The organism is Devosia nitrariae, assembly GCF_030160115.1.
GTDB classification, from domain to species: Bacteria; Pseudomonadota; Alphaproteobacteria; order Rhizobiales; family Devosiaceae; genus Devosia; species Devosia nitrariae.
In genome coordinates this window covers 168301-281534 of record NZ_BSNS01000002.1, presented here as the reverse complement: position 1 = coordinate 281534, position 113234 = coordinate 168301, and the positions used below count along the sequence as shown (strand labels likewise).

The window sequence follows — 113234 nt, the reverse complement described above, 5'->3', positions numbered from 1 at the left end:
AGAAGCGGGCGGCTATACCACAAAGTTGGTCTATAGCGAGCGGGGGTCGGACGTCTGCATCGCCTTTAATCCGCTGCATCCCGATCCGGTACTTGCCGAGCTCTATTCGAACGTTCGGTTCCGGCAGGCCTTATCACTGGGCATCAACCGAACGGAAATCAACGAGCTGGTCTTCCTCGGCCAGGGGACGCCCCGTCAGGCGACCATCAACGAAACCGCCAGCTTTTTCGATCCGAAATGGGCGAGCCACTACGCAGAGTTCGACCTCGACGCGGCCAATGCCCTGCTAGACGAAATCGGCCTCGACCAGCGCAACGGCGAGGGGGTCCGGCTGCGCCCGGACGGGCAGCCGCTGATCTTCCAGCTAGAGTACCTACCCCAGGAAGGACCTAAGAAGGAAGTGTGCGAACTGGTGGTCAAGCACTGGCAGGAGTTGGGACTGCAGGTGGATGCGGCCGCACGCGAACGCGGCTATCTCATCCAGCGGCTCGACGCCCAGGAACAACACGCCACCGCTTGGCATGTCGATCGGGTGCTCGAACGTCCGGCCTATGCCTATTCGCTGGATGGCAAGCTGGGACCCGGCGGCAACTCGATCGTTCGGTATGCCAGAGAATGGCAGAACTGGTTCAACTCCGGCGGCGAACGCGGCGTGGAGCCACCCCAGGACGCCAAGGACCTGCGTGACGCCTATATCGCCTGGCAGAAGACCGAACTGGGCTCTCCAGAATACGAGGCGGCGGCCAAGCGGGTCTACGACCTCACCGCCGAGACCCTCTACGTCATTGGCGTGGTGGGTCAGGCACCTCAGCCCGTAATTGTGCGCAACGATATCGAAAACGTCTTCAAGCGCGATGACGATGCGCGGCTGTGGTGGGGTGCGGCCAATTGGTTCTGGCACACGCTCAACCCGGAACAGTGGTTCATCAAGTCCTGAGTATTCCTCCCGTGACGACTGACCGGGCCGCCGTCGAAACGGCGGCGGCCTGGGGAAACCGCAAACCGAGGAGCGCATCTTGGCCGGCTATGTGCTGCAACGCCTGCTGCTCGTGATCCCGACTGTCTTCGTGATCTCGATCATCACGTTCGTCATCATCCAACTGCCACCGGGCGACTTTCTGACATCCTATATTGCCACGCTCGAGTCCGGCGGGCAGGTCGTCGATCAGGCGCAGATCGATGCGCTGCGTGCCCAGTACGGGCTTGGGGAACCGGTTTATGTCCAGTACTGGAAGTGGGTCGTCGGCGTATTGTCGGGTGATTTCGGCCACTCGTTCCAATGGAAGCGCCCAGTGGTCGACCTCATCGGCGAGCGCATGGCGCTGACTATCGCGCTCTCGGTGGCCTCGCTGCTCCTGGTTTGGGCGATCTCGTTGCCGATCGGCATCTATTCGGCCGTCAGGCAGTATTCGCCCGGCGACTATTTCTTCACCTTCATCAGCTTCGTGGGGCTCGGCGTACCCAATTTCCTTTTCGCGCTGGTCCTGATGTGGTGGGCCTACTCGCAATTCGGCATGTCCGTTGGCGGGCTCTTCTCACCCCAATATGCCGACGCCCCTTGGAGCCTGGCGAAGGTTCTCGACTTCTTGTCGCATCTGTGGATTCCGGCCGCGGTTCTGGCCATCGGCGGTATTGCCGGCCTCATCCGCATCATGCGGGCCAATCTGCTCGACGAACTGCCCAAGCTTTACGTCACCACGGCCCGCGCCAAGGGTATGGGCGAGACGAGTCTCGTGCTCAAGTACCCGGTGCGCGTGGCACTCAATCCTTTCGTCAGCACCATAGGTTGGACCCTTCCCGGCCTTGTTTCAGGCTCCATCATTGTTTCGGTAGTGCTGAACCTACCCACGACCGGACCGATGCTGCTTACCGCGCTGCAGTCGCAGGACATGTACCTGGCCGGAGCCATCCTGCTCATGCTGAGCATCCTCACGGTTATCGGCACCCTTATTTCGGACGTGCTGCTCGCGTGGCTCGATCCCCGTATCCGTTTCAATTAGAGGCCGCAATGACAACGACCTCCGAGACCGGCACACCTGAGGCCTTTCAGCCGGCCGACAACGGCGCCGGCAAGGCGGCGTCCTACGCCGCCGCCTCCGAATGGCGTTTGATGTGGTATAAGTTCAGCCGGCACCGCCTCGCCGTTATTTGTGGCATCATAGTGCTGTTGCTCTACGTTGTAGCCGCCTTCGTCGAGTTCGTCGCCCCCTACGATCCGGAGGCGCAGAATCCTGCCAGCGCCTACCAGGCGCCAACCCGCATCCATTTCGTCGATGCAGACGGCCAGTTTCATCTGCGGCCGTTCGTCTATGGTACGAGCAGCCAGCGCAATCTCGATACGTTCGAGCTGGAGTTCGTCGAAGATACCTCGGCACGCCACCATCTTTCGCTATTCGTCCAGGGCGACGACTACCGACTGTGGGGGCTATTTCCTTCCAATCTGCACCTTTTCGGAGTCGAGGATGCCGATGCCCGCGTCTACCTTTTAGGCGCCGACCGGCAGGGGCGGGATCTTTTGAGCCGCATTATCCATGGCACGCGCCTGTCCATGTCTATCGGACTGGCCGGTGTGGTGATGAGCTTCTTTATCGGCATCGTGGTGGGCGGGGTTTCGGGCTATTTCGGCGGCACGATCGATATCGTAACGCAGCGCATCATCGAGTTCGTGCGGTCGATGCCCACCATACCGCTGTGGCTGGGTTTGGCGGCGGCACTGCCGTCGAACTGGTCGGTAATGCAGGTCTATTTCGCCATAACCGTCATTCTGTCGCTCATCGGCTGGACCGGTCTCGCGCAGGTGGTGCGCGGCAGAGCGCTGGCTTTGCGCGAGGAAGATTTCATCATGGCGGCCCGGCTCTGTGGCACCAGCCGGACGCGCATCATTTTCAAGCACATGGTGCCCTCATTCATGAGCCACATCATTGCCGCGCTCACCCTGGCGGTACCCGAAATGATTATCGCAGAAACAGCGCTGAGTTTCCTGGGGCTCGGCCTGCGCTACCCCGCCATCAGCTGGGGAGTGCTGCTGCAGGAAGCACAGAACCTGCGCTCAGTTGCGCTGGCGCCCTGGCTACTTGCTCCCGGCGCCATGGTGGTGATTGCAGTGCTCGCCCTCAACTTCCTCGGCGATGGCCTGCGCGATGCCGCCGACCCGTATCGGCGCTAGGAGGGCGAGATGACCGACCAAGCAATGCCCGCCGACATGCTGCTGGACGTTCGTGACCTGCGAACCGGGTTTGCCCTCAGGGAGGGCTACGTCCGGGCGGTGGATGGCGCTTCGTTCCATGTCCGTCGTGGGGAGACCATCGGCGTGGTGGGCGAGAGCGGCTGCGGAAAGAGCATTACCGCCCGCACCATCCTGAGGATCGCCGGCACCTCCGACGACTCGTTGGCGGGAAAGGTGATTTTCCGCCGTTCCAGCGGAGAAGTGACGGACCTTCTGGAACTGCCCCATAGCGGTCGAGAAATTCGCAGGATCCGGGGGGCGGAGATCGCCATGATCTTCCAGGAGCCGATGACGGCGTTCAGCCCGGTGCACACCATCGGGAACCAGATCATTGAGGCAATCCGGCTGCACCAATCCATCTCCAAGGAGGAAGCGCGGACCGCCGCCGTCGACATGCTGCGGCGCGTGGAGATGTCGAGCGCCGAGAAGCGCATCGACGCTTACCCGCACCAGCTCTCGGGCGGGATGCGGCAGCGAGCAATGATCGCCATGGCGCTGGTCTGCCGGCCGCAATTGCTGCTTGCGGACGAGCCTACCACCGCGCTGGACGTGACCACGCAGGCGCAGATCCTGGGGCTGATCCGCCAGCTCAAGGATGATCTGGGCATGAGCGTGATGATGATCACCCACGATTTGGGCGTGGTAGCCGAAACTGCGCAGACCGTGGCGGTGATGTATCTGGGTAAGGTCGTGGAAATGGCCGACGTCAAATCGCTTTTCCGCGACCCCAAGCATCCCTACACCCGCGCGCTGCTGGCCTCGATTCCCAAACTCGGGCGAAGGGCAGGGGAACCGCTGCACCCGGTCAAGGGCATGGTGCCCAGCCCGTTCAACCGCCCTATTGGCTGCCCATTCCACACTCGCTGCCCCTCGGCCATGCCGGGCATTTGCGAAAAGTCCATGCCCGGCAAGACCACCGTTGCCGGGGGCCATACGGTGAGCTGCTTTCTCTTCGGTGAAGGCGACAAGGCAGAGGAGCAAAGTGCATGAGCGCCATTGAGCCGGCTTTCACGCCCGCGGGCCGCCGTCTGCTAGACGTCAAGGGCCTCACCAAGCACTATCCGATCACACGCGGTCTTCTGCGCCGCGAAGTGGGGCGGGTACGCGCCGTCGACGACGTCACCTTTCACGTAGACGAGGGCGAAACGCTGGGTCTCGTCGGCGAGAGCGGCTGCGGCAAGACTTCGACCGGGCGTTGCCTCTTGCGGGCCATCGACCCGACGGATGGTCAGATCATCTTTGACCGTGGAGACGGCAAACCGGTCGATATTGCGCAGTCCGAGGGGGGGAGCCTCAAGGCCCTGCGCAGAGACATGCAGATGATCTTCCAGGATCCGTTCTCATCGCTCAATCCGCGCTGGACTCTGCTCGATCTGGTGGGCGAGCCGCTCGTGGCGTTCGGGGTCAGCAAGGGCAAGGCGCTGGAGGAGCGCGTTGCCTACCTGCTCGAGCGGGTGGGCCTGCGCCCTGAATACATGCGCCGGTATCCCCACGCTTTCAGCGGCGGCGAGCGCCAGCGCATCGGCATCGCGCGGGCGTTGGCCCTCAATCCGCGCCTCGTGGTGGCCGATGAGCCCGTCTCGGCGCTTGACGTCTCGGTGCGGGCGCAAACGTTGAACCTTCTGGAAGAGCTGCAGCAGGAACTTGGGCTCACCTATCTCTTCATCTCCCACGACCTGAGCGTGGTGCAGCACATCTGCGATCGCGTGGTGGTGATGTATGTGGGAAAGGTGGTTGAGGTGGCCAAGACGGCGGATCTCTACTTCACGCCCAGGCATCCCTATACCGAAGCGCTGCTGTCGGCGGTGCCCAAGCCGGATCCTGAACAGCAATCTAGCCGTATCGTGCTGCAAGGCGAGGTAGCCGACCCAAGCAATATTCCCTCCGGGTGCGCCTTCCACCCCCGTTGCCCGTACGCGATCGAAAAATGCCGTACAGTCGTACCAGTCCTTGAAACCATCGGGGACGGGCAGCAGGTGCGCTGCCACCGCGCGCACGAGCTTTCACTGCGAGGCGTCGAATGACCCCGCTCACCCCGAACAAACAGATCTTACTTCCACGGAGACGATATCTATGCGCCGAACCGACATCCTTGCGAGGCTAAAGGCACAGAGGGCGGCCGGTCGGCCCATTATCGGCGCAGGCGCCGGAACCGGCCTTTCGGCCAAATGCGTCGAGGTTGGCGGGGCCGACATCATCGTCATTTACAATTCCGGTCGCTTCCGGATGGCTGGACGCGGCTCGCTTGCCGGTATGATGCCCTACGGCGACGCCAATGCCATTGTGGTGGACATGGCCAGGGAGGTGCTGCCGGTGGTGCTGAACGTTCCCGTTATGGCGGGCGTATGCGGAACCGATCCATTCCGCCTCATGCCGGTGTTCCTCAAGCAGATCAAGGAGATGGGTTTTTCCGGAGTGCAGAATTTCCCAAGCGTCGGGCTGATCGACGGAATGTTCCGTGCCAATCTGGAGGAAACTGGCATGGGGTATGACAAGGAAGTGGAAATGATCCGCATTGCCCATGAACTCGACCTGGTTACCACACCTTATGTCTTTACACCCAAAGAGGCCGAGGACATGACCTTGGCCGGTGCCGATATTCTGGTTCCCCATGTCGGGCTGACCACCAAAGGAGCCATCGGCGCACAATCCGCTGTGACGCTGGATGACGCCGTCCGGGCGATCCAGGACATGCATGACGCTGCCAGGGCGATCAATCCAGATATCATTGTGCTGTGCCATGGTGGTCCCATCGCCGAACCGGACGACGCCGCCTACGTGCTCGGCAATACGCGCGGTATCGACGGCTTTTTCGGCGCATCGAGCGCCGAGCGGCTGCCGACGGAAATCGCGATCACCGAAAATATGCGCCGGTTCAAGGCCATCGGGATGGATTTGGCGCCGGCCTGACTAGACCGGACTTTGGGAGGAGAGGAATTCATGAGCGCGATAAATCATCGGACGGTTCCGACGCAGACATTCGACTGGGGACTGATCAAGTGGTTCGTGTCCCCTTTGGCCACGCCGGGAGCCAAGTTGACCTTTGGGGAGGTTGTGCTGCTGCCGGGCGAAGGTCACACCCGCCACAACCACTCCGCTGCCGAAGAAATCCTCTATGTCCTATCCGGCGAGGGACGGCAGATGGTCGACGACAAGCCTGAATTCCAGGTGGGTCCGGGGGACACGATCTACATCCCAACTGCCATCTACCATTCGACGGTCAATACAGGCTGGGAACCGCTGCGCCTGCTGGCACTCTACAACCCTGGTGGCGCTGAAGTCGACCTTGCCGCGCTGCCCGACTTTGCCGAGGTGCCCGCGGGTTCCCTGCCGCGGCTGCAGCGTAAGGCCTAGACCGTGGCCGGCGTCGTTCTCGTCGGAACGCTCGACACCAAGGGGGCCGAGTACGAAGTCATGCGCGACCATCTACGGGCTCTCGGCCACCAGGTAACGGTGGTCGATGCCGGCGTGCTCGGCGCTCCGGGCTTTGTCCCCGACATTTCACGTGCAGAGGTCGCCGCGGCCGCAGGCGCCGATATCGACGCTCTGCTGGCCGCTAGGGACCGGGGTGTGGCACTCACACGGCTCTCGGAGGGTGCGCGAGTGCTCTTGTCCGATCTGCACGCGCAAGGGCGACTGCATGGGGTTGCGGCAATGGGCGGCTCAGGCGGCAGCGCGCTGGCCGCCACTGCCATGCGGGGCCTGCCGGTCGGCGTACCCAAACTCATCGTTTCCACCGTCGCCTCGGGCGATACCCGCGCCTATGTCGGGACCACCGACATCACCATGATGCATTCGGTGGTGGACGTTGCCGGGCTGAACCGCATCAGCCGGCGCGTCATTGGCAATGCGGCAGGCGCCATCGCGGGCATGGCCACGGCCTATCAACAAGCGGCGGGTCCGACCGCCGGCGACAGGCCGTTGGTCGGTGCCACCATGTTCGGTGTCACCACGCCCGGCGCGATGGCGGCCAAGGCTCGGCTCGAGGAGCAGGGTTATGAAGTGATCATCTTTCACGCGGTGGGCACCGGCGGGCAAGCCTTGGAGGCCCTGGTCGCGGGCGGCTATCTTGCCGGGGTGCTGGACCTGACCACGACAGAGCTGGCCGACGCCCTTGTGGGCGGGATATTTCCCGCACATGACGGCCGCCTGACAATGGCGGGGAAGCATGGCGTGCCGCAAGTGGTCTCGCTCGGCGCGCTGGACATGGTCAATTTTGGGCCGCGGGCAAGCGTGCCGGCCAGGTTCGAGGGCCGCCTGCTATACGAGCACAATGCCAACATTACGCTGATGCGGACGACGCCGGAGGAGTGCGCCGTACTTGGCCGCCAAATTGGCGAGCGCCTGGCCGCGGCGGATGCCCCGACCAGACTCTTCATACCCAAAGCCGGTATTTCGGCCATCGCCGTAGTCGGGGGAGTCTTTCACGATCCGGATGCCGACGCGGCCCTCTTGAACGGCATCCAAGAGGGTGCGGGGGGCCAGGTCGAGATTACCGAACTCGACCTCGACATAAATGACAGCGCCTTCGCTCAAGCGATGGCCGACGCCCTCGTCGCCATGATGCGCCGACCTTCCGCCAGAGGAGTACAAAAATGAGCTATCGCATGCTGCAGATCGGCGTGGGGGGCTATGGCAAGCTCTGGTCGGAGCAATTCGTGCCGCCTAACATCGCCGATGGGCTGATCGAAGTGGTCGGCATCGCAGATACCGACACCACGGCCCTTAAAGCCGCGCAGGCCTTCCACAACTTGTCCGATGAGGTTTGCTTCATTTCAGCGGCGGAACTGGTTGCCAAGGTCCGCGCCGATTTCGTGCTCATCTCGACACCGGCCTGGCATCACGAGGAGCATATCCGCCTGTCGATAGCGGCCGGCCTCCGTGTGTTATGCGAGAAGCCGGTGGCCGACACGATGGAGGCGACTATCCGGGTCCACGAACTGGTGAAGAAGGCTGGCACTAAGCTGGCCATGACGATGACGCACCGGTTCGACCAGCCCAATACCACGTTCCGCAATACATTGCGCTCGGGGCTGGACGGGCCGCTCGATTATCTCGTGTTCCGCCAGACGGGCGAACTGCGCAAGTACGGCGCCTGGGCCGCCTTCCGTCACGAACTGCCCGATGTGATGTTGGGGGAAGCCGGTATCCATCACTTTGACATGATACGTGACTTAGCGGGCGCCGACTGCGCCACGATATTTGCGCGCTCTTGGACACCGCCCTGGGGTGAATTTAAGGGCGATGCCAATGTGCTTGCCATCGCCACCTTTCAGAATGGCGTCAAGCTCTCCTACGAAGGCACCAGCTGCAACGCGGTGGCCATCAATCCCTACTTCAAGGCGTATGTTCGCGCCGAGTGCGAGAACGGAGTCATAGTCCTCAGCCATGGCGAAGTTGAACGGCACCGCCACGATCCCACCCGGCAGCGCGGCAGCCGCAAGGAAGGGGAGGGCGAGCCCATACCTGCCGCCCAGCAGACCAAGTTCGGCAATGTCTGGCTGATCGATCGCTTTGTCCGCTGGCTCGACGGTGGCGGGGAAATGGAAACCAGCATCGAAACTCATGTGAAGTCGCAGGCCATGGTCTATGCCGCAATCCGCAGCGTCCACACCGGGCGGGAGATCGACGTGGCGGAGTTCATCGAAGAACATCGGCTCGCCGTGCGGCGCGCGTCGGCGGCATGACTGTGCTGGGGAGATGGATCGTCTTCGGTTCCGACCACATCGGCGGCGCTCGAGGTGAAACTGGTTCCGGCAAGTGGCGGAGGGGCAGGAGGTGGGGGGATGCCAGATCCATTTAGTCCGGACACCGTCGATTTCCCAAATATCGCCTGGTGACGCGACCGATGCGTTCTCGTGACCGGACACGAACGCCCCCTGACCGGGAGCATGTCTTCCAGGCGCTGGGCAGAATTGTCGCCAATCGCTTCTTCGGACCGGAGTCTCGCGCCGGCAGTCTATTGTTTGCGAGGCTCTCCAACGACACCGTCCATCCGCTTTCCAAGCGGCAGGTGGCGGAACTTACGGCTCAGTATTCTCGCCCAACCTCAGCTGGCTTCGGCTGTTCGCTTTTGCCGGGCCTAGGCGGTGCGGGATGAGCGCGCGACTGCTGCAATTCCAAGTTCGGCGCGCTGGCACTAAGATCGCTGTACTGCACAACCATCCGGATCACCCGCGTGGCGTCTTAGAACCCTCCGAACGCAACGGAGCGGCCGGTACGCAGGTCGGTGCCGCCAAACGGCAGAACGGCCTGACCGATGCCGGTGACCCGCCGGACGCTGTCCAGGGCATCTTCGGAAACCTCGATCGAGGCAGCGACTGTCGGCTTGCCGTCTATCTTGGCCGGCGGTCCCAGGGGAGCGATCCGCCAGCCCATGCTCACACCCAGTTCGACCATGTAAATGGTCGAAACGAAGGTGATGAAGGCGTAGCCCTGGGACAGGGCATACTCCATCATCGCGCAGAAAAGGGCTGCAGACTCCGGGGCCCGGCGCCGGCCCTCGCGACGATCAGGGCGCACGTAAAAGCGCGTCCAATCGGCCCCTAGCGCGGGTGGCGCTGGAAACGGTTCCGTTACGAGCCCCGGAAAGACCGTCTGCAGCAAGGTCGGTCCGTCGTGACAGTTGAAGCGCGACCCGCCGACGAGTTCGCCATCCTCCGTCACCAGAATATGAGCGGCATTGGGTCCATCGAAGGCATCCACGTCACGCTGGTCGGGACGCCGGATTGCCTCCCAGCCCTGCAGGTCGACAAAGATTCGATGCCGCAACTTGTAATTCTCTTCGAGCAAATCTCCATATCGAGCGCGGTTATGGGCGCCCAAAAGGTGTACCTTCATGCCGCCGATCCCCATGGTTCTGCGGATATTAAGGCACGCTCGAGTTAGGTTACGGTATTGTTAGAACTTACAATGTGATCAGCCGGTGCCGGATGGCCTCGACAACCGTATGTGTGCGGTTCTTGGTGCCGAGCTTGGTCTGGGCATTCACGCAGTGCTGGTTGACAGTGCGTTCGGACAAGCCCGTGATCACCGCGATCTCGCCCGCCGTCTTGCCGCTGGCCGCCCATTTCAGCACTTCGGATTCCCGCAGCGTAATGGCACGCCGCCGCGGCTGCTCACTACCCGGCATGTTGAGATAGCGCAGGCGCCCATGCGCATAGAGCGCGAGCATGTGAAGCTCCAACCGCGAGTGTTCGTCGACCTCGGCCGTGCTGCCGACCAGCGAAACCACGCCCTGCATTCCCCCTTCCATATGGACGGGAATGCAGAAACCGTCGTGCATGCCGAACTCGGCAGCTTCGTCCATCACCCGTTTAGCGGGCAGATCCGAGGTCGGGTCGTAGCCTGCCTCGGACCAGTCGAACGGTAATGTCGTCGTGAAGCAGTGGCGCGCAACTGGATCAAGATGCACGTAGCCGAGCCTAGTGTAGCGTTGGTACCATTCGTCGGGCCAGCCCGATAGCAGCACGAACGGTCGCACGTCCTGCCCACGATCGGGCAGGCCCGATATGATAAAGCGGTCAAGACCATACGAGCTTATGGCCCGGTACAGGATGTCGCGAATGGCCTCGCCCGACGTTTGATGCTGGACCGCCTCTATGGTCGTCATCAGTTCCGAATTCAACTGGCCCGCCTCTTGCCTCGCTGAACAAGGAACCATTGTGCTGCGTAGAGCTGATTTGCGCAAGCGTTTGACAACTTGCGCAAATCCGCCTTGCGCGGCCGCCATGGGAAAAAAGACTGGAGCACCCGTGCCTTGCATGAAAGAGCGGTATTCGCTCGGTGCGCTAGTTGCTCGTCTCGAACTGATGCGGATTGAAGTGGTAGGCGCTCGAGCAGAACTCGCAGACCACCTCGATCTGGCCGTCGACTGCCATCTCGGCGCGCTCCTCGCTCGAGAAGCTGTTGCGCAGCATGTCCTCGATACGCTCGGCCGAGCAGGTGCAGCGCTCCTCGATCGCCGTCGGTTCGAAGACCCGTACTCCCGTCTCGTGATAGAGACGGAAGAGCAGTTGCTCGGGTGAGACGGTGGGATCGGCGAGTTCGGCATCCTCTACGGTGGAGAGCAGGGTCCGCGCCCGCGTCCAGCTGTCGGGCTCGACGAAATCGGGGTCTGCGGTTTCCGGATTGTCGAAATCGCCGTCGCCTGGCAGGTCCGGCATCACGGCCATGCCGTGATCAGGCAGATGCTGGATGAGGACGCCGCCGGCACGCCAGTGGGAAACCGGATCGCCCCTCTGGCTGAGCTCGGCGACGGCCAGGCGCACATGCGTCGGGATCTGCTCGGACTGCATGAAATAAGTGTGCGCCACTTCTTCGAGGGAATCGCCCTCGAGTGCAACGATGCCTTGGTACCGCTCCATGTGCTCGCCCTGATCGATGGTCATGGCAAGGTGCCCCTTGCCGAGGAGCTCGCCCGGCCTCGCCCGGCCCGAAGCGACCGCGGCGTCGAGCTCCGCTTCATCGAAGCGCGCATAGGCGCGCACGCCGTCGGGCGCATCGAAGTCGACGACGAGCAGGTTGACCGGACCATCGGTCTGCGTCTGCAGGATGAAACGGCCCTCGAACTTCAGCGACGAGCCGATGAGCGCTGCAAGCGCGACGGCTTCACCCAGGAGCCGCGCAACCGGGGGCGGATAGTCGTGACGCTTCAGCATGGCATCGAGCGCTGCCCCGAGCCGCACGGACCGGCCGCGGGTGTCGAGGTTCTCGAGGGTGAAGGGCACGACGGCATCGTCACCGGTTTCCGGTCGGTCAAGGCCGAGGTTGGATGTGATGGTGTCTGCCATGAGTGCTTTCCATTTGGCATCGGTTTGCGCAGCAACGCAACCAGCCCCTGTCCCTTCCGGGCAGAGGGCGATGCAGGCCGGGCCGTTACCTTGCTATTCTACGGTTTCGATCCCGAAGACCCAGGCCAGGATCGCCTTTTGTGCGTGCAGGCGGTTCTCCGCCTCGTCGAACACGACCGACTGCGGCCCGTCGATGACCTCGTCGGTGACCTCGTCGCCGCGATGAGCGGGAAGGCAATGCATGAACAGCGCGTCCTTGCTCGCCCGGTGCATTAGTTTGGTGTCGACGCGGTAGGGTTTCAAGACCCGGCGGCGCTCCCCGGGATCGGTGTCGCCCATGGAAACCCAGGTATCGGTGATGACGAGATCGGCGCCCTCGACCGCTTCGAACGGGTCGACGCCGAGCGAGACGACCCCCCCGGCCCGGCGGATGTCGGCCATCATACCCTGGTCCGGCCCGAATTGCTCGGGGCAGGCGATGGCGAGCGTGCAGTTGAATTTCTCAGCCGCATGCACCCAGCTCATCATCACATTGTTGCTATCGCCCACCCAGGCGACCCGAGCGCCTTCGATCGAGCCGTGGCGCTCCTCGAACGTCTGGATGTCGGCCATCACCTGGCAGGGATGGCCGCGCCGGGTCAAGCCGTTGATGACCGGTATGGAGGAGGCGGCGGCGAGCTCGAGGAGGTCGTCATGCGCCAGGATGCGGATCATGATCGCATCGACATAGCGCGCCATGACCTTGGCCGTGTCCGAAAGCGTCTCCTCGCGGGCCAGCTGCATCTCGCTGCCGGTCAGCATCAGCGTCTCACCTCCGAGCTGGCGCATGCCGACATCGAACGACACGCGCGTGCGGGTGGATTCGCGCTCGAAGATCATGGCGAGAACCTTGTCCTGCAGCAGCGGCGGACGCTCGCCAGCCTTGAGGCGGGTTTTGAGCGCCGCGGCGAGGTCAAGGATGGTGCGCAACTCCGACTTGCTGAGGTCGGCGATGGAAAGGAAATGTCTGGGCGTTCCGGTCATGACGCTGTGTGTCCGGCTGGTTGTGACGCTTTGGGGGAAGGGCGCTCAGTCGACCGCAGGTGCGGTCGCCGTTTCGGCCTCGATGGCGGTGAAGGCGGCCGCGATGCGCGCCACGGCCTCCTCGATATCGGCTTCGGTAACGATCAGCGGCGGCAGGAGGCGCAGCACATTGTCTCCCGCCGCGATGGTCAGGAGCTTGTGGTCGTCGCGCAGGCGTATGACGAAATCCTTGGCCGGCGGCGTGATCTTGATCCCGGTGAGCAGGCCCTTGCCGCGCATTTCCACCACGAACTGCGGGAAACGCTGGGAGAGCTGCTGCAGGTGCCAGGAGAGCCTCTGGCCCATGCTGTTGACATGGTTGAGGAACCCGGGGGCTAGAACGCGGTCGAGCACCGCGTTGCCGACGGCGCAGGCGAGCGGATTGCCACCATAGGTCGAGCCGTGCGTGCCCGGCACCATGGCACTGGCGATCTCGTTCCTGGCAAGGCAAGCGCCCAGCGGGAAGCCGCCACCGATGGCCTTGGCGACGGCAACGATATCGGGCGTGATGCCCGACCATTCATGGGCAAAGAAAAGCCCGGTACGGCCGAACCCGCACTGGATCTCGTCGAGGATCAGCAGCAGGTCGTGCTCATCGCAAAGCGCGCGCAGGCCCTGCATGAACTCGTTCGACATGGCGGTAACGCCGCCCTCCCCCTGCACGGGCTCGATGAGAATGCCGCAGGTCTGGGGACCGATAAGCGCCTTGACCGAAGAGAGGTCATTGGGTGTTGCATGCTTAAAGCCGGGGGCGGGCGGGCCGAAGCCCTCGAGATAGCTGGAATTGCCGCCCGCGGCGATGGCGCCGAGCGTGCGCCCGTGGAAAGAGCCGGAAAAGGCGATGATCTCATAGCGGTCCGCTTCGCCCTTGTCCCAGAAATACCGCCGCGCGCTCTTGATGGCGCATTCGATCGCCTCGGCGCCCGAATTGGTGAAGAACACGGCATCAGCGAAGGTGGCATCGACCAGCCGCTGGGCGAGCCGCTCCTGCTCGGGAATGGTGAAGGTGTTGGCCGTGTGCCAGACCTTCTCGGCCGCCGACTTGAGGGTCGCCACGAGATGCGGATCCCCATGCCCGAGGGCATTGACGGCCACGCCCGCGTGGAAATCGAGATACTCGGTGCCATCCTGCGCGAAAAGTCGCATGCCCTCGCCCCGCTCGAAAGCGAGTTCGGACCGGGCATACGTGCCGTAAAGCGCAGACATGGTGTTCACCGAGGTTGCGAGTGTTGCAGGAATGACTCAGGAGCCGGACGGAATGCACCGCGAGCCCCTGAAAAACCAAAAGCGCGCTGCCCTCTGGCGGCGCGCGAGGCCCTGAAATAGGGCAAATAGGCCCGACAAGTCAATGCGAACCGGCTCAAGTGCCTGATTTGACTCAGGCTTTCTTAACTCAATCTTAAGCATGGGTTTTTCCGGGGAAAGTCGAGGCCGACTCTTGATCCCGATTCCGCCCGTGGCGTACTATCGGACGCGTTGGGGACACGATATCTCGTGTGGCGGACCCCTGCGACATACGAATTATAGAGATGGCGGCTGCCGTGCCGTTCTGGCAGCGCGATGAGGGATTCTGCTTTGACGATGGTTTCAGGAGCGCAGACCATGGGTTGGACCGACGAGCGCGTCGAGCTGCTCAAGAAACTTTGGATGGAAGGCCTTTCGGCCAGCCAGATCGCGGGCGAGCTCGGCGACGGGGTGACGCGGAACGCCGTGATCGGCAAGGTGCATCGGCTGAAGCTCTCGGCCCGCGCCAAGCCGACCAGTTCGGCGCCGCGCCGCTCGGTGCAGCGCACGACCCCGCGCCGCGTCGCCTCGCCCTCGTCGGGCATGGGCAGCGGGATGGGAATGTCCAAGCCTCGCGCCAGCATCATGCGCACCCAGACCATCGGCGCGACGGCCCTTGCCGCCAGTCCCGAGATGGAAACCGAGGTCTACGTCGCCCCGCAGGTGCAGGAGCTGTTCATCCCCGAGGACAAGCGCCTCTCGCTGCTGCAGCTCAACGAGCACACCTGCAAGTGGCCCATCGGCGACCCGCTCTCCAAGGATTTCTACTTCTGCGGGCAGGCGTCCAACGAAGGCATTCCCTATTGCGAGTTCCACGCGCGGCGGGCCTACCACCAGATGGACAAGAAGAAGCGCTGACATACCGGCTGTGAGTGAGTTTGCAGGGGGAGGCTTCGGCCTCCCTTTTTATTTGGGCTCCTCCTGCCGCGCCTTCACCAGCGCGCGATGAGCTTGCCCGCTGCCGCCCCGACCGCCGCCAGCATGGCGATGGCGAGGGGGTACCAGGTGACGACGAAGAAGGGTGAATCGTCGGTGCAGTTGGCCGCATAGAACGTCGCCGCTATCCCGCCGGCAAGCAGACCTGTTACCGCACCGGAGAGGGCCGGGCGGGTTGGCGCCCCGTGCCGCAGGGTCGGCAGGAGCAGCGCCAGCGGCCCGATGCCGATGAGCGGAATCCAGGTGAGGCAATTGAAGCTGTTCTTGCCCATGGCGGTCATCGCCCACTGCGCCTGCGGCACGCTGAAGAACTCGGCCGCGACCGCCAGCAGCAGCAGAGCCGGCGCGGCGGCGAGGAGGACGAGGTCGCGCCTGCCGGCCGCCCCCGGGCGGTTCAGGCGCAGGAGCAGCCAGAAGGCGCTGCCGGCAAGCGCAATGGTGACGACGAACTTGAACAGGAAGCGCCCGGTGGTGGCGGCCTCGCCGATATCGGCGCGCGGACCGATGGTCGCGGCGAAGACAAGAGCGGCCGCAACGCATGCAGCAACCGTCAGCCACTCCAGCACCACGTCCATAGGGCGCCTGACCCGGCCGGCGTCAGCCGTCAGCGCTATGATGAGGTCGTCCGTCTTCATGTCCTTTTCCCGAACCGCGACGCGATCGCCGCCAGTCCCCTGTGCAGCGCCACCCGCACTGCCGTTTCTTTCATGCCGAGCGCCTCGGCCGTCTCGCGGATCGAGCGGCCCTCGACCGATATGGCCTCGACCACGCGTCGTTGCCCGTCGCTGAGGCCGCCGAGCGCCGTGGCGATGTCACGCCCGCGGGGCCGCTCCTCCTGGGCTTCGGCTTCGAGTGTTTCAACGACAGTGTCCATCACGACTGTCGCGTGCCGCCCGCGCCGCCGCAGTGCATCGACGATCTTGTAGCGGGTGATCGCATGCACCCACGGACCAATGAGGCCATCCGGTTGCCAGGTGTGGCGTTTGAGGTGGATGGCCAGAAGCGTTTCCTGCACGATGTCCTCGGGATCAACCCCGATGCCCGGCGCCAACCTGCCGCGCGCCGCGCGCCGCACGACCGCCGCGACCTCCTTGAGCAACACGGCGTAGGCCGCCTCGTCGCCGTCAAGCGCCCGCTGCATCAGACCGGCAAGCCTTCTGTCTACGTCGGGGTTCAATGCGTCTTCCTGATGAGTTCGCCGAGCAGAACCATTCGTTACATGCCGGCTGCAAATATATGCCGCAACCGAAAATGTCGACCACGATCCCATGAGCAGAAAACAGCGGCGTAACATTTGTTCAGCCTCGTTGCCGCGCTCGCTGCGTTCTTGCCGCCCGCCTCGCTTCCGGGTTAGTTGCGTTGCAAAGTGAATCTCGGGGACAGGCCATGACTGACTATGCCAGCTATCCAACCCTTGCCGGGCGCCCTGTGGTGATATCCGGCGGCGCCTCGGGCATCGGGGAGGCGCTCGTGCGCAATTTCGCCGGGCAGGGCGCGAAGGTCGGCTTTGTCGATATCGCGGCGGAGGCGGGCGAGAAGTTGTCCGCCGAGCTCACCGCCGCCGGACAGACGGTGCGTTTTGCCCGCTGCGATGTGACCGATACCGATGCCTACAAGGCCGCCATCGACGGCTTTGCCGCCGCCCATGGCGATGCGCTGGTCCTCGTCAACAACGCAGCGCACGACGAGCGGCACGACTGGAGCGATGTGACGCCCACCTATTGGGACGAGCGCATCGCCGTCAATCTGAAGCACGCCTTCTTTGCCATCCAGGCGGTGGCGCCGGGCATGATGCGGGCAGGCAAGGGCTCGATCATCAACTTCGGCTCGATCAGCTGGATGATCATGAGCCCGAGGATCCCCGTCTACGAGACGGCGAAGGCGGCAACTCACGGGATGACCCGGGCCATGGCGCGCGAGCTCGGCAAGTCCGGTATCCGCGTCAACACCCTGGCTCCCGGCTGGGTAATGACGCAGAGGCAGTTGACGCACTGGCTGAATGCCGACGCCGAGCGGCTGATCGATGAGGCGCAGGCGCTGGCCGGCCGCGTTTTCCCGGATGACTGCGCGCGCATGGCGCTGTTCCTTGCCGCCGACGATAGCGCCATGATCTCGGCACAGCAGTTCCTCGTCGATGGCGGCTGGGCCAATACCTGATTGCTTCTCACCACCTTCCTGCCTTATTCGCATACCAGACAGGCTCCACGGGGCGATTCTCTTGTCAGGGGGACACTGATGAAATCGAAGATTATCGCGGCATCCATTGCCGCATTGGCGTTGACGGCCTGCACCACCACCGATCCTTATACGGGCCAGCAGCGCATCTCCAATACTGCCGGCGGCGCCTTGCTCGGCACGGGCGGCGGCGCGCTTGCCGGGGCGCTGGTGGGCGCGGCGGTTGGCGGCGACCCGCGCGTCGGTGCGCTCATCGGCGCCGGTGTTGGCGGCCTCACCGGCGCGGCCATCGGCAACTATATGGACCAGCAGGAAGCCGAACTGCGCGCCCAGCTGCAGGGAACGGGTGTGTCGGTGACGCGCGTAGGCGACCAGATTATCCTCAACATGCCCTCCAATATCACCTTCGCCACCGACAGCGCGACGGTGCAGCCGCAGTTCACGTCTACGCTGACCTCGGTCGCCCTGGTGTTGAAGAAGTTCGACAAGACCATTGTCGACGTCTACGGGCACACCGACTCGACCGGCAGCGCCGAATACAATCTCGGCCTCTCGCAGCGCCGCGCGGTGTCGGTTGCTACGCTCCTTGCCAACCAGGGCATCGACCAGCGCCGCTTCTATATCGAAGGCATGGGCGCGACCCAACCGATCGCCTCCAACGCCAACGAGTCCGGCCGCGCGCAGAACCGGCGTGTCGAGATCAAGCTCTCGCCCATCCAGGGCTGAGCTCCGTCGGGATTTTCAACGAAGGCCCGGAGTCCTGCTCCGGGCCTTTGCATGCGCGCAGTTGCATTCCTGCCGTTGAACTACTCGCGTCGTTCGGCCCGCTGCTGATAATGCGGGTCGGTATGGCGGCCGGCATAGGCCTCGTCGAGCTCATTGATGATGGCCTCGCCATTGCAAGGATCGACGCGCTTGAGGATCTCGTCGATCTTGGCTTCCATGCGGTCGTCCCCTTCCTTGGATTGGGGCGAGCCAACGAACAGCAGGAACGCCAATCCGCCGATCTGCCAGAGGAGTTGCAGGAACTCCGATTGCCAGTTCTCGAGCGTGTCGCGCGTCATCACGATAAGATAGGGCCCCACCTGCGGGACCTCGCCATGGGAGGCCTGCTCGTCAACGAAGGCAAACCACCCAAAGAGCCAGTGGCCGACGATCGAGATGACTAAAAGCCGAGGGTGACCCAGGCGTAACTGTATCTCTTCCATATCGACGATCCGGGCATGTTCGCTCTCCACTGCAGACCAGCGGAAAAACTCGCCATTGAGCAAAGGTTGCTGCTGGAGAAGGAGGAGCCGCTCAGCCGATGCCGAGGAACGGAACGACGAGGAACGCCACTCCGACGGCGGCGACCAGTAGCCCCGGCCAGTTGGCCTTGAGTCCAAGGAATCCCATACTGCGGCGCTGCGGCTCGAGCGTCGTTCCGGCCGGATCATCGGGCGAGGCGCGCGAATCCGACAGGCGGCCACTCTTGATGGCGGCGAGCGCCATCATCACAACTCCGCACGCAACCAGCACTGCTCCGAGAATCGTAAAAGTCGCCATGGGCGGCCTCCTGGCGCAGTAACGACAGGCTGGCGCTTTCGTTCCGGAGACGAGACCGCGATCCTTCCCGGGGAGACGAGATCCACGCCGCAGCTGGCATCGTGGTGAGCTGGCTTCAGCGCGAGTGGCTACAGGATATCCTACAAGTTCTTCTTGCAGGATGTCCTACAAGTCGATATAGCACAAGCAACCTGGAGAACGGACGTGAACCAGCCCATCAGGCCTCTGGAGCGAGCTCCGCTGCTGCATGTGAGCGTGCAGGAGAGCCTTCGTAAATACATCGAGGAGAATCGGCTGGAGGCGGGTGCGGCCCTTCCACCCGAGAGCTATCTCGCCCAGCAACTGGGCGTCGGCCGGAATTCTGTGCGCGAGGCAATCAAGGCGCTGGCGTCCTTGGGGATCCTGGAGACGCGCCGTGGGATCGGCGTTTTCGTCAAGGAGTTCTCCTTCAAGCCCCTCCTCGACAACCTGGCGTACGGGCTCCAGGCCTCCCTGCGCGACATCGAAGAGCTGCGCCAGATCAGGCAGGTCCTGGAAACCGGCCTCATCGACAAGACGATCGAAATGATCAGTGCCGAGGATCTCGCCGAGCTTCGCGAGGTCACCGAGCGGATGCGCATGAGGGCAGAAAGGAACGATAGTTTCGCCGAGGAGGACCAGCAGTTCCATCAACTGCTGTTCCGCTGCCAGAACAACCAGATGTTGAGCTCGCTGATCGATATCTTCTGGACGGCCTACTACAAGGTGTCCGGGTTCGCCGATCTCAAGAATCCAACTCCACTTTCAACCTGGCGCGATCACCACGAAATCGTCGAGGCGATCGCGGCCAAGGATGTCGAGGCTGCGCGCTCGCGCCTCGCCGCCCACTATTCCGGGATCCAGAAGGTCGTCGCCCAAAGTCGATCCGCCCTGTCCCCGGATGGCTCTGACAACTGACGATAAAAAAGGAGGAAGACATGATTGGGAGGACTTTGGGGCGTACGCTGGCTGTGGCTGGCCTTGCGCTGGCAAGCACGGCGCTCGTGGCGCTGCCGGCTATCGCTCAAAGCGAGGAGAAAACCATTGTCGGCGGGTTCGATGTCGGTCCGGGTGGTTTTCAGGGCAATTTCAACCCGCTCACCGCGACAGCGGGGTTTACCTGGCTCAACACCTACTACGAGCCGCTGGTGACCTATACCGCCGATCTGTCGCGGTTGAAGGGCGAACTCGCCGGCGAATACACCGCCAGCGACGATCTGACGACGTTCACCTTCAAGCTAGCCGATGCCGTGTGGCACGATGGTGAGCCGTTCACCTCGGCCGACGTCAAGTACACCTTTGATCTGGCGATGAACCCCGAGAGCGGCAGCATTTTCGCCGCGCGTCTTGCCGACGTGGTTTCGGTCGAAACCCCCGACGAGAAGACTGCCGTGGTGACGCTGAAAGGGCCCAATGGCGGATTCCTGTCGACGATCACGCAACTCATGATGCTGCCCGAGCATGAGCTGGCATCAAAGCCGGCGGCAGAGCTGGCACAAAGCGATTGGTGGTCGACTACCCCCGTGGGCACGGGTCCGTTTAAGTTCGTGCAATATGCCAGTGATCAGTTCGTCGAGCTTGAGGCGTTCGACGACTATCGCGACGGCCGCCCTCAGGTGGACAAGCTCATCAACCGTTATTTTGCCAATCCGGCGGCCGCGGTGGCGGCACTGCGGGCCGGCGAAATTCAGTTCACCTATGCCGAAGCTGACGATGCCCAGTCCTTCGAGGACGCGGAAGGATTCACCGTTATCCCGGGCGACTCGTTCGTTTTGAACTATATCGGGTTCAACCACAGGACCGAACTCTGGAACGACGTGCGCGTGCGTCAGGCGGTGATGCATGCCATCGATCGCGACACGATCATCGAGACCCTCTACAACGGCGCTGCCAAGAAGGCGGAGTGTAACTACGTCGCGCCGCAATACGTCCCCGACGACCTGATCGACTATTCCTACGACCCGGAAAAAGCGCGCACTCTGCTCGCCGAGGCAGGCTGGGAGGAGATCAACGGTGGCCAGGAACTTCCGTGGCTGACCTATTACAACAGTCCGCAGGTGGCCAATATCATGGCGGCCGTCCAGGCCATGCTCGCCGACGTCGGCGTCAACGTCGCCCCTCGCGTGGTGGACGTTCCGACCTACAACGGCATCGTGCGCGGCGATGACGTCAGCCAGTTCCCGCTGGTCTATGCGGGTGCCGGCAACGGCCCCAATCCTGCCCAGCACAATATCAACCTGAACTCCGAGCAGGTGCCGCCGAACGGCAACAACATCATGCATATCAGCCTGCCCGAGCTCGATACGGCCCTGGCCTCGGCCATGAGTGAAGCCGACCCGTCGCAGATGGATGCACGCTGGCAGGAGGTCTGCAGGGTCGTGAACGAACAGATGCCCTGGGGATCGATGTGGGTTGCGAGCCGGTACGGTATCGCTTCGGACTCGCTCGAGGACTTCGTCTGGACGCCGGCGCCTGGCGGTGGGCCGTTCGAGATGAACCCGGAGGCCTGGGACATCGAGCCCTAATCGAGAGCGCGCGGCGGACGGTGGCTGCATGCCGTCGTCCGCCGCCTTCAGGCGGCCGAGCAATATGAGTGAATGCGAAACAAGCGCGCAAACGAGGGCGGTGACCCGGCGCGCCATGTTGCGCGGCCTGTGCTGATTGCATCGCGGCGGGCAGGAAGGACCAGATCGTGCTTCGATACATCGCATCCCGGGCGGGTACGGGCCTGTTCTTGCTATTGGCGCTGTCGGTGCTGATCTTCATCATGCTCCGCCTTACGCCCGGCGACCCGATCGACGCGTATATCAATCCCACCATTCCCATAGGTGCAGCGGACCTGGCGGCGCTGCGCGAACGGCTTGGTCTCGATCAGCCCCTGCCGGTCCAGTATTTCGCCTGGCTGGCAGCGGCGTTGTCGGGCGACTTCGGCTACTCGATCCAGCGCGGCGGCGTGCCCGTGCTGCCGCTCGTGCTCAGCCGGGTCGGCCCGACCGTGTTGCTGATGTTCACCGCAATCGCGATCTCCATCGTCGTCGGCGTTTCCGCCGGGATCATCAGCGCGGTCCGCAAGAACAAGGCTTCCGACGTCGGCCTCTCGATCGTTTCGTTTCTTGGCGTTTCCAGCCCGGCATTTCTGACGGGATTGCTCGGTCTTTATGCCTTCTCGGTCCTGCTGCGGTGGTTTCCTTCAGGCGGCATGCTGACCCCCGGGCGCCCCTATTCCAGCCTCGACCTCCTCTACCATCTCATTCTGCCCGCGACCCTGCTCTCGATCGCTCAGGGCGCGCTCATCATGCGGTATATGCGCGGCTCGCTCCTCGAAGTCCTGTCGCAGGACTATGTCCGCACCGCCCGAGCGAAGGGTGTTCGGGAGTTCTGGGTCGTGGTCAAGCATGCTGTGCGCAACGCACTGCTGCCGGTCATCACGCTGATCGGATCGACCATTGGCGGGGCGATCGGCGGGGCGATCTTCATCGAGAGCGTTTTCAACTGGCCGGGCATGGGCCTGTTGATGATCAACGCCGTCACCAGCCGTGACTATAGCGTCATCATGTGTGCAACGCTCCTGACCGGGGCCAGCGTCATCCTCGTCAACCTGTTGACCGACATTGCCTATGCGGCGGTCGACCCTCGCATCAGGAACGCGTGAGATGGCGACACTCTCACCTACGATGTCAGCGCATCCGGCAAGGGGCCCCATCCGGCGCGCCGTGGAACGGTTCCTCTCCAACATTCCCGCAGTCGTCGGCCTAGTGGTGACGCTCATCATCATCGGGATGTCTCTCACCTACCAGTGGTGGTGGATCTATTCGCCCAACGACATTGACCTGCGTGCGATCAACCAGGGACCATCGGTCTCCCACTGGATGGGCAGCGACGGTGTCGGCCGCGATGTGATGGCAAGACTGATGCAGGGCGGCAGGATTTCGCTGCTGGTGGCAGTCGTTTCCATGTTCATCTCGATGTTCATCGGGTTCATCTTCGGTGCCGTGGCCGGGTTTTCGGGGCGACTGGTCGATGGCGCGGCAATGCGGCTTGTCGATCTCGCCATGACCCTGCCGCCGGTCATATTCCTTCTCGTTCTCGCATCGATCGCGGGGACCGGCGTCATGCCGACGATCCTCGTCATCTCGCTGCTGTCGTGGCCGGTGCTCGCACGCATGGTCAGGGCGCGCTTCCTCGAACTGCGCGAGCGCGACTTCGTGGTGGCCGCGCGCGGCATGGGGGCGAGCCTGCCGCATCTGCTGCTGCGTCACGGCATCCCGAACTGCATCGATATCCTCGTCGTCTACGCCACGCTCCAGATCGCCGCCGGAATTCTTCTCGAAGCCGGTCTGTCGTTCCTCGGCCTCGGGATCGCGCCGCCCGAGGCGAGCTGGGGCAACATGCTCAATGCCGCCCGCTCGACCCGCGTTCTCGAGGCCTATCCCTGGCAGTGGATGTTCCCCGGAGCACTGCTGGTCACGTCCGTTCTTGCAATCAACTTCATAGGCGACGGCCTGCGCGACGCCTTTGATCCGCGATCCGATCTCAATTAGCCAAATTAAGGTTTCCAATGCCGCTCTTCGAAGGCGTCGTCCCTCCCGTCGTCACACCTCTCACCACCGCGCATGAGGTCGATTTCGATTCGTTCGACCGCGTGGTGGAGTTCCTGCTCGATGCAGGCGTTCACGGTCTCTTCGTTCTCGGATCCACGAGCGAGGTCGTGTTCCACAACGATCGCACCCGGGTCGAACTCATCGAACGGGCGCTCAAGCGTGCCGGCGGTCGGGTACCGGTGTTTGCCGGCGTGATCGATCCTGCGACCGACCGCGTCATCGCCCACGCCCGCGCCGCACAGTCGGCGGGCGTCGACGCCGTCGTCGTCACCGCGCCGTTCTATGCGCGCACCAGCCAACCCGAGATCATCGACCACTTCCGCTATGTGCGCGAGGCGCTCGAGGTTCCGGTCGTTGCCTACGACATCCCGGTTTGCGTCCATAGCAAGCTCGAGCGCGCAACGACGACGACCCTGGCCAAGGAAGGCGCGATCGCCGGGTTGAAGGACTCCAGCGGCGATGATGGGAATTTCCGCTACGTCCTCTCCGACAATGCCGGCTTGCCCGATTTCTTTGCCATGACAGGATCGGAGATCGTCGTCGACAGCATGCTCAATCTCGGTGCGCATGGCGTGGTTCCCGGTCTCGCCAATGTGGACCCGCATGGTTATGTGCGCCTCTGGAACATGTGCCGCGCTGGAGATGTGGAAGGCGCCCGTAAGGAGCAGGAGCGCCTGTGCGCGCTGTTCGAGATCGTGCGGATCAGCCTGCCGCGCACCAGCACCGGCTCAGCGGGAGTGGGGGCTTTCAAGACGGCAATGCGCAGCCGCGGCGTCATCTCGACCAACATCATGGCAAGGCCCCAACGGGCACTCAACGACGACGAAGCGCGCAGCGTCGACGCGATACTGAGCTCCACTGGTCTCCTGGGGTGACGATGGACGCCCAGCCAATCCTGGATATCGCCGGGCTCACCACCGTCTTCCGCATCGCAAAGCAGCGTGTCGTTGCCGTGCGCGATCTCAACCTGACGATCGCGCCGGCAGAGACGGTGGCGCTCGTCGGGGAGTCCGGTTCTGGCAAATCGGTTACGAGCCTCAGCATCATGGGCCTGCTTCCCAAGGGCGTGGGAGAGGTCGAATCCGGCCGGCTGGCGCTGCGCCGGAAATCGGGGGATGTCGTAGATCTGCGCGGGCTCTCCCGCGAGGCGTTCCGCGGGGTGCGGGGAAATGACATCGGCATGGTGTTTCAGGAGCCGTTGACGAGCCTGAACCCCGTTTTCACCATTGGCGAGCAGATCGCCGAGCCGATCCGGATTCACAAGGGGGCTTCGCATGCCAAGGCATTTGCGGAGGCTGTAGGCCTGCTCGCAGGCGTTGGCATTCCCGACCCGAGGCGAAGGGCGAGCCAATATCCCCACGAGCTCTCCGGCGGCATGCGCCAGCGCGCGACCATCGCGATGGCCCTCGCCTGCGATCCCGCGCTGCTGATTGCTGATGAGCCGACCACGGCCCTCGATGTGACCATCCAGGCCCAGATCCTGGACCTCCTCAAGCGCATGCAGTCCGAACGCGGAATGGGCATGCTGTTCATCACCCATAATCTCGGCGTTGTCGCCGAGATCGCGGACCGGGTCGCGGTCATGTATGCCGGCTCGATCGTCGAGACGGGGAGCGTGGCCCGGGTATTTTCCCATCCGCGCCACCCCTATACCGAGGGTCTCATGCGTTCGGCGCCCCGGCTCGGGGAAGCAACGGTCCTTAAGGAAGCCGGTACGCCGCTGCCGACGATCGCCGGCTCGGTGCCGAGCCTGGCCAACCTGCCCAACGGCTGCCCGTTCGCCTCGCGTTGCGGCTATCGCATCGATCGGTGCACCGAGGCCTTGCCGGCGCTGGCCGATACCGGTCATGCGCAATTCAGCCGCTGCATCCGCTGGCAGGAGGTGTGAGATGACGGTCAACACGCCCCTCCTTTCCGTATCCGCCCTCAGCAAGCACTTTCCGCCGGTCGCTTTCGGACGCGGGCCTGTCGTGCGTGCGGTAGAAGATGTCTCGTTCGACGTCCCGCACGGTCAGGTGGTTGGGCTGGTGGGTGAATCGGGCAGCGGCAAGACGACGATCGCCCGGATGGCGGCGCAGCTCGTCGCGCCCACGTCCGGCCGGATCATCTTTGATGGGCTGGACACGGCCCGCGCGTCGCGTGCCGAGCGGCGGCGCCTGCACGCGCGCATCCAGTACATTTTCCAGGACCCGTTCGCCAGCCTCTCGCCGCGCATGACCATCGGCCAAATTCTGACCGAAGGCCTCGATATTCAGCGGATCGGCACGGCAAATGAGCGTCGCGAGAAGGCGAGATCTGTCCTCGCTTCAGTCGACCTGCCGCCCGATGCCCTGGATCGCTATGCGCACGAGTTCTCGGGCGGACAGCGCCAGCGCATCGGCATCGCCCGCGCCTTGGCCCTCGAGCCCGAGATGATCGTCGCCGACGAACCCGTCTCGGCGCTCGATGTCTCGATTCAGGCCCAGATCATCAACCTTCTGCGCGAGTTGCAGATCCGGCTGAACCTCACGATGCTGTTCATCGCGCACGACCTGGCGGTCGTCGAATACATCGCCGACACCGTCATTGTGCTCTACCTCGGCCGGATCATGGAAAAGGCGCCCGCCCGGCAGCTGTACTCGGCTCCTCAGCATCCCTATACGCGGGCTCTGCTCTCCTCGGTGCCGTCTCCCGATCCGACGCGTCGAGCCAACCGGCAGATCCTGACAGGCGATATTCCGAGCCCGGCCAATCCGCCTTCAGGGTGCGTCTTTCGAACACGCTGCCCCGTCGCGATCGATGCGTGTGCCGGCATCGTGCCGCCGCTGCGCGAGGTTGCGCCCGGGCACTTCAAAGCCTGCATTCGCGACGATCTGGACGGGCTGATGGTGCAGGGCGCAGTCCGATGAAAAGTTCGCGAGGCCCCATAAGTGGGAACTGGGCAACCCTGCTGCTGCCCATAAACTCCGACGACACCATCGATTTCGCCCGCCTCGGCGCCGAGATAGATCATCTGATCTCCGTGCGCGTCGACGGCATCTATTCCAACGGCACGGCAGGGGAGTTCCACAACCAGAGCGAAGACGAATTCGACGCCATTCAGGCGCTGCTCGCCGGCCGTTGCCGCGCAGCGCAGGTGCCGTTCGTCATCGGCGCCTGCCAACCTGATCCGCGCCTGTCGATCGAGCGCGTTCGCCGCGCCGCTGTGCTGGAGCCGGCGGCCATCCAGGTCATATTGCCCGATTGGTGGCCAGTGACCCCCGCAGAAGCGACGCGGTTTCTCGAGCTGGCAGCCGAGGCCGCTGGCGCGATCCCGATCATCCTCTATCATCCGCCGCACGCAAAACGCGTCTTCTCGCCATCCGAGCTCGCTCGGATCCTCGAGCCAGTGTCGCAGGTTGTCGGCATCAAACTCGCGGACGGCGATGCGGATTGGTACCGCGAGGCGCGCCAGCATCTCACGGGTCGGTCGCTATTCGTGCCCGGTCACCACCTGGCAACGGGCGTCAGCGAAGGGGTTGCTGCTGGCGCGTTCTCCAATGTGGCTTGCCTCAGTCCGTCGGGCGCGCAGCGCTGGACACAGCTCATGGCAGATGATCTCGGGCGGGCGCTCGAGATTGAAACTCGCCTGCGCGACTTCCTCGATACCCACATCGCGCCCTTTGCCCGCACCGGCGGATATTCCAACGCCGCGCTCGACAAGCTGCTGGCCGCCATAGGCGGTTGGGCCGATGTCGGAACGCGGTTGCGCCAACCCTATCGCTGGATCGATCCCTCGGTCGTGCCGGACCTGCAACGCGCCGCGGCAAAGGCGATCCCCGAGATAATGTTTTAACGGAGACCGCCATGTCCGCCCCCAACATTCTCATGATCATGACGGATCAGCAGCGGCGCGACACGCTGGGCGCCTATGGCTGTTCCTGGATACCGACCCCGAACCTGGACCGATTGGCGGCAGCGGGCGCGGCGTTCGAAAACTGCACTGTCGACAATCCGGTTTGCACGCCCTCGCGCGCCAGTATCTTTACGGGCAAGCCCGTTTCCGATCATGCCGTGCTCAGCGTCTACGACAACCTCTCTCCCGAAGAGACCTTGTTCACGGGTCGCCTGCGGCGCGAGGCAGGCTATCACACGGCGCTCTTTGGCAAGCTTCATGTCAGCAGCCGCGTGGAAGAGCAGGACCGACGGCATCCCGGCGACGGCTTCGACATCTATGAGTGGTGTCTTGAGCCGTCGGTCGCCATGGACAGCCCGTTCAACGGCTATACGAAATGGCTTTCGGCAACTGCGCCGGAGTTCCGTGAGGCGCTCGCGCGCAACGGCCGGCGTGAACTTCACCACGGCGAAGATGTGCACATGAGCAAGTGGGCCGCCGACAGGACCATCGATTTTCTTGGGGCCGCGAAAGCCGACGGGCGGCCCTTCTTCTGCCTGATGAGCCTGTTTGACCCGCACGACCCCTACCAGGATCATCCGACGAGCTTTGCCGAGCGTATCGACCCCGCAAGCATCCCGGCGCCCATACCGCCTCGCACCGATCACCCTGAATGTGTGCGCCGCGAGCAGGAGCACTCGTCTCTGGGACGCGTCGCGGATTTTGCACCCGAAGAGATCACCGCCATTCGTCGCGGTTACGCGGCTTCGATCGCGTTTCTCGATTATCAGATCGGCCGCGTCCTCGCAGCCCTAGACGAGGCTGGCCTCGCCGAGGATACGCTGGTCGTCTTTATGTCGGACCACGGCGACCAACTCGGCGACCACGCGCTTTTTTCCAAGGGTGTCGCGCTTTACGAGCCTACCGTAGGCGTGCCGCTCCTGTTGCGGTGGCCTGGCCGCATTGCTGCCGGCAGCCGATGCACCGGTCTCGCACAGGGGCGCGACGTCGCCGCGACCTGCCTTGCGGCGGCGGGTCTCGACAACGGATCTTGCCCGTCGAGCGAAGATCTCGTCGCCATGTCGGCGAGGGGGACCGCGAGACGGAGCGCCGCTGTCTGCGCCTACCGCAATTCGGGGGTCAGTGACACGGGGACGCTCTGGGACCCACCGATGCGAGCGACCATGGCGCGCAACGAGCGCTACAAAGTGACCCTCTATTCAAGTGAGGGACGCATGGAGCGGGAGATGTTCGACCTTGCCGCCGATCCGCAGGAGACGCGGAACATCTCCGGTGATCCTGCCTGTGCGTCGACCGAGGCAGCTTTGCTCGCGCAGATATCAGCCTTCCTCGATTCCGAGGCCGCTCAGGCACCGCCGCGCGTCACCAGATCGCTGCCTGATGCATCCCAGCGGGTGAAGAACAGCATCAGATAGCATCGCAATTGAGGGAAGCAGGAAGCATGAGCGTGGAACGCCGCCCCAACATCGTTTTCATCCTCACCGACCAGCAGCGGTTCGACACGATCCGGGCATTGGGCTTTAAGCATATGGACACCCCGAACCTCGACCGTTTGGTCCGGCGGGGGACGAGCTTTACCAGGATGTATGTCAGCTCTCCGTCCTGTGCGCCCTCGCGAGCGTCGCTCTTTACCGGAACCTATCCGCACACCAACGGCGTCATGCGCAACGGCGAGCCCTGGCCCTGGTCCTGGGTGACGCTCCTCAACAAGGCGGGCTACCGGTGCGTGAACGTCGGCAAGATGCACACCAACCCCGTCGAAGGCGCGTTCGGCTTTCACGAGCGCCATGTCGTCGAAAACAAGGACCGGGCGCATCCGAATGTCGCCTTCTATCTCGATCAGTGGGACAAGGCGCTCTGGGCCCGCGGGGTCGAGAAGCCCAGTCGGGTGACCTATCGCCGTCGCGAAGACTACGGCGAGCGGCTCGGCGCCTTCATCTGGGAACTCGACGAGAGCCTCCATGCCGACGTCTTCGTCGCGGACCTGGCCTGCCTCTGGCTCGAGCGCTATCCCGGAAAGGAGCCGTTCTTCCTGCAAATAGGGCTGCCCGGGCCGCACCCACCCTACGACCCGACCCCGGAATACCTAGCGAAATATGCCGATCGGCCATTACCCGAGCCCATCCGGGACTACGACCTCGAAAGTCAGCCGGCACCCTTGCGCGCCCTGCGGCGACAGCACCTCTCCGACGACCACGATGCCATCGTGCACCTCGCCGAACCGTCACCACAGCAGATGCACCGCCAGCGAACGCACTACTATGCCAACGTCTCGATGATCGATACGCAAGTCGGCAAGGTCCTCGATGCGCTCGAAACGCGCGGGGTGCTGGACGACACCATCATCGTCTTCACCTCCGATCACGGCGACTGCCTCAACGATCACGGCCATTCGCAGAAATGGACGATGTACGAGCAGAGCGTCCGTGTTCCCGCCATCGTCGCTGTGCCAGGGATCGAGAACGACCTGCGCGTCGATGACCTGGTCTCGCTGATGGACCTCGGACCAACGGTGCTCGAGCTGGCAGGTGTCGACGTTCCGTCATGGATGGAGGCGAAATCGCTGCGCCCGTATCTCAACGGCGAGGACGCGTCGATCCGCGAGAGCGTGTTCTCTGAGCACGCCAACGACAAGATCCTCGAGGGGACGCAGTTCATGACGATGGTGCGCAAGGGGGACTGGAAGCTGGTCCATTTCGTCGACATTGATGAGGGCCAGCTCTTTGACCTTGAGGCGGATCCGCGTGAGGTGACGAACCGCTGGGACGACCCCGACTGCGCGGCGGTGAAGCAATCGCTCCTGTTGGATATGCTCAACTGGCGCATTCAGAGTGACCGGATCACGCAGGGGTTCAGGCGGCATCTGGCGTCTGTGGGGCAGGCGTGAGTGCTCCTTCCTTGTTGGAGTTGGCTGCGGCTAGCCAACGGTGTCAGCTATACGACCCGCTTCTAGGCAATCCATATATTTCCTCATTTTAGCGCGTTTGCTCAGCATTTACTGTATTCGTCGATCCGCCCAGTCTATTGAGCGTTGGACAGAGATGGTGCCCCCGAAACTGCGAGGGCCTTTTGAGGCAAAGTGCAGCTTGAATCTGATTTGCCTGTGCTTCCTGGGAAGAGTGACCCAAAGTCCAGCTAAAGCCCAGCGGCTGTCGTTTCGCAAGTTTAACGCCCAACGGCCTTTGAGGCGCGAAGCGCCCTCACTTGCGCGGTTGTCAAAGTTTGGAATGTATTCGTCGCCAGAAGCGGTCCAAGTGTAGAGTCGCAGCTGCGCCCTGCCAGGCGAGACAACCTCGATCTCGCGCAGTTCGGTCGCGGAGATGGCGCCATCCATGCTGATGCGGAACGCTACTCGGGCATGACGAGTACTGTCCCTTCCGTCCTGCGGTTGCGGCGACACAAGCATCTCTACCGCAGGTTCGGCCACTCTACGGGCAGACCAAAAGTTGAAGATGCCTAGCCCTAGCGAGCCAAGAGCGATGAAAGCGCTGGCGGCGCTGAACCAATCCCGCGGTTCCAAGGGCTGTATCTCATTCTAAGCCGCAATACGTCGCCGACGGTCACTGTTCATTGGCGGCTCTGCAAGCGAGCACCCGTAAGTATCCACACCTCATTCCCTGCATGTTTCGCCCTTGAGCCGCGGCAGCTTAGCATGTGCCATCTTTAGCAGAACTGCGCGCCTCATAGATTGGCAGCATCATCATTCCCGAGGGTGGGTGATGGCGCCAGGTGGTCACGCTGTTCGGCTGAGGAATAGTGTTGCATCGTTTTTTCGTCATAGCGCCTCTGGAAACGCGAGCTCTTCATTGATGGTCTGCTGCGTCAAATGTGCGTTCCGCAGAGCGCGTGTCTCATGGTATTCCTGAGCCTCGATATCGCGGAAAAACGCGGCAGCAGGTGCAAGGCGCTTCACGGTCGCCTCCACCTCCTCGATAGAGACACGGAAGAACTCTTTGCGCATGTTGGTCGCGTTGACACGCTGCGCCGCAAACTCGGTGTGTAGTGCGCGCTCTAGCGCAGGCGCGTCCTCGCTGTAGATCATTGCGTGTGTGTCGAAGAGGAATGGAACGCTTGCATCGCCAAGCTCGCGAATGCGATCAGCGGGATCAAGACGTCGGGTAAGCCCGATTTTCACGAGGTCGGGGCCGAATGAGCCGATGTTCGAGATGACGTAGACGTAGCCGGTCCTAGTCATCTCAGCCATGGCGCGTGCTCGCTCGACTTTTGCATGCGCTTCTGCCAGGTCGCGCTCGAGAATAGCGATCTGCTGCGAGTATGCCTCTAGCTTGGGACCAACCACACTCGCGGCCTCGGCTTTAGCCTTCTGCAGCATTCGCTCGTAGCGCGCCTCCTCCTCCTCTGCTCGCTCCATCTCGCGGATAAGCTTTTGTTCTTCGCGGGCGGCGCGCGCTTCGTCGGCTCGCTCTTCCCGTTCCTGTTTTGCCTTCTCGCGATACTCGTGCGTCAACCGGAGTTCATCGAGCTTCAATTGGAAATATGTCTGGGTAATCTCGACCTGACTAGAGGCATTGTGCTTGTCGATCTGATTGCGCGCGTTCTCGATGCGCTTCTCCATCGCATTGGCATTGTTCCACCGAGTGTTTGCGATGGCGGCATCGCACTCGCTGTTGAAAGCGCGCAGGGTGAGCCTGACATTGCGTTCGGTCATCGTTCTACCCCTGGCTGCACTCCCGTCGACCGTCCATTGAGTTCGGCAGACGACCGCGGCTTTGTTCGACACCATCGCTTTCTGCCGGTCTCGGACGCGGACGATGGCCTCCTTGAAATCTTCGCTCGTGTCGAAATCGAAGTGGGGCTCGTATACGCCCATCTCCGCAAACGCTAACCGCTCGTCGAATACCGCAACCTCCTTCGCCAAACGGTCGAAGATTGCCTTCTTCTCCCGATAGGACAACCGTACCTGCCCGAGTTCGCTGTTGAGCCTTGCGATATCAATGCCGAGAGAGGTCACAAGCGCCTTTGACTCGCTTTCTCGCTTCTCCGCCTCCGATGTGGCGACTTCAACGATCCGAGCGGCCTCGGTATCGGCATCGATGATCGAGGAAAACCGCTGCTCTAGAGCAGATCGTTTCGCCCGTTCTGCCGCAACAATCCGTTTCCAGCGCCAGTGTTCCCGTACCATTGCCGCAATCAATAGAATGAACGCTGAGACAACGCACGCTGCACTACCGACTAATATGACCTGATCTGAAGTCATTAGTTCCTGCCCCAAATTTTTGGCAGGATACTGTGTGCAGCGCTCGGACTGAAGTAGTTTTCTATCTCCTGCAGGGCGTATCTTCTTCGGTGTGGTCAAATGCTGCTGGATCGAAATTGCAGCTCGATACGGTTTGCTGCTTTCTGTGCGAAAATGGTCGGACGTGCATCTCCGGCCCCCCTCATCTTGTCTCAAATTGTACGGGACACGTGAGCCAATGCACTGCGTTCTGGAAGTGCGGGGCATTCAGATGAGGCCCAGAAATGAAGCATCTAGATTTAGTCGCGGTAGTAGCTTTTACCGCAAGCACAGCCATCCCGGTCGCAGCGCAGGAAACGGCATCCCAGCCTATCGTTACTGGTGGTGACACCACAATTGTATACGTCTTCCCGACTTCGCCGCAGGCGTTTGTTCCTGTCATCGGTCTGCCGTCGTTCCTGGTAATGCCGGGTGCCGATGCCCCTAAAGTGGCAACGCAGGTGATCTACACGACGCCGGGTCCGGTTGCATCGACGGACCTGGTGGGAAGCGTCGATCTGGACTGCAGCAACTTCAACGGCTCCGTCACAATTTCCGGTCCTGATGCGTTCGATCTCGACAAGGACGGTGACGGCATCGGTTGTGAGCAGGAAGACCGGTGAAATCTGCGTGTCGATAACCTCGCCTCGCTTATGGACCTTGGACCGACGGTGCTCGAGGTTGCAGGGGTGGAGGTTCTATCCTGGATGGAGGCGACATCTTTGTGCCCGTACGGGCTGCTCGCACCAACCGAGAGGCGAATGCGCCGAAGCGGCATGATGCCGCTACGGCATAGCAACCTCCTGCGGATCACACCATTCATCTGGAAAGATGAGGTTTTTATGCGCAGACTAATCCTGTTGTCGTTCTTCGCCGCCCCCAGCCTACTCGCCGGTAGCATGCCGATTGCGGCTGCAGGCCACCTTGCACTATCCCAGCCGATGAGCGCATCAGCGATCAATAAAGCGGATTTGGGCGCCCGGTTCGCTGTACCTCAACGGCCCTATATCATTACGCCGGAGGCGCCGACTTCCGAAGGCGCTGTTTCACCGGATAGTGCAGCGGCACCCGATCCCGCTATCGCACGACTACAGGTACTACTGGACCAACTGGGCGCGTCGCCAGGCGTTATCGATGGCTTTGATGGGGAGAATATGCGCAAGGCAGTCATGGGCGTTCAGGCCATGGCGGACTGTCCGTCACCGGCATCATAGATGATTCCTTGCTGGCCCGCGTGGAGGCCGGCCAACCGGCAATCGGCGACTATGTGATAGCGGCTACCGATTTTGACGATGTAACCGGTCCGACGCCTGACGACTATGCAGAGAAGGCGCAGCTGGATTTTCTCGGCTATGGCAGCGTTGAAGAGGCGCTGGCCGAGCGCTTCCATATGGACATCGACCTTCTCATTGCTCTCAATCCGAACGCTGCTTTCGAGCCTGGGGAAACCATTTCGGTGGCCCTTACAGGTCCCGATCTGACAGGCGTGGTCCAGCGGATTGAGGCAGACAAGGCGCTTCGGCAAGTGCGGGCCTATGATGGTCAAGGAAACCTTGTAGCCACCTATCCGGCAACTATCGGCAGTGAGGGCACTCCCTCGCCAAGCGGTAGCTATGTGGTGGAGGCGGTCGCCCCGATGCCCAACTACACCTACAATCCCGACATCAATTTCCAACAGGGCGATAACACCGAGGTCCTGACCATTCCACCTGGGCCGAATGGACCAGTCGGGAGTATGTGGATCGCCCTTTCGAAGCCCACCTACGGTATTCACGGCACGCCAGAACCATCCCAAATCGACAAGACCAGTTCCTATGGCTGCGTTCGCCTCACGAACTGGGATGCCCAAGAACTCGGGAGCATGGTGGCGAAAGGTGCCACTGTAGACTTCCTTTGACCTTCTCAAAGAGCCCTACGAGCCCTTTGCCGCATTAACGGTGCATCAACCAGCGGATCGACGGCGTTGTTATCGTTTCCGTCGACCCAGTTGCTCGAAGGGATGGCTGGTCGACACCGTCATCCAAACCAGACCAATTCAACGACCCGCCGTGTGCCATCCTACCTGCCATGGACTCGCTGGAAAGTCGTGGAAAACGCCGGAACGGCGCGAAATGAGACGTGCAGGGATGAACATGCCAAGGCCTAGCGCCTCGACCTGCTAATTCTTTGATTTGGCAACAAGAAAAAGTGGTGCCCGGGGGCGGAATTGAACCACCGACACGCGGATTTTCAATCCGCTGCTCTACCAACTGAGCTACCCGGGCTTGCCTGCCGGAGCGGCGCCCGGCGGTTGGATGGGCGGTTTATAGGGGATGGGATTCCCCTGTGCAAGCGGCAAACGGCGGATTTTCAACGGGGTTGTCATCGCCGGACGGGACACCGATAGTCGGGGCAAAACAAAGAGCTTTTGGTGCGGGAGGCAGGACGATGCTGGACGATCTCAAGGGTAAGCGCGCGCTGGTGACGGGATCGTCGACCGGGATCGGCGCGGCCGTGGCCAAGGCGCTGGGTGCGCTCGGCGCGCATGTGGCCGTGCACGGCAATGCCAATGCCGATGCGGCGCGGTCCGTCGCCGACGAGGTGCGGGCCGCCGGCGGCAAGGCAGCGGTGGTTCTGGGTGATGTCAGCCACTCGATCGAGACGGCGCGCATCGTCGACGAGGCGGTCGCCGCACTCGGCGGTCTCGACATTCTCATCAACAATGCCGGCGCCATTCTCGAGCGGGTGACCAACGCCGGCTTTAGCGACGAGATCTACGACAAGGTTTACGACCTCAATGTGCGCTCAGTGCTCTCAACGACCAAGGCCGCCTATCCCTACCTCAAGGCCAGCGGTCACGGCGCCATCGTCAATACCGGGTCGATTGCCGGGCGCTTCGGCGGCTTTGCCGGTTCGAGCGTCTATGCCTCGGCCAAGGCCGCGGTGCATTCCATTTCCCGCAACGCGGCGCGCGAGTTTGCCCCGGACAATATCCGCGTCAACACGGTGGCCCCCGGCTTCATCGTCACGCCCTTCCATGACACGACACCCGAATCGGTGCGCGAGACGGCGCGCGGACAGATCCCGCTCGGCCGGCTCGGCACCGCCGAGGAGTGTGTGGGCGCCTACATCTTCCTCGTGTCGCCGTCGATGAGCGGCTACATCACCGGCCAGATCATCGACGTCAACGGCGGCCAGCTGATGCCGTAGCGCTAAATATTGTCGTCCTCGGGGTCGCGCGAGTGCGTTGGCACCTCGTCGTCCTCGTCCGGTTCCGGATCGGCGCTCGCCGGAATGACATAGCTGCCCGACAGCCACCGGTTGAGGTCGACGTCGGCGCAGCGCTTCGAGCAGAACGGCCGGTACTTCTCGACCGAGGGTTTGCCGCAGATTGGACACGGCTTCGTCGCTTTGGCGGGTTCGGCCATGGGAGATGCCTGGGGTCTGGGTGATCGGGCTAAACGCCGGTCAGCGCCGTCTGGTTCAGCCAGTTGAAATAGACCGGATAGCCTTCGCCGGTCAGGAGCGCCGCGGTCTCATGGAGCGGCAGCCCGACGACTGCGGAATAGGAGCCGACGAGCTTGACGACGAAGGCGCCGGCAATGCCCTGGATGGCATAGCCGCCCGCCTTGTCGCGCCACTCGGCGCTGGCGAGGTATGCTTCCATTTCCTTGGCTGAGAGGCGCTTGAAACGGATGCGGGTCTCGACGAGCCGCTGCCGCTTCTGCCCCGACGGGGTAATGAGGGTGATGCCCGTGTAGACACGGTGGGCCCGGCCTGAGAGCAGGGAAAGGCAATCGGACGCCTCCTCCATTGTCTCGGCCTTGGGCAGGACCCTCCGGCCGACGGCAACGACGGTATCGGCGGCAAGCACCAGCGCGTTGGCGCTCATACCTGCCTGACGCGCCTTGTGCTGCGCGGTCAATGCCTTGAGGTCGGCCAGGCGCTGGGCGAGCCGGCGCGGCAGTTCCCCCTTTTCGGGGGCTTCGTCGACATGGGCAGGGACCAGGTGCTCGGGCTCGATGCCGATCTGGTTGAGGAGCGCCAGGCGCCGCGGCGAGGCGGAGGCCAGAATCAGGTCCGGGCGGCTGGCCATCGGGTGCGGCGTCCGGTTACTTGAAGCGGTAGGTGATGCGGCCCTTAGTCAGGTCGTAGGGCGTCATCTCGCACAGGACCTTGTCGCCGGCAAGCACGCGGATGCGATTCTTGCGCATGCGCCCGGCGGTGTGGGCAATGATCTCGTGGTCGTTCTCGAGCTTGACGCGGAAAGTCGCGTTGGGCAGCAATTCCAAGACCACGCCCGGGAATTCGAGCACTTCTTCTTTCGCCATCGTATCTCCTGAAAAGACCCGCGGCACGCGATATTTCGCTGCGCCCGGGCCGAATTGGCGCGCAACCTATAGGAATTCAGGTGGTTTGTGAACCACTCGAAACAAGCGTTTCAAGCCGGGCGCGGACGCGCTGGCGCAGATCATCCCGAAGGGCGCGGTATGCGTTCAATATGGTGTCGCGATTGCCGTGGACAAGGGTGGGATCGGCCACCGGCCAATGCTCTATGGCACCGATCTCGAGGCCCTTGCGCTCGACCGCCTCGCGCGCATCGTCCGAAAGGGTGACGACGAGGTCGAAGCGGGTGGCGATGAGTTCGTCCATGGTATGGGGCGTGTGCACCGACATGTCGATGCCGATCTCCTCCATCACGTCGTGCACGAAGCTGTCGGCCTTGCCGCCGGCAACGCCGACCGAGCGCGAGATGAGGCGCCCGGGAAAGGTCTGGCGGGCGAGGGCAGCAGCGATAGGCGAGCGCACCGAATTCATCGAACAGACGAAGAGAACGGTGGGCAGAGCGCTGGCGCGCTCGTCGATCCGGCTGGCATAGGGCTGTACCGCGCAGATGAGGGTGAAGAGCCTGCGGGCGGTGTTGAGGTCGATGTGGAGCTTGTTGACGAGGCGCGTGCGCAACAGCTCGGCCGCCTCGTTGTGGATGCCGCGCCGGGCCATGTCGACGGTTTCGATCTGGTAGGGCTGGGCGGCACGGATCGCCTCGTAGTAGCTCTCGCGGATGCGGAAATAGTCTCGGATCAGCCGCCGGAACGGGGTGAGCGAGAGGTAGTGTGCGGCGATCGGCTGGAAGGTGTTGGGGTCACGCACATCGAGCACGATCGAATTGCCAACGATCGAGACGTGCAGTGCGTAGGGACCGGTGGAGGTGACCCGCGCCGGGGCGAAGCGGTTGGTTTCTAAGAGGTCGTAGATAGCGATACGCCACTCATGCACCTCGTCGGGGTTTATCGAAGTGATGGTGTTGGGGTCGAGCGTGACGGTGACGATCTTGTCCGTCTTCTTAAACGCGTATCCCCCCACGGCCTGCAAGGCCTCTACCGGTTGAGCCTGATGGAGATCGACCGCCCGTGCCCGTCGAGCTCCTCGACCTCCGATAAGGTAATGGCCGCCTGCGACAGCGCCGCGAGCGAGGCAGGGTCGCAGCCGAGGATAGAGGTGCGCTTGACGAAGTCGAGGACGCCGAGGCCCGAGGCGAAGCGGGCCGAGCGCGCCGTGGGCAGCACGTGGTTGGAGCCGCCCACATAGTCGCCGATGGCCTCGGGCGTGTGGTGGCCGAGAAAGATCGCGCCGGCATTGCGGATCATCGCCAGCACCTGCTGCGGATCGTCGAGCGCTAGCTCGATGTGTTCGGAGGCGATGTGGTTGGCAAGCACGACAGCCTCGTCGAGCGAGGCGACGGTGATGATCGCGCTGAACTCCTCCCACCCCTCGCGGGCGAGGTCTTGCTTGGGCAGCAGGGCAAGCTGGCGCTCGACCTCGGCGGCGACAACCTCGGCGAGGCCTTTTTCGGTGGTGACGAGTATGGCTCGCGCGCCGGCCCCATGCTCGGTCTGGGCGATGAGGTCGGCGGCGACCCAGGCCGGATTGGCCGAGCCATCGGCGATGACGAGGACTTCCGACGGCCCGGCGATCATGTCGATCCCCACCGTCCCGAACACCTGCCGCTTGGCGGCCGCCACATAGGCATTGCCGGGACCGACGACCTTGTCGACCTTGGCGACGGTCTGTGTTCCATAGGCGAGGGCGGCGACGGCCTGCGCGCCGCCGATGCGGTAGATTTCGCTGACGCCCGCGATTTTTGCCGCCGCAAGGATGGCGGCAGCGTATTGCCCGTTGGGAGTTGGCACCGCCATGGCGATGCGTTCCACCCCGGCAACCTTTGCCGGCACCGCGTTCATCAGCACCGACGAGGGGTAGGAGGCGAGGCCTCCGGGTACATAGATGCCGACTGCCTCGATGGGTGTCCAGCGGGTGCCCAGCGTCACGCCCAGCGCATCCTGGTAGACGTGGTCGACAGGCTTCTGCTTTTCATGGTGGGCCTTGATCCGCTCGTGCGCAGTCTCGAGGGCAGCCATCACCTCAGGCGAGACGCGCGCGGCGGCCGCGTCGATTTCATCCTGGCTGAAGGCTAGGGAACTCGCGGTGACGCCAGCCTTGTCGAACTTGTTGGTGAGTTCCACCACCGCCTCGTCGCCGCGCGCGCGAACGTCCGCGATAATACCGGCAACGACGTCGCCGACCTCGACGGAAGCCTCGCGTTTGCTCTCCAGCAAGGCCGTGAATGCAGTTTCGAAATCGGCCTGCCGGCTGTCGAGGCGCAAGGGCATGGAAGAGGGCGTGTCCTTTAAAGCGGGATGCGAAACGTGGGAACCGGTTTTCCGCGAACGTCCCGCGACATTAAACGTTTGAACGCGCGATTTGAGTCCATCGCGCTCTAATCGAGGGCGTGTTGCGGTTTGAGCTTGGCGGCCCACGCGGCGCCGAGATCGGCAAGGCGCGCCTCGAGGCATTCGACGGAAAGTCTGACCGAGGCGCCGCCGGCAAAGCTCAGCTCCACGATGCCGGCGGGGCCGTCGGTGGGGATGAAGGTGATGGCAAGAAGATCGAGGACGCCGTCATGGGCGTTGGTATCGAACCCGGCACTCCTGACCGCCTGAACCCCGTCGAAGTGCAGCGCCGCTCGCTTGCGCGTGCCTTTGGCGCGGGGCTTGTCGCTCTCCCAGTCGAAGCGGTTCATGAGCACCGCAAAGCGGCGGTCACGGCGTGCAAAGCCCATGTCGCCAACGCGCACGACCGCGTCCTGCACATGGGTGGAGATCACTTCGAGATCCTCGGGATCGAGCGCGATCAGCTTGAGATCGGTCATCGGTTCGGCAAACCTTCGGCCAGTTGATTTGGTGCTTATCTGGTCGCTGACTGTTTCGTCTACAAGGTTCGCCTGGGACCCGCAATGCTTGGCCGTGTCCGGCTTGCAGGCGGAACGCCTGGCAGGCAAGGCCGTTGGAAGCCATGGCGGGAATTGTCCCGCAACGGGAGCGGGACCGGCCTTGGCGGACGATATCGACATCCTGCGCGCAAATGAACCCGGACGCGGGCGCGATGCCGAGCGCCCGCGGCAGATTCCGCCAACCGGCTGGAAGGACGTCGCCTGGCGGGTGTTCAACCGCATCCTCGAGAACCGGGTGATGCTGACCGCTGCCGGCGTCACCTATTTCACGCTTCTGGCCATAGCGCCCTCGCTGACTTGCTTCGTTGTCCTCTACGGCCTCTTCAATAGTCCGGTCATGGTGGTCGACCAGCTGGACCTTCTGGCCGGCATCCTGCCCTCCGGCGGCCTCGAGGTTCTGCGCGACCAGCTGGTCCGGCTCACCAGCGAGGACAACAGGACGTTGAGCCTGACCCTCGTCGTCTCTCTGGCAATTGCCGTCTGGAGCGCAGGCGCCGGATTCCGCGCCCTCTTCGAGGCGATGAACGTCGCCTACAACGAATCTGAGAAGCGACACTTCCTGATGGTCAACCTGCTGGCGCTGGTCTTCACCATCGCCGGGACGATCGCCGCGATGGTCGCAATCGCCACTGTCATCGTCATTCCGACGCTGCTCAGTTTCCTGCCTATCGAAGGGCGGTTCGACTGGCTGGTGCGCGTCTCCAGCTATGCTGTCATGCTCGCCATTCTGATCGTGGGGGTTGCGGCGCTCTACCGTCTCGGCCCCAGCCGTGAAGACGCCAAATGGCGCTGGATCGCACCGGGCAACGTGTTCGCCGTCATCGGCGTAGTCCTGACCTCGCTGATCTTTTCCTGGTACGCCAGCAACTTCAGCGACTACAACGCCACCTACGGCTCGCTCGGCGCGCTGGTCGGCTTTCTCACCTGGATCTGGCTTTCGGTGACCGTCGTCATCATCGGGGCCGTGCTCAATGCCGAGGTCGAGCACCAGACGGCGCGCGATACCACGACCGGCGAAGAACAGCCGCTGGGCCATCGCGGCGCCTATGTGGCCGATACCGTAGGGAGGGCTTGGCCGAAGGCGAAGGCACGGACCCGGAACGCGCATGCGCCTTCCCTCGGCGGTCTGGTGCTGCTGGTGCCCCTGGCGCTTCTCGTTGCGACTTTGAGCCAGTCGCGGCGCAGGTGATCCCGCCGTCAGTAGAGCGGCATGCGCTCCGATTCTAGTCAGAGCGAGCAAGGCTCTGGCACCGCGGCGGCCCATAAACCCGGTGTCGGTGGGGTTGGGGCTGCCCTACGAGCCAGTCCACCCGAGCGCCACGCAAGCCACCCTCCCCTAAGGGGCTCAAAGGGGCAGTGCACATCGACCTTGCAAATGACTGACCAGTCAGTTATATACAAAGTCAGCCATCGTTGCGACTGATCGGACGGGAACGCAAATGCCGGAAAAATCGCCCAAATTCCGCCGTCGGGCCGAAGCCCGGCCAGACGAGGTGCTCGATGCGGCGCTCGAACTCTTTCTGGAACGCGGCTTTGCCGCGACCAAGGTCGACGACGTCGCCAAGCGCGCCGGCGTCTCCAAAGGACTCGTCTATCTCTATTTCCCGTCCAAGGAAGCGCTGATCGAGGCCATTGTGCTGCGCGCGGTTACCCCAATCGCCGAAAGAGCCATCGGCGAGATCACTCACTTCCAGGGAAACCCGCGCATCGCGATCTCGACAGTGATGCGCTTCCTCGTCTCGCGCCTTTCGGACCCGCAGGTGATGAACGTGCCGAGGCTCATCTTCCGCGAGGTGGCGCAATTCCCCCATATTGCGCAGATGTACCGGCGCGACGTGCTCGATAAGATGATCCCGGTGCTGCGCGCGCGTCTCCAGCGCGGCATGGAAGAGGGGTATCTGCGCCCGCACGACCCCGATCTGACGCTGCGCACCGTTGTCGGCCCCCTGATCCTGCACGTGCTGCTCTCGGAAATCTTCGGCATTGAGCCGGAGGGGGGGCTCGCCCTCGACCGGCTGGTCGAGAACCACCTGTCCATCCTCTTCGATGGCCTCAGCGTCAGGGGGGAGCGGTCATGAACGAGATCCTTGCGGCCATCATGGCGGCTATCACCTTTGTCTTGCCGGGCCTTGCCAACGAGCCGGCCGACGGGTTCTCCGGCTACCTCGAGGCCGACTACGTCTATGCCGCAGCAACCACCTCAGGCACCATCTCTTCGCTGCCTGTCGACGAGGGCCAGCAGATTACCAAGGGCGATGTCCTCTTTACCCTTTCGAGCGGCCAGCAGCAGGCTGTGGTCGATGCCGCACGGGCGCGGGTCGCCGCCGCCCAGGCAACGCTCGCCAACCTGATGACCGGCAGCCGCAACGAAGAGATCGAGGTGATCCGTGCGAGCCTCGATAAGGCGCGAAGCGACCTCGCCCTCGCCCGCTCGACTCTTGCGCGCAGCGAGCGGCTCTACGAAGCGGGTACCATCTCGCTGGTGCGCCTCGAGCAGGACCGCGCGGCCGCTGCCGCCGCCGAGGCGCAGGTGATGCAGCTGGAGGCTGAGATGCAGGTGGCCGAGCTTCCGGCCCGCTCTGCCCAGCAGGTCGCCGCCGAGGCCGAACTCGCCGCGGCGCGCGCGGACGCGGCAAGAGCCGAGCTCGACCTCGACGACCGGGTGGTGCGCTCAACCGCCGCCGGCGTCGTCGACAAGGTCTATTTCGCAACGGGCGAGATCGCCGCGGCCGGCACGCCCGTTATCTCGATCCTGCCCGAGAGCTCGCTGAAGGCACGTTTCTTCGTCGGCCAGGACGAGCGCGCGGCGCTCTCGCGTGGCGAAACCGTCGCCATATCCTGCGACGGATGCCCGACCGGCATCACCGGCAATATCACCTACCTTGCCGCCGAGCCGCAGACGACGCCGCCGGTCATCTATTCGCGCGAGGAGCGCAGCCGCATGGTGTTCATGGCCGAGGCGGTCGTTGCCGACCCGGTCAACCTGCTGCCTGGCCAGCCGGTGACCGTCAGGCTCCTGCCATGAGCACGACCATGGGCAATGGTGCCGAAGCTGTCATCGATGTCAGCGGCTTGACCAAGTCTTTCGGCGACAAGCGGGTTGTCGACCATTTCGACATCCGCGTCGAGAGGGGAGCCATCTACGGGTTCCTCGGCCCCAACGGCTCGGGCAAGACGACCACCATCCGCCTCATCTGCGGCCTGCTGACGCCCGACGAAGGCGAAGGCCGGGTCCTCGGCCTCGACGTACGGCGCGAGGCCAGCCGCATCAAGGAAGAGGTCGGCTATATGACGCAGAAGTTCTCGCTCTACGAGGACCTTTCCATCCGCGAGAACCTCGATTTCGTCGCCCGCATGTACCAGGTGAAGGACCGCAGGCGTCGGGTGGACGACGCGCTCGAGAACCTCGGGCTCGCCAACCGATCGCACCAGCTCGCCGGCACGCTTTCAGGCGGATGGAAGCAGCGCCTGGCGCTCGCCGCCTGCCTCATCCACGATCCCAAGCTTCTGATGCTCGACGAGCCGACGGCAGGCGTCGACCCCAAGGCCCGCCGCGACTTCTGGGACGAGATCCGGCGCCTCTCCAAAGAGGGTGTGACCGTCCTGGTCTCGACCCACTATATGGACGAGGCGATCCAGTGTGATTTCATCACCTACATCGCCTACGGCAAGAAGCTTATCGATGGGCCCTCGGCGCAGATTCCCGCGATGGTCGGCTTGACCACCTGGCGTGCGGAAGGTCCCGATCTCGCCGCGCTCGAGACGCGCCTCAAGACCTTGCCGGGCGTCGAGCAGGTGGCGCGGTTCGGTGCCTCACTCCACGTTTCGGGCACCGATGAGGCTGCGCTGGAAGAGACCGTGAAGACGCTCGATGCCGAGGGCACGCACCGCTGGACCCTGCAGGTTGCGGGTCTCGAGGAGGCCTTCATCTACCTGATGGCCGGCGCGCGCGACAACTTCGCCGGCGGTGCAGCGGGGGAGGGGTGATGGGGAGGGGGAAGGGTGATGGGGAGGGGGAAGGGACAATGGAGAGGGGGAGAGGCATGATGCGGAACTTCTCGCCCTCGCGGTTCCTCGCCGTCCTCGTCAAGGAGTTCATTCAGATGCGGCGCGACCGCATCACGTTCGCCATGATGATCGGCCTGCCGATCATACAGTTGCTCCTCTTCGGCTATGCCATCAACTCCGATCCTCGCCATCTGCCGACCCTCGTCGAGGTGAAGGACGACGGACCGCTGGTGCGTGCGACGCTGGCCGGCATGGCCACTTCGACCTATTTCGACTTCAGTGGCACCGTCCATGGCTCGGCCGAAGGGGAAACGGCGTTGCGGCGCGGCGACGCGAGTTTCGTCGTCGTCATTCCTGATGATTTCGAGCGCGACGTGGTGCGCGGTCTCAGCCCCGAGATCCTCATTGCCGCCGATGCCTCCGATCCCTCGGCCATCAGCGGCGCCGCGGCCGCCATGAACGGCATCGTCCAGGGCGCGATCGCCCAGACCCTGACCGGCCCGCTCGCCGCGCAGGCCGGCGGTGCGCCGCCGTTTTCCGTCATCATCCATCGCCAGTACAACCCCGAGGGACGCACCTCGACCAACATCGTGCCGGGACTGCTGGCCATTATCCTGTCGATGACCATGGTGATGATCACCGCTGTCGCCATCGTCAAGGAGACCGAGCGCGGCACCATGGAGATGCTGATCTCGACCCCGGTCAGGCCCTTCGAGGTGATGCTGGGCAAGATCCTGCCATACGTCCTGGTCGGCTATGTGCAGACCTTCGTTTTCGTCACCGCCGCCGCCATCCTCTTTGCCGTGCCGTTCGAAGGCGCGTACCTCGCCTTCTTCATCGGCTTCAACCTCTTCATCCTCGACAACCTGGCCCTTGGCTTCCTCATCTCGACGGCAGCGCGCAACCAGATGCAGGCCATGCAGCTGTCGTTCTTCACCATCCTGCCCTCGATCCTGCTGTCGGGCTTCATGTTCCCGTTCGCCGGCATGCCCGGCTGGGCCCAGGCGCTCGGCACTGCTGTGCCCGCAACTCATTTCATCCGCCTCGTGCGCAAGGTGATGCTGAAGGGTGCCGGGGTCGCGGACGTTACAGTCGAGTTCTGGGCGCTGACAATCATCCTTGTGGCGATCACGCTCATCGCCATGTTGCGGTATCGCCAGACGCTGGACTAGGCGGCCGTATTGCGCTTCCCTCGCCCGTTGAGGAACAAGAGCTCGATCACTCCGGCGCTGTCGTCGGTACCGAAACCGTCGGTCACTCGCCGGTGTATCAGGGTGCGCATCGGCTCGATGAAGATAGGATCGACACCCTCGTCTCGGGCAGCTTCGACCATCTGGTCCATGGCGGCGGCCTGCATGGCAAGATTCGAGCCGCCCTCGGCGCGGTAGTCGCCCCGGTCGATCTGCCGGGCAAGGTCGGGAAACAGGCTTGCCATGGATCCCGCCCAACGCACAGCGAGCGGCGTGAAAGCCTCTGCTGATCCGCCACTTGCGCGAATGAGGGCTGCGGCATGCAAATATCCCGAAAGGAGCCCGTCGAGAATGCCAAGGAGCGCGATGTCGTTGAGCGGGGCGAGACCCGCGTCGGGGCCAACGAAGAACGCGTCCCCAAAAAGTTCGAACGCTGCCTTGTGCCGCTCGAAGGCCGGCTCGCTGCCGCTATAGAAAATGAAGGATTGAGGCGTTCCGATCATCGGCGGCACCGCCATGATGCCACCGTCGACATAGGTAGCCTCCTGTGCCTCTACCCAGGTGGCAAGGGAACGCGCCTGCTTAGGCGTGCCGGTGGTCAAATTGGCGACGACGCGGCCCGAAAGTGCCTTCTCTGCGCCTGCCAGCACCGCCTCGACGCTCGCATAGTCGAGCAGGCAGACGACGACAAGCTCGCTCGCCGCGACCGCCTCACCAGGCGTCGCCGCGCCGCGCGCGCCGAGTGTCATGAGGGGCTGGACCCTGCTTTGTGTGCGGTTCCAGACGGTGACGGTATGGCCTGCCTTGATGAGGGCGCCGGCGAGGGCGGAGCCCATGGCGCCAAGGCCCAGGACGCTGATGGTGGTCATCTCGACTTTCCTTATTGGTGGGCTCAGGCCAGCGGCGCCGTGATCTTTTGGCCGAGGCCACCATCGATGGCGAGCTTGGCGCCGGTGGTGAAGGTGGCCTCGAACGCGAGGAACAGCACTGCGCGGGCAACTTCCTCGGCGGTGCCGTTACGGCCCATCGGCGTCGTCTGGTTGCCGATAGCCTCGAACTCGGCGCGCTCGGCGTCGGTCAACCCGGCAACCCCGTGCGTCGGCGTCCTGATGAAGCCGGGACTGATGGTGTTGACGCGGATGCCGCGGGGCAGGAGCTCGGCCGCAAAGCTCGAGGCCAGCGACACCAATGCCGCCTTGCTCGCACTATAGATTCCCATGCCCGGGTGCCCGCCCTCGTCGGCGACCGACGAGGTGACGACGATCGAACCACCGTCACGGATAAGCGGGGAGAGTTGCTGCATGGCAAAGAAAGCGCCGCGCGTATTGACGGAAAAATGCCGATCGTAGGTCTCTTCGGTGATCTCGGCGAGGGGAGCCAGCTCGGAAACGCCCACATTGACGAAGAGGAAGTCGAGGCTACGGAGCCGTGCCTCGGCGTATTTGGCCAGCGTCTCGACATCGGCGCGCGCCGCCACGTCCGAAACCATGGCCTCGCCATTGGGCGAGAGCGCACGGTTGGCGGCCGCCACATTGGCGGAATTGCGTCCTGCCACCAACACCCGGCCGCCGCCGTCGGCCAGCATTCTTGCCGTCGCCAGTCCCATGCCGTGCGTGCCGCCCACGATCACGGTGGTGGTCCCCGTATAGTCCTTTTGCATTGCACTTCTCCCTGGCCTGCCTGGAAGGAGAGATGTGTGCGTGGACGGTGCGGCTGTAGTGGGCTATTTAGGGATCATAAGTCCATATCTGTGGACGAAGGAATGTCGATGCTCAATCTCAACGACCTGGCGCTGTTCGTGCAGGTGATCGACCACCGCGGCTTCGCGGCTGCCGCTCGCGCGCTGGGCCAGCCCAAATCGACGCTAAGCAAGCGCGTCGCCGAGCTCGAAAAGAGTCTCGGGGCGCAGCTCATCCACCGCACGTCACGCCGCTTCATCGTCACCGACATGGGGCAGGATTTCTATCGCCATGCCTCGGCGATGCTGATCGAGGCCGAGGCTGCCGAGGAGGTCGTGCGCGGCCGGCAGGCCGAGCCGAGCGGACCGGTGCGTATGACCTGCTCGGTGCCGACGGCCCAGCTACAGCTCGCCGAAGCCTTGCCGGACCTCGCGCGCGCCTATCCGAAGCTCGAGATCCTCCTCGACGCGACCGACCGCTTCGTCGACCTGGTGCAGGAGGGGTACGACATCGCGATCCGTGCCCATTTTTCGCCGCTCCCCGATTCCGATCTCATCCAACGCAAGCTTGCAACCGACGAGATCGTGTTGGTGGCGTCTCCCGCCTATCTATCCGAACGCGGCAAGCCGCGCTCGCCGGCCGATCTTGCTGACCACGACGGCCTGTTGATGCACCAGCCGGGTGCCGCCTGGGAGCTGATCGCCGCCCATGGCGAGGTGGCCTCGGCGCGCCCGCGCCCGGTGTTCTATGCCAATGAGTCCGTGGTGCTGCTCTCGGCGACACGCCGGGGCCTCGGCATCGTGCCGCTGCCCTCGCGCTTCGCCAGGGGCTATATCGCCGACGGATCGCTCGAACGCGTGCTGCCCGGCTGGACTGCCGGCAGGGTGACGACCACGATCCTTACGCCTCACCGGCGCGGCCAGCTGCCCTCGGTCAAGGCGGTGATCACCTTTCTCGTCGAGCGGCTTTCCGGGAATGAAGGCGGGTACGCCTAGCTGCGGGTGAGCTCGGACAGCACGAAGTCGGCTCGTTCCGCGACAGATACCTTCGGCAGGAACCGGATGTCGTAGCCGATCGAGGGGTAGACGGCAGTCAGCCGCTCGTACTCGGCAACGGCATCCGATAAACCATGCCGCCGTTCGTTGTCGGTCACGTAGATTTCCGGCCAGGGTGGCGTCAGGAACACCAGCCTGTTGTTCCGGTGCGACGACCTGAAGGCATCGAGCGCCGGTTCTCCGGTTAGATGCGCAAGACCGGCGGCCGCATCGATCAGACCCCTGTCGAAGAACACCCAGCCCGGCAGGTCTTCGGCCGCAGCGCGATCGGACAACGACAGGTCGATGAGCCGGCGGGCGAATGCCGTGGCATCGAGCCAGGGCAGGGCGGTACCGCCACGTTGCAGTTCCTCGGCGACGATGCGCCGCCCCGGTTCTTCGACGATCGCATGACCACGGCGGCCAAGCTCGTCGAGCAGGGTCGACTTGCCTCCGCCCGAGCATCCCGAAATCACCACAAATCGATCCATGACAGTGCCTCCTGGCTGATCGAGGTTCAGTATCGCGCCCATAGGGCCCAGCGCACGACGCCCCTTGGCATGTGCGATTTGCCCCGTTTGTGATCGGCCGCTTTTAGCTCTCGGTAGGATTTGCAGCCCATAGTTTTCACGAGAGGAGAGAAATTCCGGCATGCAGAATGCAGGCAGACGCATCGGTTTAGCGCGACATGGCGCAAACGTTCGATTTTGCCGCTGCGATGGCATGGTCTTCGTTACCGCCGGCATCACGATAGGGTGTGGATCGGTGAGGTCTGACCTGATGACCGGACGAGACCGATGACTGACCGGCAGGACGCATCTCACCCGCTGTCGACCGGAACCGCGCGCCTCGATCACTACATGCGCGATCCGGAGATCATGGCGGAAGCCGAGCGCCTGCTGTCCGGGCGCACGCGCGACGTCCGCCTCAAGGGCCGGCTCGCTGAGGCTTTTCGGGACCGTTCGTGGCGTCAAACCGCCAAGATCGTCCGCTCCTGGATGGTTTGGGTTGTCGTTCTGGACATCCTGACGCTTACTATCAACATGTTCCTGCTTCCAAGATCCGCTGCCTTGGCGATGCTGGCGCCGGGGGCCGTGATCGCGCCGGCAGCTCTCGCTGTCGCCCTTATCTGGCGCAAGCAGCGTTCCGACCTCATCCTCAGTTCGTCGCTGATGATCGGCATGTTCATCATCCTCCTCGCCGTTAGCCTGACCGGCATCGCTGCCGGTGGCGAATGGCACGAGCGCTACCTCAACGTGATGGTGTTCGTTGCCATCGCCGGGATCACCATCTTCAGCGTACCCCAGTGGCAAACGCTGAGCATCGCGGTCATGGCGCTCGGACTCTATCTCCTCTTCATGTTGCAGAACCCGCGGGTGGAGGTGCTGAGCACGCTCTCGGCATTCCTGTTCTTTGCCAGCGGCGTCAGCGCCACGGTCGTCGCCCGGCGAACCATGACGATCCTGGCTCACAAAGCTTTCCTCCTCGAACTACGCGACCGTCGGCGCCTCGCCGAACTCGAGGAAGCCAACGGGCAATTGGAGGAGCTTGCCAGAATCGATCCGCTGACGGGCGTGGCCAATCGCCGGTGGATGACGCAAATGCTCGACGCCCTTTGGAACACTTCCGAGCATCGGTCCGCCAGCGTCGCGATGCTCATGTGTGATATCGACGAATTCAAGCGGCTGAACGACCGTCGAGGGCATGCGGAAGGAGACCGTTGTCTTGTCGAGGTCGCCCGCATCATCGCCAGCCGCGTTAGACGGGCTGACTATGTGGCGCGATATGGCGGCGAAGAATTCCTCGTGGTCCTGCCCGAGGCAACGGAAAGGGGGGCGCTGGAGGTGGCCGAGCGCATTCGCAAGAATGTCGAAGCAGCCGCCATTCCCAACCCCGGCTCGCGGGTGGCTCCGGTCGTCACCATAAGCATCGGGGTTGCCGTCGAGCCCGATGACGCCGAGCGGATGACCTCCGAGCAGCTCCAGTCGCACGCCGACATGGCTTTGTACTTTGCCAAGCGTGCCGGCCGCAACCGCGCTGAGCTCTACAAACCCAAGCTGCTGGGCCTTGGCAAACGCGCGGCCCCGAACGTTGCTTGAGAGCGCACCATCTGTGAGTTGCGGTCCAGGGTGTGTCGGGAAGGTCAGGCCGAGGCGAAAATGGCCATTTGCGGACCGGCATCACCTGAATAATATCACACCCTAGCCCGCCAGGCGCTCGATCTCGGCGCCGCACCCGGAGAGCTTGGCCTCGAGCCGTTCGAAGCCGCGGTCGAGGTGGTAGATGCGATTGACGATCGTTTCCCCGCGCGCCGCAAGTCCGGCAATGACTAAGGACACCGAAGCCCTGAGGTCTGTTGCCATCACCTGAGCCCCCTTGAGCGTCGGCGTGCCGGTAACAGTCGCCACCTGCCCGTCGACGGAGATGTCGGCGCCGAACCGGTTGAGCTCAGCCACATGCATGTAGCGGTTCTCGAAGATCGTCTCGCGAATGTGGGAGACGCCGTTGGCCATGGTCATCAGCGCCATGAACTGGGCCTGCAGGTCCGTTGGGAATCCGGGGAAGGGATCGATCTCGACGTCGACCGCCATCAGGCCGTTGCCGTTGCGCTTGATGCGGATGCCGCCGTCTTCGGCCGCAACCGAGGCGCCCGCTTCGCTGAGAACGTTGAGCGCGGCCTGCAGGTGCTCGGGCCGCGCGTTCCGCAGGAAGACATCGCCCCCGGTCATGGCTGCCGCCATGGCGAAGGTGCCCGTCTCGATGCGGTCGGGGATGACTTCGACGGTGGCACCGCCGAGTTTTTCGACGCCTTCGATAGTCAGGGTTCGCGTACCGACGCCCGAGATCCTGGCGCCCATGGCGATCAGCGCCTCGGCGACGTTGTCGATCTCGGGTTCCATGGCCGCATTCTCGATAGTGGTGATGCCCCTGGCGAGCGTTGCGGCCATCATGATGGTATGGGTCGCCCCCACCGAGACCTTGGGAAGCGTGACGTGACCGCCGACGAGCCCGCCCTTGGGCGCGGTTGCGACCACATAGCCCCCGTCGATATCGATCTCGGCGCCGAGTTCCTTCAAGCCATAAAGGAAGAAGTCCACCGGACGCGTGCCGATGGCGCAGCCGCCCGGCAGCGATACGCGTGCATGGTGTTCGCGAGCAAGAAGCGGTCCGATGACCCAGAAGCTTGCCCTCATCTTGGAGACGAGCTCATAGGGAGCGGTGGTGTCGACGACGTCGGCGGCATGGAAGGTCATGCGCTGGCCGACGCCTTCGGCTTCGCCGCGCCGGCGCCCATGGACGGCAATATCGACGCCGTGATTCTCGAGGATGCGCTCCAGCTGCTTGACGTCGGCAAGGCGTGGAACATTGGTCAGGACCAGCGGCTCGTCGGTCAGCAGCGAGGCGATCATCAGCGGCAGCGCTGCGTTCTTGGCGCCCGAGATGGCGATCTCGCCGTTGAGTTCGTTGCCGCCGACCAAACGAATGCGATCCATGTCGAAAAATCCTGGGAATATGGCCTGGTGGCCGAAGAGCGGCCCGCCCGCCGCAAAGGAAAAACTCTGGTAGCCGACTCAAACTCGGCCCGCAACCAAAGGACGCGTGAACTTGGCCGTTCGATGTGTCGAGATTCGGGCTGTCGCCGCCTCGGTATCAGCACATCGCAAATTGGTTTAGGTTTTCTTTCCGCTCGGCTCCGGCGGCCGGCCGGCAGGCGCTTCGCCCTCGGCGCCGGCCCGTGCCCGCGCCTGTCCTTTGCGGCGCTTGAGGTTCTCGCGCAGCTTTGCGGCGAGGCGCTGTTCTCGGGCGATGGTCTCGGGCGATTTCGCCATGGATCGGCAGGAGCGGCGGGTTGCGGTCGGTTCGCCTCTCTTAGGCGCTTTTAGGCCTTGCGTCGAGCCGGACCCTATGGCAGTAGAGCCCGCGTCGGCGCGCCGGCACATCCCGCGCGCCCAAGCTGCCGTAGCTCAGTGGTAGAGCACTCCCTTGGTAAGGGAGAGGTCGACAGTTCAATCCTGTCCGGCAGCACCATCTCCCCACATTTTCCAGCAGGTTCGCGTTTCATTAGACCGCGCATGGGTGGCGTAGGTCCTCAGTCCCTACAATCTCACCTGCTTCAGACCCTTCGTGGCCGACCGTCACTCGTCAGCAACTGAAAGATAGATTTCGAGAAGTTATGGCCTCGAACATGCGTGGCTCCGGACAATCTTGGAATCTCCAGCTGGTCCACCGCTTCGATACCCTCAACCATCACGACGCCAGCCGCGCCCGCCGCTCGACCGACCACAAGAGAGAGTATGCTCAGAGGGTCAGGGTCGCAGCTCGAGACAATTGCAAACGGCGCATCGATCTTGACGATGTCGGCTTCGAACCCCAGCGATCGACCACAACCGAAGCCATCCAATGCAACGCGACAACCGAAGGCGCGTGCCTCTGATAGCAGATCACGCGCCAGGGCCGTATCGGCAAAGGGCGAGGTCGCATCGATATCGAGGATGAGACGCGGGGCTAGTTCGGAGCGAGCGGCGATCTGGTCACGGATGTGAGCCCAGGTTTCAGCGCTGGAGAAATTGTCGGCCGAGAGATGACATCCCAGAGCCGCCAAGGGATCGGATTCGAGTTCGTCCAGCACAAGCCTGAGCATGTGCCGATCAAGAACCGGGGCCTCCCCCAGGATTTCCAACGCGTGAACAAACCCGCCGTGGACATGCTCAGTACCATCCCGCTCCATCAAGCAAGGCAGGCACTCACGGTAAAGGATCTGATCCGGGTCGCCGATGGCGTGAATGCTCTGGAAGGCGTAGCCGATACGGCCTTCGGCAATCGCTTCCTGAACGATCGCGACATGCCGTTCATCGAGTAAATCGAGATCGTTTATCGCAGGCCGATCAGCCGATGACGCCGAGCTGACCCGGCCGCTTGTGCGGGAAGTGTGCTGGATCATATCGTCCCCACAGCCCTCCCTCAGGCCGGGATTCTTGAGGGATCCGCACCTGCGGGAGGCTATGGCTGAAAGCTGTTTCCTGCGCGCCAGGTGTTGGCAAGTTGTCGGCAGGAACTAGGGCACAAAAGATCGGATTCCGCACGAAATGCGGTCTCACCCGCACGAACTGCGGCACCTGTCGTCACCTGTGCCCGGCGACCGAAGTCAAGCGGGACGCTTGATCAGGCCGAGCCGAGCCCGGACTTCGGCAATCCTGGTGCGACTGACCGGCACCAGGTGCGGCACCTCGCCATCCAGTTCAACCACGGCACTGTCACCCTCCTTGCGGATCAGTGAGACGTGCGGGATCGAGACGATGTGGCTGCGGTGGACGCGTATGAACACGGCCGGATCCAACTGCGCTTCAGCGTGCGAGATCGCCCATGGGCACATGCGCTCCCGACTGCCGTCGTGAACCAATGTGTAGTGGGCGTTGGCCTTGATGCTGCGAATCCGGCCGACGTCGATGAGACGGGTTCCATCGGCGCTTTCGACGGGCAGACGCCTCATGGGGGTATCACTCGGAGGTCCGGCCCCAGGCACGGGCACGTGGTGTTGCGTCTGTAAACCGGCAAAGTCGTTCCTGTCGGACATCGCCGTCCCCGAGGTTGCGAAGGCGTACGTATCGGCTTGATGGACGGGAACCGCAATCAGCGCGGTCGATCGTGGCTCAGGCACGAGGAGCAGCAGGAAGCCGGCAACGATCAGGAAGCAAAGCAGGGAAACGACCAGGGACAGCATCTCGGGCGAAGCAGCCAAGCCATGCGCGGCGTGGTTCGGAGCATGTCCCGGCAGGAAGCGCATGCCCTGCATGGCGGTGTAATGCATGCCGGAAACCGCAATGCCGAACGCGGCGGCGCTCAGCGCCAGTCGCATGCCGCCGGGGCGTGCAAGGAAGGCGCGCAGGCCACCATAGGCGGTCCCCACGGCGATGACAGCGGCCGCAACCGTCATTGCAAGTTGATGCTCGACATGAAAGGCGCCGGCGAGGCCATGGATGCCGACATAGTGCATCGATACGATGCCGGCGCCCAGCAGCACCGCTGAAGCAATAATGCGCAAACTCGAGGGCTCGCCGATTGAGACGAAGAACAGAGACACGCCCATCACAACAGCGCAGATCAGAAAAGATGCGATCGTTGGCAGGACGAGATAGACGGTATCGGGAGGAAGCGGCGCTGCCAGCATGGCGACGAAATGCATGGTCCAGACGCTCACGGCAAGAAAGAAGGCCGCCGCGGCAAGCAGCCACCTGCGGCTTGTGTTGAACGTGCCGCGCACCCGGGCTGCGAGCCCGAAGCCGGTATATCCTCCAAGGATCGCGATCACGACCGAGAGCGCGACCAGCAATGGGTCATGTTCTACAAACATCTTTTTCCGCCGTTAGCGAGACTCCTCCTTACAGGAGCTTACGTTCAGCGTCTCCATTTGCAACGCTAACCCGTTTCGAAGCCCTGATCTCGCTCCGGGCTCTTAGAGGGCTTCTGAGCCTGTGTCTGTGCGGCCTTATCGAGCGCTCGTCCTTGAGATCTGCTTCCAATCATCATTTGCCGAAGTCGCGCGAAAGGTGCATGGTTTCTTACTCCAGAGACGCAGGGTCAGCTATCGCGGCAGTCGATCACGATTGGGGGAACGCGGAAATGACGAGTTTGCTTCGCATTGGCTCGAGGGGACCCGATGTCGTCGCGCTCCAGAACGCACTCAATCTGGGCGTGCTCCCGAACCCGGGGCTCGTCGTAGACGGGATATTCGGTGGCAATACCGATCGCGCCGTCCGGGCGTATCAGACCCAGCGACGCGTCCGCGTCGACGGAATCGTCGGCCCGATCACCCAATGTGTGTTGCGCGGCGTGCCGAGGCGTACTCCACCCACCATCCACGCCGTCCGCCTTATCCCGCAGCCCACCCCATCGACCTGTTGGGCTGCCGCAACGGCCATGATGAAGAACTCGACGACGCAACAGATCATCGACCGCACGCCCGACCATCTGAAGTCCTCGACCGGCGGCACACGGAACTTTTCCGACCACGCCGACAATGTCTCGGGAAACCAGGAATTCGCCCGTGTCCACGGCCTCACCTACCACGCGCCGCAAAGCTGGTCCGTGCCCGGCTTCAAGGGCCTGGTGACGCGCAGCCCGGTTATGGTCTCAATGCTTTGGAACGCCGGCGAATATGCTGCTGGGCGCGGCTCGTCCGGCCACCGGGTAGTTGTTTACGGGATCGACAGCGACGACGATCCCACCGGCATGGGCACTCTCCTCCACATCCACGACCCTTGGGCGCCCAATATCGGCAAGACTCACCAAAAGAGCTACTTCGCCCTGGTGAACGAAACCCCGTGCTTCACCTACGGGGTCTTCACGCGCTGAAGCGGATAGGCTGACGACGCATCCCTGCTGGTGCTGATCACGCCGGGGCATCCGGCTCGTGCCAACCAAAGGTCGCTATCGGGCGGCAAGATCTGCGGCTACGATGCGGCGTTGCGGTGGGCTCGGGGGGCGAGGCCGATGATCGACTGGAACGACCTGCGTTATTTTCTCGCCGTGGCCCGGGATGGCAGCACCTCCGGTGCGGCGCGCGCCTTGGGCGTCAATCAGTCGACCGTCAGCCGGCGGATCGCAGCGCTCGAGGAGGAGTTGGGCCTCTCGCTCTTCGAGAAGAGCCGATATGGCTATCGCCTGATCGAAAGTGGCAACGAGCTCAAGGAGCGAGCGATCGCCACCGAGGCCGCGGTCGCCGCATTCTGCCGGGCGGCGGCCCTCCATGACGAAGCATTGCAAGGTGTGCTGCGGGTGACGACCGCCGAGGGCATTGCCTATGGCCTGCTCTCCCCCTTGCTCGACGAGTTCCACCAGCTTTACCCGCGCATGCGCGTCGATCTGATGCTGGAAGACCGGTTCGCCGATCTCCACCAGGGCCAGGCTGATGTCGCTGTCCGCGCCGGACGGCCGTCGGACAGCAGCCTCATCTGCCGAAAGCTGACTGATGCCGGCTGGGCGGGATATGCCAGCCGCAGCTACGTGGCGCGAAAGGGCTTGCCGCAAGCGTTGCCAGACTTGAACGGGCACCGCCTGATTGCCTTCGATGGGGCAATGGCACGTATCGAAGCGGCCCGATGGCTGCACAATGTAGCGCCCGAGGCCGAGATCGTCGGCCGCAGCAACACCATTCTCGGGCATCTGATGGCGATCAAGTCGGGGTTCGGCATTGGGATGCTGCCGGTGCATATCGGCGATCCGGAACCGGACTTGGCCCGCGTCATCGATCCGCTGCCGGAACTGATGAACGAATTCTGGCTGCTGACCCATCCGGACCTTAAGGAAACGCCGAAGGTGCGCGCCTTCTTCGATTTCATGTCGGCAAACATCAAGCGCTATCATGACCTCCTGCACGGGCGCACCCGCGTAACAGGCGCCTGACGGCCGGCGTTGCCCGTTATGCATTGCTGCAGGACAAGACGGCAGGAACGCTGATTTCCTCCCGGCACGGTGAGGCCTATCTCCGCACATCGGTTTCAACCCAACGGAGATAGATATGTCAGCACCTGCCATTACGGCCGACTTCATCATGCGGATAGGTTTCGGCTTCTGGGCTTCCAAGGCGTTGTTCAGCGCTGTGGAGCTCGGCCTTTTCACGCGCCTTGCCAAGGGACCCGCGGACGGCACTGTTCTCAGCCGCGACCTTGGCCTCCACAAGCGCAGCGCCCGCGACTTCCTCGATACGCTCGTTGCGCTGCACCTGCTCGAGCGGGATGGCGAGACCTACGCCAACACCCCAGACGCCGATCGGTATCTCGACCGTGGCAAGCCAAGCTATATCGGCGGCGTTCTCGATCTCGCCTCGCAACGCCTGTGGTCCTCCTGGGGCTCGCTTACTGAAGCGCTTCAGACCGGGCTGCCCCAGAACGAGAGGAAGGAGGGAGCGGGCAACGATCTCTTCGAGGCTGTCTACAACGATCCCGAGCGGCTTCGCATCTTTCTCAAGGGAATGACCGGGACCAGCCTGCCGACGGCCCAGCGGCTGGCAGAGCTGTTCCCCTGGAAGCAGGTCCGGACCTTTGCCGATATCGGCACGGCCGAGGGCGGGCTGCCGGTCACCATTGCCAGGGAACACCCTCATCTCAAAGGCATCGGTTTCGACCTGCCGCAGGTTCGCCCGGTCTTTGAAGACTATGTGGAGGCCAATGACCTTGCCGGGCGAGTTGTCTTCCATGGCGGCGACTTCTTCAAGGAGCCGCTCCCGACCGCCGACGTCCTGGTGATGGGGCACATCCTCCACGATTGGAACCAGGAGGAGAAGGACGTGCTTCTCGCCAAGGCATATGACGCCTTGCCCTCTGGCGGGGCGCTCATCGTCTACGAGATGCTGATCGACGACGACCGGCAGGAAAACGTCATGGGCCTGCTCATGAGCCTCAACATGCTGGTCGAAACCACCGGCGGCTTCGACTACACCGGCGCCGATTGTGTCGGCTGGATGCGAAGTGCCGGTTTCCGCGATACTCGCGTAGAGCACCTTGCCGGGCCCTACTGGGCCGTCATCGGCATCAAGTAAAGTAGCTTGCCGACGGGGGCCGTCCGCGGCCCTCAACCAAACCCTCGATTCGATACCCCGCCATTCCGTGGCCGGCAGCCGCCGGTGGCGTCTGCGCGCCCGGAAACCGGAAACAAACCAAAGGAACGCAAGATGACTGGAATGAACATGAAGCGGCCGCTGCGCGGTCTCGCACTAGCGGCAATTGCCGGGCTGATGTCTGCCGGCGCGGCCGACGCACACGATGGTCCTCACGATGTCCCTGACGCGGGCGGACCTTTCGCGATCGGGAAAGGCACAGCACACACCTGGGTCGTGACGGATGCGGAGAACAGGCCGACGGCCATCGGGGTCAGCATATCGGCGGACGCGATCTCGAGCGTCAGCGGAACGTCGAGCATCGATGTCTCGATGCCGCTGCCCGAGAAGGCAGGCATATCTGGCCTCGCCTTCGACCATGTCTATCTCAACTGGAACGAGCATGGGCATCCGCCCGAGAACCTGTTCGGTGTCCCGCACTTCGACGTGCATTTCTATATGACTGACGCGGCGGCACGCGAGGCGATTTCTCCGGCCGCACCCGACTTCATGGAGAAGGGGGGCCGCTATCCGCCGGCCGAGTTCGTTCCTGCCGGCTACGCCCCGCCGCCCACGCCCGATCCCGTCCCGCAGATGGGGTTCCATCTGACCGACACAGCCTCGGATATCTTTCAGGGCAAGCCGTTTACCGAGGTGTTCATTTATGGCGGTTGGGATGGCAGGATCACCTTCCTCGAACCGATGATCACGCTTGCGATGCTGGAAAGCCGGGCAACCGTCGTGCGCGAAATCAAGCAGCCCGCCCGCTACTCAAGTCCCGGCTATTACCCCACGCAGTATCGCATCGCCTATGACGATGCCCTTGCCGAACACCAGGTCGTGCTCGAGAACTTCATCTGGCGCGACTGACCTCTCGCCCGGGCCCCTCTGGCGCCCGGGCAAGGTTTCTTTGCCCGTGTGGCTTAGTCTGCTGGCGCGCCGGCCTTCAGTGCGGCGTCACGGCAAACGAGCGGTGCTCGACCATGTCACCACCCAAACGGGTGGGGTGCGAGCTTTGATTGTAAAAATTTTAGTGCACGGCTACGAGGTTCGGCATAATGATTACAAGTTTATTGGAGAGTTCTGTCTTCAAACGCAGCGGGGCAGGGTGCGGCATGTTGAGGGGCAAATACGTCGCGGGTGGCAGGTATCGGCCGACAGCAGGTTTGTGGGCGTTCATCGTTGTTGTGGTCTGCGCGTGTTCGCAGGCCTTGGCGCTTGATGCCCTTCCAAAGCCGCAGGGCCCCGTCATCCTCACCGTCAGCGGCAATATCGAGGTCACCAACTCCGAGCGCGGAGCAGAGTTCGACCGCGAGATGCTCGAGGCGTTCGGTTTCACCGAGGTGCGCACGACGACGTCCTGGACGGATGGGGTGCAGGTTTTCGAGGGCGTGTTGGCGCGGGCGGTCCTGGATCGGGTCGGAGCCAAAGGCAGCACGGTGACGGCCACCGCCCTCAATGATTTCGTCGCACCGGTGCCCATGGATCACTTCCGGCAATACGACGTCATTCTTGCCACCATCATGAATGGCAAGCAGATGGAGGTCAGCGATTGGGGGCCGATCTGGATCGTCTATCCTCGCGATGACTATCCGGAGCTGCTGGGGTCCAAGTTCAATGACCATTGGGTATGGCAACTGCGGGAACTGCGGGTGGAATGAACCTCGCGCCACGAATCTCCCGGCGCTTCCTCGTCGCCCTCGCGGCGATGACCATCCTGTTTGTTCTGCTCGTGGCCGCCTCGGTCCGTCTGATCGTCAGCGAAAGCGAGCTTAGCGAGGATATCACCGAGGACATGGTCTGGCTCGCGAGCCAAGGGCAGTATGAGGCGGTGCGCTTTCGCGATGCGCTTTCCGGCTACGGCTCGGGAGAAGTCACGGCCGAAGACCTCCAACTGCGCCTCGACCTGCTGACCAGCCGCGTTTCGGTGCTTGAGCGAGGTGAGCCACGCCGACAGATCGAGGCGCTTGGCTATGCCGATCAACTGGATGACTACCGCCAGGTGCTCGATACCATCCGAGAACGCCTGCAGGCACTCGAGCCGGACGCAGTCGAGGAGATCGCAAGCCTGCGGGAGGTCGTCCCTCCGATAGCACTATCCTTGCGCGACGTTGCCAATGCCGCACTCTTTGCCAAGCGCGACAGGGTCGCCTGGGTACGCGATCTGCGCCGGAATGCCCTGTTCGAAATCCTGGGTACCCTGGTTGCCACGATGATCGCGGGGCTTCTGCTCGCCGCTATTGTGGTGCGGGACCATCGCAATATCGCTAGCGCCGAAGCCGCGCTGGAGCGCGAGCGGCAGGTTTCGAGGCTCCACCGTGCCTTCATCTCCGTGGTGTCCCACCAGTTCCGCACGCCGCTCGCCATTATCGATGCGAGTGCGCAGCGTATGATCCGGCGCGGCACGCAGATGCCGCACGACGAGATCATGTCGCGGGCCGGAAAGATCCGCACCGCCTGTCAGCGTCTGACGAGGCTTATGGAGAGCACCATAAATGCGGCCCGACTCGAAGACGGGGAAATCAGCTTCGCACCGCGTGCCTGCGATCTCATTGAACTCCTGCGCGGCTTGCGCGAGAGCCAGCCGGACGAGGACCAAGATCGCATCGAACTCGACTTGGGCGAGCTTCCCCAGTGGATCGAGGCCGACGCGACGCTTCTCGAGCACGCGGTGCAGAATCTCGTTTCCAATGCGCTCAAATACTCTCCCGCCGGCTCTGCGGTCGGTGTGCGAGCCCGGAAGGTCGGTGAGGAGATCGAGATCAGCGTCACCGACGCCGGCGTCGGTATCCCTGCCGATGAGGTGGGCTCTCTGTTCCGGCGTTTCTATCGAGCCCGCACCGCCGAGGGTATTCCGGGCACCGGCATCGGTCTGAGCTTCGTTGCGCAGATCATGGAACTCCACCATGGGCGCGTGGCTGTGGAAAGCACGGAGGGGGTAGGCTCGACCTTTACCCTGCGCTGGCCCTATCGCCCCGCACATTTGGCCGATGCCGCCCCTGCAACCACGCCATCCGAGGCGCAGATCTGAACCATGACAACCACCATCCTATGTGTCGAAGACGAGACGGACCTGCGCTCCGACATTTGCGAAGAGCTGGTGGCGGCTGGCTACCAAGTCCTCGAAGCGGCCGACGGACGCGAGGCGCTCGATGAGATCAAGCGGACGCGGCCGGATCTCGTTTTGTGCGACATCACCATGCCGCGCATGTCCGGGCTCGATCTGCTCAAACATGTGAGGCACGATCCGAGCCTCGGCGATCTGCCCTTCATTTTCCTGACGGCGCTGGCCGATCGCCGCGACGTCATCGCGGGCAAGGCAGCGGGCGTCGACGACTATCTCACCAAGCCGATCGATTTCGATCTGATGCTGATCACCATCGCCGCCCGGCTCGATCAACTGGCGCGTGTCAGGGGGGCGGCGTCGCGCGACGACGGCGGCAGCCAGGTCGGCGAAAAATACCGGTCGGCCCTGCTTGGGGCGAACGAGGCGCTGAACCGCGTGGCGGTCGGCGTCTTCCTCATCGATGCCGAACGCAAGGTTTTGTTTCGCAATCGCCGTGCCGAAGAACTGCTGGAGGAGGCTGACGGCATCACCCTATCCAGAGAAGGCTTCCTGCGCGGGGAAAAGCCGCAGCAAACGCAGGCGTTGCGTGACATCATAGACACCGCCGTTACCCGGGCGAACGCCCGTAACCGTCGAGCGACCGACGCCGTGGCGCTGACGCGCAATTCCGGTCGCCGATCCCTCTTTGCCGTGGCGTGTCCCCTCGATTGCGAGGCCGTCGATGCGGGCGGCCCAGTTGTCGGCGTCTTCGTCACCGATCCGGAGCGCCGTCTCAGCGCCGCGGCCGAAGCCGTTGCGCATCTTTACGGCCTCACCCCTGCTGAAACGCGGGTAGCTCTCGCGCTGGCGCGCGGTCTGCGGCTCGACGAAATCGCCGACGAATTCGGCATCTCCCGCAATACCGTCAGCTATACGATGAAGAATCTCTTTCGAAAGACCGACACCGACCGACAGGCCGATCTTATCAGCCTGTTCATTGCCAGCCCGGTCGCGCTGGAGAACGAGTAGCGCTGCATCATGCAAATGCACGGGTAACGGCGGGCGCGGAGCGAGTGCCGAGCCTTCCGCTAAAGGTCGGATCGCAGGCGACCAGTGCGGCAACACCCGCATCCGCTGCGTGATGAATGTGGATGCGGGAGCAGTAGTCGCCATGGGTGAAACCGCCTGCTCCGGGTGATGGTCTCATATCCCCATCCGGCTAGAGCGCGAGCCCGTAGGGCAGAGCCATGAGCGCAATGGCAATCGTGTAAAGGCCTGCAAGGACGATGGTTCGGTACATGTTTGTTCCAGTAGGGTTGGGACAGGAGCTTGTGGCGGTTGCATAGGTGAGGTCGGGGCGGGCATTTGCCGCCCCAACCTTCAACACTGAGCGGCTCCGGCGTTCAGGCGGGCGGGATGTTCTGGTTCAGGCGGAAGAGGTTCTCCGGATCATACTTGCGCTTGATGCTGCGCAGCCGGTCGAGCGTTGCCGTTGGATACGCAGCGCGCAGCCGGTCCTCGTCCCCAAGGAAGTTTACGTAGGCCGCGTCGGTCTTCTGCGGGAAGGCATCGATGCAATCGCTGGCCCACCGATCGTTCCTCGCTGCCGCCTCGGCCGTCGCGTCCATGGCGAGAAAGGTGAGCATCAGCGAGCTATCACGGTGGGCGTAGGCAGTTGCGTAGTTGGGTATGTGAGAAGCAGCCTTTCCGAGTACGCGTATCTGTCCCATCCGCATAGGCGCCTCGCACCGCTCCAGCAGCTCGAGCATCCTGGCCGCCTGCTCGCGGCCGAACCCGTCCATGAACCGGGTGCGGACTGAGACGGCCGGCCGCTCATTGGGGTCTTCGGGCAGATACATGCTGCTAAAGGGAGCGGGTCCGACGAGATCGGCGATCGGCTCGGCCAGGGACCGGAACGGCGCCAGCGCCTCTTGAGCCTCGTCGGCCGGGCCGGCGAAGGCCATCATGCCGACCATGACGGTTTTGCCGATCACATCGGCTGGCAGGAATGGCAGGGGCGGTGCGGGCATGACCATGAGGATCGTCGTCAGCTCCCCCGGCGCTGCTTCGGCCGCGGCGACGAACCCGGCGAGCGTCTCGGGCGTTGCAGGCAGCACCAGCGGTCCACCGGTGAAGGCGGGAAGCGGGTGCAGCCGGAACTTGAAACGCGTCACCACGCCGAAATTACCGCCGCCGCCGCGAAGCGCCCAGAAGAGGTCCGCATGTGTGGTCTCATCGGCAATCAGGATATCGCCTCTGGCCGTCACGACTTCGGCCGCCAGCAGCGAGTCGATGGTCAGCCCGTGCTTGCGCGCGAGATAGCCGATGCCGCCGCCAAGCGTCAGACCGCCGATGCCCACGTTCGCCGAATCGCCGAACCCGACGATCAGCTGGTGCTGCTCGAGAGCCTGCGTCACCTCCCCACTGGTCAACCCGCTGCCGGCCCAGACCGTCAGCTCCTTGTGGTTGATGTCGAGAGTGTTGAGATCGCGCAGGTCAATCACCAGCCCTCCCTCGGTCCCACTGAAGCCGCACGTCGAGTGTCCGCCGCTGCGCACGGCCAGTTCCAGCCCGTTCCTGCGGGCAAACTCGACGGTATCGGCGACATCCGGCGCGTCTGCGACCCGGACGATCAATCCAGGCCGCTGATCGAAATTGCCGAGCGAGACCGCCCGCGCCCGATCGTACTCAGGGTGCGTCGGACCGACGACTCGCCCTTTGATCCGTGAGGACAGCGCCTCGACCTGGCTGGCCAGTGGGACATTTCTATCGGGTGCGCTCACCCGCATCGCTAGGTTCATTCGTCTGCTCCAAACTGTCTGGCGCCGGGACCGGCGTCTTGTGGGCGGAGCGAAATAGCGGAACAGGCTGTGCCTGCCCCTACCCATTTAGGGGGCGTGTCGACGAAATCGTCTGGCAAGGCTCGATCAGACGTCGATCTCGATGCCAGGGTGGCCGACGGGCCGCAAGCGGGAAACGTCCGGTGAACGTCACATTGGCGCTGCACCTCAACGCGGAGTCGCCGCAGTGCTGCCGAAGATACCCCTCGAATGGGTGGGGTCGCTGCGGCGGAGAGAGACTAAATGACCGCCTCCACGAAAGAGGAGACCCGTTTATGTTGAAAACGTTGACCGGATGGATGGGCAAGCGCCGCAGATCTCGTGCGCACCAGCGACTGACGCTGATCGATGAGCAACTGCTCGCTGAGCTCGGCGTCACATGGCAGGACCTCGAAGCCGCCCGCACCAAACGCGCAATTGATCTGAATGAGGGATCGGTATTCCCGTGACGTCGCGGGGGCGATGGCTGCTGGCCGCACCTCTCGCACTGAGGGAACGGATGCCCGGGACCTTCTGCTGATGGAAACATGCTTGCGGCGAGGCGGCACTGAAGCCCTATAAAGATCCTGGCCAGGCGAACGAGTCCCCTGAATGAGCGAGGGAGAGTACGCATGTCCGCAAAGGCTGGCGAAACCGCACGCCAGACCGGCGGTTCCGCTGCGAGCGTTGCCATCATCAGACGCACGTGCCAAGGGCCACAAGATTCCAAAGTGTCCCAACTGCGGCAACGACACATTCGACACCCGCTACCATGAACCGGGCAACCGCTAGAAGGAGGCAGTTTTAAGCCCGCTTGCCGACCTCTGAGCTGTCGACGGTCCAGGCCCGAGCCTGATCGCTGAGCGTGAAGCCGAGGCCGGGCCGGTCCGGGACGATCATCCGCCCGTCTTTGATCTCGAGATGCTCGTTGAACAGCGGGTCGAGCCAGTCGAAATGCTCGACCCAAGTCTCGTGCGCATAGGCGGCCGCCAGGTGGAGATGGATCTCCATGGCAAAATGCGGCGCCATGCGCAGGTATTTCTGCTCGGCCATCGTCGCGATCTTGAGGAACTGGGTGATGCCGCCGACACGCGGCGCGTCCGGCTGGATGAAATCGACCGCGTCGTGAGTGATGAGGGCCAGGTGCTCGGCAACGCTCGTCAGCATCTCGCCCGAGGCGATCGGGGTGACGAGTTGCGCGGCGAGCCGCGCATGGCCCTCGACGTCATAAGCATCGAGCGGCTCCTCGATCCACACGAGATTGAATTCCTCGAGCGCCCGACCGACGCGCTCGGCCGTCGGCCGATCCCATTGCTGATTGGCATCGACCATCAGCGGCACCCGTCCACCCACGGCTTTGCGCACCGCCTCGAGCCGGACGAGATCGACCATCGGATCGGGTTGTCCGACTTTGATCTTGATGCCGCCGATCCCGGCTTCGATCGAGGCCTCGCAATTGGCGACGAGCTGCTCGGTTGGCGTCGACAGGAACCCGCCCGAGGTGTTGTAGCAGCGCACCGAGTCGCGACGCGCGCCGAGGAGCTTTGCCAGCGGCAGGCCAGCGCGCTTGGCCTTCATGTCCCAGAGCGCCACGTCGAACGCCGCGATCGCCTGGGTCGCGAGACCGCTGCGCCCGACCGAAGCGCCGGCCCAGACGAGCTTGTCCCAGATGCGGGCGATGTCGTTCGGGTCTTCGCCGATAAGGTTTCCCGCGATCTCCTTGGCATGCGCATAAAGACCGTAGCCGCCGGCACGTTTGGAATAGCTGAAGCCGATGCCGTGATGACCCCGCTCGCTCTCGATCTCGGCAAAAAGCATTGCCACTTCCGTTAGCGGCTTCTGCCGGCCCGTCAGCACCTTGGCATCGCTGATCGGAGTTTTGAGCGGCAAAAGGATCAACGAGAGCTTCACCCAGGCGATCCGATCGGTCGTCGCAACGCCCGGAGCCAGGCCCGCCAGACGTCCGCCGGCCGGGATGGTCTGGGTCGATATCGCTGAAACTTTCGTCATTGCATCCTCACCGCCGTCGGTCGTCGCGCCGCAACATCGCAGGTTCTTGTATGGTAGATCAAGCCGCTATCGAGCGAGCAAGGACGAGCCGTTCAGATCGAACGGATCGTCCCGCCATCGACGCGCACCAATGAGCCGGTGACGTAGGACGCCCTTTCGCTGACGAGAAAGGCGACGACGTCGGCCAGTTCCTCGGGGCGGCCATATCGGCCTGCCGGGATCGTCGCGAGTGAGGCGGTGCGCACCTCCTCCAGGGACTTGCCCAGGCGCTTGGCTGTCGCCGCATCGAGCTCGTCGACGCGGTCGGTATGGATCCGTCCCTGCACGATGACATTGACGGTGACGCCTTCGGCCGCGACCTCGGTGGCCAAGGTCTTCGACCAGCCGACGAGCGACTGTCGCAGAGCATTGGAGAGGGCAAGGCGCGGGATTGGGGCTTCAACGCCCGATGAGGTGAGGGTGACGATGCGCCCCCACTTGCGCTCGACCATTCCGGTGAGCATCGCCTGGCTGATAGCAATAAGCGGTGAGACCATCGTGGCGAACTGCTTTTCGAAGGTCGCGGCCTCGATCGACCGAGCCTCACCCGGCGGCGGTCCGCCGGAGTTGTTGACGACGATATCGACGCCACCCTTGGCCTCGAGCGCTGCAATCAGCGCGGTGACGGAAGCCGCATCGGCAAGATCGAGCGCGGCAGCTTCGATGCGCCCCGTCGCACCGGACTCGAGCCGTTGGTTGAGCGCCGCGATCGCGTCGACCGAGCGCGCCGCGCCGATGACGTGGGCCCCCTCGTTGGCGAGGGCAACGGCGGTGGCCGCACCAAGCCCCTTGCTGGCGCCCATCACCAAGGCGCGCCGGTTTTCAAGGCCGAGCTTCATGCGCCGATCTCCTCGAGCCGCCGCGCCTGTCGCGCAAGGAGCCGCTCGATGTCGGCAATGTCGGCCGGGGTGAGGGCGACGCCGGGCTTGCGGAGGTTCCCCGTCGCGATCACGCCCCGTTTGGCCAGGACATATTTGCGGCAGGCAAGGCCGATGCCCTGCTGCTGCTCGTAGCGGGCAAGCGGCAGGTACGCATTGAAGATGTCGTGGGCCCGCTCGACATTGCCCGCTTGATAGGCGCCGACCACGCCCACCATCATCTCGGGATAGCAGAAGCCCGTCATCGCGCCGTCGGCGCCACGCCCCATTTCCTCGGGCAAGAATAGCCCGCCATTGCCGCAAAGGATCGAGATACGTCGGACCTCTCCCTTGTCGCTTGCGGCACGCAGCACGCTGATCTTTGCAAGTCCCGGCCAGTCCTCATGCTTGAGCATCACGCAGGTCGGCACCTCGCGTACGATCCGCTCGATGACCTTGGGAGCGATGGCAACGTTTGTGGTCAGGGGATAGTCCTGCAGCACGAAAGGAGTCTCGCCCAGCGCTTCTCCGACGCCGGCATAGTAGGAAAAGATCTGGTCGTCGGTCTTCAGCGTCCAGGGCGGGGCGACCATGACCCCGGCCGCGCCCATGCCCATGACGGTCTCGGCAAGCTCGCGCATGGGCGCAAGGCCCGGCGCCGACACGCCCACCACGACCGGCAAACGGCCATCGAGCCTCTTGATGACGCGCTCGGTCAGCACGCACGATTCCTCGGCCGTGAGCTTTGGCGCCTCACCCAATTGGCCAAGGATGGTCAGGCCCGTCGCCCCGGCCTCTTCATAGAAATCGACCATGCGATCGACGCTGGTGAGGTCGAGCGCGCCGTCTTCGGCAAAGGGGGTGACCGCGATCACATAGACGCCCTTGGCGTCTTCGTTGAGCAGCGTCATTGGCGTTCTCCGTCTATTCGGTCGACCAGTAAAGCGATTCCGGGTTGGTCACGAAGACCTTCCGGCGCATCGGCTCGTCGGGCAGCCAATCGAGCATGGCCGAAACGAGGTCGGCGTCGTCTGGCATGGCTTCAAAGAGCTCCGTGTGCGGCCAGTCGCTGCCCCAGAGGAGCCGCTCGGGATGGCTCGCGGCGAGCCGCGCAACCAACGCGCCGAACCCTGGATAGTCCGGCGCGGCCGCGAGACGGTAAGGTGCGGAAAGCTTGACGTAGGCCGAGCCGGTATCGAGCAGGCGCTGCAGCGCCGTTATGCCCGGCTCGACCGCGGGATCCGCGACCGGCAGGAAAGCTGCGTGATCGATGACGGCAGTGATGCCGTATTGCAAAACCGTGCGCGTGACCGCCTCGACCCCGTCGGGGCCGACCTGAAACTGCAGCTGCCAGCCGAGGTGCTGGATGGCAGAAGCCAGCGTCGGCACCGCCTCGAGCGGCAGTCCAGTCTTGTTGCGCAGGTTAATACGCACGCCCCTCACCCCGAGGCGATGAAGGCGCATGAGTTCGTCGCCGTCCGTTTCGGGCGGGATCACCACTATGCCACGCAGCCGCTCCGCATGGGCGGCAAGCGCGGTGAGCAGCACCCGGTTGTCGAAACCATAGACGCTCGGCTGCACCAGCACGCCATGCGCCATACCGATGGCATCGGCGAGCTGCAGCCAGCCGTCGAGGGTTTCGATGCGTGGGGTATAGCTACGCGGGCTTGCCAGCGGTGCGTGCGGGGCAAAGACGTGAAAATGGCAGTCGCAGGTGCCTTCGGGCAAGCGATGTGGCCTACGCGACAGCGGCCGCGGTGCCAGGCAAACGGGTGCCTCCATCGTGGTCTCAGCCATCGCGCTCGGCCCTGAGGAAATCGAAGTCGACGCCTTCGTCCGCTTGCAGAACGTGCCGGTCATAGAGGCCCGCATACCCGCGAGAGCCGGAAGGCGGCACCTTTGGCAGGCTCTTGATACGGCGGGCGAACTCGTCGTCCGCGATCATCAGATCAAGCCGCCGCGCCGGCACGTCGAGACGGATGCGGTCGCCGGTCCTGACGATGGCCAGCGGTCCGCCATCGGCCGCTTCCGGCGTTACATGAAGGATGACCGTGCCGAAGGCGGTGCCGCTCATGCGCGCGTCCGAGATGCGCACCATATCCTTGACGCCCTTACGGGCGAGACGCCGCGGGATGGGAATATAGCCGGCCTCAGGCATGCCCGGCGCGCCACGTGGGCCGGCATTGCGCAGCACCAGCACGTCCTCGGCCCCAATATCGATCGCGTCGTCGTCCAGCCGGAGCGCCATGTCCTCGACCGAATCGAAGACGATCGCGCGGCCTTCGTGAACCTGCAGCTCCTCCGAAGCCGCCGAATGCTTGATGACGGCGCCGCGGGGGGCAAGGTTGCCGGCAAGCACTGCGATCGCGCCGGCTGGAGCCACCGGGTCGTCGCGCCGCCGGATGATTGCCTCCTCGTGCCGTGGCGGCACCGCGTCGATCACATCCCCGATCGTCTGCCCGGAAACGGTCCGCGCCGTGCGGTCGAGCACATCGTTGAGTTCGGTGAGCAGCCGTGGCACGCCGCCCGCCTCATGGAACTCGCCCATATAGGCGACCCCCGACGGCTTGAGATCGACGAGCACCGGCACCTTTCGGCCGATTGCATCGAGCTCGGCAAGATCAAGCCTGCGCCCGAGCCGTCCGGCGATCGCGGCCAGATGAACGACGCCGTTGGTCGATCCGCCGAGCGCCTGCAGGACGGCGAGGCCGTTACGGAAAGCCTGCGGGGTCATCAGATCAGCCGCAACGGGTCCGTCGGCCTCGGCCAGCCCGACCGCCGTGCACCCGGTCTCTTCGGCAAGCCGGAACCGCTCCGCGGAGGTCGCCGGGGCCGATCCCGACATGGGCAATGCCAGGCCCATGGCTTCGGCAAGGCAGGCCATGGTGCTGGCTGTGCCCATGACCGTGCAGGTGCCGACCGAGCTTACCAGGCGTCCATTGATGAGTCCGACTTCCTCTTCGTCGATTTCGCCGGCGCGGAACTTGCCCCAGATGCGGCGGCAGTCGGTGCAGGCCCCCAGGCGCTCGCCCTTGTGGCTGCCGGTCGCCATGGGGCCAGTCGGCAGGATGATGGCCGGCACCTCGCTGCTCGCCGCCGCCATCATCTGGGCCGGAATGGTCTTGTCGCAGCCCCCGATAAGGATCACTGCGTCCATCGGCTGGGCGCGCACCATCTCCTCGGTTTCCATGGCCATGAGATTGCGCAGGTACATCGAGGTCGGGGACGCAAAGCTCTCGTGGATCGACATGGTCGGGAAGACCATGGGCAAGCCTCCGGCGAGCATCACGCCGCGCTTGGCCGCCTCGATGAGTTGCGGCACGTTGCCGTGACAGGGATTGTAGTCCGAATAGGTGTTGGCGATGCCGATGATGGGGCGGTCGAGGGCGTCGTCGGAGAATCCCATGGCCTTGATGAAGGCCTTGCGCAGGAACAGCGAGAACTCCTGATCGCCGTAGCTGGTGAGTTTCCTGCGAAGCCCGCGCGTCAAAATCAGCCTCCCGTTCGGCGCGCCTCGATCGCGTCGCTCAATACAGTCAGCCTAACGGTCCAGCTCGGATTGTCAATAAAATAGAAATGGCATCAATAGCGGCCAGAGGCTTTCGGGTGCAGTAACGAGAGGTTTGTGTGAGCGGAGATGCCCGGAAAAAGGATATGAATCAGCGAACGTGAATAGGAGGGGTATCGGCAGATGTCGGATTGAGGGGCGTGGTGGTTCGTTGGAGGGTAGATAATTATTGACAAATGTATCTCAACCCGTCAGCACGAAGAGCAGAAATCAGGAAGGCCAGCCATGCCAGAGCCGCTGAGAATTGCCATGGTCGGGGCGGGGTGGGTGACCCAGTACCACCTGCCGGCCTGGCAGGCCATGGCCGATCGAGCCGAGGTGGTGGCGATCTGCGATCCTGATATCGAAGCGGCCCGTCGCCGCGCGCGCGAGTTCGGCATACCCGCTGTGTTCCAGCATGCTGAGGCAATGCTCACGGGCGTCGAGATCGACGCGGTCGATATCTGCGCGCCGCGCGAGTTCCACGCCGACCTTGTGCGCCTTGCTGCGCGTCATGGCCTGCCGGTGCTCTGCCAGAAGCCGCTCGCGACCGATCTCGATGCCGCAACTGATCTCGTTGCCGAGGTCGACGGGGGCGTGCCGCTGATGGTGCACGAGAACTGGCGTTTCCGGCCCCACTACCGCCGGCTGCGCGACTGGATCGACGAAGGCCTCGTCGGCACCATACGTCACGTCGAACTCGAATTCCATTCGAGCGGCATGATCCCGGACGGCAGGGGCGTGCGTCCTGCGCTCGAGCGGCAACCGTTCTTCACCACCCTCGACCGCTTGTTGGTCATGGAGGTGCTGATCCACCACCTCGATACCCTGCGCTTCCTGCTGGGCGAGATGGTCGTCGATACGGCCCGGCTCTGGCGTACCAATGACGAGATCAAGGGCGAGGACGTCGCCTCGATCGCTCTCCACAGCATGACCGACAGCACGGCGATCTTCGTTTCCGGCAATCTTGCCGTGCATGGCGCGCCGCCGGTGCCGCGCGACAGGCTGCGCATCTTTGGTGAGCGCGGCATCGTCAGCCTCGAGGGCGGCACGCTGCGGCTCGAGGGCGATGAGGTGCGCGAGGAGGCGTTCGACCTCGAGGCCAGCTACCGGCAATCCTATACCGGCGCCATCGGCCATTTCCTCGACGGCCTCGGCCGCGGCGGCCGGTTCGAGACGGGAGCTAGAGATAACCTGATGACGCTCGAACTCGTTGAAACCATCTATCGGCTGAGCGGATTCGAAAAGCCAAACCCGACCTGATAGGGTCCGGCCGAAAATCCCGCGACAACAAAAGGGTGGAGCGCGCGTCGCGCTCTAGACGGCGATGACGATCGACATCGACAAGGACGTCAGCGAAGACGGAGTTCACGAGGACCTGCGGATCGTGCGCGCCCTCGAGGAGGACATCATCTTCGGGCGCCTCGCACCTGGCACAAGGTTGACCGAAGATTCTCTGCTCTCACGCTTCCCGGTCACCCGGCACTTCGTGCGCCAGGCTCTGGTGCAGCTCGAGCAGATGGGCATTATCGTACGCGAGCGCAACAAGGGCGCGACGGTGCGTTCGCTGACCGCTGAGGAAGTGCGCCAGATCTATGATGTGCGCGAACTCGTCCAGCGCCAGGCCGCCCTTTGGATCCCGTTGCCGGCGCCGGACTGGTTGATCGAGCAGCTGATGGCCATCCACGAGGAGCACGGCCGTCACATCGAATCCGGCTATCTGCGCGGCGTCCACGAAACCAACGATCGTTTTCACCTGACCCTCTTTGGAGCGTGTGGCAACAAATATCTGGTGCAGACGATCGAGCTCTACATGCGCTTCAGCCTGCCGGTGCGCGCCAACTCCATGTCCGAACGCGCCTCCCTCGACATTTCCCACAGTCAGCACAGACTGATGATCGAGATGCTCAAGGGTCGGGACAATTGGGTCCTCGCCCAGCTCTGCGTCGATCACCTCCAGCCCAGCAAGCGCCGGTATATCGAGCGGGTGGCTGGCGACGCCTGAGGATGAAGGGCGCCCGCCCGGGAGGAGGGCGGGCGCTTGCGCGGAGGCCGCGCTACCACTCGAGCCGAAGCAGCGAAACGCCTTGCCTCGGCAGCGCAGTGGTCAGGTTGAGCCGGCCGCCGCTGGAATCGACATCGGTCGCCTCGATCATCTCGAGCTTGCCGGCCGCTTCCAGCTTCGCATGGTCGGCTCCGGAAACATCCTGTGGCGAGCCCATGGATTTCCATACCCCGAAGGCGTTGGAGTGGTCCTTGTCCATGCGGTAATGGGAAAGGCGCGGTTTACCGGCCGGGACGCCATCGACGTTGATCGATATCCGCGCCGCTCCGTCCTCGATATCGTCGTCATGGTAATTCCAGACGAGAATGCTCACGCCCTTGTCGTCACGGGTGGCGACGGCGTTGACGTCCGGCGTGTCGCGCACGCCGTGCTCCATGATGGTTTCGATGTCGAGGGCATGATCACTTGCGGTCTCGAGCCATTCGCCGCCGAGCATGCCGAGCATGCGGAAGCCGTTGAGCACCGCCTTGTCGACACCGTTGGTGGCGAGGTCCCGGAAACCGTCGAACCAGGGCTGCTCCTCGAACAGGAAGGCCCAGGTCACCGCACCCTCGATCTCGATTCTGGCACGGTGTGAAAGTTCATAGGTGCGGATCATGCTCTCGACGATATAGGCGCCGTAGAGCGGCCCGTTGCGATAGCCATTCTGCGGATGGACTCGCGCCGAACAGGCCGCGCACCCTTCGGGATCGGATTCACCGATAATGACGGGCAGACTCTTAAGGGCAGGGAATTCATTGACGATTGCGAGGTTGGTCTCGATATCGCGCAACTGCTTGTGGAGCCCCATGCGTACGTGATCCTTGTAGACCACCGGATTACCCTTGGCGTGGAAGGCGATGAAGTCGATGGGCGACTTGTTGTCGACAACGAACTGCAGGAACTCGCGCAGGAACTTCTGTGCCTTGGGATTGGAGAAGGCCCCGCAGGTGTGCGGTCCGCCGACGCGCGCGCCGGGCAGGGCGCGCTTGATCGCCTTGGCCGTCACATCGTACATGGCGCAGAATTCGGGAATCGTACCCTTCCAATAGTGCCCGTCCGGTTCATTCCAGACCTCCCAGGGCCAGGTGGTCACCTTCTCCTCGCCATAGCGGTCGGCCAGGTGCCGGGCCCAGGCGTAGATGAGGCCGTCCCACTTCCTGAGGTCGTTCGGGGGCGAGGCCCAGCCGGTCATGATGGTGGCGTAGCGATCCTCGAGCGACCAATTGTGCCGGTAAGGTCCGGGATCGTCAGAAAGGGCCTCGGGGGTGAACCCGACCTGGATCAGCGGAACATTGCCTGCCTCGACATAGGCATCGAAGATCTTGTCCATGACAGTCCAGTCATAGACCGGATTGCCGTTCGCATCCTCGGTATAGGCATTGGTCGAGCCCCATTTGAGGGCATACCGGCCATCGCCTGAGGTCAAGAGGTTGTGCGTGCGCACCCGCACGGGCTCCGGGCTAAGCTCAGTCAGTTCCTTCAAGAGCTTTCTGCCGTTGTCGGTGTAGGTGTAGTTCGGCTCGTCATAGCCGAACCAGTTCCACAATGGCCGATAGGGCCCCCGGCTGCGGTCCGCATGGACGTCGACCCTGACGTCGTAAGTCTGAGGCATATCTCTCCACCCTTTGTGCAGTTGCGCGGTCCAAGGTCGCACGCGCCGACGCGCCGGCGAACCGTTTGCCAGGATTGGGAAGCTATGCGATGAGCCAGTTTTGTCAATAATATATATCGAGAAGCGAGCTCTCACCGTCGTCGTTTCACGATTTTCTCTACATTTCAGGCGAATCTCGCCCGATAGGTGTTGCCGAGGTCGCAAAAATTGTCGATAAAGAGACTTGCGGCCCCGATTTCCGATGCGCAAGCGGATCGTGAGTGGATGAGCCGCCAAGGAAGGGGCGAGCGAGTGGAATTCCCCGGTCGCCATCGGCTCGCACGAGAGCCAGGAGGAGGAGATCATGAGATTGAAGAGGATGCTCGCGGCTGCCCTGGGCTTCGCCATGATGGCGCTGCCGGTTGCCGCCCAGGATTTTATCGCCGACATCCCGCGCAACGAGACCCTGATCATCCAGGGGCCGGCCTCGCAGAACGCGGAATGGTTCAACCTGTGGGCACCGGGCGGCGGCGCCAGCAACAACGGCCTTCAGCAGCTGACCGCCGATACCTTCTGGTGGATCAATCCGGAAGGAACCGGCGAGACGGCCTGGACCAATGCCCTGGCCACTGAACGGCCGAGCTACAATGACGACTTCACCCAAATGACGGTGAAACTGCGCGAAGGCATCTACTGGAGCGACGGCGTCGAGTTCACCGCCGAGGATGTTGTCTATACCGTCGAAACGCTCATCGCCAATCCTGGCATGAACTGGAGCGCCCCCCTGACGGTCAATGTCGAGAGCGTCGAGGCGCCCGACCGCAACACGGTGGTCTTCACGTTGAAGGCCCCCAATTCACGTTTCCATACGCTCTTTACAGTGCGTTGGAACGCCGCCTGGATCATGCCCAAGCACGTCTTCGAGACTGTTGAAGACCCACTTGGTTTTGCCAACAACCCACCGGTATCGCTCAGCGCCTATGTGCTGCACAGCTACGACCCGTCCGGCCAATGGGTCATCTGGCGGCTGCGCGACGATTGGCAGCGCACCTCGATCGGCATGACCGTTGAGGAGGAGCCGCAGGTCAAATACGTGGTCTACCGCAACGCCGGCAATCCGGACGCGCGCGTGATCGAGCAGATGAACCACAATCTCGACGTTATCAACGACATCGCGCCCGAAGGCATGTTCACCATCGCCCGCCAAGCCGGCGCCAACAGCGCCTACTGGTTCGATGGTTTCCCGTTCGCACACCCGGATCCGACCTTGCCGTCGGTGTTGTTCAACCATCAGGTGGAGCCGTTCGACAATCGCGACGTGCGCTGGGCCCTGGCCCTGTTGATCGACATCCGCGCTGTCGCCATGGGCTCCTATCGTGGCGCGGCAAACCTTGCGGCCATGTCGACGCCGCCCACCGGCACGGCCATTACCGACTACTATGAGCCGATGCAGCAATGGCTGACCGATTTCGAGCTCGACACCGGTGCTCAGACCATCAAGCCTTACGATCCGACGGTCGCCGATCAGATCGCCGCGCTCGTGCGGCCGCAATGGGGCGAGGACATTCCGGAAGATCCCGAACAGCTAAAGAGCATGTTCGGCTTCGGCTGGTGGAAGCAAGATATCCAGGCTGCCACCGAACTGCTGCAGCGGGCCGGCTTCACCAAGCAGGGCAACCAGTGGATGAAGCCCGACGGCACGCCCTTCACTATCCGGCTGATGGTCGAAGGCGACAACATCCCGACCCTGGCGCGCGCCGGCACCATCATCGCCCAGACATGGTCGATGGAGGGTATCCAGACGCAGGTCGATGTCGCCGGGCCGACCAACGGCCAGCGGCTGGGAGCAGGTGACTACGAAGCCGCGACCTACTGGACGGTCGAAACGTGGGGTGGCCACCCTGACCTCTCCTTCTTCCTCGAGAGCTACCACTCCGACTTCATTCAGGAGCCGGGGGCCGTCCAGCCGCCGCGCAACCTGCAGCGGTGGCAGAACGAGGAGCTCGACGCCATCATCGAGGCCAACCGCACGGTGGCGTTCGATGACCCCAAGGTCGTGGAACTGGGCATGGACTACTTGAAGCTTGCCGTGGAGGAGATGCCGTTCATCCCGCTGATGGCCTATAACAAGTTCGCCCCGTTCGACACGACCTACTGGACCGGCTATCCGAGCGCCGCCAACCCCTATTCGGCCTCCGGTCCCTTCTGGTCGAATACGCGCTACATGATCGTGGAGCTCGAGGCCAACGCGAACGCGCCGCAATAGCAGGCGCCTCATCGAGGGCGGGACGGTTGCCGTCCCGCCCCCTCTGTCTTCAGGCTGAGAGCGGGTAGCAGATGGACGGCTTTTCCAAGTACCTGGTCCGGCGTGTATTCCAGTTCTTCCTCGTCGTGTTCCTGGGCATCACGCTGGCCTTCCTCATCACCAATCTCTCGCCGGTCGATCCGGTCGAGCAGACGGTTTCCCTGATGACCAATTTCGGCGCCACCGATCCGCGCGCCGTCGAACTGATGCGCGAGGCCCTGCGCGAGCTCTACGGGCTCGAAGGGACCGTTCTCGAGCAATATGCTGCGTTCTGGAGCCGTGTGCTGCGCGGCGATTTCGGGCCGTCGCTGTCGTCCTTTCCGACCCCGGTCATGTCCCTCATCACCGCCGCGCTGCCCTGGACCATCGGTCTGCTCACCCTGTCGCTCGCCTTCACCTGGACACTCGGCAACCTGCTCGGCGCGTTGGCCGGCTATTTCCGCTCCAATCTTGCCTTGAAGCTTGCCGGTGCCGCCGTCATGGCGCTGCACCCGGTGCCGGCCTATATCATCGGCCTCGTCCTGCTGCTGATCTTCGGCTTCGCCTGGCCGGTCCTGCCGATCTCGGGTGGCGCGCAGATGAACCTCACCCCCGGCTTCACCTGGGACTATATCCGCTCGATCCTCATCCACGGCACCTTGCCGGCACTCTCGCTGGTGCTCGTCGGCATCGGCAGCTGGTTCATCTCCATGCGGTCCCTCGTCTCCAACATCGTGACCGACGACCATGTGGTTTATGCGGAACTCGGCGGCGTCGCCTCCCGCAAGATCTTCAGCCAGTATGTCGCCCGCAATGCGCTCCTGCCGCAATTGACCGGCCTCGCGCTCAGCCTCGGCAACATCTTCGGCGGCGCGGTCATCATCGAATTCCTCTTCAACTATCCGGGGATGGGCCGGCTGCTGATCCAGGGCATCTATCGCGGCGACTACAGTCTCGTCCTCGGCGTCACCACCATGTCGATCATCGCGGTCGCCGTTGCCGTCTTCATCATCGACCTCGTCTATCCCCTCATCGATCCGCGCGTGAGGCTCGGCTGATGTTCAAGATCCTGCGCGACCTCCTGCGCTACAACACCGAGTTTCTCATCGGCTTCGTGCTGACCGGCGCGATCTTCCTGTTTGCCGCCGCGCACTTCTTCGCGCCTTATCCCGACAACGCCATCTACATGCTGCCGCCCGACATGCCGCCGTCGGCTGAGTATTGGCTCGGCACGACCTCACGCGGGCAGGACGTCCTCTGGCAGATGAGCGCGGCCATCTGGAACACGATGACCTTCGGCCTGACCGTAACCGTCATCAGCCGGTTCCTCGCGCTGGCCATGGGCATGACCTCGGGATATTTGGGCGGAAGGACCGACCAGGCGCTGATGACGATCAATGACACTCTGATCGCCCTGCCCAACATTCCGATCCTGCTGCTCGTCTACTTCGTCATGCGCGACCAGATGAGCTGGCCGATCCTGGCGCTGACTGCCGCCCTTCTCGGATGGAACTACGACGCACGCCTCATCCGCTCGGTGGCCCTGAGCCTGCGGACCCGCGAGTTCACCCGCCATGCGGTCTTTGCCGGTATGAGCGTGCCGCAGATCCTCATCCGCCAGCACCTGCCCTACGTGATGCCGGTCATTTTCTTTACCGCCATGAACAACCTCATCTGGGCCATCGGCCTCGAGGTCACGCTCTCGGTGCTCGGCTTTTCCGACATCAACCGCCCGACCGTCGGCGGCATGATCTATTGGGCCAACCAGCACCAGGCCATCATCGCCGGCATCTGGTGGTGGATCGCCTTCCCGATCATTGCCATCGTGCTGCTCTTTCTCGGGCTCTTCCTTTTGGCGATCTCGGTCAACGAATATATCGACCCGCGCAGCCGTCTCAGCCGGATGGGAGGATAACCATGCTCCACCTCGCCGAAAGCCAGCCGCGCACCGACACCGAGACGGTTCTCAGCGTTGAGAACCTCAAGGCTTATTACCAGATGAATTATTTCGGCGTGTCGCGCGAGGTGCGTGCCGTCGACGACGTGACGCTCGCCATCCGCCGCAACGAGATCTACGGCATCGCCGGGGAGTCCTCGAGCGGCAAGTCGACGCTGATCAAGACCATCGCCGGAGCCATCCAGCCGCCGCTGCGAGTGGTCTCGGGCTCGGTGACGTTCAACTTTGCCGGAAAGCCGCTCGACGTCTACGGCGCGCCCGAGGCCATGAAGGATGCCCGTTGGCGGCACCTTTCCTACATCATGCAGGGCTCGATGAACGTGCTGAACCCGGTGCGGCGGGTCAAGCATGCCTTCCACGACTTCGCCTTCGCGCATATGGGTCTGGCGAACACAGCATTCTGGGGGCGGGTGCGTGAGCACCTCAAGCGCCTGGGGCTCGACCCTCGCGTGCTCGACTCCTACCCGCATCAGCTTTCGGGCGGAATGCGCCAGCGCCTCACCATCGCGCTGGCGACGGTCTGCGAACCCGAATTCATCATCGCCGACGAGCCGACGACCGCTCTCGATGTTCTGGTGCAGCAGGACGTGCTGGCGCTGATCAAGGACGTGCAGCAGCGTATGGGTTCCTCGATCATCTTCGTGACCCACGACATGACGGTGCACGCCGCCATCGCCGACCGCATCGGCATCGTCTATGCCGGACGCCTGGTGGAGGAAGGGCCGACCGAGGACGTCTTTGCGAAGCCCCAACACCCCTATACGGTGCACCTCATTTCGAGCCTGCCGCGTCTCGGCGACGTCACCCGGCGCAAAGCCCTTCCCGGCAAGCCTCCTAATCTCAGTGATCCGCCGGCCGCATGCCGGTTCCACCCGCGCTGTCCGCTGGCGGTCGACAGGTGCCGGACTGAAAACCCACCGCTCGTGCCGCGCGCGAGCGGGCGTGTCGCCTGCTGGCGGGCAGGGGAGGCGGAGGTTTCATGAGCACGCTCCTCGAGCTCGCGAACGTCACCAAGACGTTCTCCGTTGGCGGCCTTTTCGATCGCAGCAAGGTCGAGGCGGTCAAGGGCGCGGGCTTTACGCTCGACGACGCCAGGCCCGAAATCTTCACCATCGTCGGGGAGTCCGGCAGCGGCAAGACCACCATCGCCCGCATGATCCTCGGCAACGAGTCGCCGACGAGCGGCACCATCCGCTTCATGGGCGAGGACGTCGCCGGCCTGCGCTCGCGCCGGCAGCGGCTGGCGTTCATGGCAAGGGTCCAGCCGATCTTCCAGAACCCCTTCGAGGCGTTCAATCCGCTGACGACCCTCGACTACTACCTCTATGCGACCGCCCGCCGTTTCCTCCAGGTGGACAAGGCCGAGGCCGACGAGGCCATGGACAGGGCTCTCGGCCATGTCGGGCTGTCGCTGGCCGAGGTGAAAGGTCGCTATTCCCATGAACTGTCGGGCGGCCAGCTCCAGCGCATTGCCGTGGCGCGCGCGCTGATCCCCGGTCCCAAGCTGATCGTTGCCGACGAGCCGGTCTCGATGGTCGATGCGTCGCTGCGGATGTCGATCGTCAACCTCTTCCGTACCCTGCGTGACGAACTGGGCGTCTCGATCATCTACATCACCCACGATCTGGCGACTGCCTACTACATCTCAGACCGCGTCATCATCATGCACAGGGGCGATATCGTCGAAGCGGGCGATGCCAAGGCCGTCCTCGATCATCCGAACCACGCCTATTCGCTCGCTCTCAAAAACGCCGTGCTTCCTCCGGACCCCGTCGCAGCTCGCAAGGCTCTGGAGATGCGTAGATCGGTATCCTCGGCGGCCTGACCATCGGATGCCGCCGCTGGCCGCCGAGCCAGTTGGAACTGCGCCGGTGCCTTGACGTTCATGCCTTCGTCACTGCACCGGTCCGGGAACCTGTCACAAATGAAGAAATCCGGCTCGACGCTCTATCTCGGTAGGCAAGCGAGGGCCGCCGTTTCGATCTCCAGCGCGAGGGCGTTCGGTGGCTGACACTGCCGAGCGCCTGCCGGCCGACGAGACGCTCCGGCCCCTGCTGATCGGCTTCGGCCGAGCATTCGGCGGCGCGCTGATCTTCTCGCTGCCCATGCTCATGACTATGGAGATGTGGCAGCTGGGCTTTACCATGTCGCGCTGGCGCCTCGTTGCGCTCTTGGCCATCAGTGTACCGCTTCTGGTCTTTCTATCGCGCTATTCCGGCTTCGAGAGCACAAGGCACTGGCGCGAGGACGTGCGCGACGTCCTGATTGCACTCGGCATCGGGGCGGTTTCGAGTACAACCGTGCTCTTTCTGCTTGCGGTGCTCGACACCAGCATGCCGCCCTCCGAGATCATCGGTAAGATCGCGCTGCAGACAGTGCCGGCCGCCCTTGGCGCGCTGCTGGGACGCAGCCAGCTCGGGCAGAACGGTCAGAGCGGTGAGCAACGCGAGACCTATGGCGGCGAACTCGCCATCATGGCGATCGGCGCGCTGTTCCTCGGACTCAACCTCGCCCCGACCGAGGAAATGTTGTTGATCTCGCTCAAGATGACCGCCTTCCACTGCCTCGTGCTTGTGCCCGTTTCGGTCATGATCATGCATGCCTTCGTCTATGCGAGCGCGTTCAAGGGCGGGAGCGAGATCGAGCCGGGCACGCCCTGGTGGAGCGCATTCCTGCGATTCACAGTGGTCGGCTACGCGGTCGCGCTCCTCGTTTCCGCCTACGTCCTCTGGACGTTCGGTCGCTTCGACGGACTCGCCTTCGAGCGCGCGTTGCGCGTCACAGTGGTGCTCGCCTTTCCGGCTGCGGTCGGTGCGGCGGCCGCGCGGCTTATTCTTTAGGAGGGGGGATGGCGACGAGTAAGACCGCCCGCAAGCCGTCCCGCTCCACGAGCCGGCGGGCCGCCAACAAGACTGCTGAGAAGGTCGAATGGATCGTCGCGGGGGTGGCAACGCTCGTCGTCGTCGTGCTCATGGGCTTCCTCGTATACGAGGCGGTGACGCGGTCTGGCGGCAGCCCGGATCTTGCGGTTTCGCACATCGAGAGCACCAGGACCCGGGCTGGGCTGGCTGTTCTCCTCGAAGTCGACAATGCCGGCCACGCGGCCGCGTCCGCAGTCGAGGTCGTCGGGCGGACAGGAGCTAATGGGCAGGAGGCACGCGTGGTCACCATCGACTATGTGCCCGCCGAGGCAAGGCGCCGGGCGACCCTCGTCTTTCCGCCGGAGACGCGGCCCGAGGACGTGCGGCTGCACGTCCTCGGCTATGCCGATCCGTGACGGCTACGCCTTGAGGCGATAGCCGGTGCGGAAGATCCATGAAACGATGCCAAGGCAGATGAGCAGGAACGCCACCGTCATGGCGAGGCTGATGCCCATGTTGACGTCCGAGATGCCGTAGAACGACCAGCGGAAGCCGCTGATGAGATAGACGACCGGATTGAAGAGCGAGATCGTCTGCCAGACCGGAGGCAGGACGTTGATCGAATAGAAGGTGCCTCCAAGGAAGGTCAAGGGCGTGATGATGAGGAGCGGCACGATCTGCAACTGCTCCATGCCTTTGGCCCAGATGCCGATGATGAAGCCGACAAGGCTGAAGGTTATGGCGGTGAGGACGAGGAAGACCAGCATCCAGATCGGATGGTCGATGCGTAGCGGCACGAAGAAGCCGGCCGTCGCCAGTACCAGTATGCCGAGGATCAGCGACTTGGTCGCCGCCGCTCCCACGTAACCGATGACGATTTCGAAGGAAGATACCGGGGCCGAAAGCAGTTCATAGATCGTGCCGAGGAATTTCGGGAAGTAAATGCCGAACGAGCCATTGGAGACGCTCTGCGTCAGCACCATCAGCATGATGAGCCCGGGCACGATGAAGGCGCCATAGGAGACGCCTTCGATCTCGGTGATGCGCGAGCCGATGGCCGCCCCGAAGACGACGAAATAGAGCGATGTGGAGATGACCGGGGAAACGATCGACTGCATGGCCGTGCGGAAGGTGCGCGCCATTTCGAAGTTGTAGATCGCCTTGACTGCCTCGAAATTCATTGGCCGTCCCTCACCAGGTTGACGAAGATATCCTCGAGCGAGGACTCACGCGTTTGCAGGTCCTTGAAGCGGATGCCGACGCGCGACAGGTCGGAGAGCAATGCGCTGATGCCGGTTCGGCCCGCCTGTGCGTCATAGGTATAGGTCAAAGCCGTGCCGTCGCCCGACAGCTCGAGCTTGTGCCCGTTGAGGTCGGTCGGGAGCGCCTCGATCGGTTCCTGTAGTTGCAGCATCAGCTGCTTGCTGCCGAGCTTGCGCATGAGCTCGTCCTTTTCCTCCACCAGCTTCAGTTCGCCGTTGTGGATGATCCCGATCCGGTCGGCCATCTCCTCGGCCTCGGCGATGTAGTGGGTGGTCAGGATTATGGTGACGCCCGAGGCGCGCAGGTCCCGCACGAGCGCCCACATCTCCTTGCGCAGTTCGACGTCGACTCCCGCCGTCGGCTCGTCGAGGAAGAGGATCCTGGGCTCGTGCGACAGCGCCTTGGCGATCATCACCCGGCGCTTCATGCCGCCGGAGAGCTCCATGATCTTGTTGTCTTTTTTGTCCCAGAGCGTCAGGTCGCGCAGGACCTTCTCGATATGATCCGGATTGGGCTTCAGCCCAAAGAGGCCGCGGCTATGGGTGACCGTCGCCCAGACTGTCTCGAAGGCGTCGGTGGTCAACTCCTGCGGCACCAGGCCGATGAGCGAGCGGGCGGCGCGATAGTCCTTGACGATGTCGTGGCCATCGACCGTGACCTGGCCTTCGGTCGGATTGACGATGCCGGTCACGATGCTGATGAGCGTCGTCTTGCCGGCCCCGTTGGGTCCGAGAAGAGCCAGGATCTCACCGCGCCTGATGTCGAGGTCTACACTCCTAAGGGCCACAAAGCCCGAAGCATAGGTCTTCGAGAGACCGGAAATGGAAATGATCGGTTGCTGTTGCACGTCGCTCCCCGATTCTTGACCGACCCTGAAGAGGTCGCGTGTTCGTGAGCGAGCATGTGAGGTTCCTCACATGCAAAGGCAATAGCAGAATGGACATTTTGCTGCCAGGAGTCCGGAAAAAAGCCGGCGCCCAAAGGCGCCGGCCAAATCTTTGGTGATGAAAAGGCTTGCAGTATCGGGGCCTAGACCCAGTAAGGCGGCACCCCGTAGTAGTCGTAGATGCCGCGGCTGCGGGTCTCGTCAAAGTCGAAGTCCTCGCCACGTGCGTAGTGTGGCGCGGCATCGAGCTGCTCCTTGGTTACATTCACCCGGTAGCCACCGAGATCGGTGTCATACTCAAGCATCGACCACGGCAGGGGATAGTGGTCGTCGCCGATCCCCATGAAACCACCGAAGCTCAGCACCGCATAAGAGACTCGGCCCGAACGCTTTTCGACCATGATGCGCTCGATCGAACCGATATGCTCGCCCTTGGGATCATAGACCTTGGTGCCTTCGACCTTGTCGGAGGCGATGAGATCGTGGGTTTCGGTCGCGTCCGGATTGCGGTCCGGCATGTCTTGATAAGCCATGTCCGTCTCCTCATGGTTAGGTAGGAAATCAACGATGGCGTGTATGCGCGAGTTCCTGGCCGCGCGTTCACAAAATCGGGCTGTTGACAGGACGCTGACAGACAAGCGCCCTAGCATTATCCTTCACGGGCGCAACGACGCCCGGCGATGTTCAAAGGGAGGATCTATTGAACAAGCTGCTTCTCGCGGCGCTGGTGACCGGCGCCCTGGCTCAAACTGCGTTCGCCCAGGATTATACCATCATGGCGCCTGCCGCCCCTGGTGGTGGCTGGGACCAGACGGCGCGCACCATGCAACAGGTGATGCAGGACGAAGGCATCGCCGCCAATGTGCAGGTGACGAATGTGCCCGGCGCCGGCGGCACCATCGGTCTCGCCCAGTTCGCCAACCAGGCCCAGGGCGATCCGAGCCAGCTGATCGTCGGCGGCTATGTGATGGTCGGCGCGATCCTGACCAACCAGTCCCCCGTGACGCTCGATAATGTCACGCCGATCGCCCGTTTGACCGGCGAATCCGAGGCGCTCGTCGTCCCGGCCAACTCGCCCATCCAGACGCTCGACGATCTCGTCGCTCAGCTCAAGGAAAATCCGGGCTCCGTTTCCTGGGCCGGCGGCTCGGCGGGTGGCACCGACCATATCCTGGCCGGCCTTGTCGCGACTGCCGTCGACGTCGATCCGACGCAGATCAACTATATCGCCTATTCGGGTGGCGGCGAGGCGCTCGCCGCGATCCTCGGCGGTCAGGTGACCGTCGGTGTTTCGGGCTATGGTGAGTTCGCCTCGCAGATCGAGGCCGGCGAGTTGCGCCTCCTTGCCCTTTCCGGCGAGAGCCGGCTCGAGGGCGTCGACGCGCCGACGCTTTCGGAAGCCGGCGTCGACGTGGTGCTGGAGAACTGGCGCATGGTCGCGGCCGCCCCGGGCATAACGCCCGAGCAGGAGGCCGAGATCAACGCCGATATCGCCGCCATGGTCGAGTCGGACGCCTGGCAGGAAGCCCTGGCCAGCCGCGGCTGGGTGAACACCTACCTTGCCGGTGAAGACTTCAAGGCGCAGCTCGCCAAGGACATCACCGCCACCGAAGGCATCCTGCGCCAGATCGGTCTGGTGCAATGACCGACGGCGGCACGAACGCCACGCGCCGCCCCGACGGGGCGGCGCTCGTCATTGCCGTCGTCCTCGCCATTCTCGCAGCGGTCATCTTCTGGCAGACATCCCAGATGCGCGTGGTCGCCGTCTATGCGCGCGTCGGCCCGACGACCTTCCCCTATATCGTGGCCACCGGTCTTGCGGTGCTCGCCGTTGCGACCGTCGTTTCGGCCCTGCGCGGCAGCTTTCCGGCGCGCGACAAGGACAACTACGGGCCGATGTTCTGGATTCTCGGCGGGCTCCTGGCGCAGATGCTCCTGCTCTTTCCCGCCGGGTTCTCGATCGCGACGGGGGTGCTCTTCGCTCTGACCGCCGCCGGCTTCGGCAGGCGCCGTTTCTGGATGACGCTGCCGGCCGGCATCGCCTTCGCCTTCGTCATCTGGCTGATCTTTGCGCGCGGACTGCAGCTCTCGCTGCCCACAGGCCCCCTTGAATCGGCTTTGGTCTCGGCTTTCGGTGCCCTCGCTGCATCCGTGGGGGCCGCGTGATGGGAACTTTCGACCTCCTCCTCCAGGGGCTGCTGGCCGCCATGGAGCCGATGAACCTTGTCTATGCTCTCATCGGCGTGACCCTCGGCACGGCGGTCGGGGTGCTGCCGGGCATCGGGCCGGCGCTGACCGTCGCGCTCCTGTTGCCTGTCACCTACCGGCTCGATCCCGCCGGATCGCTCATCATGTTCGCCGGCATCTACTATGGCGGCATGTATGGCGGCTCGACGACTTCGATCCTCCTCAACACGCCTGGCGAAAGCGCCTCGATCGTCACCGCCCTCGAGGGTAACCGGATGGCGCGCGCCGGCCGCGGCGGACCGGCACTGGCGACGGCTGCCATAGGCTCGTTCGTCGCCGGGCTGATCGCAACGCTGCTTCTTGCCTTCATCGCCCCATGGGTCGTGCGCTTCGCCCTCTCCTTCGGCCCGGCGGATTATTTTGCGCTGATGGTCCTGGCTTTCATCACCGTTTCGGCCGCCTTCGGGGATTCGGCGCTGCGGGGCCTCACTGCGCTCTTCATCGGCCTTGCGCTCGGCCTCATCGGCATCGACCTGCAGACTGGCCAGACGCGGTTGGCGTTCGGTATTCCCGATCTCTTCGACGGCATTGAAGTCACGACGCTGGCCGTTGCCCTCTTTGCCATCGGCGAGACGTTGAAGATCGCCTGTGCGCCGACGCACCTGCAGGAGCAGGTCGAGGCGGTCAAAGGCTCGGTCTGGATGACCATCGAGGACTGGAAGCGCTCGTGGGCGTCGTGGCTGCGCGGCACCTTTATCGGCTTTCCGATCGGGGCCATGCCGGCGGGTGGCGCCGACGTTGCGAGTTTCCTTTCCTATAGCGCCGAAAAGAGCTTTTCCAAGCACCCGGAAGAGTTCGGTACGGGCGCCATCGAGGGAGTCGCCGGGCCCGAGGCCGCCAATAACGCCTCCGCCGCCGGTACCTTGGTGCCGCTCCTGACGCTCGGCCTGCCGACGACAGCAACGGCAGCGATCATGCTCGCCGGTTTCCAGCAGTTCGGCCTTCAGCCGGGTCCGCTGCTCTTCGTCAACAATGCCTCGCTGGTCTGGGCGCTGATCGCGAGCCTCCTGGTCGCCAACCTGATGCTGTTGGTCCTCAACCTGCCGCTGATCGGTGTGTGGGTGCGGCTCCTGACCATCCCCAAGCCTTGGCTCTACGCGGGGATATTGAGCTTTGCCACTCTCGGCACCATCGGGGCGAACGCGGCCGTCATGCGCATCGGCGGGCTCGCTTTCTCCTTCGAGTTGCTCCTGCTTCTCGCCTTCGGCGTGCTCGGCTATCTGCTGCGCCGCTTCGGTTACCCGATCGCGCCGGTGGTTGTGGGCCTCATCCTCGGACCCATGGCCGAGCAGCAATTGCGGCGGGCCCTCGCCATCAGCCAGGGCGATCCGGCGATCCTGTTTGCTTCGCCCGTCGCCATGGTGCTTTACACGGTCGCCGCCATCGCGCTGTTGCTGCCGCTATTCCTGCGCTTGCGGGGCAGGGGGCAATTGCTGGGCCAGTTGGCAACCGACGAGGATTGAGTCGGGGGCCCGAAGCGTTTTCAGCAAAAGTGGATCCCACTTTTGCGGTTCGAAAACGCGGCAATTCAAGGAAGGCCATCCAAAGTAAAGCCCGGGTGCCGTGAGGCACCCGGGCTTTTAACCGCTCGACAAGTGTTCTGCGGGTCGCTGGCTCTGCGGTCGCGGGAGGGAAACGCAACCGGCCACCGCGCCCCGGGGGAGACCGTCAGAACTTGCCGATCGAGCGGAACTGATCTGGATCGATTCCGAGGGTTTTCAAGTGGCGCGAACTGGGCGAGCGTCCGTTCTCGACGGCGCCGGCCACGGCCGCCGCGCTGCCGACGAGGTCGAAGAAGCCGCCGACGCGGCCGATAAGCGTGGTCTTGCGGGGGGTTGTCATTGGGGTCTCCATGTATTGACCGACAGATGGGTGCTGGGGCCTCCGACCGGTAGGGCGGATAGCGCACTCCAGCCATGCATCTAGTGCGAAGATGGACGATGAGGACCGCCGGAAATGACAGCCAAGGGGACCACGACGCTTTAGGGCTTGGGCGAGGCGATCTCGAGCCAGGTTTCCAGAAAGCGCGTGCGCCGCTGCCGGTCGAGCGAGACGAGGAGGGCAGGCCCCAGCGGAATGGGTTGAATGACGCCGCGTCCGCGCGCAGCGATCGCCTCGCTGCTCCAGGGACCTTGCGTGCCCGCCATCACGGCGCCCAGCGCCGTCTCCTCGGCCGCCACGGCCTGGCCGGCGGGTGAGAGGGCAAAATCGAGGAAAGCCTTGCCGAGTTCGGCATTGGGAGCGTTGCGTGGGATGACCATGGCGCGGGTGAGGACCAGCACGTAGTCGTCGGGCACCACGATGCCGATATCGGCACCCTCCGCCTGCCGGGCGAAGGCATAGGACCCCAGCACATTGTAGCCGAGCGCCAGGCGCCCTTCGGCGACTCCGTCGAGGATCGCCGGGCTTGATCCGGACAATTGCGCCGAAACGCGCCCGAACGCATTGGCCAACCGCCAGAAATTGGAGGAGATCAACTGGTCCTGCGCGGCCAGAAGATAGCCGACACCGCTGACCGAGATGTCGTAGGTCGCTACCTTGCCGGAAAACCGCTCCGTCTGGGTTTCGAGGAGTTCGGCTAGCCGCAGATGCGTGCGTGGCACCTCGGCCTCGGCAACGAGGTCGCGATTGTAGATGATGACGGCTGGTTCAAAGGTGAAGCCGAACACTTCGTTGCGCCATCGTGCCCAGGCGGGCAGTTCGTCGAGGAATGGACTGTCATAGGCGAGCGCATGGCCGTCATTGGCGAGCTTCAACTGCAGATCCGCCGCCGAGGAGACAAGAAGATCCGGCTTTGGCGCGAGCGTGCCGTCAATGAACCGCTCGTACATCGGCAGGGTATCGGTCTCTTCGTAGACGACGGTCACGTCCGGACGCAGCGACTGGAAGGCGGCGATGAACCGGGCAAAGAGCGGCGTATCGGTAGTGCCGACGATGGTGAGTATCGGTGACGCCGTGGTTTCGGGCGGACGCGGGGCGGGATAGGTCGAGGTCGCCGCTTGCGGCGAAGGCCCAGGATTGAGGGCGAGAACGGCGCAGGCCAAAACCCCGACGGCCGCCGCGCTGCGCCTGGCTTTTCTCGTTTTGCGCCGAACCGCAACCGGCAACGCCACCTCGACGGTCAATCCTCCGCCGTCCCGATCAATGAGGGCAAGCGTGCCGCGATGCGCCTCCACGACCCGGCTGACGATGGAGAGTCCCAGTCCCGAGCCGCTCTTGCCGGCGCCGGCCGCGCCGCGCGTGAACCGCCTCACGACCAGCGGCTTCTCGCTTTCGGCAATGCCCGGCCCTCGATCAGAGACCGCTACCCGCAGCGCCTCTCCCGAGAGCGCCGCCCTGATCTCGACGGGTCCCGTCGAATAGACGAGCGCGTTGTCGACGAGATTGCGCAGCATCTCGCGCAGCGCCACCCGATCGACGCGTAGCGCTGCCGCCCCGGCCTCTGCAGGCACCTCGAGGACGAGCCGCCCCGCCGCGTCCGGGTCGAGCCGTTGCCGCACGTCCTCGATCACTGCGCTCAAGGGCAGCGGATCTGTCTCCTTGCTTTCCAGGCGATGGGAGACCGTGGCGTCCATCAAAAGCTGCGAGACCAACTGGCTCGCATGCACGGCGCCCTGGTGAATGCGCGCGACACGCCGGTGCAGCGCCTGGTGATCGGTTTCGTCCATGGCGATTTCCGCCTGGGCGCGCAGCGATGCGAGCGGGGTCCTCACTTCGTGCGCGGCTTCCGCGACCAGGCCCGAGAGCCGGTCCATGGTGTTGCCGAGCCGCGCCATGAAGGCATTCAGAGCCGAAACCAGGTGACTGACCTCGCTCGGTACCGGCACGGCTATCGGCGAGAGATCCTCGGGCGCGCGGGCGCGAAGCTCCTCTTCGAGTTGCGTCAGCGGCGCGAACATGCGTCCGATGCCGAACCAGACGAGGCCGACGGCAAGCAGCGTCAGCGCAATGACCGGCACGATGGCGTTGCCGAGGATTTCCGCCGACAGCGCCTCGCGCTCGCTCTGCGTCTCGGCGACGTGGATGGTGACCCAGTCGGCGGCGTTGGCCGCCGAGGTCAGCCGCGCCACGCTCGCCACCCGCATCAGCTCTCCGCGGTACATGATGTCGGCGAACTGGGGTTCGGTCCCCTGGACGTTTTCGAGCGCGGCTGCGAGATCGTCGTAACCCGTCACCACCCGCCCCGAGGAATCCTCGACAGCATGGAAGACCCGGTCGCGCCCCGAGAACATGGCAAAGGAAGCAACCGGCAGTTCGACGATGATGCCGCCCTCCTCGATCTGTACGGCGCCCGCGATCGTCAGCGCCGACGCGGCGAGCAGCCTGTCGAATGCCCGATCGGCCGATCGCTGTGCATAGTCGTGGATGAAGGCGATCAGCACCGCCGCCGCCCCGACCAGGAGAGCGAGGGCCAGCGCCAGGATGCGCCGACGGATCGAGAAGGTCTTGGGGTGGGTCCTAGCTGCCATTGGGGGCCCTGGCGATGTAGCCGACACCACGCACCGTCCCGATCTCGATGTCGGCACCCTCGAGTTTGCGGCGCAGCCGCGACACATGTAGCTCGAGCGCGTTGATCGAGACCGCCTCGTCGAAATTAAACAGCTGATTCATCAGCCGCTCCTTGGGCACCACCTTGTTGAGGTGGGTGACGAAGATCTCTAGGAGCCGGAACTCGCGCCGGCCGAGTTCCAGGTGCCGCCCGTCGACCGTGACGCTGAGTCCAGCCATATCCATCTCGAGATTGCCCGCCGAGATGGTGCTCGAGGTCTGTCCGCCGGTGCGGCGGATGAGGGCGCGCAGGCGCGCCTCGAGCTCCCGCAGGTCGAAAGGCTTGACGAGATAGTCGTCCGCGCCCAGATCCAAGAGGCTGACGCGGTCGTCGATCTCCGATCGGGCAGTGATGACGAGGATCGGCGCGGCAAACTTCTCCCGGCGCAGCTCGGCAAGTAGCGCGATGCCGTCGCGGTTGGGCAGCGTCAGGTCGAGCGCTACCGCATCGAACGGCTCTGCCTGAGCCGTTGCGATCACTTCGGCCCCGTCACGAACCCACTCGACCGAGTGGCCCGCACCGCGCAGCCGCCTGTCTATGGCCTCACCCAGATCCTCATGGTCCTCGACCAGCAGAATGCGCATGAACCGACTGTTTCTCCTCCACCCGTTGGTCCGGGCGTGTTCGCGCAAAAGGATAGGCGCTCGGCGCGCCCGTGTCAGTTGCCGATTGCGTGCATCATCGCGGCCGGGAACATACTGGTTCCCTTTGCAATTTCGCTCGATATCGCCTTGAATTGAACTGTAGCAAGGAGCCTTGAGTGTTTGCCCCCGATTGGATCGTGCTCGGACTGACCGCTCTGGTGCTTGCTGTTGTGGCCGCGGGCGCGGTCAGCACGCTTCTCGCCTGGCGTATGCCGATGACACCGCTCGCGCCCGCGTTGGTGGCCGGCGGAACGGGCGCCGGTCTCGTGCTGATGGTCGGGGGTGTGTTGCCGGTCCTGGTGCTGCTGGCTGGCGGAGGTCTCGCCGCTATTGCCGGCTTTTTCTACGATCGGGCGCTCGTCGGCCAATGGACCCTGGCTGCCGGCGAGGCGGCCGTCGCGGCCGCGACCCTTGCCTTGATCCCGGGGCTGATGGACCTTCACGTCGCCATGGGGGTCGAGTGGCCGGGACTGGCGCTGCCAATTGCTACCGGCATCGCCGTGGCGCTCGTCTCGCTCGGACTGCGCCGGGCTGACCGCTCCCCGGGCCTGCCGGCGGCGATCGGCGCATGCGCCGCGGCCGTTGCGGTCTTCCTTGCCGTCTGGAGCAGGATCGCAGAACCGCAGCCCGCCTGGTGGCTGGCGATCCTCGCACTCCTACTCGTCGGATTTTCAATCATTTCGCGCTCACGCGCCGCCCCATTCGGGGCTGCGGGCACCAGCTATCTGGCGCTGACCATACCGGCACTCGTCGCCGTCATCGCCGTGGCAGGCCCGGTCACCTAGAGCAATGGTTCTAGACGAGCTGACCGAGAAACACCGCCGCCACGGCGATAATGGTTGCGGCCGCGAACCCTGCGGCCGTCAGCAGAATCTGCGTCGCATGTACGTGGCCAAGGGCACGCGCCTCGCGCTTTGCGGCGAGCACGGCGTTGCGGATATCGTCGAATTCTATGTTTGCCATCGCTGCGTCCCTCCAAGAACGGACAGCCCAGGAGAGCTAGATTAGAGCGAAGCGTGATGGCAGCGTGAAACTACCTTTCCGGTCGGTTAATTTTCGTTAAAATGCCATCTATCTGCAATCTTGTATGGTAGATATTGCTCCGGGGCGGCGAACATGCCACAACGACGCCATGAGCGCTTCAGCCCCCCATCTCCACCCCGATCGCCTTTTTCCCGCTGCCGAGCCGGCCCGCGCTATTGCGCGCGAGCTTTACCAGGTCGTGCGTGACCTGCCGCTCATCTGCCCGCATGGGCACACGGACCCGGCCTGGTTTTCGCGCAACGAGCGCTTTTCCGATCCGGCGGCGCTGTTCCTCACCCCGGATCACTACGTGCTGCGCATGTTGCGCAGCCGCGGCATCGACTACGACGCCCTGGGCGTCCCGCGCCGCGACGGCGGACCGGTGGCCGACGGACGCAGCGCCTGGCGGCTGTTCGCCGCCAATTACCACCTCTTTGCGGGCACGCCCTCCAAGACCTGGATCGATCATTCGTTCCTTTGGGCCTTCGGTATCGACAAGGAATTGTCGGCGGAGACGGCCGAAGAGATCTACGACGTCATCGACGCGCGCCTCGCCGATCCGGATCTCCTGCCTCGCGCCATGCTCGACAAGGCGCAGGTGGAAGTGATTGCGACCACCGAATTTGCCCTCGACGACCTGCCGCATCACCAGGCGATGGCAGGGCAGGGACTGATCGGGAGGGTGCGCACCACCTACCGGCCGGACGACGTGACCGATCCCAGCCGCCCGGCCATCGCCGAGAACCTGCAAAAGTTCGGTGAGCTGACGGGCGAGGACACCACAAGTTGGGACGGGCTGATCAATGCCCACCGCCGCCGCCGCGAGTACTTCCGCCGGTTCGGCGCGGTCGCTACCGACCACGGCGTGCCGACGGCGATGACTGCCGACCTTTCCGCGCCGGAAAAGCAGGCGCTGCTCGACAAGGTTCTTGCGGGCCGGCATGACGCAGCCGATGCCGAGCTCTTCCGCGCTCAGATGCTGACCGAGATGGCGCTCCTTTCGGTCGAGGACGGCATGGTCATGCAGATCCATGCCGGGTCACGCCGCAACACCGATCCGCTGCTCTTTGCCGAGCGTGGACCCGACAAGGGTGCCGACATTCCCGGCCCGACCGACTATGTCGGCGGGCTTTCCGCGCTCCTGTCGCGCTGCGGCAACGAACCCAACCTTCGCCTCATCATGTTCGTCCTCGACGAGACCACCTATGCGCGCGAGCTCGCGCCCATGGCCGGCTACTGGTCTTCACTGATGATCGGCCCGCCCTGGTGGTTCCACGACAGCCCGCAGGGCATTCGCCGTTATCTCGACCAGGTGGTCGAGACCGCTGGCTTCTACAACCTCGCCGGCTTCAACGACGACACAAGGGCGCTCCTCTCGATCCCCGCCCGCCATGATGTCTGGCGGCGCGAAGTCTGCGGGTTTCTCGCCCATTGGGTCGCCGAGCACCGGCTGAGCAAGTCGGGTGCTGCCGACATCGCCCGGCACCTGTCCTACCAGGCCGCCAAGGACGCATACCGGATCGGCTGAAGCTCTTCCGCCGACATGCGGCCACGAAATTGCGCGAATCGTTGCGTCAAACGTCGCGCGATTCGGGCCGCTATGCTTTATTGGCGAACATGGTGAATCAGTCCCCCCTCGAAACGGCGCTGAGCCGCGCCATGATCCGTTGGTCGCTGACCAAATCGACCCCCGTCGCCGAGACGGCCACGAGTTGGGTGTTCCGCGTCGAGCAGAACGGGCGCAAGCCCGCGGCTCTCAAGATCCTCAAGCCTGCCAAGGCCGAGGACGAGCGGCGAGGCGGTGCGCTTCTCAACTGGTATGGCGGGGAGGGTGCCGTCACCGTCTTCGACATCGACGGCGACACCGTCTTCATGGAGTGGCTCGACGGCGTGCCGCTGGGTGATGCGGTGCGCAAGGGGCGAGATGGAGAGGCGACGATTGCTTTCGCAGGCGTGGTCGCGCAATTGCACAAGCCTCGCCCCGAGCCCGCTCCGGAGGATCTGATCCCCCTGCGGCAGCGCTTCCGCGCGCTGTTCGACACGGATGTGCGCGCCTGGCCGCACACGGCACGCGACCTCTATGCCCGCGCCAACGGCATCGCCCTCCGCCTCTTCGACCGGCCGGCAGCGCAGATCCCCCTGCATGGAGACCTTCACCACGACAACATCATCTCCTCGGACCGCGGCTGGTTGGCCATCGACCCAAAGGGGGTAATCGGCGATCCCGCCTATGACGTCGCCAATGCTTTCATCAATCCCATGGGCGCCGACAAGCTGGCGGCCGAGCCGAAGCGAATTGCCGCCCTCGCCGATGCCTTCTCGAGCCGGCTGGGCTTCAACCGCAAGCGCGTGCTCGGCTGGGCGGCGGCCCATGCCGCGCTCTCGGCGTGCTGGGACCTCGAGGATGGCAACGCGATTGTCGGTCAGCTCGCCATTCTGCCGCAGCTGCTCGCCGCCTATGATCTGGCCTGATGCCGCAGGATGCGCTTCGGGATTCCAATCTTCGACAGTCCCCGCTAATGTGACGCGCCCGATTTCTCCCGGACCAAATCCATGTCTTCACTGAACCGCCGCAGCTTCGTCGCCCTCGCTGCTGTGAGCCTGCTATCCGCCTGCGCCTCGACCATGCCGATCGTGCCGGCCGGCCCGCGCGATCCATTGGTGCTGACTGAAGACGAGATCATGACCACGGTCAATGCGGTCCGGGCTGCCAACGGGCGCGCGCCCTGGACCTACAATGCCCGCCTCGCCGAGGCGGCCAGCAACCATTGCAAGCTGATGGCGGCGAGCGACAAGCTTTCACACGAACTGGGCGGGTCCCTGCGCGAGCGGGTCACCGCCGCTGGCTATCTCGGTGCCGTGGGCGAAAACCTCGCCCGAGGACACGGCAGTCTGCAGCAGGCCATGTCCGGCTGGCTGGACTCGCCCGGCCACCGCGGAACGCTGCTTTCCGACAAGTTCATCGAGTTCGGCCTTTCGGTCGCCCGGGCGCCGAAGGGCAAACCCTATTGGGCCCTCATCGCCGGCGGCAGCTTCGATGCATGGCGGGTCTACGGGTAGAGCGTTTTCAGCAAAAGTGGACACCACTTTTTGCGGTTCGTAAACGCGACGATTCAAGGATTATCTAGCAATCAAAGGGTCGCTCGGAATTCCTCACTACTGGGTGTTGGGATTTTAGTGCCTTGTTCATTTAGAGAGAGCTTACGTTCCGATCCAATCGGAGCGTAAAATGCTCTATCGCTTCACTGTGAGAGCGTCCGCTTCACCGCGCTGTCCCAGCCCTTGAGCTTTGCCTTGCGGGTCGCTGCGTCCATGGCGGGCGTGAAGCGCCTGTCGCGCGCCCAGCGCTTGGCGAACTCCTTGGCCTTCGGCCATACCCCGACCTTCATGCCCGCCAGCCACGCCGCACCGAGAGCCGTGGTTTCGAGGATCTCCGGCCGATCGACGGGCGCATCGAGAATGTCGGCGAGGAACTGCATGGTCCAGTCCGAGGCAACCATCCCCCCGTCGACGCGCAGAACCGTGTCGTTGCCGCCTCCCTTCCAGTCCCGGCGCATGGCCTCGAACAGGTCTCGCGTCTGGTAGCAGACCGATTCCAGCGCGGCGCGCGCGATCTCGGCGGGGCCGGTGTTGCGGGTGATTCCGTAGATCGCCCCGCGCGCCTCGGCGTCCCACCAGGGCGCGCCGAGCCCGACGAAGGCGGGCACCATATAGACGTTCTGGCCGGGATCGGCGCTGTGCGCCAGGGGGCCCGTCTCGCTCGCGTGCTTGACGAGCTTCAGTCCATCGCGGATCCATTGCACGGCGGCGCCGGCAACGAAGATCGACCCCTCGAGCGCGTAGGTCGTCTTGCCGTCGAGCCGGTAGGCGATGGTGGTCAGCAGCCGGTTCTTCGAGCGCACCAGCTGCGTGCCGGTGTTGAGCACGGCAAAGCACCCGGTGCCGTAAGTGGATTTGAGCATGCCGGGCGCAAAGCACGCCTGGCCGATGGTCGCCGCGTGCTGGTCGCCGGCTACTCCCCTGATGGGGATGGCCGCGCCGAAGAGCGCCGGATCGGTCTCTCCGAAATCGTCGGCACAGTCTTTGACCACCGGCAGCAGCGCCGCCGGAACGTCGAGAAGCCTCATCAACTCCTCGTCCCACTGGTTGGTCTCGATATTGTAGATGAGGGTGCGAGCCGCGTTGGTGGCATCAGTCGCATGCAGCCTTCCGCCCGTCAGCCGCCAGATGAGAAAGGTGTCGATGGTGCCGAAGGCAAGTTCGCCGGCCTTGGCGCGCTTGCGCGCGCCTTTGACCTTGTCGAGCAGCCACTTGATCTTGGTGCCCGAAAAATAGGGGTCGAGTAGCAGGCCGGTCTTGCGTGTGAAGACCTTCTCCCTGCCGGCCTTGCGCAGGGCTGCGCAGATCGGGGCCGTCCGACGGTCCTGCCAGACGATGGCGTTATGGATGGGCTTCCCGGTGGCCCGGTCCCAGATGACGACCGTCTCGCGCTGATTGGTGATGCCGATCGCCGCAATCTCGGACGCGGCAATCCCCGCATCCTTCAGCGCCGCCTTGACCGTGGCGAGGACGCTTTGCCAGATCTCTTCCGGGTCGTGCTCGACCCATCCGTCCTGCGGAAAATGCTGGGTGAACTCCTGCTGGCCGACACCCCTGATCTTCTGGTTCTCGTCGAAGACGATCGCCCGGCTCGATGTCGTGCCCTGGTCGATGGCCAGCACGTATCCGCTCATGCAAGTTCCTCCCCTAGCACTCTTTTATCCTTCATAGGCTCGCGTATTGTCACGCGCGAATACGGCCGTCTGCCTCATGCGGCACAGATGTCTATTGGGCTTTCGCCGCCACGAGATGCGCAGACGTTGCGACCTTGCCGGCGACATACGCCTCGAGCCGTGCCGCTTCCTCCCGGCTCACCCGCAGTCCGAGCTTGGTGCGGCGCCAGAGGATATCCTCGGCGGTCAGCGCCCACTCGTTGTCAACAAGGTGGTCGACCTCGCGGGCGTAGAGGTCGGCGCCGAAATGGGCGCCGAGAGCCTCGAGCGACGGGCTGTCCGTGAGGATTGCGCGTGCCTTGGTCCCGTAGAGCCGCATCAAGCGGCGGATGAAATCCGGGGCAAAGCCGGGATAATCCTTGTGCAGCCGGCGCGCTTCGGCCTCGAACGACAGTGGCTCGAACTCCCCACCGGGCAATTTGCTGCCGGCGGTCCACTTATCGCCGCGCTTGCCGAGGACGCTTTCGATCCTGTCGAGCACGGAGTCGGCAAGCCTGCGATAGGTGGTGAGCTTGCCTCCGAACACGTTGACGAGCGCTCCCGTCTGCCTGTCGCCGTCGAGCTTCAACACATAGTCGCGGGTCGCTTCCTGCGCGGCGCTCGCCCCGTCGTCAAAGAGCGGGCGCACGCCTGAATAGGTCCAGGCGATCGCCTCGCGCGTCACCGGCTCGGCAAAATACTCGCTGGCCGCCGCCAGCAGGTAGTCGATCTCTGCATCGCTGATCGCCACGTCCTCAGGGTCGGCACGGTAGTCCTCGTCGGTGGTGCCGATGAGCGTATAGTCGTTCTCGTAAGGAATGGCGAAGATGATGCGTCCGTCCGCGTTCTGGAAGATGTAGCAGCGATCGTGCTCGAAGAGCTTCCTGACGACGATGTGGCTGCCCTTGACGAGGCGCACATTGTGCGCCGCGCTCTGCCCCAGGGTATCGCGCAGCACCTCGTCCACCCAAGGGCCAGAGGCGTTGACGAGGAGGGTTGCGCGCACCGTCTGACGGCCGGAATCGTTCTCGACGTCGACTGTCCAGCCGCCGTTCTCCCGCCGGGCTGAAACGACCTTGGTCCTAACCTTTATGATCGCGCCGCGGTCGGCTGCATCGCGCGCGTTGAGGACGACGAGGCGCGCGTCATCCACCCAGCAGTCGGAATATTCGAACCCGGTCCTGTAGCCGGCTTTGAGCGGCCTTCCGGCCTCATGGGTCCTGAGGTCGAGCGTCTTGGTCGGCGGCAGCAGGCGCCTTCCGCCCATGTAGTCGTACATGGCCAGGCCCGTACGCAGCACGAAGGCCGGCCGCAGGCCCTTGTGGTGCGGCAGGACGAACCGCAGCGGCTTGATGATGTGCGGGGCCATGGCCCACAGAACCTCGCGCTCGGCAAGCGCCTCGTGCACCAGACGGAATTCGTAGTGTTCGAGATAGCGCAGGCCGCCGTGGACGAGCTTGGTTGCAGCCGACGAGGTGCCTGAGGCAAGGTCGTTCATCTCGGCCAGCATCACCGAGTATCCGCGTCCCACGGCATCGCGGGCGACGCCCGCGCCGTTCACCCCACCGCCGATAATGAAGATATCGACCGTTTCCGCTTCGGCCATGCCGTAGTCCTTCACGGTTTCGCTTGTGCGCGGTTGCCTTTCGTTTTGTCCTTAACGGCTTTCGCATTTGGGTGCAATTACCAAGCTGACTGGGGGCGGACCCAATGCAGGTCGCCGCCATTGACGCGCACGCACTGTCGGGGCTAGGCGAGGGGGCTGCCATACAAGTTTCGGACGTCCCATGCTCGCCATCGTCAACGTTATCGCCCCGATCTTCGCGCTGATCGGGCTGGGCTACGGCGCGGTTCGCTTCAAGCTGTTTCCGGCGGCGGGCATCGACAGTCTCATTGCCTTCGTCAACAATTTCGCGACGCCCTGCCTGCTCTTCTATTCGATATTGACGAGCGACTTCCGCGCAGCCTTCAACCTGGCCATCATCGGGCCCTACTACTTCGGCGCGTTGATTTGCTTTGCCCTCGGCATTTTCGTCGGCATCCGCATCTACGGGAACACCAAGGGCGAAGGTGTCTCTTCCGGCTTTTCGGCCATGTTCACCAACACGGTCCTCGTCGGCCTGCCCATCATGGCCCGTGCGTACGGCGATCCGGCCATGCCTACGGTCTTTTCCATTATCGGCATCCACGGGGCCATTCTCATCACCACGGGCATGCTCACCATGGAGCTGATGCGCCGTGACGGCCGGCCGCTGGGCAAGGCACTGCTTCTTGCCGCGCGCCGCATCGCCCTCAATCCGCTGCTCTGGGGTATTGCGCTTGGTCTTGTCGCCAACCTTCTCGGGGTGTCCCTCGTTGAACCGGTCGAGGCGTTTCTCACCATGATGGCGCAGGCGGTGGTGCCTGCCGCCCTTTTCGGAATCGGTGGGGCACTCAATGAGTACAAGCTCTCCGACAACTGGTCGCAAGCACTGGTTCTGTCGCTGATGAAACTCCTGCTGCATCCGGCCATCTGCTACGTGCTGATGGTCCTCGTGTTGGGCGTGCCGCTCGAGACCGCTCGCTACGGAATACTGCTCTCGGCCATGCCCGCCGGCATCAATTCCTATGTCTTTGCCACCTACTACAATCGCGGGGTAAGCGTTGCCGCCAACACCATCCTCATCGGCACGGTCGGCTCGGCGCTGACTATCTCCATGTGGCTGTTCCTGTTGAGCCTCTAGCAGGCCCACTGCGAGATAATCCTCTTGAGGGGACGTCGCATCAATGCGCCCGGCATTTTTTGCACCGGGTTCACCCTCTGCCGGCTTCGGGTGGTCAGGCAAAGCCGAAGCAGACTAGAGTTCGCCCATACCTAACGGGGCGAATCGGATGGTCAGGCGCGTGCTTTTCTGGATTCTAGGCATCATTGTCGTCCTGGCGCTTGTCATTTTCCTCGCCTTCCAGCTCTCGCCCTGGCCGTCGGTGGCCATCATCCAGCAGGTGTTCTCACGGGGAGACCAGGCCTCCGAGGCGGCCCTCGAAAAATACGTACCCGATAATATCATTACACGTCAGGACCTGACCTATGGCGAAGGCCGTGACGAGATCTTCGACGTCAACTATCCCGAGGGGACGCAAGGTCCTCTGCCGACCATCGTCTGGGTCCATGGCGGCGGATGGGTCGCCGGCAGCAAGCAGGGCGTGGCTAACTATCTGAAGATCCTCACCGGTCATGGCTATACGACCATAGGCCTCGAATATGCGCACGGCTTCGGCGTCACCTATCCCGGACCGGTCGAGCAGGTGAACGCGGCGCTTGGCTATCTCGTTGCCAACGCGGCCGAATACAACATCGACCCGCAGACGATCATCCTGGCCGGAGACTCGGCCGGCGCGCAGATCGCCGCGCAGATCGCCCTCCTGACCACCGACCCCGCCTATGCGTCGGAGATCGGCATCGCCCCGACCCTCAGCGCCGAACAGCTCAACGCGGTCATTCTCGTCTCGGGCGCTTATGACATTGCCAATGTGGCTCTCGGCGGCGAGTATGGCGGGTTCGTCAAGACCGTGCTCTGGGCCTATTCCGGCACGAAGAATTTCATGAGCGACGCCCGCTTCAAGCTCGCCTCCATCACCGAGCACGTCACCGACGCATTCCCGCCCGCCTTCGTCTCGAGCGGCAACGGCGATCCGCTGGCGCCGCAGGCCAAGGCTCTCGTCGAGCGGCTCGAGGCGCTGGGTGTCGAGACGGACAGCCTCTTCTTTCCCACCGACTACAGTCCGACGCTCCCGCACGAATACCAGTTCAATCTCGATATCGAGGCGGGCCGTCAGGCGCTCGAGCGTATCCTCGCCTTCACCGGCGCACGGACCAGCAGCCGGATCGCCGACTAGAGCGGGATGCGAAAAAAGCCTGTCCCGGACTTGATCCGGGATGGGTACCGGCTTTTCGCGAAACACCCCGCGATAATAGAAAGTTGGAGCGTGCGATTTGATTCTATCAAATCGCATCTCGCTCTAAGCGGCTTCGACGCTCACGGCTATGGTCTTGACCCCATTCCCGTCAGGCACCGCCCGCACCGGCGTCGTCGAAAGCGCATCGAGCCCGACACAAAGACGCACGTGCTGCTCGGACGGGCAGATCTGGAGGTATGGATCGAAGCCGATCCAGCCGAGGCCGGGATCGTAAGCCTCGGCCCAGCCGTGCAGCCCGGGCGGCTCCCCGTCGCCAAGGAGATATCCGCTGACATAGCGCGCCGGGATGTCGAGGGCCCGCGCAGCGCCGATGAAACCGTGGGCGAGAAGCGCGGCATCGGCCTTGCGTGCCTCGCCCACGGTCTGCGTCTGGCTTTGTCCGTCCTGGCTCTGGAGTTGTCCGGCCTGCATCTCCTCTCCGCCGAGCACTTCGCCGACCCGCGCCATCAGGGCGTGCAGCAGGCCGATGCGATCGTCCTTCATGCCGCGGAACTTGCCGTAGAGGGTGACCGGCACCTTGGTCAGCGTCGTTGCCCGCAGATAAAGGCCCGGCACCGGTTCGCCGGTCGGCTTGCCAAGGACGCCGTTTCTGTCGGAGGTCTCGACGACTCCCGTGGCGGTGATGCCAACAGGGCCTTCCGGGCGCATCTGGTTGACGAAGTGCACGGTGTTTCCGAAGGCGTCAGCATAGCGGGCGGCATTGCCGATACCGGTCGTCTCGACGCTCCAGCGCTCGACTTTCTGCGTGGCCCCGCTCCTCGGCGTCATGAGGAGTTGAAAGACCATGTTGCCGGTTTCGGGCGGCGGGGTGATCGAGAGCTGGTGATGGATGGCGATACGCATGGGTCAGTAGAAGTTGTAGCTCTCGGACAGGCACTCGGTCACGCGATTGTTGCGCGCGACGAACTCCGTCAGGAACTCGTGCAGCCCCTTGCCGAAGACCTCGTCCATGGTGGTGTTCTCGACCATGGCGCAAAGATCGGCCACCACGTCGTGGCAATCGAGGCGCTTGCCGTAGATATCGGCGAGAGACTCGAGCGTCTGGTTGAGCATGCGAGCGCAAAAGACGAGCGAGCGCGGCATCTCGGGTCGCAGGATCAGGAAGTCGGCGATGTTCCGCGCCTTGTAGCGGTCATGATAGACGTGCCGGTAGCTGCGGTGCGCAGAAGCGGCCCGCAGGATCAGCGTCCACTGCTGGATATCGAGGTCTCCTCCGACGAGATCGGCGCGCGGCAGCAGCACGAAGTACTTCATGTCGAGGATGCGCGCCGTGTTGTCCGCCCGCTCGACGAAGTTGCCCGCCTGGGAAAAGGCGTAGCCGTCGTTGCGCAGGATCGTGCCGAGCAGGGCTCCGCGGAACTCGTGGCTGCGCTGGCGCACCCATTGCAGCAGTCCCAGGAGCTTTGCCCCGCGCACGTCGCGCGGCTTGATCTGGGAGAATTCGAGCCAGGCGGCATTGAGGCTTTGCCACATGTCGATGGTGATGGCGGTTCTGACCGACCTGGCATTGGTGCGCGCCGCCATCAGGCAGGATTTGACCGAAGAGGGGTTTCCCTCGTCAAAGACCATGAAATGGGCGACGGTGTCGACATCGGCGATGCGCCCCGTCGCCTCGAAGGCCTCGTCGACCTCGGCGGCCTGCATCATGGAGATGAGATGCTCGGCCTCTCCGCCTTCGCGGCGGGAGGTGAGACTCATCTTGTAGCCAACCTCGAGGAGCCGGGCCATGTTCTCGGCCCGTTCGACGTAGCGGGAGAGCCAGAAGAGGTTCTGTGCGGTGCGTCCCAACATTCTCAATCTTCCAGCACCCAGGTGTCCTTGGTCCCGCCGCCCTGGCTGGAATTGACCACCAGCGAACCTTTGGTCAGCGCGACGCGCGTGAGGCCTCCCGGCGTGATGCGGACCTTGTCGCCAACGAGCACGTAGGGTCGTAAATCCACATGCCGCGGGGCGATGCCGCTGTTGACGTAAGTCGGGCAGGTGGAAAGGGCGAGGGTCGGCTGGACGATGTAGTTGTCGGGTCGGGCCTCGATCTTCTTCTTGAATTCGGCCTGCTGCGCCTTGGTCGAGGTCGGACCGACGAGCATGCCGTAGCCGCCCGAGCCGTGCACTTCCTTGACCACCAGTTCACCGATGTGCTCGAGCACATAGGCGCGCTGGTCCTCGTCGGTGCAGTTGTAGGTCGGCACGTTGGAAAGGATCGACTTCTCCCCGAGATAGAACTCGATGATCTGCGGCACGTAGGTATAGACCGCCTTGTCGTCGGCGATACCCGTGCCCGGTGCATTGACCAGGGTGACGTTCCCCGCGCGATAGGCATTGAAGAGCCCCGGCACGCCCAGCATCGAATCCGGTCGGAAGGTCAGGGGATCGAGGAAGTCGTCGTCGATCCGGCGGTAGATGACGTCGACACGTTCGGGGCCGGTCGTTGTTCGCATGTAGACCTTGCCGCCGTCGACGAAGAGGTCCTGACCTTCGCAGAGCTGGGCTCCCATCTGGTCGGCAAGGAACGAGTGCTCGAAATAGGCCGAGTTGTGGATACCGGGCGTCAGCACCACGATGGTCGGCGTGCCCGCTACATTGGCGGGAGCGACGCTTTCGAGCGTGCGCCGCAGGTTCTCGGGATAGGTTTCGACCGGCGCCACCTTGATGCGCTGGAAGAGGTCCGGGGCGAGCTGCATCATCGCCTCCCGATCCTCGAGCATATAGGAGACGCCCGACGGGGTCCGAAGATTATCCTCGAGCACATAGAACTCGTCCGGCCCGACCCTGACGATATCAACCCCTATGATGTGCGAATAGACGCCCTTGGCGGGATCGACCCCCATCATGTCCGGGCAGAAGGCCGCGTTGTTGACGATGAGCTTTTCCGGGATGCGGCCAGCCTTCAGGATCTCCTGGCGGTGGTAGACATCGTAGAGAAAGGCGTTGAGTGCCCTGACCCGCTGTTCGATGCCCTTTGAGAGCCGCCGCCACTCGGTCGCCGAGATAATCCGGGGGATGACGTCGAACGGGATGAGCTTTTCGGTCCCCTCGTCCGAGCCATAAACGGCAAAGGTGATGCCCAATCGACGGAAGATCCCCTCCGCGTCCGCCTGCATGAGGCTCAGAGCCTTCTCAGGCTGCTCATCGATCCATTGGGCCAAGGCCCGATAGGGTTCACGGACTGTCCCGTCCGCATCGTACATTTCATCAAACGGCGCTGTGTCGCCCATTCCGCTCCGATTGTTGCGGCCATCCCATCGCGTTCTCATTGCTACACATTTGTTTGACGCCGTCCAGCCGGTCGCTGCACATCCCTTAACGCTGTTTTTGCTCGTGCAAAGGTCGACTTGAATGGAAGCTGGCGCTATCACCTAAAGCGCTCAGCCCACTCCAGCCTCCGGATCCCCATGGCCATTGATCTCCTGCAAACCCACAAGCTGCTCGACAGCTGCGAGGCGGCGCTTGCCGAGCGCTTCACCGTCCATAAGCTCCACGAGGCACTCGACAGGGCAGCACTCATTGCAGAGATGGCGCCAAAGGTGCGCGCCATCGCCGGCGGCAATGTCGATGCCGCGCTGATGGACAGTCTTCCCAAGCTCGAGATCATCGCTAATTTCGGCGTCGGCTACGACACCATTGATGCTGCCGCCGCCAAGGCCCGCAAAATCAGGGTGACAAACACGCCAAACGTGCTCAACGACGCGGTGGCCGAGCTGACGGTCGGCCTGATGATCGCGCTTGCCCGACGCATTCCTCAGGGCGACCGGTTCGTGCGCGAGGGCCGGTGGCCGTCGGGCAATCTCGGGCTCTTTTCCGAGCTCACCGGCAAGACCGCCGGTATCCTCGGCCTCGGCCGCATCGGCAAGGAGATCGCCACCCGCCTGCAGGCCATGAAGATGCGCATCGTCTATCACGGCCGCCATCGCCAGGACGGCGTCCCCTACGTCTATTACGACGACCTCGCCGAAATGGCCCGTGACTGCGACTGGCTGGTGATCATCGCGCCGGGCGGGCAGGGCACGCAGCGCATCGTCTCGCGAAAGGTGCTGGAGGCCCTGGGACCTGAAGGCATGCTGGTCAACATGGCGCGCGGCACCCTGATCGACGAGGCGGCGATGCTCGAGATGCTGCAATCCGGTGCGCTCGGCGGAGCCGCCCTCGACGTCTTTGAAAACGAGCCGAACGTGCCCGAGGGGTTCCTCGCCCTCGACAACGTCGTCCTCGCGCCGCACCAGGGCAGTGCCACCCATCAGACGCGCCAGGCGATGGGGGCGCTGGTCGTTGCCAATCTCGACGCCCATTTCGCCGGCGATCCGCTATTGAGTGCTGTGGTATGACCGATCTGATCCTTTATGGAGGCAAACGCTCCCCGTTCGTGCGCCGGGTCGAACTCTGGCTCGCCCTGCAGGAGCGCGCCTACGTGCGCCGGCCTGCCGACATTTTCGGTGCCGAGTTCGAGGTGTTCCGCGCTTATAACCCGCTGAGCCGGGTGCCGGTACTCGTCGTGCCGGACCTGGCACCGCTCATCGAGACCGCCGCCATCGTCGATTTTCTCGAGACTACGGCGCCGCCGGAACGACGGCTCATCCCTGCAGGTGGTGACGAGCGCGTCGGCTGCCAGCAACGCATCGCCCTCGCCAACGCACTGGCGGAAAAGGGTGTCGCCTATGTCTACGAGACCGAGCGGCGCCCGGGCGAGTATCAATGGCCCCAATGGCGCGAGCGCCTGGCCAGCCAGATCCGTTCGGGCATCGAGGCTCTGGAGGCACGGGCGCCCGCTGACGGCTGGCTGGGCGGCGAGACGCCCGACGGTTCCGACCTCGCGGCGATCGCGACTTTCGATTTCCTCTGCGGCATCGCCGACCTGCTGGAGGACCTCGCCCTGCCTCGCCTGTCGACACTCTCCGGGCGCAGCCGGGCCATCGAGATTTTTGCCGCCACGGTGCCGGTCAAAGGGTAGACGATGCGGTCCCGTACTGCGCGTTCTCTTCCTCGTCGAGGAAGGTCTGCGCGATGGTGCCGTTGTCGTGGATGCACATGATCTCGAGCCGACCTTCGCCGATGTTCTTGAACCCGTGCGGTACGTTGGGGCCGACGACGGCGACGTCGTTCGGGCCAGCCTCTATCGTCTCGTCCCCCGCCGTGATGCGGGCGCGTCCCTGCCTGACGATCCAGATCTCGGTATAGGAGTGCACATGCAACCCCGGACCCTGTCCGGGATCGTTGTCAACAGCAAAGAACGAGACGCCGGCGCCGTGGTCGCCGCCTTCGAACTTGATCGTGCGGCTCTTGGTCTGCGGCCGGTCAGTGGCGCGGATCACATGCATCATCGGCACTTCCTCCCTGTTGCATGCCTGCATATTTGCAAAGCAATCGCCACGATTGCCAGTAGGCACCGGTAACTTTCTGTCCGCACGGGGTTTTCCTGGCGTGAAGCGATCCTCTAGGCTCGCCCGACCGACAAACCATACAAGGAGACGGCCATGCGCGAGTGGTGGCGGGGCGGCATCATCTACCAGGTCTACCCACGCTCCTTCCAGGACAGCGACGGAGACGGCATCGGCGATCTGCCGGGTATCATCTCCCGGCTCGACCACATCGCCAGCCTCGGGGTCGATGCCATCTGGCTTTCGCCCATCTTCCCTTCGCCCATGGACGACATGGGGTACGACGTTTCCAACTATGTCGATATCGACCCGCTCTTCGGCTCGCTCGAGGACTTCGACAGCCTGGTCAAGCGCGCCCACGAGCTGGGGCTCAAGGTGATCATCGACCAGGTGCTGAGCCATACATCGGATCGTCATCCCTGGTTCATGGAAAGCAAGTTGAGCAGGGACAACGCCAAGGCCGACTGGTACGTCTGGGCCAACCCGCTCCCCGACGGCTCGCCGCCCAACAACTGGCCCTCGATCTTCGGTGGGCGCGCCTGGGAGTGGAACTCAACGCGCCGGCAGTACTATCTGCACAACTTCCTCATCTCCCAGCCGGACCTCAACTTCCATAATCCCGAAGTCCAGGATGCGGTGCTTTCTACCATGCGCTTCTGGCTTGACCGCGGCGTCGACGGCTTCCGCTTCGACACGGTCAACTTCTATTTCCACGACGCCAACCTGCGCTCCAATCCAGCGCTGAGGAAACCCGAGCACCTGCCCTATGCGGTCAACCCGTACGACATGCAGCACCACAAATACTCCAAGAGCCGCCCGGAGAACGTCAATTTCCTCAAGCGCATCAGGAAGCTGATGGACGAGTTTCCCGGGACGACCACCGTCGGCGAAGTCGGCGACAGCCACCGGCCGGTTGAACTCATGGCCGAATACACCTCGGACGGCGATAAGCTCCACATGTGCTATTCGTTCGAGTTCCTCGGCCCCCAGTTCACCGCCACGCATTTCCGCAGCCGCATCGAGGGCTTCTTCAAGAAGGGACCTGACGGCTGGCCGTGCTGGAGCTTTTCCAACCACGACGTCATGCGCCACATGACTCGCTGGGCGCCCTATAGCGTCGATCCCAAGGATCTCGGTCAGCAGGCGGCGGCGCTGCTGATGTCCTTGAAGGGCTCAGTCTGCATCTACCAGGGCGAGGAACTGGGCTTGCCCGAAGCCGAGCTGCTGTTCGAGGAGCTGACGGACCCGCCCGGCATCCGCTTCTGGCCCGACTACAAGGGCCGCGACGGCTGCCGCACGCCCATCCCCTGGGACGCGGGCAGGGCACCCAACGGCTTTACCACCGGCAAGCCTTGGCTGCCGATCAAGCCCGAGCTTTCGGTCCTCAACGTCGCCGGGCAGGAAAAGGAAAGCGATTCGCTCCTCAACTTCTACCGCACCTTCATCGCCTGGCGGCGCGGGCACTCGGCGCTGATCGATGGCGACATCGCGTTCCTGCGCCTGCCTGAGCCGCTGCTGGGTTTCCGGCGATCGGGCGACGACGGGCAGAGCGTACTCTGCCTCTTCAACCTCTCGCCCGAAGCGAAGGTCTTGAAACTATCCGGTGTGGGGGGCGGACTCGAGCCCGTGTCCAGCGCGGCGAGCCTGGATGGCAGGACCCTGGCGCTTGGGCCGAACGGTTTCGCGTTCGTGGTGGAGGCGAAGGACAAACCGGTGAAGGCGAGCACGGCGGGCAACTAGAGCGTTTCAGCAAAAGTGGATACCACTTCTGCGGTTCGAGAACGCGACAATGCAATAACCTAGAGCTCTTCCCGTTCCGATTCCATCAGAACGGGAAGAGCTCTAGGCCCGTCATTCACCGGTGACGCGGAAGAGGCAGCGTTCCGGTGTCCCTCAGAACACCTGCCGGTAGGTGTCGGGATCGTAGAATTCCATGCGCGAGCCGCCGCCGGGCTGACGTACATAGGCGCGGATGCAGCCGTTCCAGCGATCGACACCGGACGCGTCCACACCGCGGCGGCGCAGTTCCATCAGGTCGAGGGTATTGCGCTCCTCGACCGAGAGTTTACCCCACGAGAGACCGAACTCGAATTGCAGTCCGTTGTTGGTGCCGACGCAAAGGGGTGCCGCCTCAACCGGCCCCGCCGCAAGCAAGGTAAGAACGGAAACGACAGCGAAACGCTTGATCGACATAGCTAGAACCTCCGACGCGCGAACCTTCGCGCGCAATTGTGGCAAAGTACGGCTCATTCGCCTGGTGCAGCACGCCGTTCGGAAAGACGCAGCAGCATGACGACGGTCGGAATGGCAAAGCTGAGGAGCAGCAGCCGGATGACATGGTGGGCAGCGATGAACGCCGTGTCGTAGCCGAGTGCAATGCCGAGCGCACCCATGCCTTCGAGGGCGCCGGGCGCCAGGCCGATCCAGATCTGACCGAAAGGCATGGCAACGAATGGGCTCGCGGCAAGGGCGACGACGGTGGTGATGCAGATGGTCAGCCCGGTCGCGATCACGCCGCCGAAAGCCGCCCGCAAGAATTCGCCCCGGCCGATGCCCGTAAAGCGCGAGCCGATAAGCGCCCCTGTCATGATGAAGGTTGCGATGACGAGGGGAGGAGGCATGGCCGCGTCGAACATGCCCCCGAGTTTGGCGGCCGTCGCCGCCGCCATCGAGCCGAGGACGAAACCCGCCGGCACCTTGAGGCGGGCGAAGATCCAGCCGACGAGCGCGCAGCCGGCGCCTAGCAGGAGAAGCGTCGGCATCGACATGACCTGCGGTGCGGGCTGGGCTGGAAAGTGGTCGATGGGCAGGAAAAGGGTGCCAACGGGCACCGCGACGGTCAGGATCAGGATGCGGATGACCTGGATGATGACGATCTGCCGCGCATCCCCGACGCCCGCGGCCGCGATGCCCATGACGAAGGAGAGGTGCCCTGGAAAGGAGGAGAGATAGGCCGTTCCGCGGTCGAGCCCGAAGAAGCGCGCCATGACCCAGCCGATGATGGCGATGATCAGGACAAGTTCGATAACGAGCGCGGCGAGGGTCACCGGCCATTGCCCGATGAGCTGCAGGCTGTCGGCAGCGACATTTGCGCCCATCGACATGCCGATCAGAACGAAGGCGACGTCGCGCACCTTATCGGGTATGCCGACCGGCGCACCGGCCATGGCGGCAACGGTCACCGCCAGCGCACCGCCCATCAGCCAGCCCGCCGGCAGGCCGAGGAAATGTCCGGCAAGGCCTCCGGCCGCCGAGATGGCGAAGGTCAGGGCCGTGCGCGCCGTGGCCACCGCAACTGCGTTCATGGCATCACGCCGCCGGCAGGGCCCTCTCGACCAACCGCACCCAATAACTGGCGCCGAGTGGGATGGCCTCGTCGTTGAAATCGTAGGTGTCGGTGTGAAGTTCACTCGACGGGCCGTTGCCGATGAAGATGTAGGCGCCGGGGCGCTTTTCGAGCATGAAGGAAAAGTCCTCGCCGCCCATGGTGGCATCGACCTCCGGGTCGACACGATCGGCGCCGACGATGTCGGTGGCGACCGCCGCGGCAAATCGGGTCTCGGCGGACGTGTTAACCGTGACCGGATAGCCCGGCAAGTAGCTGAAGCGTGCGGTCGCACCGAAGCTCGCCGCGAATGCCGGCACGAAGGCCGAGAGCTTCTCGGGCAGGAAGTTGCGCGTTTCCGGATCGAGCGCGCGTAGCGTGCCCTTGAGCCGTGCCGTGCGCGCGATGACGTTGAACGCTTCGCCCGCCTCGATCACCGTCACCGACAGCACCGCCGGGCGCATGGGATCGATGTTGCGCGAAACCACCGTTTGCATGGCCGTGACGAGCTGGGCGGCAACGATGACCGGATCGATAGTGGCATGCGGGCGTGCCGCATGGCCGCCCTTGCCCTCGATGTCGATGGTGAACTGGTCGGTCGCGGCCATGATGCCGCCTTCGCGGATAGCGAAATGGCCGAGCGGAATGCCCGGCATGTTGTGCATGCCGTAGACTTCCTCGATGCCAAAGCGCTCCATCAGCCCATCCTTGACCATTTCGCGCCCGCCGCCGCCACCCTCCTCGGCCGGCTGGAAGATGATGATGGCCTTGCCCGAGAAGTTGCGCGTCTCTGCCAGGTACTTGGCCGCCCCGAGCAGCATGGCTGTGTGCCCGTCATGCCCGCAGGCGTGCATCTTGCCGGGCACGGTGCTGGCATAAGGCTTGCCCGAGCGCTCGTTGATCGGCAATGCGTCCATGTCGGCCCGCAGTCCGATCACCTTGCCTTCACCGCCATTGCGCCCGTTGATGACGCCGACGACGCCGGTGCGGCCGATGCCGGTGATCACCTCGTCGCAGCCGAACTGCTTCAGGAGCTCCGCCACCCGTCCGGCCGTGCGCTTTACGTCGAAAAGGAGTTCGGGATTGGCGTGGAAGTCCTGTCGCCAGCCGGCGATCTCGGTCTGAAAATCGGCAATGCGATTGAGTACGGGCATAAGCGGTCCGCGTCGGAAGGGATTTAATGTCAGTGTCGCTGTCCCAATGCGGACAGTCAACACGTTGAAACGGCTTGCGATGGCAGACTAGCTGCCTTTTGACCGCAAGGCATCCCCGAAAGCATCGTCGACCGTTGCGTCCGGGCAGGCTTTTCCAATCGCTGCTGGCGCCTATGGACGTTTTTTTCGCCACCGCGCTTGTCGCGCCGCGCCTGATTTGCCAGAACCCTGCGAACGTTATCTGGAGTGGCTCCGTGAAGAAGATCCTCGTCGCCGTCAAGCGCGTGGTCGACCATAATGTGCGCATCCGCGTGCGTCCCGATGGTTCCGGCGTCGAGACCAACGGCGTGCGCATGTCGATGAACCCCTTCTGCAAGCACGCAGTCGAGGCGGCGGTCAGCCTCATGGAGGCGGGCAAGGCCGAAGAGGTGGTCGTCGTCTCGGTCGGCCCCAAGGCTTCGACCGACGTCATTCTGACTGCGCTTGCCATGGGGGGCACGCGCGGCATTCTGGTCGAGACCGACGAGGCTCTCGAGACGCTGGCCATCGCCAAGCTGCTGGCCGCGGTCGTCAACGAGGAGAACCCGGACCTGGTGCTGCTCGGCAAGCAGGCGGTCGACGATGATTCCAACCATGTCGGTCAGATGCTCGCCGGCCTCCTCGATTGGCCGCAGGCAACCTTCGCCTCCGCCATCGAAGCGGAAAACGGCGCCCTCGAGGTCAGCCGCGAGGTCGACTACGGCCGCATGAGCGTATCCGTGCCCTTGCCGGCGGTCGTCACCGCCGACCTGAGGCTCAATACGCCGCGCAATGCGGCTCTGCCGATGGTGATGAAGGCGCGCAGCAAACCTCTCGCTTCGCGCCCTGCCGGCGCATTCGGCGTCGATCTTTCGCCGCGCCTCGCCATCGAGAAGGTCTCGCCGCCGCCCGAAAGGGCAGGAGGCCGGATCGTCGCATCGGTTCCCGAGCTCGCTGCGGTCATCGCCGAGGACATCGCCGATATGGAGTCGCTCTGATGGCCGTCCTCATTCTCGCCGACCATGACCTTGGCCACCTCTCTCCCTCTACCACCCGCGTCGTCAACGCGGTCGCTGAACTCGGCCCCGTGGACCTGCTCGTTGTTGGTGACGGCGTCGACGGCGTTGCCGCAGAGGCGGCCGCCATCGCCGGTGTGCATCGCGTGCGTATCGCGCAGGATGCGGGGTTCCTGACCCAGTCTGCAGGGGCGGTGGTGCCGATCCTTGCTGATCTCGCCGAAGGCTACACCCACATCGTCGGTTCAGCTGGCGCAGTCGGCCGCGATGTCTTCCCGCGCCTTGCCGCGCGGCTCGACCTGATGCCGGTCACCGACGTGGTCGCCGTCCTCGGGCCCAACCGTTTCGTGCGGCCGATCTACGCGGGCAATGCGCTCGAGACCGTCGTCTCCGGCCAGGAAAAGCATCTCCTGACCATCCGCGCCTCGGCATTCCGGGCCGCTGCAGGCGGCAACGAGGCGGTGATCGAGCCGGTGGACCATGGCGACGTGACGACGCTCGCCAAGTTCATTGCCGCGCATCGTTCGCAGGGGGATACGCCGGACCTCGCTACCGCCCAGATTGTGGTGGGCGGTGGCGTATCGGTCGGCTCGCCCGAGGGCTTCAAGCTCATCGAGAGCCTGGCCGCCCGGCTGAGCGCCGCGGTCGGCGCTACCCGCGCGGCCGTGGACGCGGGCTATGCACCCAACGACTGGCAGGTGGGTCAGACCGGCAAGATCATCGCTCCGGACCTCTATATCGCCATCGGCATCTCCGGGGCCCTGCAGCACCTGGCCGGTATCCAGGGCGCCAAGAAGATCATCGCCATTAACACCGACGCCGAGGCGCCGCTTATCAAGCTCGCCGACGTCTCGCTCGTCGGGGACCTCTTCGAGGTTATTCCGGCGCTGATTGCCGAGCTCGACAGGCTCGGCATCAAACGCTGATGGACTTTCCCCGATACCGCCTATAGGCGGTTTCCCACTCCCTGACTCGCTTCCAGAAACGGACAACATGTTCGAGACCCTCTCCAAGGCCCCCGGCGACAAGATCCTTGCCCTGATGGGCGAGTTTGCCGCCGATCCCCGCCAAGACAAGATCGACCTCGGCGTCGGCGTCTATAAGGACGAGAACGGCGTCACACCGATCATGTCGGCGGTCAAGAAGGCCGAAGAGACAATGCTGGCCGCTGCCAAGACCAAGACCTATCTCGGCATGGCCGGCAACAAGGGGTTCGGCGCGGCGGTTCTCGACCTGGTGCTCGCCGGCAGCGTCGAACGTGATTGGGTGCGCATCGCCCAGGCGCCGGGCGGAACCGGCTCACTCTGGGTTCTGATGCAACTCGTCAACCGCGCCCGTCCCGGTGCGACGGTCTGGGTCTCGGACCCCACCTGGCCCAACCATCCACCCATCGTCCATAATGCGGGGCTCGAGGTTGCAACCTATCCCTATTTCGACGCGGAAACGCGCGGCGTGAAGTTCGAGGAGATGCTTGCCTGCCTCGATGCGCTGGGCAAGGATGACGTCGTGCTGCTGCACGGCTGCTGCCACAATCCGACCGGCGCCAACCTCACCAACGCACAGTGGGACGCGGTCGCCGCCTCGCTCGCCCGCACCGGCGCATTGCCGCTCATAGATCTTGCCTATCTCGGCTTCGGTGACGGGCTTGCAGAGGATGCTTACGGCACCCGCAAGGTCGCGGCCAGCGTGCCCGAGGCCATGGTCGCATTTTCGGGATCGAAGAATTTCGGCCTCTATCGCGAGCGGATCGGGGCAGCCATCCTTGTCGCCCGCGACGGGGCCATGGCCGACATCGCCAATTCGCAGATGCTCGCCGGCATCCGCGCCAGCTACTCCCAACCCCCCGACCACGGCGCCGAGATCATCCGCACAATTCTCGAAGACAAGACGTTGCGTGCCGAGTGGGAGGCTGAGCTGGACGCGACCCGGGCGCGGATGATCCGCCTGCGAGCAAAGCTCGCCGAGGCCATCCGGCAGCGCTCCAACGCCAACGACTTCGACTTCATCGCCGAGCACCGGGGCATGTTTTCGCTTCTGGGGCTCCCCGGCGAGACCGTCGATCATTTAAAAGTCACCAACGGTATCTATATGATAGGGGACAGCCGCATCAACGTGGCGGGCATCCCTGAAGACCGCGTCGGCGTCCTTGCCGACGCCCTGATCGCGGCAATCAAGTAGCCATCCCGTCAATTCGCCTTGCGGCATTGGGACGCCGTGCTATTGATCGCCCGAACGGACCGACCTTCAGCGTGACCCGGCCATGTCGGCCTCGCGCTTTGGACAAAGTGAGAAAGTTGGAGGGAACTATGAAGTTCTTCGTTGACACTGCGGAAATCAGCGAGATCCGCGAACTCTATGAAGCGGGGCTGCTGGATGGTGTCACCACCAATCCCTCGCTCGTTGCCAAATCCGGCCGTGACTTCAAGGAAGTGGTCAAGGAAATCTG

The 113234-nt window shown here is 63.7% G+C and carries 110 protein-coding genes, 2 tRNA genes and 1 pseudogene (2 of these 113 only partly in view); 66 read left to right on the top strand and 47 right to left on the bottom strand.

Annotated features, from left to right (window positions below):
• From QQK18_RS02010 to QQK18_RS01970, 9 genes are all read left to right on the top strand, one after another.
• A protein-coding gene (locus tag QQK18_RS02010; protein ID WP_284338601.1) for an ABC transporter substrate-binding protein crosses the window boundary here: on the top strand, positions 1-937 show its 3' portion. The gene continues 1055 nt to the left of window position 1, outside the view; only the last 937 of its 1992 coding nucleotides appear in the window; its start codon lies beyond the left edge, outside the window; the stop codon is at positions 935-937.
• A gap of 79 nt (positions 938-1016) precedes the next feature.
• Positions 1017-2000 (top strand): ABC transporter permease, encoded by a 984-nt coding sequence (locus tag QQK18_RS02005; protein ID WP_284338600.1) that lies wholly within the window; start codon positions 1017-1019, stop codon positions 1998-2000.
• 8 nt (positions 2001-2008) lie between these two features.
• Positions 2009-3166, top strand: a complete 1158-nt coding sequence (locus QQK18_RS02000) for an ABC transporter permease (RefSeq protein WP_284338599.1) — start codon at positions 2009-2011, stop codon at positions 3164-3166.
• 9 nt (positions 3167-3175) lie between these two features.
• Positions 3176-4216: an ABC transporter ATP-binding protein gene (locus tag QQK18_RS01995; RefSeq protein ID WP_284338598.1), complete on the top strand. Its 1041-nt coding sequence runs from the start codon at positions 3176-3178 to the stop codon at positions 4214-4216.
• Positions 4213-5250: an ABC transporter ATP-binding protein gene (locus QQK18_RS01990; RefSeq protein ID WP_284338597.1), complete on the top strand. Its 1038-nt coding sequence runs from the start codon at positions 4213-4215 to the stop codon at positions 5248-5250. Before QQK18_RS01995 ends, QQK18_RS01990 begins: the two co-directional genes overlap by 4 nt.
• A 49-nt stretch (positions 5251-5299) precedes the next feature.
• Complete coding sequence (locus QQK18_RS01985) at positions 5300-6136, top strand: phosphoenolpyruvate hydrolase family protein (RefSeq protein ID WP_284338596.1); 837 nt, start codon at positions 5300-5302, stop codon at positions 6134-6136.
• A gap of 30 nt (positions 6137-6166) precedes the next feature.
• Positions 6167-6580: a cupin domain-containing protein gene (locus QQK18_RS01980; RefSeq protein WP_284338595.1), complete on the top strand. Its 414-nt coding sequence runs from the start codon at positions 6167-6169 to the stop codon at positions 6578-6580.
• A gap of 3 nt (positions 6581-6583) precedes the next feature.
• Entirely contained in the window at positions 6584-7825 is a 1242-nt protein-coding gene (locus tag QQK18_RS01975; protein ID WP_284338594.1) for a Tm-1-like ATP-binding domain-containing protein, read from the top strand.
• Entirely contained in the window at positions 7822-8913 is a 1092-nt protein-coding gene (locus QQK18_RS01970; RefSeq protein ID WP_284338593.1) for a Gfo/Idh/MocA family protein, read from the top strand. Before QQK18_RS01975 ends, QQK18_RS01970 begins: the two co-directional genes overlap by 4 nt.
• A 499-nt stretch (positions 8914-9412) precedes the next feature.
• Here QQK18_RS01970 and QQK18_RS01965 read toward each other — a convergent pair whose 3' ends face one another.
• From QQK18_RS01965 to QQK18_RS01945, 5 genes are all read right to left on the bottom strand, one after another.
• Entirely contained in the window at positions 9413-10066 is a 654-nt protein-coding gene (locus QQK18_RS01965; RefSeq protein ID WP_284338592.1) for an acyl-homoserine-lactone synthase, read from the bottom strand.
• A 67-nt stretch (positions 10067-10133) separates the two neighbouring features.
• Complete coding sequence (locus QQK18_RS01960) at positions 10134-10853, bottom strand: LuxR family transcriptional regulator (RefSeq protein WP_284338591.1); 720 nt, start codon at positions 10851-10853, stop codon at positions 10134-10136.
• Between the two features lie 163 nt (positions 10854-11016).
• A complete protein-coding gene (locus QQK18_RS01955) occupies positions 11017-12018 on the bottom strand; it encodes an Hsp33 family molecular chaperone (protein ID WP_284338590.1) in 1002 nt (333 codons plus the stop codon).
• A 93-nt stretch (positions 12019-12111) separates the two neighbouring features.
• Complete coding sequence (argF, locus tag QQK18_RS01950; protein ID WP_284338589.1) at positions 12112-13041, bottom strand: ornithine carbamoyltransferase; 930 nt, start codon at positions 13039-13041, stop codon at positions 12112-12114.
• Positions 13042-13086: 45 nt separating this feature from the next.
• A complete protein-coding gene (locus QQK18_RS01945) occupies positions 13087-14286 on the bottom strand; it encodes an aspartate aminotransferase family protein (RefSeq protein WP_284338588.1) in 1200 nt (399 codons plus the stop codon).
• A gap of 396 nt (positions 14287-14682) precedes the next feature.
• On the opposite strand from QQK18_RS01945, the gene QQK18_RS01940 reads away from it, so the two are divergent.
• Positions 14683-15222, top strand: coding sequence for a GcrA family cell cycle regulator (locus QQK18_RS01940; protein ID WP_284338587.1), 540 nt, complete (start codon positions 14683-14685; stop codon positions 15220-15222).
• A 74-nt stretch (positions 15223-15296) separates the two neighbouring features.
• Here QQK18_RS01940 and QQK18_RS01935 read toward each other — a convergent pair whose 3' ends face one another.
• Both QQK18_RS01935 and QQK18_RS01930 read right to left on the bottom strand, forming a co-directional pair.
• Positions 15297-15935, bottom strand: a complete 639-nt coding sequence (locus tag QQK18_RS01935) for an NrsF family protein (protein WP_284338586.1) — start codon at positions 15933-15935, stop codon at positions 15297-15299.
• On the bottom strand, positions 15932-16477 hold the full coding sequence (locus tag QQK18_RS01930; RefSeq protein ID WP_284338585.1) for a sigma-70 family RNA polymerase sigma factor: 546 nt from the start codon (positions 16475-16477) through the stop codon (positions 15932-15934). Before QQK18_RS01930 ends, QQK18_RS01935 begins: the two co-directional genes overlap by 4 nt.
• 209 nt (positions 16478-16686) lie before the next feature.
• Between QQK18_RS01930 and QQK18_RS01925 the strand changes: the two genes are divergently transcribed.
• Together QQK18_RS01925 and QQK18_RS01920 are read left to right on the top strand one after the other, a co-directional pair.
• Positions 16687-17457 carry an SDR family NAD(P)-dependent oxidoreductase gene (locus QQK18_RS01925; RefSeq protein ID WP_284338584.1) on the top strand — a complete coding sequence of 257 codons (771 nt, stop codon included), beginning with the start codon at positions 16687-16689 and terminating at the stop codon, positions 17455-17457.
• Positions 17458-17535: 78 nt separating this feature from the next.
• Entirely contained in the window at positions 17536-18201 is a 666-nt protein-coding gene (locus QQK18_RS01920) for a YiaD family glycine zipper/OmpA-like lipoprotein (RefSeq protein ID WP_284338583.1), read from the top strand.
• Positions 18202-18281: 80 nt separating this feature from the next.
• On the opposite strand, the gene QQK18_RS01915 is transcribed toward QQK18_RS01920, so the two are convergent.
• Positions 18282-18683, bottom strand: a complete 402-nt coding sequence (locus tag QQK18_RS01915; RefSeq protein WP_284338582.1) for a DUF6766 family protein — start codon at positions 18681-18683, stop codon at positions 18282-18284.
• Between the two features lie 91 nt (positions 18684-18774).
• Positions 18775-19020, bottom strand: a complete 246-nt coding sequence (locus QQK18_RS01910; protein ID WP_284338581.1) for a hypothetical protein — start codon at positions 19018-19020, stop codon at positions 18775-18777.
• A 204-nt stretch (positions 19021-19224) separates the two neighbouring features.
• Between QQK18_RS01910 and QQK18_RS01905 the strand changes: the two genes are divergently transcribed.
• From QQK18_RS01905 to QQK18_RS01860, 10 genes are all read left to right on the top strand, one after another.
• Entirely contained in the window at positions 19225-19956 is a 732-nt protein-coding gene (locus tag QQK18_RS01905; protein ID WP_284338580.1) for a FadR/GntR family transcriptional regulator, read from the top strand.
• Between the two features lie 20 nt (positions 19957-19976).
• Positions 19977-21563 (top strand): ABC transporter substrate-binding protein, encoded by a 1587-nt coding sequence (locus tag QQK18_RS01900; protein WP_284338579.1) that lies wholly within the window; start codon positions 19977-19979, stop codon positions 21561-21563.
• A 167-nt stretch (positions 21564-21730) separates the two neighbouring features.
• Positions 21731-22690 carry an ABC transporter permease gene (locus QQK18_RS01895; RefSeq protein WP_284338578.1) on the top strand — a complete coding sequence of 320 codons (960 nt, stop codon included), beginning with the start codon at positions 21731-21733 and terminating at the stop codon, positions 22688-22690.
• Between the two features lies 1 nt (position 22691).
• Positions 22692-23579 (top strand): ABC transporter permease, encoded by an 888-nt coding sequence (locus QQK18_RS01890; protein ID WP_284338577.1) that lies wholly within the window; start codon positions 22692-22694, stop codon positions 23577-23579.
• Between the two features lie 17 nt (positions 23580-23596).
• Complete coding sequence (locus tag QQK18_RS01885) at positions 23597-24514, top strand: dihydrodipicolinate synthase family protein (protein ID WP_284338576.1); 918 nt, start codon at positions 23597-23599, stop codon at positions 24512-24514.
• Between the two features lie 2 nt (positions 24515-24516).
• Complete coding sequence (locus QQK18_RS01880; RefSeq protein ID WP_284338575.1) at positions 24517-25527, top strand: ABC transporter ATP-binding protein; 1011 nt, start codon at positions 24517-24519, stop codon at positions 25525-25527.
• 1 nt (position 25528) lies between these two features.
• Positions 25529-26527, top strand: coding sequence for an ABC transporter ATP-binding protein (locus QQK18_RS01875; RefSeq protein WP_284338574.1), 999 nt, complete (start codon positions 25529-25531; stop codon positions 26525-26527).
• Entirely contained in the window at positions 26524-27453 is a 930-nt protein-coding gene (locus tag QQK18_RS01870; protein WP_284338573.1) for a dihydrodipicolinate synthase family protein, read from the top strand. The genes QQK18_RS01875 and QQK18_RS01870 overlap by 4 nt, the downstream gene beginning before the upstream one ends.
• Before the next feature lie 11 nt (positions 27454-27464).
• The gene (locus QQK18_RS01865; protein ID WP_284338572.1) at positions 27465-28928 is read left to right on the top strand and encodes a sulfatase family protein; all 1464 of its coding nucleotides are present in this window, start codon (positions 27465-27467) and stop codon (positions 28926-28928) included.
• 26 nt (positions 28929-28954) lie between these two features.
• Positions 28955-30400, top strand: coding sequence for a sulfatase family protein (locus tag QQK18_RS01860; RefSeq protein WP_284338571.1), 1446 nt, complete (start codon positions 28955-28957; stop codon positions 30398-30400).
• An 888-nt stretch (positions 30401-31288) separates the two neighbouring features.
• Here QQK18_RS01860 and QQK18_RS01855 read toward each other — a convergent pair.
• Complete coding sequence (locus tag QQK18_RS01855; protein WP_284338570.1) at positions 31289-32731, bottom strand: SNIPE associated domain-containing protein; 1443 nt, start codon at positions 32729-32731, stop codon at positions 31289-31291.
• A gap of 263 nt (positions 32732-32994) precedes the next feature.
• Between QQK18_RS01855 and QQK18_RS01850 the strand changes: the two genes are divergently transcribed.
• Entirely contained in the window at positions 32995-33372 is a 378-nt protein-coding gene (locus tag QQK18_RS01850) for a hypothetical protein (protein WP_284338569.1), read from the top strand.
• A gap of 276 nt (positions 33373-33648) precedes the next feature.
• A pseudogene (locus QQK18_RS01840) lies at positions 33649-34646 on the top strand (L,D-transpeptidase family protein).
• A 291-nt stretch (positions 34647-34937) separates the two neighbouring features.
• Here QQK18_RS01840 and QQK18_RS01835 read toward each other — a convergent pair.
• Positions 34938-35013: transfer RNA gene (locus QQK18_RS01835), tRNA-Phe, on the bottom strand.
• Between the two features lie 163 nt (positions 35014-35176).
• Between QQK18_RS01835 and QQK18_RS01830 the strand changes: the two genes are divergently transcribed.
• Positions 35177-35938, top strand: a complete 762-nt coding sequence (locus tag QQK18_RS01830; RefSeq protein ID WP_284338566.1) for an SDR family NAD(P)-dependent oxidoreductase — start codon at positions 35177-35179, stop codon at positions 35936-35938.
• 2 nt (positions 35939-35940) lie between these two features.
• Here QQK18_RS01830 and yacG read toward each other — a convergent pair whose 3' ends face one another.
• From yacG to QQK18_RS01795, 6 genes are all read right to left on the bottom strand, one after another.
• Positions 35941-36156 (bottom strand): DNA gyrase inhibitor YacG, encoded by a 216-nt coding sequence (gene yacG / locus QQK18_RS01825; protein ID WP_284338565.1) that lies wholly within the window; start codon positions 36154-36156, stop codon positions 35941-35943.
• A 29-nt stretch (positions 36157-36185) separates the two neighbouring features.
• Positions 36186-36824 carry a Maf-like protein gene (locus QQK18_RS01820; RefSeq protein ID WP_284338564.1) on the bottom strand — a complete coding sequence of 213 codons (639 nt, stop codon included), beginning with the start codon at positions 36822-36824 and terminating at the stop codon, positions 36186-36188.
• A 16-nt stretch (positions 36825-36840) separates the two neighbouring features.
• On the bottom strand, positions 36841-37059 hold the full coding sequence (infA, locus tag QQK18_RS01815; RefSeq protein ID WP_284338563.1) for a translation initiation factor IF-1: 219 nt from the start codon (positions 37057-37059) through the stop codon (positions 36841-36843).
• 76 nt (positions 37060-37135) lie between these two features.
• Positions 37136-38092: a UPF0262 family protein gene (locus QQK18_RS27365; protein WP_348523204.1), complete on the bottom strand. Its 957-nt coding sequence runs from the start codon at positions 38090-38092 to the stop codon at positions 37136-37138.
• Positions 38093-38106: 14 nt separating this feature from the next.
• Positions 38107-39399 carry a histidinol dehydrogenase gene (gene hisD, locus QQK18_RS01800; RefSeq protein WP_284338562.1) on the bottom strand — a complete coding sequence of 431 codons (1293 nt, stop codon included), beginning with the start codon at positions 39397-39399 and terminating at the stop codon, positions 38107-38109.
• A gap of 107 nt (positions 39400-39506) precedes the next feature.
• Positions 39507-39938, bottom strand: a complete 432-nt coding sequence (locus tag QQK18_RS01795; RefSeq protein ID WP_284338561.1) for a DUF2948 family protein — start codon at positions 39936-39938, stop codon at positions 39507-39509.
• 181 nt (positions 39939-40119) lie between these two features.
• Between QQK18_RS01795 and QQK18_RS01790 the strand changes: the two genes are divergently transcribed.
• From QQK18_RS01790 to QQK18_RS01770, 5 genes are all read left to right on the top strand, one after another.
• The gene (locus tag QQK18_RS01790) at positions 40120-41208 is read left to right on the top strand and encodes a YihY/virulence factor BrkB family protein (RefSeq protein ID WP_284338560.1); all 1089 of its coding nucleotides are present in this window, start codon (positions 40120-40122) and stop codon (positions 41206-41208) included.
• A gap of 250 nt (positions 41209-41458) precedes the next feature.
• Positions 41459-42097, top strand: coding sequence for a TetR/AcrR family transcriptional regulator (locus QQK18_RS01785; protein WP_284338559.1), 639 nt, complete (start codon positions 41459-41461; stop codon positions 42095-42097).
• On the top strand, positions 42094-43044 hold the full coding sequence (locus tag QQK18_RS01780) for an HlyD family secretion protein (RefSeq protein ID WP_284338558.1): 951 nt from the start codon (positions 42094-42096) through the stop codon (positions 43042-43044). Before QQK18_RS01785 ends, QQK18_RS01780 begins: the two co-directional genes overlap by 4 nt.
• Complete coding sequence (locus QQK18_RS01775) at positions 43041-44006, top strand: ABC transporter ATP-binding protein (RefSeq protein ID WP_284338557.1); 966 nt, start codon at positions 43041-43043, stop codon at positions 44004-44006. Before QQK18_RS01780 ends, QQK18_RS01775 begins: the two co-directional genes overlap by 4 nt.
• A gap of 59 nt (positions 44007-44065) precedes the next feature.
• On the top strand, positions 44066-45199 hold the full coding sequence (locus QQK18_RS01770) for an ABC transporter permease (protein ID WP_284338741.1): 1134 nt from the start codon (positions 44066-44068) through the stop codon (positions 45197-45199).
• Here QQK18_RS01770 and QQK18_RS01765 read toward each other — a convergent pair.
• The gene (locus QQK18_RS01765; RefSeq protein WP_284338556.1) at positions 45196-46086 is read right to left on the bottom strand and encodes an NAD(P)-dependent oxidoreductase; all 891 of its coding nucleotides are present in this window, start codon (positions 46084-46086) and stop codon (positions 45196-45198) included. The two genes, QQK18_RS01770 and QQK18_RS01765, sit on opposite strands and share 4 nt — an antisense overlap.
• A gap of 23 nt (positions 46087-46109) precedes the next feature.
• The gene (locus QQK18_RS01760) at positions 46110-46877 is read right to left on the bottom strand and encodes an SDR family oxidoreductase (RefSeq protein ID WP_284338555.1); all 768 of its coding nucleotides are present in this window, start codon (positions 46875-46877) and stop codon (positions 46110-46112) included.
• Positions 46878-46985: 108 nt separating this feature from the next.
• Here QQK18_RS01760 and QQK18_RS01755 point away from each other — a divergent pair, with 108 nt between their 5' ends.
• The gene (locus QQK18_RS01755; protein ID WP_284338740.1) at positions 46986-47891 is read left to right on the top strand and encodes a LysR substrate-binding domain-containing protein; all 906 of its coding nucleotides are present in this window, start codon (positions 46986-46988) and stop codon (positions 47889-47891) included.
• Here QQK18_RS01755 and QQK18_RS01750 read toward each other — a convergent pair.
• Positions 47888-48421 carry an AAA family ATPase gene (locus QQK18_RS01750; RefSeq protein WP_284338554.1) on the bottom strand — a complete coding sequence of 178 codons (534 nt, stop codon included), beginning with the start codon at positions 48419-48421 and terminating at the stop codon, positions 47888-47890. The two genes, QQK18_RS01755 and QQK18_RS01750, sit on opposite strands and share 4 nt — an antisense overlap.
• Positions 48422-48790: 369 nt before the next feature.
• On the opposite strand from QQK18_RS01750, the gene QQK18_RS01745 reads away from it, so the two are divergent.
• The gene (locus QQK18_RS01745) at positions 48791-50029 is read left to right on the top strand and encodes a GGDEF domain-containing protein (protein ID WP_284338739.1); all 1239 of its coding nucleotides are present in this window, start codon (positions 48791-48793) and stop codon (positions 50027-50029) included.
• A 102-nt stretch (positions 50030-50131) separates the two neighbouring features.
• Here the strand turns inward: QQK18_RS01745 and murA are convergent, their stop codons facing one another.
• Both murA and QQK18_RS01735 read right to left on the bottom strand, forming a co-directional pair.
• Complete coding sequence (gene murA, locus QQK18_RS01740; RefSeq protein ID WP_284338553.1) at positions 50132-51424, bottom strand: UDP-N-acetylglucosamine 1-carboxyvinyltransferase; 1293 nt, start codon at positions 51422-51424, stop codon at positions 50132-50134.
• A gap of 177 nt (positions 51425-51601) precedes the next feature.
• Entirely contained in the window at positions 51602-51760 is a 159-nt protein-coding gene (locus tag QQK18_RS01735; protein ID WP_284338552.1) for a hypothetical protein, read from the bottom strand.
• A gap of 124 nt (positions 51761-51884) precedes the next feature.
• Between QQK18_RS01735 and QQK18_RS01730 the strand changes: the two genes are divergently transcribed.
• A tRNA-Thr gene (locus QQK18_RS01730) sits at positions 51885-51959 on the top strand.
• An 85-nt stretch (positions 51960-52044) separates the two neighbouring features.
• Here the strand turns inward: QQK18_RS01730 and QQK18_RS01725 are convergent.
• Together QQK18_RS01725 and QQK18_RS01720 are read right to left on the bottom strand one after the other, a co-directional pair.
• Positions 52045-52872: an EAL domain-containing protein gene (locus tag QQK18_RS01725; protein WP_284338551.1), complete on the bottom strand. Its 828-nt coding sequence runs from the start codon at positions 52870-52872 to the stop codon at positions 52045-52047.
• A gap of 204 nt (positions 52873-53076) precedes the next feature.
• Positions 53077-54282, bottom strand: a complete 1206-nt coding sequence (locus QQK18_RS01720; RefSeq protein ID WP_284338550.1) for an MHYT domain-containing protein — start codon at positions 54280-54282, stop codon at positions 53077-53079.
• A gap of 269 nt (positions 54283-54551) precedes the next feature.
• Here QQK18_RS01720 and QQK18_RS01715 point away from each other — a divergent pair, with 269 nt between their 5' ends.
• From QQK18_RS01715 to QQK18_RS01685, 7 genes are all read left to right on the top strand, one after another.
• Complete coding sequence (locus QQK18_RS01715) at positions 54552-55283, top strand: papain-like cysteine protease family protein (protein ID WP_284338549.1); 732 nt, start codon at positions 54552-54554, stop codon at positions 55281-55283.
• A gap of 138 nt (positions 55284-55421) precedes the next feature.
• Positions 55422-56333 carry a LysR family transcriptional regulator gene (locus tag QQK18_RS01710; protein ID WP_284338548.1) on the top strand — a complete coding sequence of 304 codons (912 nt, stop codon included), beginning with the start codon at positions 55422-55424 and terminating at the stop codon, positions 56331-56333.
• 115 nt (positions 56334-56448) lie between these two features.
• Positions 56449-57468: a methyltransferase gene (locus QQK18_RS01705; RefSeq protein WP_284338547.1), complete on the top strand. Its 1020-nt coding sequence runs from the start codon at positions 56449-56451 to the stop codon at positions 57466-57468.
• A 132-nt stretch (positions 57469-57600) separates the two neighbouring features.
• Positions 57601-58395, top strand: coding sequence for a hypothetical protein (locus QQK18_RS01700; protein WP_284338546.1), 795 nt, complete (start codon positions 57601-57603; stop codon positions 58393-58395).
• A 245-nt stretch (positions 58396-58640) separates the two neighbouring features.
• On the top strand, positions 58641-59186 hold the full coding sequence (locus QQK18_RS01695; RefSeq protein ID WP_284338545.1) for a putative pterin-binding protein: 546 nt from the start codon (positions 58641-58643) through the stop codon (positions 59184-59186).
• Positions 59183-60556, top strand: a complete 1374-nt coding sequence (locus tag QQK18_RS01690; protein WP_284338544.1) for a sensor histidine kinase — start codon at positions 59183-59185, stop codon at positions 60554-60556. The genes QQK18_RS01695 and QQK18_RS01690 overlap by 4 nt, the downstream gene beginning before the upstream one ends.
• 3 nt (positions 60557-60559) lie before the next feature.
• Positions 60560-61600: a response regulator gene (locus QQK18_RS01685; RefSeq protein ID WP_284338543.1), complete on the top strand. Its 1041-nt coding sequence runs from the start codon at positions 60560-60562 to the stop codon at positions 61598-61600.
• Between the two features lie 374 nt (positions 61601-61974).
• Here QQK18_RS01685 and QQK18_RS01680 read toward each other — a convergent pair whose 3' ends face one another.
• Entirely contained in the window at positions 61975-63372 is a 1398-nt protein-coding gene (locus tag QQK18_RS01680) for an FAD-binding oxidoreductase (RefSeq protein WP_284338542.1), read from the bottom strand.
• A gap of 317 nt (positions 63373-63689) precedes the next feature.
• On the opposite strand from QQK18_RS01680, the gene QQK18_RS01675 reads away from it, so the two are divergent.
• Positions 63690-63860 (top strand): hypothetical protein, encoded by a 171-nt coding sequence (locus tag QQK18_RS01675; RefSeq protein WP_284338541.1) that lies wholly within the window; start codon positions 63690-63692, stop codon positions 63858-63860.
• 334 nt (positions 63861-64194) lie between these two features.
• Here the strand turns inward: QQK18_RS01675 and QQK18_RS01670 are convergent, their stop codons facing one another.
• The 5 genes from QQK18_RS01670 to QQK18_RS01650 all read right to left on the bottom strand — a co-directional run bounded on the left by QQK18_RS01670 (position 64195) and on the right by QQK18_RS01650 (position 69786).
• Positions 64195-65400: an L-talarate/galactarate dehydratase gene (locus QQK18_RS01670; RefSeq protein ID WP_284338540.1), complete on the bottom strand. Its 1206-nt coding sequence runs from the start codon at positions 65398-65400 to the stop codon at positions 64195-64197.
• Positions 65401-65492: 92 nt separating this feature from the next.
• Complete coding sequence (locus QQK18_RS01665) at positions 65493-66278, bottom strand: SDR family oxidoreductase (protein ID WP_284338539.1); 786 nt, start codon at positions 66276-66278, stop codon at positions 65493-65495.
• Positions 66275-67207, bottom strand: a complete 933-nt coding sequence (locus tag QQK18_RS01660) for a dihydrodipicolinate synthase family protein (protein WP_284338538.1) — start codon at positions 67205-67207, stop codon at positions 66275-66277. Before QQK18_RS01660 ends, QQK18_RS01665 begins: the two co-directional genes overlap by 4 nt.
• Positions 67208-67220: 13 nt before the next feature.
• On the bottom strand, positions 67221-68024 hold the full coding sequence (locus QQK18_RS01655; RefSeq protein WP_284338537.1) for an amidohydrolase family protein: 804 nt from the start codon (positions 68022-68024) through the stop codon (positions 67221-67223).
• 61 nt (positions 68025-68085) lie between these two features.
• A complete protein-coding gene (locus QQK18_RS01650) occupies positions 68086-69786 on the bottom strand; it encodes an IlvD/Edd family dehydratase (protein WP_284338536.1) in 1701 nt (566 codons plus the stop codon).
• A 303-nt stretch (positions 69787-70089) separates the two neighbouring features.
• Between QQK18_RS01650 and QQK18_RS01645 the strand changes: the two genes are divergently transcribed.
• Positions 70090-71106 carry a Gfo/Idh/MocA family protein gene (locus QQK18_RS01645; protein WP_284338535.1) on the top strand — a complete coding sequence of 339 codons (1017 nt, stop codon included), beginning with the start codon at positions 70090-70092 and terminating at the stop codon, positions 71104-71106.
• A gap of 64 nt (positions 71107-71170) precedes the next feature.
• Complete coding sequence (locus QQK18_RS01640) at positions 71171-71848, top strand: GntR family transcriptional regulator (protein WP_284338534.1); 678 nt, start codon at positions 71171-71173, stop codon at positions 71846-71848.
• A 52-nt stretch (positions 71849-71900) separates the two neighbouring features.
• Here QQK18_RS01640 and QQK18_RS01635 read toward each other — a convergent pair whose 3' ends face one another.
• The gene (locus QQK18_RS01635) at positions 71901-73502 is read right to left on the bottom strand and encodes a GH39 family glycosyl hydrolase (protein ID WP_284338533.1); all 1602 of its coding nucleotides are present in this window, start codon (positions 73500-73502) and stop codon (positions 71901-71903) included.
• A gap of 343 nt (positions 73503-73845) precedes the next feature.
• On the opposite strand from QQK18_RS01635, the gene QQK18_RS01630 reads away from it, so the two are divergent.
• The 7 genes from QQK18_RS01630 to QQK18_RS01600 all read left to right on the top strand — a co-directional run bounded on the left by QQK18_RS01630 (position 73846) and on the right by QQK18_RS01600 (position 80999).
• Positions 73846-75747, top strand: coding sequence for an ABC transporter substrate-binding protein (locus tag QQK18_RS01630; RefSeq protein ID WP_284338532.1), 1902 nt, complete (start codon positions 73846-73848; stop codon positions 75745-75747).
• A gap of 71 nt (positions 75748-75818) precedes the next feature.
• Positions 75819-76823, top strand: coding sequence for an ABC transporter permease (locus QQK18_RS01625; protein ID WP_284338531.1), 1005 nt, complete (start codon positions 75819-75821; stop codon positions 76821-76823).
• Entirely contained in the window at positions 76823-77680 is an 858-nt protein-coding gene (locus QQK18_RS01620; protein ID WP_284338530.1) for an ABC transporter permease, read from the top strand. The genes QQK18_RS01625 and QQK18_RS01620 overlap by 1 nt, the downstream gene beginning before the upstream one ends.
• A 2-nt stretch (positions 77681-77682) precedes the next feature.
• Positions 77683-78705, top strand: a complete 1023-nt coding sequence (locus QQK18_RS01615) for an ABC transporter ATP-binding protein (protein WP_284338529.1) — start codon at positions 77683-77685, stop codon at positions 78703-78705.
• Positions 78702-79547, top strand: coding sequence for an ABC transporter ATP-binding protein (locus tag QQK18_RS01610; protein ID WP_284338528.1), 846 nt, complete (start codon positions 78702-78704; stop codon positions 79545-79547). The genes QQK18_RS01615 and QQK18_RS01610 overlap by 4 nt, the downstream gene beginning before the upstream one ends.
• A gap of 178 nt (positions 79548-79725) precedes the next feature.
• Positions 79726-80562, top strand: coding sequence for a TIGR02587 family membrane protein (locus tag QQK18_RS01605; RefSeq protein WP_284338527.1), 837 nt, complete (start codon positions 79726-79728; stop codon positions 80560-80562).
• Between the two features lie 8 nt (positions 80563-80570).
• Complete coding sequence (locus tag QQK18_RS01600) at positions 80571-80999, top strand: hypothetical protein (protein WP_284338526.1); 429 nt, start codon at positions 80571-80573, stop codon at positions 80997-80999.
• Positions 81000-81002: 3 nt separating this feature from the next.
• Here QQK18_RS01600 and QQK18_RS01595 read toward each other — a convergent pair whose 3' ends face one another.
• From QQK18_RS01595 to QQK18_RS01585, 3 genes are all read right to left on the bottom strand, one after another.
• Positions 81003-81764 carry an ABC transporter permease gene (locus QQK18_RS01595; RefSeq protein ID WP_284338525.1) on the bottom strand — a complete coding sequence of 254 codons (762 nt, stop codon included), beginning with the start codon at positions 81762-81764 and terminating at the stop codon, positions 81003-81005.
• Entirely contained in the window at positions 81761-82693 is a 933-nt protein-coding gene (locus QQK18_RS01590) for an ABC transporter ATP-binding protein (RefSeq protein ID WP_284338524.1), read from the bottom strand. Before QQK18_RS01590 ends, QQK18_RS01595 begins: the two co-directional genes overlap by 4 nt.
• Before the next feature lie 182 nt (positions 82694-82875).
• A complete protein-coding gene (locus QQK18_RS01585) occupies positions 82876-83265 on the bottom strand; it encodes a PRC-barrel domain-containing protein (protein WP_284338523.1) in 390 nt (129 codons plus the stop codon).
• A 167-nt stretch (positions 83266-83432) separates the two neighbouring features.
• Here QQK18_RS01585 and QQK18_RS01580 point away from each other — a divergent pair, with 167 nt between their 5' ends.
• Genes QQK18_RS01580 through QQK18_RS01570 form a run of 3 tightly spaced genes read left to right on the top strand, consistent with a single transcriptional unit; the run spans position 83433 to position 86442 of the window.
• Positions 83433-84377 (top strand): Bug family tripartite tricarboxylate transporter substrate binding protein, encoded by a 945-nt coding sequence (locus tag QQK18_RS01580; RefSeq protein ID WP_284338522.1) that lies wholly within the window; start codon positions 83433-83435, stop codon positions 84375-84377.
• Positions 84374-84898, top strand: a complete 525-nt coding sequence (locus tag QQK18_RS01575) for a tripartite tricarboxylate transporter TctB family protein (protein ID WP_284338521.1) — start codon at positions 84374-84376, stop codon at positions 84896-84898. The genes QQK18_RS01580 and QQK18_RS01575 overlap by 4 nt, the downstream gene beginning before the upstream one ends.
• A complete protein-coding gene (locus QQK18_RS01570; protein WP_284338520.1) occupies positions 84898-86442 on the top strand; it encodes a tripartite tricarboxylate transporter permease in 1545 nt (514 codons plus the stop codon). The genes QQK18_RS01575 and QQK18_RS01570 overlap by 1 nt, the downstream gene beginning before the upstream one ends.
• A 205-nt stretch (positions 86443-86647) precedes the next feature.
• On the opposite strand, the gene QQK18_RS01565 is transcribed toward QQK18_RS01570, so the two are convergent.
• The 3 genes from QQK18_RS01565 to QQK18_RS01555 form a co-directional block, all read right to left on the bottom strand.
• Entirely contained in the window at positions 86648-86821 is a 174-nt protein-coding gene (locus QQK18_RS01565) for a hypothetical protein (protein WP_284338519.1), read from the bottom strand.
• A gap of 140 nt (positions 86822-86961) precedes the next feature.
• Positions 86962-89448 carry a sensor histidine kinase gene (locus QQK18_RS01560; protein ID WP_284338518.1) on the bottom strand — a complete coding sequence of 829 codons (2487 nt, stop codon included), beginning with the start codon at positions 89446-89448 and terminating at the stop codon, positions 86962-86964.
• Positions 89438-90112, bottom strand: a complete 675-nt coding sequence (locus tag QQK18_RS01555) for a response regulator transcription factor (protein ID WP_284338517.1) — start codon at positions 90110-90112, stop codon at positions 89438-89440. Before QQK18_RS01555 ends, QQK18_RS01560 begins: the two co-directional genes overlap by 11 nt.
• A 176-nt stretch (positions 90113-90288) precedes the next feature.
• Between QQK18_RS01555 and QQK18_RS01550 the strand changes: the two genes are divergently transcribed.
• Positions 90289-90957 (top strand): hypothetical protein, encoded by a 669-nt coding sequence (locus QQK18_RS01550; RefSeq protein WP_284338516.1) that lies wholly within the window; start codon positions 90289-90291, stop codon positions 90955-90957.
• A 10-nt stretch (positions 90958-90967) separates the two neighbouring features.
• Here QQK18_RS01550 and QQK18_RS01545 read toward each other — a convergent pair whose 3' ends face one another.
• Positions 90968-91135, bottom strand: a complete 168-nt coding sequence (locus QQK18_RS01545; protein ID WP_284338515.1) for a hypothetical protein — start codon at positions 91133-91135, stop codon at positions 90968-90970.
• A gap of 169 nt (positions 91136-91304) precedes the next feature.
• Here QQK18_RS01545 and uxaC point away from each other — a divergent pair, with 169 nt between their 5' ends.
• The 3 genes from uxaC to QQK18_RS01530 all read left to right on the top strand — a co-directional run bounded on the left by uxaC (position 91305) and on the right by QQK18_RS01530 (position 94255).
• Complete coding sequence (uxaC, locus tag QQK18_RS01540; RefSeq protein WP_284338514.1) at positions 91305-92723, top strand: glucuronate isomerase; 1419 nt, start codon at positions 91305-91307, stop codon at positions 92721-92723.
• 92 nt (positions 92724-92815) lie between these two features.
• Complete coding sequence (locus QQK18_RS01535) at positions 92816-93667, top strand: aminoglycoside phosphotransferase family protein (RefSeq protein WP_284338513.1); 852 nt, start codon at positions 92816-92818, stop codon at positions 93665-93667.
• Positions 93668-93748: 81 nt separating this feature from the next.
• Complete coding sequence (locus QQK18_RS01530; protein ID WP_284338512.1) at positions 93749-94255, top strand: CAP domain-containing protein; 507 nt, start codon at positions 93749-93751, stop codon at positions 94253-94255.
• Between the two features lie 182 nt (positions 94256-94437).
• Here the strand turns inward: QQK18_RS01530 and glpK are convergent, their stop codons facing one another.
• Positions 94438-95928 carry a glycerol kinase GlpK gene (gene glpK / locus QQK18_RS01525; RefSeq protein ID WP_284338511.1) on the bottom strand — a complete coding sequence of 497 codons (1491 nt, stop codon included), beginning with the start codon at positions 95926-95928 and terminating at the stop codon, positions 94438-94440.
• Between the two features lie 91 nt (positions 95929-96019).
• Positions 96020-97552: a glycerol-3-phosphate dehydrogenase gene (glpD, locus tag QQK18_RS01520; RefSeq protein ID WP_284338510.1), complete on the bottom strand. Its 1533-nt coding sequence runs from the start codon at positions 97550-97552 to the stop codon at positions 96020-96022.
• A gap of 181 nt (positions 97553-97733) precedes the next feature.
• On the opposite strand from glpD, the gene QQK18_RS01515 reads away from it, so the two are divergent.
• On the top strand, positions 97734-98669 hold the full coding sequence (locus QQK18_RS01515) for an AEC family transporter (protein WP_284338509.1): 936 nt from the start codon (positions 97734-97736) through the stop codon (positions 98667-98669).
• 160 nt (positions 98670-98829) lie between these two features.
• On the top strand, positions 98830-99822 hold the full coding sequence (locus tag QQK18_RS01510; protein WP_284338508.1) for an alpha/beta hydrolase: 993 nt from the start codon (positions 98830-98832) through the stop codon (positions 99820-99822).
• 123 nt (positions 99823-99945) lie between these two features.
• On the opposite strand, the gene QQK18_RS01505 is transcribed toward QQK18_RS01510, so the two are convergent.
• From QQK18_RS01505 to QQK18_RS01495, 3 genes are read right to left on the bottom strand one after another with little or no spacing between them, the layout of a single operon-like run.
• Complete coding sequence (locus QQK18_RS01505) at positions 99946-100746, bottom strand: transglutaminase family protein (protein WP_284338507.1); 801 nt, start codon at positions 100744-100746, stop codon at positions 99946-99948.
• 3 nt (positions 100747-100749) lie between these two features.
• On the bottom strand, positions 100750-101694 hold the full coding sequence (locus QQK18_RS01500) for an alpha-E domain-containing protein (RefSeq protein WP_284338506.1): 945 nt from the start codon (positions 101692-101694) through the stop codon (positions 100750-100752).
• A gap of 2 nt (positions 101695-101696) precedes the next feature.
• Positions 101697-103118, bottom strand: coding sequence for a circularly permuted type 2 ATP-grasp protein (locus QQK18_RS01495; protein ID WP_284338505.1), 1422 nt, complete (start codon positions 103116-103118; stop codon positions 101697-101699).
• Between the two features lie 177 nt (positions 103119-103295).
• Here QQK18_RS01495 and QQK18_RS01490 point away from each other — a divergent pair, with 177 nt between their 5' ends.
• Complete coding sequence (locus QQK18_RS01490) at positions 103296-104225, top strand: 2-hydroxyacid dehydrogenase (protein ID WP_284338504.1); 930 nt, start codon at positions 103296-103298, stop codon at positions 104223-104225.
• Positions 104222-104848, top strand: coding sequence for a glutathione S-transferase family protein (locus QQK18_RS01485; RefSeq protein WP_284338503.1), 627 nt, complete (start codon positions 104222-104224; stop codon positions 104846-104848). The genes QQK18_RS01490 and QQK18_RS01485 overlap by 4 nt, the downstream gene beginning before the upstream one ends.
• On the opposite strand, the gene QQK18_RS01480 is transcribed toward QQK18_RS01485, so the two are convergent.
• Complete coding sequence (locus QQK18_RS01480; protein ID WP_284338502.1) at positions 104838-105218, bottom strand: cupin domain-containing protein; 381 nt, start codon at positions 105216-105218, stop codon at positions 104838-104840. The two genes, QQK18_RS01485 and QQK18_RS01480, sit on opposite strands and share 11 nt — an antisense overlap.
• A 153-nt stretch (positions 105219-105371) precedes the next feature.
• On the opposite strand from QQK18_RS01480, the gene QQK18_RS01475 reads away from it, so the two are divergent.
• Positions 105372-107015 (top strand): alpha-glucosidase, encoded by a 1644-nt coding sequence (locus QQK18_RS01475; RefSeq protein ID WP_284338501.1) that lies wholly within the window; start codon positions 105372-105374, stop codon positions 107013-107015.
• Positions 107016-107168: 153 nt separating this feature from the next.
• Here the strand turns inward: QQK18_RS01475 and QQK18_RS01470 are convergent, their stop codons facing one another.
• Genes QQK18_RS01470 through QQK18_RS01460 form a run of 3 tightly spaced genes read right to left on the bottom strand, consistent with a single transcriptional unit; the run spans position 107169 to position 109754 of the window.
• Positions 107169-107468 carry a hypothetical protein gene (locus tag QQK18_RS01470; RefSeq protein ID WP_284338500.1) on the bottom strand — a complete coding sequence of 100 codons (300 nt, stop codon included), beginning with the start codon at positions 107466-107468 and terminating at the stop codon, positions 107169-107171.
• Positions 107469-107521: 53 nt separating this feature from the next.
• Entirely contained in the window at positions 107522-108580 is a 1059-nt protein-coding gene (locus QQK18_RS01465; protein WP_284338499.1) for an AbrB family transcriptional regulator, read from the bottom strand.
• 4 nt (positions 108581-108584) lie between these two features.
• Positions 108585-109754, bottom strand: coding sequence for a M20 aminoacylase family protein (locus QQK18_RS01460; protein WP_284338498.1), 1170 nt, complete (start codon positions 109752-109754; stop codon positions 108585-108587).
• Positions 109755-110008: 254 nt separating this feature from the next.
• Between QQK18_RS01460 and QQK18_RS01455 the strand changes: the two genes are divergently transcribed.
• From QQK18_RS01455 to fsa, 4 genes are all read left to right on the top strand, one after another.
• The gene (locus tag QQK18_RS01455; RefSeq protein WP_284338497.1) at positions 110009-110770 is read left to right on the top strand and encodes an electron transfer flavoprotein subunit beta/FixA family protein; all 762 of its coding nucleotides are present in this window, start codon (positions 110009-110011) and stop codon (positions 110768-110770) included.
• A complete protein-coding gene (locus QQK18_RS01450; RefSeq protein WP_284338496.1) occupies positions 110770-111714 on the top strand; it encodes an electron transfer flavoprotein subunit alpha/FixB family protein in 945 nt (314 codons plus the stop codon). Before QQK18_RS01455 ends, QQK18_RS01450 begins: the two co-directional genes overlap by 1 nt.
• A 67-nt stretch (positions 111715-111781) precedes the next feature.
• On the top strand, positions 111782-112966 hold the full coding sequence (locus tag QQK18_RS01445; RefSeq protein ID WP_284338495.1) for an amino acid aminotransferase: 1185 nt from the start codon (positions 111782-111784) through the stop codon (positions 112964-112966).
• Between the two features lie 128 nt (positions 112967-113094).
• Positions 113095-113234: the 5' end (the start) of a fructose-6-phosphate aldolase gene (gene fsa, locus QQK18_RS01440; RefSeq protein WP_284338494.1), read on the top strand. 514 nt of this gene lie beyond the right edge of the window; the window shows 140 of its 654 coding nt (coding positions 1-140); its start codon is at positions 113095-113097; its stop codon lies beyond the right edge, outside the window.

Bases quoted from the DNA above. Each gene is read 5' to 3' on its own strand.
- QQK18_RS02000 (WP_284338599.1), top strand. From the start codon at position 2,009: ATGACAACGACCTCCGAGACCGGCACACCTGAGGCCTTTCAGCCGGCC.
- QQK18_RS01995 (WP_284338598.1), top strand. From the start codon at position 3,176: ATGACCGACCAAGCAATGCCCGCCGACATGCTGCTGGACGTTCGTGAC.
- QQK18_RS01990 (WP_284338597.1), top strand. From the start codon at position 4,213: ATGAGCGCCATTGAGCCGGCTTTCACGCCCGCGGGCCGCCGTCTGCTA.
- QQK18_RS01985 (WP_284338596.1), top strand. From the start codon at position 5,300: ATGCGCCGAACCGACATCCTTGCGAGGCTAAAGGCACAGAGGGCGGCC.
- QQK18_RS01980 (WP_284338595.1), top strand. From the start codon at position 6,167: ATGAGCGCGATAAATCATCGGACGGTTCCGACGCAGACATTCGACTGG.
- QQK18_RS01970 (WP_284338593.1), top strand. From the start codon at position 7,822: ATGAGCTATCGCATGCTGCAGATCGGCGTGGGGGGCTATGGCAAGCTC.
- QQK18_RS01965 (WP_284338592.1), bottom strand. From the start codon at position 10,066: ATGAAGGTACACCTTTTGGGCGCCCATAACCGCGCTCGATATGGAGAT.
- QQK18_RS01955 (WP_284338590.1), bottom strand. From the start codon at position 12,018: ATGGCAGACACCATCACATCCAACCTCGGCCTTGACCGACCGGAAACC.
- argF (WP_284338589.1), bottom strand. From the start codon at position 13,041: ATGACCGGAACGCCCAGACATTTCCTTTCCATCGCCGACCTCAGCAAG.
- QQK18_RS01945 (WP_284338588.1), bottom strand. From the start codon at position 14,286: ATGTCTGCGCTTTACGGCACGTATGCCCGGTCCGAACTCGCTTTCGAG.
- QQK18_RS01940 (WP_284338587.1), top strand. From the start codon at position 14,683: ATGGGTTGGACCGACGAGCGCGTCGAGCTGCTCAAGAAACTTTGGATG.
- QQK18_RS01935 (WP_284338586.1), bottom strand. From the start codon at position 15,935: ATGAAGACGGACGACCTCATCATAGCGCTGACGGCTGACGCCGGCCGG.
- QQK18_RS01925 (WP_284338584.1), top strand. From the start codon at position 16,687: ATGACTGACTATGCCAGCTATCCAACCCTTGCCGGGCGCCCTGTGGTG.
- QQK18_RS01920 (WP_284338583.1), top strand. From the start codon at position 17,536: ATGAAATCGAAGATTATCGCGGCATCCATTGCCGCATTGGCGTTGACG.
- QQK18_RS01915 (WP_284338582.1), bottom strand. From the start codon at position 18,683: ATGGAAGAGATACAGTTACGCCTGGGTCACCCTCGGCTTTTAGTCATC.
- QQK18_RS01910 (WP_284338581.1), bottom strand. From the start codon at position 19,020: ATGGCGACTTTTACGATTCTCGGAGCAGTGCTGGTTGCGTGCGGAGTT.
- QQK18_RS01900 (WP_284338579.1), top strand. From the start codon at position 19,977: ATGATTGGGAGGACTTTGGGGCGTACGCTGGCTGTGGCTGGCCTTGCG.
- QQK18_RS01890 (WP_284338577.1), top strand. From the start codon at position 22,692: ATGGCGACACTCTCACCTACGATGTCAGCGCATCCGGCAAGGGGCCCC.
- QQK18_RS01885 (WP_284338576.1), top strand. From the start codon at position 23,597: ATGCCGCTCTTCGAAGGCGTCGTCCCTCCCGTCGTCACACCTCTCACC.
- QQK18_RS01880 (WP_284338575.1), top strand. From the start codon at position 24,517: ATGGACGCCCAGCCAATCCTGGATATCGCCGGGCTCACCACCGTCTTC.
- QQK18_RS01875 (WP_284338574.1), top strand. From the start codon at position 25,529: ATGACGGTCAACACGCCCCTCCTTTCCGTATCCGCCCTCAGCAAGCAC.
- QQK18_RS01870 (WP_284338573.1), top strand. From the start codon at position 26,524: ATGAAAAGTTCGCGAGGCCCCATAAGTGGGAACTGGGCAACCCTGCTG.
- QQK18_RS01865 (WP_284338572.1), top strand. From the start codon at position 27,465: ATGTCCGCCCCCAACATTCTCATGATCATGACGGATCAGCAGCGGCGC.
- QQK18_RS01860 (WP_284338571.1), top strand. From the start codon at position 28,955: ATGAGCGTGGAACGCCGCCCCAACATCGTTTTCATCCTCACCGACCAG.
- QQK18_RS01855 (WP_284338570.1), bottom strand. From the start codon at position 32,731: ATGACTTCAGATCAGGTCATATTAGTCGGTAGTGCAGCGTGCGTTGTC.
- QQK18_RS01850 (WP_284338569.1), top strand. From the start codon at position 32,995: ATGAAGCATCTAGATTTAGTCGCGGTAGTAGCTTTTACCGCAAGCACA.
- QQK18_RS01830 (WP_284338566.1), top strand. From the start codon at position 35,177: ATGCTGGACGATCTCAAGGGTAAGCGCGCGCTGGTGACGGGATCGTCG.
- yacG (WP_284338565.1), bottom strand. From the start codon at position 36,156: ATGGCCGAACCCGCCAAAGCGACGAAGCCGTGTCCAATCTGCGGCAAA.
- QQK18_RS01820 (WP_284338564.1), bottom strand. From the start codon at position 36,824: ATGGCCAGCCGCCCGGACCTGATTCTGGCCTCCGCCTCGCCGCGGCGC.
- infA (WP_284338563.1), bottom strand. From the start codon at position 37,059: ATGGCGAAAGAAGAAGTGCTCGAATTCCCGGGCGTGGTCTTGGAATTG.
- hisD (WP_284338562.1), bottom strand. From the start codon at position 39,399: ATGCCCTTGCGCCTCGACAGCCGGCAGGCCGATTTCGAAACTGCATTC.
- QQK18_RS01795 (WP_284338561.1), bottom strand. From the start codon at position 39,938: ATGACCGATCTCAAGCTGATCGCGCTCGATCCCGAGGATCTCGAAGTG.
- QQK18_RS01785 (WP_284338559.1), top strand. From the start codon at position 41,459: ATGCCGGAAAAATCGCCCAAATTCCGCCGTCGGGCCGAAGCCCGGCCA.
- QQK18_RS01780 (WP_284338558.1), top strand. From the start codon at position 42,094: ATGAACGAGATCCTTGCGGCCATCATGGCGGCTATCACCTTTGTCTTG.
- QQK18_RS01775 (WP_284338557.1), top strand. From the start codon at position 43,041: ATGAGCACGACCATGGGCAATGGTGCCGAAGCTGTCATCGATGTCAGC.
- QQK18_RS01770 (WP_284338741.1), top strand. From the start codon at position 44,066: ATGCGGAACTTCTCGCCCTCGCGGTTCCTCGCCGTCCTCGTCAAGGAG.
- QQK18_RS01765 (WP_284338556.1), bottom strand. From the start codon at position 46,086: ATGACCACCATCAGCGTCCTGGGCCTTGGCGCCATGGGCTCCGCCCTC.
- QQK18_RS01760 (WP_284338555.1), bottom strand. From the start codon at position 46,877: ATGCAAAAGGACTATACGGGGACCACCACCGTGATCGTGGGCGGCACG.
- QQK18_RS01755 (WP_284338740.1), top strand. From the start codon at position 46,986: ATGCTCAATCTCAACGACCTGGCGCTGTTCGTGCAGGTGATCGACCAC.
- QQK18_RS01750 (WP_284338554.1), bottom strand. From the start codon at position 48,421: ATGGATCGATTTGTGGTGATTTCGGGATGCTCGGGCGGAGGCAAGTCG.
- QQK18_RS01745 (WP_284338739.1), top strand. From the start codon at position 48,791: ATGCGCGATCCGGAGATCATGGCGGAAGCCGAGCGCCTGCTGTCCGGG.
- murA (WP_284338553.1), bottom strand. From the start codon at position 51,424: ATGGATCGCATTCGTTTGGTCGGCGGCAACGAACTCAACGGCGAGATC.
- QQK18_RS01735 (WP_284338552.1), bottom strand. From the start codon at position 51,760: ATGGCGAAATCGCCCGAGACCATCGCCCGAGAACAGCGCCTCGCCGCA.
- QQK18_RS01725 (WP_284338551.1), bottom strand. From the start codon at position 52,872: ATGATCCAGCACACTTCCCGCACAAGCGGCCGGGTCAGCTCGGCGTCA.
- QQK18_RS01720 (WP_284338550.1), bottom strand. From the start codon at position 54,282: ATGTTTGTAGAACATGACCCATTGCTGGTCGCGCTCTCGGTCGTGATC.
- QQK18_RS01715 (WP_284338549.1), top strand. From the start codon at position 54,552: ATGACGAGTTTGCTTCGCATTGGCTCGAGGGGACCCGATGTCGTCGCG.
- QQK18_RS01710 (WP_284338548.1), top strand. From the start codon at position 55,422: ATGATCGACTGGAACGACCTGCGTTATTTTCTCGCCGTGGCCCGGGAT.
- QQK18_RS01705 (WP_284338547.1), top strand. From the start codon at position 56,449: ATGTCAGCACCTGCCATTACGGCCGACTTCATCATGCGGATAGGTTTC.
- QQK18_RS01700 (WP_284338546.1), top strand. From the start codon at position 57,601: ATGACTGGAATGAACATGAAGCGGCCGCTGCGCGGTCTCGCACTAGCG.
- QQK18_RS01695 (WP_284338545.1), top strand. From the start codon at position 58,641: ATGTTGAGGGGCAAATACGTCGCGGGTGGCAGGTATCGGCCGACAGCA.
- QQK18_RS01690 (WP_284338544.1), top strand. From the start codon at position 59,183: ATGAACCTCGCGCCACGAATCTCCCGGCGCTTCCTCGTCGCCCTCGCG.
- QQK18_RS01685 (WP_284338543.1), top strand. From the start codon at position 60,560: ATGACAACCACCATCCTATGTGTCGAAGACGAGACGGACCTGCGCTCC.
- QQK18_RS01680 (WP_284338542.1), bottom strand. From the start codon at position 63,372: ATGAACCTAGCGATGCGGGTGAGCGCACCCGATAGAAATGTCCCACTG.
- QQK18_RS01670 (WP_284338540.1), bottom strand. From the start codon at position 65,400: ATGACGAAAGTTTCAGCGATATCGACCCAGACCATCCCGGCCGGCGGA.
- QQK18_RS01665 (WP_284338539.1), bottom strand. From the start codon at position 66,278: ATGAAGCTCGGCCTTGAAAACCGGCGCGCCTTGGTGATGGGCGCCAGC.
- QQK18_RS01660 (WP_284338538.1), bottom strand. From the start codon at position 67,207: ATGACGCTGCTCAACGAAGACGCCAAGGGCGTCTATGTGATCGCGGTC.
- QQK18_RS01645 (WP_284338535.1), top strand. From the start codon at position 70,090: ATGCCAGAGCCGCTGAGAATTGCCATGGTCGGGGCGGGGTGGGTGACC.
- QQK18_RS01640 (WP_284338534.1), top strand. From the start codon at position 71,171: ATGACGATCGACATCGACAAGGACGTCAGCGAAGACGGAGTTCACGAG.
- QQK18_RS01635 (WP_284338533.1), bottom strand. From the start codon at position 73,502: ATGCCTCAGACTTACGACGTCAGGGTCGACGTCCATGCGGACCGCAGC.
- QQK18_RS01630 (WP_284338532.1), top strand. From the start codon at position 73,846: ATGAGATTGAAGAGGATGCTCGCGGCTGCCCTGGGCTTCGCCATGATG.
- QQK18_RS01625 (WP_284338531.1), top strand. From the start codon at position 75,819: ATGGACGGCTTTTCCAAGTACCTGGTCCGGCGTGTATTCCAGTTCTTC.
- QQK18_RS01620 (WP_284338530.1), top strand. From the start codon at position 76,823: ATGTTCAAGATCCTGCGCGACCTCCTGCGCTACAACACCGAGTTTCTC.
- QQK18_RS01615 (WP_284338529.1), top strand. From the start codon at position 77,683: ATGCTCCACCTCGCCGAAAGCCAGCCGCGCACCGACACCGAGACGGTT.
- QQK18_RS01610 (WP_284338528.1), top strand. From the start codon at position 78,702: ATGAGCACGCTCCTCGAGCTCGCGAACGTCACCAAGACGTTCTCCGTT.
- QQK18_RS01600 (WP_284338526.1), top strand. From the start codon at position 80,571: ATGGCGACGAGTAAGACCGCCCGCAAGCCGTCCCGCTCCACGAGCCGG.
- QQK18_RS01595 (WP_284338525.1), bottom strand. From the start codon at position 81,764: ATGAATTTCGAGGCAGTCAAGGCGATCTACAACTTCGAAATGGCGCGC.
- QQK18_RS01585 (WP_284338523.1), bottom strand. From the start codon at position 83,265: ATGGCTTATCAAGACATGCCGGACCGCAATCCGGACGCGACCGAAACC.
- QQK18_RS01575 (WP_284338521.1), top strand. From the start codon at position 84,374: ATGACCGACGGCGGCACGAACGCCACGCGCCGCCCCGACGGGGCGGCG.
- QQK18_RS01570 (WP_284338520.1), top strand. From the start codon at position 84,898: ATGGGAACTTTCGACCTCCTCCTCCAGGGGCTGCTGGCCGCCATGGAG.
- QQK18_RS01565 (WP_284338519.1), bottom strand. From the start codon at position 86,821: ATGACAACCCCCCGCAAGACCACGCTTATCGGCCGCGTCGGCGGCTTC.
- QQK18_RS01560 (WP_284338518.1), bottom strand. From the start codon at position 89,448: ATGGCAGCTAGGACCCACCCCAAGACCTTCTCGATCCGTCGGCGCATC.
- QQK18_RS01555 (WP_284338517.1), bottom strand. From the start codon at position 90,112: ATGCGCATTCTGCTGGTCGAGGACCATGAGGATCTGGGTGAGGCCATA.
- QQK18_RS01545 (WP_284338515.1), bottom strand. From the start codon at position 91,135: ATGGCAAACATAGAATTCGACGATATCCGCAACGCCGTGCTCGCCGCA.
- uxaC (WP_284338514.1), top strand. From the start codon at position 91,305: ATGAGCGCTTCAGCCCCCCATCTCCACCCCGATCGCCTTTTTCCCGCT.
- QQK18_RS01530 (WP_284338512.1), top strand. From the start codon at position 93,749: ATGTCTTCACTGAACCGCCGCAGCTTCGTCGCCCTCGCTGCTGTGAGC.
- glpK (WP_284338511.1), bottom strand. From the start codon at position 95,928: ATGAGCGGATACGTGCTGGCCATCGACCAGGGCACGACATCGAGCCGG.
- glpD (WP_284338510.1), bottom strand. From the start codon at position 97,552: ATGGCCGAAGCGGAAACGGTCGATATCTTCATTATCGGCGGTGGGGTG.
- QQK18_RS01515 (WP_284338509.1), top strand. From the start codon at position 97,734: ATGCTCGCCATCGTCAACGTTATCGCCCCGATCTTCGCGCTGATCGGG.
- QQK18_RS01505 (WP_284338507.1), bottom strand. From the start codon at position 100,746: ATGCGTATCGCCATCCATCACCAGCTCTCGATCACCCCGCCGCCCGAA.
- QQK18_RS01500 (WP_284338506.1), bottom strand. From the start codon at position 101,694: ATGTTGGGACGCACCGCACAGAACCTCTTCTGGCTCTCCCGCTACGTC.
- QQK18_RS01495 (WP_284338505.1), bottom strand. From the start codon at position 103,118: ATGGGCGACACAGCGCCGTTTGATGAAATGTACGATGCGGACGGGACA.
- QQK18_RS01490 (WP_284338504.1), top strand. From the start codon at position 103,296: ATGGCCATTGATCTCCTGCAAACCCACAAGCTGCTCGACAGCTGCGAG.
- QQK18_RS01485 (WP_284338503.1), top strand. From the start codon at position 104,222: ATGACCGATCTGATCCTTTATGGAGGCAAACGCTCCCCGTTCGTGCGC.
- QQK18_RS01480 (WP_284338502.1), bottom strand. From the start codon at position 105,218: ATGATGCATGTGATCCGCGCCACTGACCGGCCGCAGACCAAGAGCCGC.
- QQK18_RS01475 (WP_284338501.1), top strand. From the start codon at position 105,372: ATGCGCGAGTGGTGGCGGGGCGGCATCATCTACCAGGTCTACCCACGC.
- QQK18_RS01470 (WP_284338500.1), bottom strand. From the start codon at position 107,468: ATGTCGATCAAGCGTTTCGCTGTCGTTTCCGTTCTTACCTTGCTTGCG.
- QQK18_RS01465 (WP_284338499.1), bottom strand. From the start codon at position 108,580: ATGAACGCAGTTGCGGTGGCCACGGCGCGCACGGCCCTGACCTTCGCC.
- QQK18_RS01460 (WP_284338498.1), bottom strand. From the start codon at position 109,754: ATGCCCGTACTCAATCGCATTGCCGATTTTCAGACCGAGATCGCCGGC.
- QQK18_RS01450 (WP_284338496.1), top strand. From the start codon at position 110,770: ATGGCCGTCCTCATTCTCGCCGACCATGACCTTGGCCACCTCTCTCCC.
- QQK18_RS01445 (WP_284338495.1), top strand. From the start codon at position 111,782: ATGTTCGAGACCCTCTCCAAGGCCCCCGGCGACAAGATCCTTGCCCTG.